99 protein-coding genes, 4 tRNA genes and 3 pseudogenes (2 of these 106 running past the window's edge) are annotated in these 112,910 nt (G+C 73.3%); 50 read left to right on the forward strand and 56 right to left on the reverse strand.

Annotation, left to right across the window (positions count from 1 at the left end):
- The 4 genes in view from ACZ518_RS19615 to iolC are tightly spaced (at most 12 nt apart) and all read right to left on the reverse strand, a layout consistent with a single transcriptional unit that may run on beyond the window.
- Window positions 1–483: the 5' portion of a CoA-acylating methylmalonate-semialdehyde dehydrogenase gene (locus tag ACZ518_RS19615; RefSeq protein WP_469114247.1), read on the reverse strand. 1,017 nt of this gene lie to the left of the window's left edge; only the first 483 of its 1,500 coding nucleotides appear in the window; the start codon lies at window positions 481–483; the stop codon falls past the left edge of the window.
- A 12-nt stretch (window positions 484–495) separates the two neighbouring features.
- A complete protein-coding gene (iolD, locus tag ACZ518_RS19620; protein ID WP_469114248.1) occupies window positions 496–2,382 on the reverse strand; it encodes a 3D-(3,5/4)-trihydroxycyclohexane-1,2-dione acylhydrolase (decyclizing) in 1,887 nt (628 codons plus the stop codon).
- Complete coding sequence (gene iolB, locus ACZ518_RS19625; RefSeq protein WP_469114249.1) at window positions 2,379–3,455, reverse strand: 5-deoxy-glucuronate isomerase; 1,077 nt, start codon at window positions 3,453–3,455, stop codon at window positions 2,379–2,381. The genes iolD and iolB overlap by 4 nt, the downstream gene beginning before the upstream one ends.
- Complete coding sequence (iolC, locus tag ACZ518_RS19630) at window positions 3,439–4,362, reverse strand: 5-dehydro-2-deoxygluconokinase (protein WP_469114453.1); 924 nt, start codon at window positions 4,360–4,362, stop codon at window positions 3,439–3,441. The genes iolB and iolC overlap by 17 nt, the downstream gene beginning before the upstream one ends.
- 116 nt (window positions 4,363–4,478) lie before the next feature.
- Here iolC and ACZ518_RS19635 point away from each other — a divergent pair, with 116 nt between their 5' ends.
- From ACZ518_RS19635 to ACZ518_RS19645, 3 genes are all read left to right on the forward strand, one after another.
- A complete protein-coding gene (locus tag ACZ518_RS19635) occupies window positions 4,479–5,393 on the forward strand; it encodes a sugar phosphate isomerase/epimerase family protein (protein ID WP_469114250.1) in 915 nt (304 codons plus the stop codon).
- Between the two features lie 25 nt (window positions 5,394–5,418).
- The gene (locus ACZ518_RS19640; protein ID WP_469114251.1) at window positions 5,419–6,432 is read left to right on the forward strand and encodes a Gfo/Idh/MocA family protein; all 1,014 of its coding nucleotides are present in this window, start codon (window positions 5,419–5,421) and stop codon (window positions 6,430–6,432) included.
- A gap of 250 nt (window positions 6,433–6,682) precedes the next feature.
- The gene (locus tag ACZ518_RS19645; RefSeq protein WP_469114252.1) at window positions 6,683–6,883 is read left to right on the forward strand and encodes a helix-turn-helix transcriptional regulator; all 201 of its coding nucleotides are present in this window, start codon (window positions 6,683–6,685) and stop codon (window positions 6,881–6,883) included.
- Between the two features lie 54 nt (window positions 6,884–6,937).
- Here the strand turns inward: ACZ518_RS19645 and ACZ518_RS19650 are convergent, their stop codons facing one another.
- Window positions 6,938–8,143: a cation:proton antiporter gene (locus tag ACZ518_RS19650; RefSeq protein WP_469114253.1), complete on the reverse strand. Its 1,206-nt coding sequence runs from the start codon at window positions 8,141–8,143 to the stop codon at window positions 6,938–6,940.
- A gap of 130 nt (window positions 8,144–8,273) precedes the next feature.
- On the opposite strand from ACZ518_RS19650, the gene ACZ518_RS19655 reads away from it, so the two are divergent.
- Together ACZ518_RS19655 and ACZ518_RS19660 are read left to right on the forward strand one after the other, a co-directional pair.
- On the forward strand, window positions 8,274–8,498 hold the full coding sequence (locus ACZ518_RS19655) for a heavy-metal-associated domain-containing protein (RefSeq protein WP_405980620.1): 225 nt from the start codon (window positions 8,274–8,276) through the stop codon (window positions 8,496–8,498).
- Between the two features lie 92 nt (window positions 8,499–8,590).
- Window positions 8,591–10,870 carry a heavy metal translocating P-type ATPase gene (locus ACZ518_RS19660; protein ID WP_469114254.1) on the forward strand — a complete coding sequence of 760 codons (2,280 nt, stop codon included), beginning with the start codon at window positions 8,591–8,593 and terminating at the stop codon, window positions 10,868–10,870.
- A 360-nt stretch (window positions 10,871–11,230) separates the two neighbouring features.
- Here ACZ518_RS19660 and ACZ518_RS19665 read toward each other — a convergent pair whose 3' ends face one another.
- Both ACZ518_RS19665 and recD2 read right to left on the reverse strand, forming a co-directional pair.
- Complete coding sequence (locus ACZ518_RS19665; RefSeq protein ID WP_469114255.1) at window positions 11,231–12,520, reverse strand: citrate synthase; 1,290 nt, start codon at window positions 12,518–12,520, stop codon at window positions 11,231–11,233.
- Window positions 12,521–12,703: 183 nt separating this feature from the next.
- The gene (gene recD2 / locus ACZ518_RS19670; protein ID WP_469114256.1) at window positions 12,704–14,950 is read right to left on the reverse strand and encodes an SF1B family DNA helicase RecD2; all 2,247 of its coding nucleotides are present in this window, start codon (window positions 14,948–14,950) and stop codon (window positions 12,704–12,706) included.
- 327 nt (window positions 14,951–15,277) lie between these two features.
- On the opposite strand from recD2, the gene ACZ518_RS19675 reads away from it, so the two are divergent.
- Together ACZ518_RS19675 and ACZ518_RS19680 are read left to right on the forward strand one after the other, a co-directional pair.
- On the forward strand, window positions 15,278–15,793 hold the full coding sequence (locus ACZ518_RS19675) for a DUF937 domain-containing protein (RefSeq protein ID WP_469114257.1): 516 nt from the start codon (window positions 15,278–15,280) through the stop codon (window positions 15,791–15,793).
- A 61-nt stretch (window positions 15,794–15,854) separates the two neighbouring features.
- Window positions 15,855–16,352 (forward strand): annotated as a pseudogene (locus ACZ518_RS19680) (GNAT family N-acetyltransferase); the annotation flags it as partial.
- On the opposite strand, the gene ACZ518_RS19685 reads toward ACZ518_RS19680, so the two are convergent.
- Window positions 16,303–17,229, reverse strand: coding sequence for an EamA family transporter (locus ACZ518_RS19685; RefSeq protein WP_469114258.1), 927 nt, complete (start codon window positions 17,227–17,229; stop codon window positions 16,303–16,305). The pseudogene ACZ518_RS19680 and the gene ACZ518_RS19685 overlap by 50 nt on opposite strands.
- An 82-nt stretch (window positions 17,230–17,311) precedes the next feature.
- Here ACZ518_RS19685 and ACZ518_RS19690 point away from each other — a divergent pair, with 82 nt between their 5' ends.
- Window positions 17,312–18,220, forward strand: a complete 909-nt coding sequence (locus ACZ518_RS19690; protein WP_469114259.1) for a LysR substrate-binding domain-containing protein — start codon at window positions 17,312–17,314, stop codon at window positions 18,218–18,220.
- Between the two features lie 59 nt (window positions 18,221–18,279).
- On the forward strand, window positions 18,280–20,100 hold the full coding sequence (locus ACZ518_RS19695; RefSeq protein ID WP_469114260.1) for a glycoside hydrolase family 3 protein: 1,821 nt from the start codon (window positions 18,280–18,282) through the stop codon (window positions 20,098–20,100).
- A gap of 79 nt (window positions 20,101–20,179) precedes the next feature.
- Here the strand turns inward: ACZ518_RS19695 and ACZ518_RS19700 are convergent, their stop codons facing one another.
- Window positions 20,180–21,655: an aminopeptidase gene (locus ACZ518_RS19700; RefSeq protein WP_469114261.1), complete on the reverse strand. Its 1,476-nt coding sequence runs from the start codon at window positions 21,653–21,655 to the stop codon at window positions 20,180–20,182.
- A gap of 85 nt (window positions 21,656–21,740) precedes the next feature.
- Entirely contained in the window at window positions 21,741–22,106 is a 366-nt protein-coding gene (locus ACZ518_RS19705) for a hypothetical protein (RefSeq protein WP_469114262.1), read from the reverse strand.
- A gap of 154 nt (window positions 22,107–22,260) precedes the next feature.
- Here ACZ518_RS19705 and ACZ518_RS19710 point away from each other — a divergent pair, with 154 nt between their 5' ends.
- Window positions 22,261–22,815: an EF-hand domain-containing protein gene (locus ACZ518_RS19710; protein ID WP_469114263.1), complete on the forward strand. Its 555-nt coding sequence runs from the start codon at window positions 22,261–22,263 to the stop codon at window positions 22,813–22,815.
- A gap of 41 nt (window positions 22,816–22,856) precedes the next feature.
- Here ACZ518_RS19710 and ACZ518_RS19715 read toward each other — a convergent pair whose 3' ends face one another.
- Window positions 22,857–26,630 carry an ABC transporter ATP-binding protein gene (locus ACZ518_RS19715; RefSeq protein WP_469114264.1) on the reverse strand — a complete coding sequence of 1,258 codons (3,774 nt, stop codon included), beginning with the start codon at window positions 26,628–26,630 and terminating at the stop codon, window positions 22,857–22,859.
- A gap of 250 nt (window positions 26,631–26,880) precedes the next feature.
- Between ACZ518_RS19715 and ACZ518_RS19720 the strand changes: the two genes are divergently transcribed.
- Window positions 26,881–27,981: an alpha/beta hydrolase gene (locus tag ACZ518_RS19720; RefSeq protein WP_469114265.1), complete on the forward strand. Its 1,101-nt coding sequence runs from the start codon at window positions 26,881–26,883 to the stop codon at window positions 27,979–27,981.
- Between the two features lie 18 nt (window positions 27,982–27,999).
- On the opposite strand, the gene ACZ518_RS19725 is transcribed toward ACZ518_RS19720, so the two are convergent.
- A complete protein-coding gene (locus tag ACZ518_RS19725) occupies window positions 28,000–29,685 on the reverse strand; it encodes a thiamine pyrophosphate-binding protein (RefSeq protein ID WP_469114266.1) in 1,686 nt (561 codons plus the stop codon).
- 58 nt (window positions 29,686–29,743) lie between these two features.
- On the reverse strand, window positions 29,744–30,706 hold the full coding sequence (gene speB / locus ACZ518_RS19730) for an agmatinase (protein ID WP_007264163.1): 963 nt from the start codon (window positions 30,704–30,706) through the stop codon (window positions 29,744–29,746).
- 116 nt (window positions 30,707–30,822) lie between these two features.
- Here speB and ACZ518_RS19735 point away from each other — a divergent pair, with 116 nt between their 5' ends.
- Window positions 30,823–32,301, forward strand: coding sequence for a PucR family transcriptional regulator ligand-binding domain-containing protein (locus ACZ518_RS19735; protein ID WP_469114267.1), 1,479 nt, complete (start codon window positions 30,823–30,825; stop codon window positions 32,299–32,301).
- Window positions 32,302–32,372: 71 nt separating this feature from the next.
- Here the strand turns inward: ACZ518_RS19735 and ACZ518_RS19740 are convergent, their stop codons facing one another.
- A complete protein-coding gene (locus tag ACZ518_RS19740) occupies window positions 32,373–33,512 on the reverse strand; it encodes a serine hydrolase domain-containing protein (protein WP_469114268.1) in 1,140 nt (379 codons plus the stop codon).
- Window positions 33,513–33,807: 295 nt separating this feature from the next.
- On the opposite strand from ACZ518_RS19740, the gene ACZ518_RS19745 reads away from it, so the two are divergent.
- From ACZ518_RS19745 to ACZ518_RS19760, 4 genes are read left to right on the forward strand one after another with little or no spacing between them, the layout of a single operon-like run.
- Window positions 33,808–34,965, forward strand: a complete 1,158-nt coding sequence (locus ACZ518_RS19745; RefSeq protein ID WP_125594120.1) for an acyl-CoA dehydrogenase family protein — start codon at window positions 33,808–33,810, stop codon at window positions 34,963–34,965.
- A gap of 5 nt (window positions 34,966–34,970) precedes the next feature.
- Entirely contained in the window at window positions 34,971–35,846 is an 876-nt protein-coding gene (gene tesB / locus ACZ518_RS19750) for an acyl-CoA thioesterase II (protein WP_469114269.1), read from the forward strand.
- A 19-nt stretch (window positions 35,847–35,865) separates the two neighbouring features.
- Window positions 35,866–36,867, forward strand: coding sequence for a cation diffusion facilitator family transporter (locus ACZ518_RS19755; RefSeq protein WP_469114270.1), 1,002 nt, complete (start codon window positions 35,866–35,868; stop codon window positions 36,865–36,867).
- 4 nt (window positions 36,868–36,871) lie between these two features.
- On the forward strand, window positions 36,872–37,279 hold the full coding sequence (locus tag ACZ518_RS19760) for a helix-turn-helix domain-containing protein (RefSeq protein ID WP_469114271.1): 408 nt from the start codon (window positions 36,872–36,874) through the stop codon (window positions 37,277–37,279).
- A gap of 12 nt (window positions 37,280–37,291) precedes the next feature.
- Here ACZ518_RS19760 and ACZ518_RS19765 read toward each other — a convergent pair.
- From ACZ518_RS19765 to ACZ518_RS19780, 4 genes and pseudogenes are all read right to left on the reverse strand, one after another.
- A pseudogene (locus ACZ518_RS19765) lies at window positions 37,292–37,360 on the reverse strand (hypothetical protein); the annotation flags it as partial.
- A gap of 128 nt (window positions 37,361–37,488) precedes the next feature.
- Window positions 37,489–38,157 (reverse strand): annotated as a pseudogene (locus tag ACZ518_RS19770) (DUF4253 domain-containing protein); the annotation flags it as partial.
- A 4-nt stretch (window positions 38,158–38,161) separates the two neighbouring features.
- Window positions 38,162–38,968, reverse strand: coding sequence for a phosphatase (locus tag ACZ518_RS19775; RefSeq protein ID WP_469114454.1), 807 nt, complete (start codon window positions 38,966–38,968; stop codon window positions 38,162–38,164).
- A 56-nt stretch (window positions 38,969–39,024) separates the two neighbouring features.
- A complete protein-coding gene (locus tag ACZ518_RS19780; protein WP_469114272.1) occupies window positions 39,025–39,603 on the reverse strand; it encodes an SACE_7040 family transcriptional regulator in 579 nt (192 codons plus the stop codon).
- Window positions 39,604–39,703: 100 nt separating this feature from the next.
- On the opposite strand from ACZ518_RS19780, the gene ACZ518_RS19785 reads away from it, so the two are divergent.
- The 10 genes from ACZ518_RS19785 (at window position 39,704) to ACZ518_RS19830 (ending at window position 53,092) form a co-directional block, all read left to right on the forward strand.
- Window positions 39,704–41,320, forward strand: a complete 1,617-nt coding sequence (locus tag ACZ518_RS19785) for a carboxyl transferase domain-containing protein (protein WP_469114273.1) — start codon at window positions 39,704–39,706, stop codon at window positions 41,318–41,320.
- A gap of 30 nt (window positions 41,321–41,350) precedes the next feature.
- On the forward strand, window positions 41,351–43,414 hold the full coding sequence (locus ACZ518_RS19790; RefSeq protein ID WP_469114274.1) for an acetyl/propionyl/methylcrotonyl-CoA carboxylase subunit alpha: 2,064 nt from the start codon (window positions 41,351–41,353) through the stop codon (window positions 43,412–43,414).
- Window positions 43,415–43,425: 11 nt separating this feature from the next.
- Complete coding sequence (locus ACZ518_RS19795) at window positions 43,426–44,346, forward strand: hydroxymethylglutaryl-CoA lyase (RefSeq protein WP_469114455.1); 921 nt, start codon at window positions 43,426–43,428, stop codon at window positions 44,344–44,346.
- Window positions 44,347–44,353: 7 nt separating this feature from the next.
- Window positions 44,354–45,514 carry an acyl-CoA dehydrogenase family protein gene (locus tag ACZ518_RS19800; protein WP_469114275.1) on the forward strand — a complete coding sequence of 387 codons (1,161 nt, stop codon included), beginning with the start codon at window positions 44,354–44,356 and terminating at the stop codon, window positions 45,512–45,514.
- Window positions 45,515–45,666: 152 nt separating this feature from the next.
- Complete coding sequence (locus ACZ518_RS19805) at window positions 45,667–46,713, forward strand: ABC transporter substrate-binding protein (protein WP_469114276.1); 1,047 nt, start codon at window positions 45,667–45,669, stop codon at window positions 46,711–46,713.
- Window positions 46,714–46,836: 123 nt separating this feature from the next.
- Window positions 46,837–47,769 carry a siderophore-interacting protein gene (locus ACZ518_RS19810; protein WP_469114277.1) on the forward strand — a complete coding sequence of 311 codons (933 nt, stop codon included), beginning with the start codon at window positions 46,837–46,839 and terminating at the stop codon, window positions 47,767–47,769.
- 182 nt (window positions 47,770–47,951) lie between these two features.
- A complete protein-coding gene (locus tag ACZ518_RS19815) occupies window positions 47,952–49,442 on the forward strand; it encodes a pyridoxal phosphate-dependent decarboxylase family protein (protein ID WP_469114278.1) in 1,491 nt (496 codons plus the stop codon).
- Complete coding sequence (locus tag ACZ518_RS19820; RefSeq protein WP_469114279.1) at window positions 49,426–50,727, forward strand: lysine N(6)-hydroxylase/L-ornithine N(5)-oxygenase family protein; 1,302 nt, start codon at window positions 49,426–49,428, stop codon at window positions 50,725–50,727. Before ACZ518_RS19815 ends, ACZ518_RS19820 begins: the two co-directional genes overlap by 17 nt.
- Complete coding sequence (locus ACZ518_RS19825) at window positions 50,724–51,314, forward strand: GNAT family N-acetyltransferase (RefSeq protein WP_469114280.1); 591 nt, start codon at window positions 50,724–50,726, stop codon at window positions 51,312–51,314. Before ACZ518_RS19820 ends, ACZ518_RS19825 begins: the two co-directional genes overlap by 4 nt.
- Window positions 51,311–53,092 (forward strand): IucA/IucC family protein, encoded by a 1,782-nt coding sequence (locus ACZ518_RS19830; RefSeq protein WP_469114281.1) that lies wholly within the window; start codon window positions 51,311–51,313, stop codon window positions 53,090–53,092. Before ACZ518_RS19825 ends, ACZ518_RS19830 begins: the two co-directional genes overlap by 4 nt.
- Window positions 53,093–53,200: 108 nt before the next feature.
- Here ACZ518_RS19830 and ACZ518_RS19835 read toward each other — a convergent pair whose 3' ends face one another.
- Window positions 53,201–54,781, reverse strand: coding sequence for a beta-N-acetylhexosaminidase (locus ACZ518_RS19835; RefSeq protein WP_469114282.1), 1,581 nt, complete (start codon window positions 54,779–54,781; stop codon window positions 53,201–53,203).
- Between the two features lie 63 nt (window positions 54,782–54,844).
- On the opposite strand from ACZ518_RS19835, the gene ACZ518_RS19840 reads away from it, so the two are divergent.
- From ACZ518_RS19840 to glmS, 3 genes are all read left to right on the forward strand, one after another.
- Window positions 54,845–55,735: a DUF4429 domain-containing protein gene (locus tag ACZ518_RS19840; protein ID WP_469114283.1), complete on the forward strand. Its 891-nt coding sequence runs from the start codon at window positions 54,845–54,847 to the stop codon at window positions 55,733–55,735.
- Window positions 55,736–55,841: 106 nt separating this feature from the next.
- Window positions 55,842–56,117 carry a hypothetical protein gene (locus ACZ518_RS19845; RefSeq protein WP_007264192.1) on the forward strand — a complete coding sequence of 92 codons (276 nt, stop codon included), beginning with the start codon at window positions 55,842–55,844 and terminating at the stop codon, window positions 56,115–56,117.
- Between the two features lie 75 nt (window positions 56,118–56,192).
- A complete protein-coding gene (gene glmS, locus ACZ518_RS19850; RefSeq protein ID WP_469114284.1) occupies window positions 56,193–58,010 on the forward strand; it encodes a glutamine--fructose-6-phosphate transaminase (isomerizing) in 1,818 nt (605 codons plus the stop codon).
- Between the two features lie 92 nt (window positions 58,011–58,102).
- On the opposite strand, the gene ACZ518_RS19855 is transcribed toward glmS, so the two are convergent.
- Together ACZ518_RS19855 and ACZ518_RS19860 are read right to left on the reverse strand one after the other, a co-directional pair.
- Complete coding sequence (locus tag ACZ518_RS19855; protein WP_469114285.1) at window positions 58,103–58,669, reverse strand: GPR1/FUN34/YaaH family transporter; 567 nt, start codon at window positions 58,667–58,669, stop codon at window positions 58,103–58,105.
- A 99-nt stretch (window positions 58,670–58,768) separates the two neighbouring features.
- Window positions 58,769–59,299, reverse strand: coding sequence for a universal stress protein (locus tag ACZ518_RS19860; RefSeq protein ID WP_362461766.1), 531 nt, complete (start codon window positions 59,297–59,299; stop codon window positions 58,769–58,771).
- Between the two features lie 416 nt (window positions 59,300–59,715).
- On the opposite strand from ACZ518_RS19860, the gene ACZ518_RS19865 reads away from it, so the two are divergent.
- The 4 genes from ACZ518_RS19865 (at window position 59,716) to ACZ518_RS19880 (ending at window position 62,502) form a co-directional block, all read left to right on the forward strand.
- Window positions 59,716–60,102 carry a hypothetical protein gene (locus tag ACZ518_RS19865; protein WP_469114286.1) on the forward strand — a complete coding sequence of 129 codons (387 nt, stop codon included), beginning with the start codon at window positions 59,716–59,718 and terminating at the stop codon, window positions 60,100–60,102.
- A 376-nt stretch (window positions 60,103–60,478) separates the two neighbouring features.
- On the forward strand, window positions 60,479–61,654 hold the full coding sequence (locus ACZ518_RS19870; RefSeq protein ID WP_125817271.1) for a helix-turn-helix domain-containing protein: 1,176 nt from the start codon (window positions 60,479–60,481) through the stop codon (window positions 61,652–61,654).
- Between the two features lie 78 nt (window positions 61,655–61,732).
- Window positions 61,733–62,335, forward strand: coding sequence for an oligoribonuclease (gene orn / locus ACZ518_RS19875; RefSeq protein ID WP_469114287.1), 603 nt, complete (start codon window positions 61,733–61,735; stop codon window positions 62,333–62,335).
- A gap of 94 nt (window positions 62,336–62,429) precedes the next feature.
- Window positions 62,430–62,502, forward strand: a tRNA-His gene (locus ACZ518_RS19880).
- A 246-nt stretch (window positions 62,503–62,748) separates the two neighbouring features.
- Here ACZ518_RS19880 and ACZ518_RS19885 read toward each other — a convergent pair.
- From ACZ518_RS19885 to ACZ518_RS19900, 4 genes are all read right to left on the reverse strand, one after another.
- Window positions 62,749–63,048, reverse strand: a complete 300-nt coding sequence (locus tag ACZ518_RS19885; RefSeq protein ID WP_469114288.1) for a hypothetical protein — start codon at window positions 63,046–63,048, stop codon at window positions 62,749–62,751.
- An 87-nt stretch (window positions 63,049–63,135) separates the two neighbouring features.
- Entirely contained in the window at window positions 63,136–63,813 is a 678-nt protein-coding gene (locus ACZ518_RS19890) for an NADPH-dependent F420 reductase (protein WP_469114289.1), read from the reverse strand.
- A 184-nt stretch (window positions 63,814–63,997) separates the two neighbouring features.
- Window positions 63,998–65,374: a sensor histidine kinase gene (locus ACZ518_RS19895; protein WP_469114456.1), complete on the reverse strand. Its 1,377-nt coding sequence runs from the start codon at window positions 65,372–65,374 to the stop codon at window positions 63,998–64,000.
- Window positions 65,375–65,399: 25 nt separating this feature from the next.
- Window positions 65,400–66,089 (reverse strand): response regulator transcription factor, encoded by a 690-nt coding sequence (locus ACZ518_RS19900; RefSeq protein ID WP_185899126.1) that lies wholly within the window; start codon window positions 66,087–66,089, stop codon window positions 65,400–65,402.
- Between the two features lie 78 nt (window positions 66,090–66,167).
- Here ACZ518_RS19900 and ACZ518_RS19905 point away from each other — a divergent pair, with 78 nt between their 5' ends.
- Window positions 66,168–66,731, forward strand: coding sequence for a hypothetical protein (locus ACZ518_RS19905; protein ID WP_469114290.1), 564 nt, complete (start codon window positions 66,168–66,170; stop codon window positions 66,729–66,731).
- Window positions 66,732–66,743: 12 nt separating this feature from the next.
- On the opposite strand, the gene ACZ518_RS19910 is transcribed toward ACZ518_RS19905, so the two are convergent.
- On the reverse strand, window positions 66,744–67,634 hold the full coding sequence (locus ACZ518_RS19910; RefSeq protein ID WP_469114291.1) for a spermidine synthase: 891 nt from the start codon (window positions 67,632–67,634) through the stop codon (window positions 66,744–66,746).
- Between the two features lie 25 nt (window positions 67,635–67,659).
- Complete coding sequence (locus ACZ518_RS19915) at window positions 67,660–68,067, reverse strand: hypothetical protein (RefSeq protein ID WP_469114292.1); 408 nt, start codon at window positions 68,065–68,067, stop codon at window positions 67,660–67,662.
- 274 nt (window positions 68,068–68,341) lie between these two features.
- Here ACZ518_RS19915 and ACZ518_RS19920 point away from each other — a divergent pair, with 274 nt between their 5' ends.
- The gene (locus ACZ518_RS19920; protein WP_469114293.1) at window positions 68,342–69,664 is read left to right on the forward strand and encodes a tetratricopeptide repeat protein; all 1,323 of its coding nucleotides are present in this window, start codon (window positions 68,342–68,344) and stop codon (window positions 69,662–69,664) included.
- A 180-nt stretch (window positions 69,665–69,844) separates the two neighbouring features.
- Here the strand turns inward: ACZ518_RS19920 and ACZ518_RS19925 are convergent, their stop codons facing one another.
- Both ACZ518_RS19925 and ACZ518_RS19930 read right to left on the reverse strand, forming a co-directional pair.
- Entirely contained in the window at window positions 69,845–70,186 is a 342-nt protein-coding gene (locus ACZ518_RS19925) for a VOC family protein (protein WP_469114294.1), read from the reverse strand.
- Between the two features lie 43 nt (window positions 70,187–70,229).
- Window positions 70,230–70,826, reverse strand: a complete 597-nt coding sequence (locus tag ACZ518_RS19930) for a histidine phosphatase family protein (protein ID WP_469114295.1) — start codon at window positions 70,824–70,826, stop codon at window positions 70,230–70,232.
- A gap of 149 nt (window positions 70,827–70,975) precedes the next feature.
- Here ACZ518_RS19930 and ACZ518_RS19935 point away from each other — a divergent pair, with 149 nt between their 5' ends.
- From ACZ518_RS19935 to ACZ518_RS19950, 4 genes are all read left to right on the forward strand, one after another.
- Window positions 70,976–72,154: a hypothetical protein gene (locus ACZ518_RS19935; RefSeq protein WP_469114296.1), complete on the forward strand. Its 1,179-nt coding sequence runs from the start codon at window positions 70,976–70,978 to the stop codon at window positions 72,152–72,154.
- Entirely contained in the window at window positions 72,142–73,725 is a 1,584-nt protein-coding gene (locus ACZ518_RS19940; protein WP_469114297.1) for a hypothetical protein, read from the forward strand. The genes ACZ518_RS19935 and ACZ518_RS19940 overlap by 13 nt, the downstream gene beginning before the upstream one ends.
- A complete protein-coding gene (locus ACZ518_RS19945; protein WP_469114298.1) occupies window positions 73,722–75,056 on the forward strand; it encodes an AAA domain-containing protein in 1,335 nt (444 codons plus the stop codon). Before ACZ518_RS19940 ends, ACZ518_RS19945 begins: the two co-directional genes overlap by 4 nt.
- A gap of 150 nt (window positions 75,057–75,206) precedes the next feature.
- Window positions 75,207–75,794 (forward strand): hypothetical protein, encoded by a 588-nt coding sequence (locus ACZ518_RS19950; protein ID WP_469114299.1) that lies wholly within the window; start codon window positions 75,207–75,209, stop codon window positions 75,792–75,794.
- Between the two features lie 20 nt (window positions 75,795–75,814).
- Here the strand turns inward: ACZ518_RS19950 and ACZ518_RS19955 are convergent, their stop codons facing one another.
- Together ACZ518_RS19955 and ACZ518_RS19960 are read right to left on the reverse strand one after the other, a co-directional pair.
- Window positions 75,815–76,231: a GNAT family N-acetyltransferase gene (locus tag ACZ518_RS19955; RefSeq protein WP_469114300.1), complete on the reverse strand. Its 417-nt coding sequence runs from the start codon at window positions 76,229–76,231 to the stop codon at window positions 75,815–75,817.
- 130 nt (window positions 76,232–76,361) lie between these two features.
- Window positions 76,362–76,856, reverse strand: a complete 495-nt coding sequence (locus tag ACZ518_RS19960; protein ID WP_469114301.1) for a MarR family winged helix-turn-helix transcriptional regulator — start codon at window positions 76,854–76,856, stop codon at window positions 76,362–76,364.
- A 136-nt stretch (window positions 76,857–76,992) separates the two neighbouring features.
- Between ACZ518_RS19960 and ACZ518_RS19965 the strand changes: the two genes are divergently transcribed.
- From ACZ518_RS19965 to ACZ518_RS19980, 4 genes are all read left to right on the forward strand, one after another.
- Window positions 76,993–77,550, forward strand: a complete 558-nt coding sequence (locus ACZ518_RS19965; protein WP_469114302.1) for an NADPH-dependent FMN reductase — start codon at window positions 76,993–76,995, stop codon at window positions 77,548–77,550.
- A 69-nt stretch (window positions 77,551–77,619) separates the two neighbouring features.
- Window positions 77,620–77,967, forward strand: coding sequence for a hypothetical protein (locus ACZ518_RS19970; RefSeq protein WP_362461827.1), 348 nt, complete (start codon window positions 77,620–77,622; stop codon window positions 77,965–77,967).
- Window positions 77,968–78,122: 155 nt separating this feature from the next.
- Window positions 78,123–78,716, forward strand: a complete 594-nt coding sequence (locus ACZ518_RS19975) for a bifunctional DNA primase/polymerase (protein WP_469114303.1) — start codon at window positions 78,123–78,125, stop codon at window positions 78,714–78,716.
- A tRNA-Lys gene (locus ACZ518_RS19980) sits at window positions 78,707–78,780 on the forward strand. The genes ACZ518_RS19975 and ACZ518_RS19980 overlap by 10 nt, the downstream gene beginning before the upstream one ends.
- Window positions 78,781–78,854: 74 nt before the next feature.
- On the opposite strand, the gene ACZ518_RS19985 is transcribed toward ACZ518_RS19980, so the two are convergent.
- The gene (locus ACZ518_RS19985) at window positions 78,855–80,051 is read right to left on the reverse strand and encodes a M6 family metalloprotease domain-containing protein (protein WP_469114304.1); all 1,197 of its coding nucleotides are present in this window, start codon (window positions 80,049–80,051) and stop codon (window positions 78,855–78,857) included.
- Between the two features lie 411 nt (window positions 80,052–80,462).
- Between ACZ518_RS19985 and ACZ518_RS19990 the strand changes: the two genes are divergently transcribed.
- Entirely contained in the window at window positions 80,463–82,295 is a 1,833-nt protein-coding gene (locus tag ACZ518_RS19990) for a putative bifunctional diguanylate cyclase/phosphodiesterase (RefSeq protein WP_469114305.1), read from the forward strand.
- An 85-nt stretch (window positions 82,296–82,380) separates the two neighbouring features.
- On the opposite strand, the gene ACZ518_RS19995 is transcribed toward ACZ518_RS19990, so the two are convergent.
- Complete coding sequence (locus ACZ518_RS19995; RefSeq protein ID WP_469114306.1) at window positions 82,381–84,066, reverse strand: glycosyl hydrolase family 18 protein; 1,686 nt, start codon at window positions 84,064–84,066, stop codon at window positions 82,381–82,383.
- A gap of 266 nt (window positions 84,067–84,332) precedes the next feature.
- Window positions 84,333–85,484 (reverse strand): LLM class flavin-dependent oxidoreductase, encoded by a 1,152-nt coding sequence (locus ACZ518_RS20000; protein ID WP_469114307.1) that lies wholly within the window; start codon window positions 85,482–85,484, stop codon window positions 84,333–84,335.
- Between the two features lie 263 nt (window positions 85,485–85,747).
- On the opposite strand from ACZ518_RS20000, the gene ACZ518_RS20005 reads away from it, so the two are divergent.
- Entirely contained in the window at window positions 85,748–86,506 is a 759-nt protein-coding gene (locus tag ACZ518_RS20005) for an IclR family transcriptional regulator (RefSeq protein WP_469114308.1), read from the forward strand.
- Between the two features lie 114 nt (window positions 86,507–86,620).
- On the opposite strand, the gene ACZ518_RS20010 is transcribed toward ACZ518_RS20005, so the two are convergent.
- From ACZ518_RS20010 to ACZ518_RS20030, 5 genes are all read right to left on the reverse strand, one after another.
- A tRNA-Lys gene (locus ACZ518_RS20010) sits at window positions 86,621–86,694 on the reverse strand.
- A gap of 86 nt (window positions 86,695–86,780) precedes the next feature.
- Window positions 86,781–88,487 carry an AMP-binding protein gene (locus tag ACZ518_RS20015; protein WP_469114309.1) on the reverse strand — a complete coding sequence of 569 codons (1,707 nt, stop codon included), beginning with the start codon at window positions 88,485–88,487 and terminating at the stop codon, window positions 86,781–86,783.
- Between the two features lie 26 nt (window positions 88,488–88,513).
- Window positions 88,514–89,104: a lytic polysaccharide monooxygenase auxiliary activity family 9 protein gene (locus ACZ518_RS20020; protein ID WP_469114457.1), complete on the reverse strand. Its 591-nt coding sequence runs from the start codon at window positions 89,102–89,104 to the stop codon at window positions 88,514–88,516.
- Window positions 89,105–89,399: 295 nt separating this feature from the next.
- Window positions 89,400–91,805 (reverse strand): SPFH domain-containing protein, encoded by a 2,406-nt coding sequence (locus tag ACZ518_RS20025; RefSeq protein ID WP_469114310.1) that lies wholly within the window; start codon window positions 91,803–91,805, stop codon window positions 89,400–89,402.
- A gap of 11 nt (window positions 91,806–91,816) precedes the next feature.
- The gene (locus ACZ518_RS20030; protein WP_469114458.1) at window positions 91,817–93,220 is read right to left on the reverse strand and encodes a peptidoglycan-binding protein; all 1,404 of its coding nucleotides are present in this window, start codon (window positions 93,218–93,220) and stop codon (window positions 91,817–91,819) included.
- Window positions 93,221–93,447: 227 nt separating this feature from the next.
- Here ACZ518_RS20030 and ACZ518_RS20035 point away from each other — a divergent pair.
- Window positions 93,448–93,521 (forward strand) — tRNA-Lys (locus ACZ518_RS20035).
- A gap of 82 nt (window positions 93,522–93,603) precedes the next feature.
- On the opposite strand, the gene ACZ518_RS20040 is transcribed toward ACZ518_RS20035, so the two are convergent.
- The 13 genes from ACZ518_RS20040 to ACZ518_RS20100 form a co-directional block, all read right to left on the reverse strand.
- On the reverse strand, window positions 93,604–94,281 hold the full coding sequence (locus ACZ518_RS20040; protein ID WP_469114311.1) for a class F sortase: 678 nt from the start codon (window positions 94,279–94,281) through the stop codon (window positions 93,604–93,606).
- Entirely contained in the window at window positions 94,278–94,877 is a 600-nt protein-coding gene (locus tag ACZ518_RS20045) for a hypothetical protein (RefSeq protein ID WP_469114312.1), read from the reverse strand. Before ACZ518_RS20045 ends, ACZ518_RS20040 begins: the two co-directional genes overlap by 4 nt.
- A gap of 113 nt (window positions 94,878–94,990) precedes the next feature.
- Window positions 94,991–95,770 carry an HAD-IIA family hydrolase gene (locus tag ACZ518_RS20050; protein WP_468171910.1) on the reverse strand — a complete coding sequence of 260 codons (780 nt, stop codon included), beginning with the start codon at window positions 95,768–95,770 and terminating at the stop codon, window positions 94,991–94,993.
- A gap of 305 nt (window positions 95,771–96,075) precedes the next feature.
- The gene (locus ACZ518_RS20055) at window positions 96,076–97,674 is read right to left on the reverse strand and encodes an alkaline phosphatase family protein (RefSeq protein ID WP_469114313.1); all 1,599 of its coding nucleotides are present in this window, start codon (window positions 97,672–97,674) and stop codon (window positions 96,076–96,078) included.
- Between the two features lie 161 nt (window positions 97,675–97,835).
- Entirely contained in the window at window positions 97,836–98,921 is a 1,086-nt protein-coding gene (locus tag ACZ518_RS20060; protein WP_469114314.1) for a 2-aminoethylphosphonate ABC transporter substrate-binding protein, read from the reverse strand.
- A gap of 54 nt (window positions 98,922–98,975) precedes the next feature.
- Entirely contained in the window at window positions 98,976–99,773 is a 798-nt protein-coding gene (locus tag ACZ518_RS20065) for an ABC transporter permease (RefSeq protein ID WP_469114315.1), read from the reverse strand.
- Window positions 99,760–100,689, reverse strand: a complete 930-nt coding sequence (locus ACZ518_RS20070) for a 2-aminoethylphosphonate ABC transporter permease subunit (protein ID WP_469114316.1) — start codon at window positions 100,687–100,689, stop codon at window positions 99,760–99,762. The genes ACZ518_RS20065 and ACZ518_RS20070 overlap by 14 nt, the downstream gene beginning before the upstream one ends.
- Window positions 100,682–101,731: an ABC transporter ATP-binding protein gene (locus tag ACZ518_RS20075; RefSeq protein ID WP_469114317.1), complete on the reverse strand. Its 1,050-nt coding sequence runs from the start codon at window positions 101,729–101,731 to the stop codon at window positions 100,682–100,684. Before ACZ518_RS20075 ends, ACZ518_RS20070 begins: the two co-directional genes overlap by 8 nt.
- Complete coding sequence (locus ACZ518_RS20080; protein ID WP_469114459.1) at window positions 101,728–102,384, reverse strand: HAD family hydrolase; 657 nt, start codon at window positions 102,382–102,384, stop codon at window positions 101,728–101,730. The genes ACZ518_RS20075 and ACZ518_RS20080 overlap by 4 nt, the downstream gene beginning before the upstream one ends.
- Before the next feature lie 113 nt (window positions 102,385–102,497).
- Window positions 102,498–103,619 (reverse strand): TIGR03364 family FAD-dependent oxidoreductase, encoded by a 1,122-nt coding sequence (locus tag ACZ518_RS20085; protein WP_469114460.1) that lies wholly within the window; start codon window positions 103,617–103,619, stop codon window positions 102,498–102,500.
- A gap of 157 nt (window positions 103,620–103,776) precedes the next feature.
- Window positions 103,777–104,547 (reverse strand): GntR family transcriptional regulator, encoded by a 771-nt coding sequence (locus ACZ518_RS20090; RefSeq protein WP_469114318.1) that lies wholly within the window; start codon window positions 104,545–104,547, stop codon window positions 103,777–103,779.
- A gap of 132 nt (window positions 104,548–104,679) precedes the next feature.
- Window positions 104,680–105,438: a hypothetical protein gene (locus ACZ518_RS20095; protein WP_469114319.1), complete on the reverse strand. Its 759-nt coding sequence runs from the start codon at window positions 105,436–105,438 to the stop codon at window positions 104,680–104,682.
- Window positions 105,439–106,000: 562 nt separating this feature from the next.
- Complete coding sequence (locus ACZ518_RS20100) at window positions 106,001–107,122, reverse strand: ROK family transcriptional regulator (protein ID WP_469114320.1); 1,122 nt, start codon at window positions 107,120–107,122, stop codon at window positions 106,001–106,003.
- Window positions 107,123–107,177: 55 nt separating this feature from the next.
- Between ACZ518_RS20100 and ACZ518_RS20105 the strand changes: the two genes are divergently transcribed.
- Together ACZ518_RS20105 and ACZ518_RS20110 are read left to right on the forward strand one after the other, a co-directional pair.
- Window positions 107,178–108,281, forward strand: a complete 1,104-nt coding sequence (locus ACZ518_RS20105) for a Gfo/Idh/MocA family oxidoreductase (protein WP_469114321.1) — start codon at window positions 107,178–107,180, stop codon at window positions 108,279–108,281.
- Window positions 108,282–108,382: 101 nt separating this feature from the next.
- A complete protein-coding gene (locus tag ACZ518_RS20110; RefSeq protein ID WP_469114322.1) occupies window positions 108,383–109,600 on the forward strand; it encodes an ALF repeat-containing protein in 1,218 nt (405 codons plus the stop codon).
- A gap of 76 nt (window positions 109,601–109,676) precedes the next feature.
- On the opposite strand, the gene ACZ518_RS20115 is transcribed toward ACZ518_RS20110, so the two are convergent.
- From ACZ518_RS20115 to ACZ518_RS20130, 4 genes are all read right to left on the reverse strand, one after another.
- Window positions 109,677–110,534 (reverse strand): fumarylacetoacetate hydrolase family protein, encoded by an 858-nt coding sequence (locus ACZ518_RS20115; protein ID WP_469114323.1) that lies wholly within the window; start codon window positions 110,532–110,534, stop codon window positions 109,677–109,679.
- Between the two features lie 139 nt (window positions 110,535–110,673).
- Entirely contained in the window at window positions 110,674–111,321 is a 648-nt protein-coding gene (locus ACZ518_RS20120; protein WP_469114324.1) for a YidC/Oxa1 family membrane protein insertase, read from the reverse strand.
- A 113-nt stretch (window positions 111,322–111,434) separates the two neighbouring features.
- Complete coding sequence (locus ACZ518_RS20125) at window positions 111,435–111,731, reverse strand: DUF6412 domain-containing protein (protein ID WP_469114325.1); 297 nt, start codon at window positions 111,729–111,731, stop codon at window positions 111,435–111,437.
- 100 nt (window positions 111,732–111,831) lie between these two features.
- Entirely contained in the window at window positions 111,832–112,635 is an 804-nt protein-coding gene (locus tag ACZ518_RS20130; protein ID WP_469114461.1) for a class E sortase, read from the reverse strand.
- On the opposite strand from ACZ518_RS20130, the gene ACZ518_RS20135 reads away from it, so the two are divergent.
- Both ACZ518_RS20135 and ACZ518_RS20140 read left to right on the forward strand, forming a co-directional pair.
- Window positions 112,579–112,746, forward strand: coding sequence for a hypothetical protein (locus ACZ518_RS20135; RefSeq protein ID WP_469114466.1), 168 nt, complete (start codon window positions 112,579–112,581; stop codon window positions 112,744–112,746). The genes ACZ518_RS20130 and ACZ518_RS20135 overlap by 57 nt on opposite strands.
- 23 nt (window positions 112,747–112,769) lie before the next feature.
- Window positions 112,770–112,910, forward strand: partial view of an SEC-C domain-containing protein gene (locus ACZ518_RS20140; RefSeq protein ID WP_469114326.1) — the 5' portion only. It continues 876 nt past the right edge of the window; only the first 141 of its 1,017 coding nucleotides appear in the window; its start codon is at window positions 112,770–112,772; the stop codon falls past the right edge of the window.

Below are 112,910 nucleotides of genomic sequence, written 5' to 3' on the forward strand. Positions count from 1 at the left end.
CGGGAACATCCACATCGGGACCATCGCCGGGAAGTTGAACGGGGTGATGCCCGCGACGACGCCGAGCGGCTGGCGGATGGCGGAGACGTCCACCCGGTTGGAGACGGACGTGGACAGCTCGCCCTTGAGCTGCGTGGTGATCCCGCAGGCCAGCTCGACGATCTCCAGGCCGCGCGCGACCTCGCCCAGCGCGTCGGAGTGCACCTTGCCGTGCTCGGCGACGATCAGCTCGGCGATGGCGTCGCGGTTGGCGTCCAGCAGGGCGCGGTAGGCGAAGAGCACCTTGGTGCGGGCGGCCAGCGAGGACTGGCCCCAGGACAGGAAGGCCTCCCGGGCGACCTCGACGGCCGCGTCGACCTCCTCGGCGGAGGCGAGCGCGACCCGCGTGGTGACCTCGCCGGTGGCCGGGTCGGTGACCGGGCCGTAGTTGCCCGACGCGCCCTCGACGGTCTTGCCACCGATCCAGTGGTTGACGGTCTTCATTGTGCTGCTCCTTCACAGATGGCGACGTCGCTGCGCGGCTTGCCGGTCGTACTCTTCACGGGCCTGGGCCGCCGGCGCACGGGTCGCGGTCTCGGCCACAGGAACATCCCACCACGCCTGCGCCGGGGGCGGGCCCGACACAGTGTCGGGTGTTCGGGTCTGTGCGTAGACACATGTGGGCCGGTCCGACAGACGGGCTTCGGCCAAGGCTTTTCGCAGGTCACCGATGGTGCGGGTGCGGATCACGGCCATTCCGAGGGAGGCCGCGTTGGCCGCGAGGTCCACTGGAAGGGGGTCCCCGGTGTACGCCCCGCCGGGCGCCCGGAAGCGGTAGGCCGTGCCGAAGCCCTCGCCGCCCACGGCCGCTGACAGGCCGCCGATGGAGGCGTAGCCGTGGTTGTCGAGGATGACCACCTTGACCGGGAGCCCCTCCTGGACGGCGGTGACGATCTCGGTGGGGTTCATCAGGTACGAGCCGTCGCCGACGAGCGCCCACACCGGCCGGTCCGGGGCGGCGAGGGCCACGCCGAGGGCACCGGGGATCTCGTAGCCCATGCAGGAGTAGCCGTACTCCACGTGGTACTGGTACGCGGAGCGGGCCCGCCAGAGCCGGTGCAGGTCGCCGGGGAGCGAGCCGGCCGCGTTGACGATCACGTCGGTGTCGTCGACGACGGCGTCGAGGGCGCCGAGCACCTGGGCCTGGGTGGGGACGGCGTTCTCGTCGGGGGCGTGGAAGGCCTGGTCCACCAGGGCCTCCCAGTAGAGCTTGGCCTTGCGGTACGTCCGCTCGTACGCCGGGTCCACGCGGTGGCCCGCGAGCTCCGCGCGCAGCGCGTCCAGGCCCTCGCGGGCGTCGGCGACCAGCGGCAGCGCGGCCTGTTTGTGGGCGTCGTACGGGTCGGGGTTGATGCCGAGGAAGCGGACGCCGGGGTCCTGGAAGAGGGTCGAGGAGGCGGTGGTGAAGTCGGTCAGCCGGGTCCCGGCCGCGATGACCAGGTCGGCTGCGCGGGCCAGGTCGTCGGCGGTGGCGGTGCCGGTGTGGCCGACGGCGCCGACCTCGGCGGGGTGGTCGTGGCGCAGCGCGCCCTTGCCGGCCTGGGTGGCGGCGACGGGGATGCCGGTGGCCTCGGCGAAGGCCCTCAGGGCGTCCTCGGCACCGCTGTGGCGGATGCCGCCGCCGACGATCAGCAGGGGGCGACGGGCCGCCCGTACGGCCTCGGCGGCGGCCCGCAGCTCGTCGCTGTCGGGCCGGGGGCGCCGCACCCGCCACACCCGCTCGGCGAAGAACTCCTCGGGCCAGTCGTACGCCTGCGCCTGCACGTCCTGCGGCAGCGCGAGGGTGACGGCGCCGGTCTGCACGGGGTCGGTGAGGACCCGCATCGCCTGGAGGGCGGCCGGGACCAGGGCCTCGGGGCGGGTGATCCGGTCGAAGTAGCGGGACACGGGCCGCAGGGTGTCGTTGACGGAGACGTCACCGGCCCAGGGCACCTCCAGCTGCTGGAGCACCGGGTCGGCGGGCCGGGTCGCGAAGGTGTCCCCGGGCAGCAGGAGCACCGGGATCCGGTTGATCGTGGCGAGGGCGGCGCCGGTGACGAGGTTGGTGGCACCGGGCCCGATGGAGGTGGTCACGGCGTGCGCGGAGAGCCGCCCGCGCTGTCGGGCGTACCCGACGGCGGCGTGCACCATGGCCTGCTCGTTGCGCCCCTGGAGGAAGGGCATGGCCTGCGGCCCGCTCTCCAGCAGGGCCTGCCCGATCCCGGCGACGTTCCCGTGCCCGAAGATCCCCCAGGTGGCGGCGATCAGCCGGTGCCGCCGTCCGTCGCGCTCGGCGTACTGGACGGCGAGGAAGCGCACGAGAGCCTGCGCCGTGGTCAGCCGTACGCTGCGCCGTGCGGTCACGGGGTCTCCTCGCCGGAGTCGGGGTTCACGGGGAACGGCAGCCGGGGGTCGACTCGCCGGCCGGGCCAGGTGTCGCGGATCCAGGCGTGGTCGGGGTGGTCCCGGATCAGCCACTCCCGCTCCGCGTCCGGGCCGGCCATCACGTTCAGGTAGTACATGTCGTGCCCGGGCGCCGCGATCGACGGGCCGTGCCAGCCGTCGGGGATCAGGACGACGTCACCCGACCGCACCTCGGCGAGCACGTCGGTCTTCCCGGCGGGCGAGGGCGTCACGCGCTGGTAGCCGACGCCGGGGGTGTCCCCGTGCGGGGCGATCTCGTAGAAGTAGATCTCCTCCAGGCGGGACTCCTCGCCCGGGTGGTGCTCGTCGTGCTTGTGGGGCGGGTACGAGGACCAGTTCCCGCCCGGGGTGAGCACCTCGACGGCGATGAGCCGGTCGCAGTCGAAGGCGTCGGCGGCGGCGAAGTTGTGCACCTGCCGCGAGCACTGCCCGGCGCCGCGCAGCTCGACCGGCACGGCGGCGGCCGGCCCGTACCGTGCGCCGAGGCGGCGCTCGCACCGCGCGCCGGCCAGCGCGAACCGGCCGCCGCCGGCCGAGGTGACCTCGGCGTGCGCGTCCCGCGGCAGGTAGACGAAGTCCGTCGGCCCGGCGAACACCGAGTCCCGGCCGCGCAGCCGGAAGCTCCCTGCGGGGCCCCGCCCCGCCCCGTCCCTTCCCGGCCGCGCCGCATCGTGCGGCTCCGCCGCGGGGGTGGCCCCGCCCCGGACCCCGTCGTCGGCTGCGTCCCCGGACCCCGTTCCGTCCGCTGCGCGCCCGGGGTCCTGGGCGGAGCCCCGGGGGTCGGAGGAAGGGCGGGGCGGGGAGGGTTCCGGCCGTGCCCCGGCCCCGGAGCCCGGGACCGCGCCCGGCACCCGGTCCGGGGGAGCGTCCGCGCAGCGGACCTCGCAGGCGCCGGCCAGCGGGAGCACGATCCACTCCGCCTCCCCGCACGTGTGCGCGTACGCCTCCCCCGGCGCCAGGTCCAGCACCACCAGCCGGGTGAGCTCCATCCCCGTCTCAGACCGCACCGGCACGCCCGAGCACCTCCTCCACCTCGTGCGGGAACGGCATCGCCGACGAGCACGCCAGCCGCGAGGCCACGATCGCCCCGGCGGCGTTCGCGTACCGCAGCACCCGCTCCAGGTCCCAGCCGGCCAGCAGACCGTGGCAGAGGGCGCCCCCGAAGGCGTCCCCGGCTCCCAGCCCGTTCACCACCTCCACCTCCACCGGCGGCACCTCCACCGCCGTCCCGTCCCGGTGCACCGCGAGGACGCCCCGGGGCCCCCGCTTGACGACCGCCAGCTCCACCCCGGCCGCGAGCAGCGCCTCCGCGGCCGCGTACGGTTCGCGGCACCCGGTCGCGACCTCGCACTCCTCGGTGTTGCCGACGGCCACCGTCGCCAGCCCGAGCGCCCGCTCGTACCAGGGCTGCGGCGGGCCGTCCCACAGCATCGGCCTCCAGTCGAGGTCGAAGACGGTGGTCCCGGACTTCGAGCGGGCCTCCAGCGCGGCCAGGGTCGCGGCCCGGCTCGGCTCGGCGCTGAGTCCCGTGCCGGTCATCCAGAAGACCCGCGCCGCGCGCACCGCCGCCCGGTCGATCTCGTCCGGCCCGATCTCCAGGTCGGGGGCCTTCGGGAGCCGGTAGAAGTAGAGGGGGAAGTGGTCGGGCGGGAAGACCTCGCAGAAGGTGACGGGCGTCGGGTAGGCCGCGACCTCCGCCACCCACCGGTCGTCGACCCCGAACCCCCGCAGCTCGGCGCGCAGATACGCCCCGAAGGGGTCTGCCCCGGTCCGGGTGATGACGGCCGTGCGCCGCCCCAGCCGGGCCGCCGCGACGGCGACGTTCGTCGGCGAGCCGCCGAGGAACTTGCCGAAGGCGTCGGCCTCGGCGAGCGGTACGCCGGTCTTGAGCGGGTAGAGATCCACCCCGATCCGCCCCATCGTGATCAGGTCGTGGACGGCTTCCCCGTCCGACGTTTCCACAGCCGGTTCTCCTCCCACTCGTCCTCCCACTCGTCCTCCCTCTTCCTCGGACCCCGCACCCTAAGGTGGCCGTCATGACCTCCTCCCCACCCGCGTTGACCCGTATCCGTGTCGGTTCGGCTCCGGACTCCTGGGGTGTCTGGTTCCCGGAGGATCCCCTTCAGACCCCTTGGGAACGGTTCCTCGACGAGGTCGCGGACGCCGGGTACGAGTGGATCGAACTCGGCCCGTACGGCTATCTGCCCACCGATCCGGTCCGGCTCGCCGACGAGACCGCCAAACGCGGCCTGCGGGTGTCCGCCGGCACCGTCTTCACCGGACTCCATCACGGCCCCGGCGTCTGGGAGCAGACCTGGGCGCACGTGTCGCGGATCGCCGCGCTGGCCCGGGACACGGGGGCGGAGCACCTCGTCGTGATCCCGTCCTTCTGGCGCGACGACAAGACCGGCGGAATGCTGGAGGACCCGGTCCTGAGCCCCGCCCAATGGCGTGAACTGACCACCCAGACCGAACGCCTGGGCCGGGAGGTCCGGGAGCGGTACGGGCTGCGGATCGTGGTCCATCCGCACGCGGACACGCACATCGACACCCCGGAGAACGTGGCCCGGTTCCTGGACGCCACCGATCCGGTGCTGGTCTCCCTGTGCCTGGACACGGGGCATTACGCGTACTGCGGCGGGGACAGCGTCGAGGCGGTCGAGGCCTTCGGCGAGCGGATCGGCTACCTGCACCTGAAGCAGGTCGACCCGCGCGTCCTCGCCGAAGTACGGGCGGAGGGGACGCCGTTCGGCCCGGCCGTGGCACGCGGGGTGATGTGCGAGCCGCCGTCCGGGGTGCCGGCGCTGGAGCCCGTACTGGCGGCGGCGCAGCGGCTCGGGGTGGAGCTGTTCGCGATCGTGGAGCAGGACATGTACCCGTGCCCGCCCGAGCGTCCGCTGCCGATCGCCCGGCGCACCCGTGCCTATCTCCGCTCCTGCGGCGCCCGTTGACGACCCCGAACCTCGGAGGAGAGACATGAGCACGCTCGGCATCGCCGTCATCGGCACCGGCAAGATGGGCGCCGACCACGTCCGCCGGATCGGCGACGCGGTCGGCGGGGCACGGGTGGTGGCCCTGGCCGATCCGGACGGGGACCGGGTCAAGGAGGTGGCGGCGGGCCTGGACGGGGTGGGCGCCTACACCGACCCCGCGGCGGCGATGGCGGCGCCCGGGGTGGACGCCGTACTGATCGCCTCGCCGGGACCGGCCCACGAGGAAGCGATTCTGCACGCCCTGGCGCGGGAGTTGCCGGTGCTCTGCGAGAAGCCGCTGACCCCGGATCCGGAGGGGGCCCTGCGGGTGCTGGAGGCGGAGCGCAGGCTGGGCCGGCGGCTGGTGCAGGTGGGGTTCATGCGGCGCTTCGACGCCGAGTACGAGCGGCTCAAGGAGCTGCTGGACGCGGGCGGCATCGGCCGGCCCCTCTTCCTGCACTGCCGCCACCGCAACGCCGCCTCGCCGTCCTTCTTCACCAGCGACATGCTGATCAGCGACTCGGTGGTGCACGAGGTGGACGCGGCCCGCTGGCTGCTGGGCCAGGAGGTGACCGCGGTGACGGTGCTGTCCCCCACCCCGTCCTCGGCCGCGCCGGAGGGGCTGCGCGATCCCCGGCTGGTGCTGCTGGAGACCTCGGGCGGGGCGGTGGTCGACGTGGAGATCTTCGTGAACTGCGGGTTCGGCTACCAGGTGCAGTGCGAGGCCGTCGGCGAGTCCGGCAGCGCCCGGATCGGCGACGGGCACGCGATGGTCGTCCAGTCGGGCGGCCGCTGGGGCGGGGAGATCACCCAGGACTTCACCACGCGCTTCGCCGACGCCTACGACCGCCAGGTGCGGCGCTGGGTGGCGGCGGCGGCGCGGGGGCGGGTGGAGGGCCCCGACGCCTGGGACGGGTACGCGGCCGCCGCCGTGTCGGAGGCCGGGCTGGCGGCAGCGCGCAGCGGGGAACGGAAGGCGGTGCGGCTGGCGGAGCGGCCGGAGCTGTACGCACGCTGAGGCCCGCCGGGCCCGGACCCGCCGTCGCCATGGGCGGCGGCTCCCGTGTCACGTCCGTCACGGGAGTCTCCGCCGTGTCACACATGTCCGGACTACGCGGGTTTTCCGTCACAGGGAGTCCACAGGCACTCCCCCGCGCTCACCGAACGTCGTTCTCCGGGCACAACCCGAGTGATCGTCAGTGTCCACGCGCCGGCTCCCCCGACGGCCTCCCGGCCGGCCCCGCGCCGTGGACCAGGAGGTGGCGTGGATGAGCGACCGACAGCTGTGGTCCTACAAGGAGATCGCCGCCCATATCCGGGTCCAGCCGGACACCGTGCGCTCCTACCGCAAGCACGGGCTGCTGCCCGTCCCCGACCACGTGGAGGGCGGCAAGCCCTACTGGTACGCCGACACCATCCGGACCTGGGTGTCGCGCCGCCCCGGCAACCGCGGCCGCCGCGAGGAGTGATCCGCCGGTACGGGGGCGGGGGCGGGGGCGGGGCGGGGCCGGGCCCCGCCCCGGTCACCAGGACTCCTCCCCTGCCCGCCGGCCGCCGCCCGCGGCGTGGCCCCGCAGCCGCAGGGCGAGCAGCGGGAAGACCAGCACCGAGACCATGCCGGCCCCGACCAGCGCGGCCGCCTCCCCGGCGCCGAGCTCGCCGTCCTCCACCCCGAGGGTGGTGATCGCCACCACCAGCGGCAGCGCGGTCGACCCGAACAGCACCAGCGCCGCGCGGTCGCGCCGCTCCAGGTCGCGCGGGGCCAGCAGCCAGATCGGCAGCCCGCGCACCAGCAGGAACAGCAGCAGGAACAGGGGCAGCAGGAGCAGTTCGCGGCCGCCCGCGAGGAGGGCCTTCAGGTCGAACTCGATCCCGGTGACCACGTAGAACAGCGGCACCAGGAAGCCGAAGCCCATGGCCTCCACCTTCGACAGCACGGCCTCGCTGCTCTCGGGCGCCGCCCCGTGCAGCACCAGCCGGGTGATCAGCCCGGCGGCGAAGGCGCCGAGCAGGACGTCGAGCCCCATCGCCTGGGCCAGCCCGAGCATCGCCACGAGCATCAGCGCCACCAGCCGTACCGCGAACTGGGCGCTGCTGTGCAGGGTCTTGGCGATGACCGCGGCGAACCAGGGCGGTTTGGGCCGCACCGCCCAGAACACCGCCGCCGCCGTCAGGAGGGCGAAGGCGGCCAGCAGCGCCGCCGAGCGGGCCGGTGCCCGCCCGCTGAGCAGCAGGGCCATCGCGATGATCGGCCCGAACTCGCCGACGGAGCCCATCGCCATGGTCACCGTCCCGAACCGGCCGTCCAGGTCCCCGGCGTCCCGCAGCATCGGCAGGATCGCCCCCAGCGCGGTGCTGGTGAGCGCGGTGCCGACGTAGACGCCCTTGCCGAAGCCGCCGCCGTGGGCGAGGAGGGTGCCGGCGGCCAGCCCGAGGACGAGGGCGGCCAGCCAGGCCCGGACCGAGCGGCGCAGGGTGTCGCCCCTGACCTCGTCGAACCGGATCTCGTAGCCGGCCAGGAAGATCAGCATGGCCAGGCCCAGCCGGCTCAGTACGTCGATCACCTCGCCGGTGTGCGCCCAGCCGAGCACGTCGGGCCCGATCAGGATGCCCAGCAGGATCTCGAAGATCACCAGCGGGACGGGCAGCAGGCGCGCCACTCCGTAGGCGAGCAGGGGGGCGAGCACCGCGACGGCCATGATGAGGATGAGCGTCACAGAATGGGCCATGTGCGTCATTTACATACGGTTCGACGGCTCCGGCCACCGGAGCTCCGCCCGAACCCCGCCCAATGAACGCTCAATACCCCCTAGGGGTATAGTGTGGTACGAGAGCCATTCCCCGACAGAGGAGAACGACATGACCGCCGTGACGGTAACCGTGTACAAGGTCACCGGGATGACCTGCGGGCACTGCGAGGGCGCCGTGACCGCCGAGCTCACCGCCCTCCCCGGCGTGACCTCGGTCAAGGCCGTCGCCGCCACCGGGGAGGTCACCGTCGAGTCCCAGGCCCCGCTCTCCGAGGACGACGTGCGCGCCGCCGTGGACGAGGCCGGGTACGAGCTCGCCGGCGTGGCGGCCTGACACCCGCGCCCCTCTCGACGCAGTACCCGCCGGGCCGCACCCGCCAGCTCATACTGGACCGTACGGCCCGGCCCTCCCCCTGGAGCGGGAACATGAGCAGCAGCACAGTGCACGGCGGGCCCATAACGGACGCCGCCGCCTCCGAGGTCGAACTGACGATCGGCGGGATGACCTGCGCCTCCTGCGCGGCCCGCATCGAGAAGAAGCTCAACCGGATGGACGGCGTCAGCGCCACGGTGAACTACGCCACCGAGAAGGCCCGGGTCTCCTACGGCGGCGCGGTCCAGGTGGCCGACCTGATCGCGACCGTGGTCAGGACGGGCTACACCGCCGAGGAACCCCCGCCGCCACGCCCCGAACCAGAAGCGGAAGCGGAGCCCGGGGACACCGCGGAGGTACGCGACCCCGAGCTCGCCGCGCTCCGGCAGCGGCTGCTGGTGTCCGCCGCCCTGGCCCTGCCGGTGGTCCTGCTCTCGATGGTCCCCGCCCTCCAGTTCGACAACTGGCAGTGGCTCTGCCTCACCCTCGCCTCGCCCGTGGTGGTGTGGGGCGCCCTGCCCTTCCACCGGGCCGCCTGGACCAACCTCCGGCACGGCGCCGCGACCATGGACACGCTGGTCTCGGTCGGCACGCTGGCCGCCTACGCCTGGTCCGTGTGGGCGCTCTTCCTCGGCCACGCCGGGATGCCCGGCATGCGGCACGGCTTCGACCTCACCGCCGGGCGGACGGACGGCTCCTCCGCCCTCTACCTGGAGGTCGCCGCGGGCGTCGTGACCTTCATCCTGCTCGGCCGCTACCTGGAGGCCCGCTCCAAGCGGAAGGCCGGCGCGGCCCTGCGGGCGCTGATGGAGCTGGGCGCCAAGGACGTGGCCGTACTGCGCGACGGCCGCGAGGTGCGGATCCCCGTCGGCGCGCTCGCGGTCGGGGACCGGTTCGTGATCCGGCCCGGCGAGAAGATCGCCACCGACGGCACGGTCGTCGAGGGCTCCTCCGCCGTGGACGCCTCCATGCTGACCGGCGAGTCCGTCCCGGTCGACGTCACCGCCGGGGACGCCGTCACCGGCGCCACCGTGAACACCTCCGGCCGGCTCGTCGTGGAGGCGACCCGGATCGGGGCAGACACCCAGCTCGCCCGGATGGCCCGGATGGTCGAGGAGGCCCAGAGCGGCAAGGCCGGGGTGCAGCGGCTCGCCGACCGGATCTCGGCCGTGTTCGTGCCCGTGGTCCTGCTCCTCGCGCTCGGCACCTGGGTCACCTGGCTGCTGCTCACCGACGACCCCACCGCCGCGTTCACCGCCGCCGTGGCCGTCCTGATCATCGCCTGCCCCTGCGCCCTGGGTCTGGCCACGCCGACCGCCCTGATGGTCGGCACCGGCCGGGGCGCCCAGCTGGGCATCCTGATCAAGGGACCCGAGGTGCTGGAGTCCACCCGGCGGGTGGACACCGTCGTGCTCGACAAGACCGGGACGGTCACCACGGGCCGGATGACCCTCTCCGGGGTGCACGCGGCGGAGGGCGTGGACGCGAGGGAACTGCTGCGGCTCGCGGGCTCGCTGGAGCACGCCTCCGAACACCCGGTCGCGCGCGCCATCGCCGCCGGCGCCGCCGCCGCGGCCGGGGAACCGCCGGCGCCCGCCTCCTTCGAGGCCCTCGCGGGACTGGGCGTCCGCGGCACGGTCGAGGGGCGCGAGGTGCTGGTGGGGCGCGAGCGGCTGCTCGCGGACCTGGGGATCGAGCTGCCCGGCCCGCTCGCCGCCGCGAAGGCCGGAGCCGAGGCCGCGGGCGCGACGGCGGTCCTGGTCGCCTGGGACGGCGCGGCCCGCGGGGTGCTGACCGTGGCCGACGCCGTCAAGGACACCAGCGCCGAGGCCGTGGCCCGGCTGCGGGCCCTCGGCCTCACGCCGGTGCTGCTGACCGGCGACAACAAGGCCGTGGCCGAGACGGTCGCCCGGGAGGTGGGCATCGACGAGGTGATCGCGGAGGTGCTCCCGCAGGACAAGGTGGACGTGCTCCGCCGGCTCCAGGCCGAGGGCCGTACGGTCGCCATGGTCGGCGACGGGGTCAACGACGCGGCCGCGCTCGCCCAGGCCGACCTGGGCCTCGCCATGGGCACCGGCACGGACGCGGCCATCGAGGCCGGCGACCTGACCCTCGTACGCGGGGACCTGCGGGTGGCGGCGGACGCGATCCGGCTCTCCCGGCGGACCCTGGCCACCATCAAGGGAAACCTGTTCTGGGCCTTCGGCTACAACGTGGCGGCGCTTCCGCTGGCCGCCGCGGGGCTGCTCAACCCGATGATCGCGGGGGCCGCCATGGCCTTCTCGTCGGTCTTCGTGGTGACCAACAGCCTGCGGCTGCGCTCGTTCCGCTAGAGGATCTCCTCCTCGTTCCCTCCACAGATCCTTCACTGGAGACGCAGATCACAGTGATGACAACGTAACCATCCGGGGTCGGCACAGGTCTAATGGGGCGATGCCGAAAAAAACGTCTTGGGGGACGTTTCACGGAGGTCCTTGGGGGGACGTCCGGGCATCCGCCGGCCGGGACGCGTGCCCTCGGGAAAGCTTTGAGCGGCCCTCCCGACCCGAACGGGTCCCGGCACACACCGACGCCCCGGCGCGGGTCCCGTGGGGGGAATCCGCTGCCGGGGAAAAGGGAAGCGCCCCGACCGTCGACCCGTGGGGGGATCGACGGCGGGGCGCTTTCCGTATGACCGGAGCGGCCGGAAGGCCTTAGCGGGCCTCGACCGGGACGAACTCGCGCAGGACCTCGCCGGTGTAGATCTGGCGCGGGCGGCCGATGCGGGAGCCGGGCTCCTTGATCATCTCGTGCCACTGGGCGATCCAGCCGGGAAGGCGGCCGAGCGCGAAGAGCACGGTGAACATCTCGGTCGGGAAGCCCATGGCCCGGTAGATCAGACCGGTGTAGAAGTCCACGTTCGGGTAGAGGTTGCGGGCGACGAAGTACTCGTCGGCCAGCGCGTGCTCTTCCAGCTTGAGCGCGATGTCCAGCAGCTCGTCGCTCTTGCCGAGCGCCGAGAGGACGTCGTGCGCCGCCGCCTTGATGATCTTCGCCCGGGGGTCGAAGCTCTTGTAGACGCGGTGCCCGAAGCCCATCAGGCGGACGCCGTCCTCCTTGTTCTTCACCTTGCGGATGAAGGCGTCGACGTCGCCGCCGTCGTTCTTGATGCCTTCCAGCATCTCGAGGACGGACTGGTTGGCGCCACCGTGCAGCGGGCCCCACAGGGCCGAGATGCCGGCGGAGATCGAGGCGAACATGTTCGCCTGCGAGGAGCCGACCAGGCGCACGGTGGAGGTCGAGCAGTTCTGCTCGTGGTCCGCGTGCAGGATCAGCAGCTTGTCGAGCGCGGAGACCACGACCGGGTCCAGGTCGTACTCCTGGGCCGGCACGGAGAAGGTCATGCGCAGGAAGTTCTCGACGTAGCCGAGGTCGTTGCGCGGGTAGACCACCGGGTGGCCGACCGACTTCTTGTACGCGTACGCGGCGATCGTCGGGAGCTTGGCCAGCAGACGGATCGTCGAGAGGTTGCGCTGCTTCTCGTCGAACGGGTTGTGGCTGTCCTGGTAGAACGTCGACAGCGCGCTGACCACGGACGACAGCATGGCCATCGGGTGGGCGTCGCGCGGGAAGCCGTCGTAGAACCGCTTCACGTCCTCGTGCAGCAGCGTGTGCTGGGTGATCTCGTTGCGGAACGACGCGAGCTGGTCGACGGTCGGCAGCTCACCGTTGATCAGCAGGTAGGCGACCTCGATAAAGGTCGAGCGCTCCGCCAGCTGCTCGATCGGGTAGCCGCGGTAGCGCAGGATGCCCTGCTCACCGTCGAGGTAGGTGATCGCCGACTTGTAGGCGGCGGTGTTGCCGTAGCCACTGTCCAGCGTGACGAGCCCGGTCTGGGCCCGGAGCTTCGAGATGTCGAAGCCCTGGTCACCGACGGTGCTTTCGACCACCGGGTAGGTGTATTCACCGTCCGCGTACCGGAGTACTACAGAGTTGTCGCTCACGTCATCCCTCACCGACGTAGTGCCTCTTCTTCGAGGTGCCCTGACTGCCTCTACCTTCCCCCATTTGGCGCAGGAGAGTGCACTCGGGGTCGGCCTTTGGTCCTTTTGACGGCACTGAGTGCCTTCAACCTGCTCATCCTGCCCCCTCCGCGCCGGTTGTCGGAACCCCAAATGATCGATCATCTAGGTGATGTTTCCCACCGACACCCGGCCGGCGAGCCGAGCGGCGACCGCGGTGTACCTCCTGCCTGCGGAAACGGTACGCACCGCCTGCCCGAGCGCCTTGCGGGACCCGACCAGGACGACCAGTTTCTTCGCCCTGGTCACGGCCGTGTAGAGCAGATTCCGCTGGAGCATCATCCAAGCTCCGGTGGTGACGGGGATCACGACCGCCGGATATTCACTCCCCTGGGAACGGTGGATGGTGACGGCGTACGCGTGCGCCAGCTCGTCCAGCTCCGCGAACTCGTACCCCACCTCCTCGTCCTCCTCTGTACGGACCGTCAAGCGCTGCTCGTCCACGTCCAGAGCGGTGACCACGCCCACGGTGCCGTTGAAGACGCCGTTGGCGCCCTTCTCGTAGTTGTTGCGGATCTGGGTGACCTTGTCGCCCACCCGGAAGACCCGGCCGCCGAACCGCTTCTCGGGCAGGTCCGGCCGGGCCGGGGTGATGGCCTGCTGGAGCAGGCCGTTGAGGTTCCCCGCGCCGGCCGGGCCCCGGTGCATGGGGGCCAGGACCTGGACGTCCCGGCGCGGGTCGAGCCCGAACCTGGCCGGAATCCGGCGGGCGGCCACGTCCACGGCGAGGACCCCGGCCGCCTCCGTGTCCTCCTCCGGGAAGAGGAAGAAGTCCGGCAGGCCGTCGGTGATGGGCGGCACCCCGGTGTTGATGCGGTGCGCGTTGGTGACCACGCCCGACTGCTGGGCCTGGCGGAAGATCCGGGTCAGCCGGACGGCCGGCACCGGCCCGCCCTCCGCCAGCAGGTCCCGCAGCACCTCGCCGGCGCCGACGGAGGGGAGCTGGTCCACATCGCCGACCAGCAGCAGGTGCGCTCCCGGCGCCACCGCCTTGACCAGCTTGTTGGCGAGCAGCAGGTCCAGCATCGAGGCCTCGTCGACCACGACCAGGTCGGCGTCCAGCGGCCGGTCCCGGTCGTACGCCGCGTCCCCGCCGGGCTTGAGCTCCAGCAGCCGGTGCACGGTGGAGGCCTCGGCCCCGGTCAGCTCGGACAGCCGCTTCGCCGCGCGGCCGGTGGGGGCGGCGAGCACCACCTTGGCCTTCTTGGCCCTGGCCAGCTCCACGATGGAGCGCACGGTGAAGGACTTGCCACAGCCGGGACCGCCGGTGAGCACCGCCACCCGGCGGGTGAGGGCCAGTTTGACGGCGTCCCGCTGCTCGGGGGCGAGGCTGGCCCCGGTGCGGCCGGCGAGCCAGCCGAGGGCCTTGTCCCAGTCCACGTCCCGGAACCCGGGCATCCGGTCCTCCTCGGCGTTCAGCAGCCGCCGGACCTGGCCGACCAGCGACAGCTCCGCCCGGTGGAAGGGGACCAGGTACACCGCGGTGAGCGGGTCCGGGCCGCCCTGGGGATCGGGCACGGGCTCCCGTACGACCCCCTCCGGATCGGCGGCGAGCTCGGCCAGGCACTCGATGACCAGCCCGGTGTCCACCTGGAGCAGCTTCACCCCGTCGGCGATGAGGCGCTCCTCGGGGAGGAAGCAGTGCCCCTGGTCGGTGGACTGGGACAGGGCGTACTGGAGGCCGGCCTTGACCCGCTCGGGGCTGTCGTGCGGGATGCCGACGGCCTGGGCGATGCGGTCGGCGGTGAGGAAGCCGATGCCCCAGACGTCCGCGGCGAGCCGGTACGGCTGGTTCTTCACCACCGAGATGGAGGCGTCCCCGTACTTCTTGTAGATGCGGACCGCGATGGAGGTGGAGACGCCGACGCCCTGGAGGAAGACCATGACCTCCTTGATGGCCTTCTGCTCCTCCCAGGCGGCTCCGATCAGCTTCGTCCGCTTGGGGCCGAGGCCGGGGACCTCGATCAGCCGCTTGGGCTCGCCCTCGATGACGTCGAGGGTGTCGAGACCGAAGTGCTCGACGATGCGGTCGGCGATCCTCGGACCGATGCCCTTGATGAGGCCGGAGCCGAGGTAGCGGCGGATGCCCTGGATGGTGGCGGGCAGGATCGTCGAGTAGTTCTCGACGCTGAACTGTCTGCCGTACTGCGGGTGCGAGCCCCAGCGGCCCTCCATGCGCAGGGACTCGCCGGGCTGCGCGCCGAGCAGCGAGCCGACGACGGTCAGCAGGTCTCCGGCGCCGCGGCCGGTGTCCACCCGGGCGACCGTGTAGCCGCTCTCCTCATTGGCGTAGGTGATGCGCTCCAGCACCCCCTCGACCACCGCCAGTTGCACCGCCCCGTTGTTCGCCATGGCTAGAAGCTACAGTCCGCCGCCGACAGGCGCCGGGGCCTGTGGACAACGGCCGCGGGGACCGGCGGGCCGCCGGCGAAACGAAAGGGGGTCCGGGGAAACGAAAGGGGGTCCGGCCTCGCGGCCGGACCCCCTCACGGTTACCCCTCCCTCGTCGGACTTCCCGATCCCCCCGGATCCCCACCCGGAAGTCCCGACGCAACATACGACCCGCGTCCGGCCCGAAGGGTTGCATCCGGAATCACAGCTTTACCTTTCCGTTACATTCAGCCACCCCGGGAGTACTCCGAGGTGCCATGAAATCGCCGCACACGTAGCGTTTCCGGCATGAGCGACTCTTCCTTCGAGGACGACGTACTGGGCGAGCTCGGCGACGACAAGCTGAACGAGATCGCCTCCCTGCTCGGCACCGACACCGACGGCGCCCGCGAGACCGTCTCCCAGACCGTCGGGGCCATGACCGGCGGCCTCCAGGAGAAGGCCGACGCCGACGACGACGAGGTCCGCCAGGCCTTCGCGGAGGTGTCCGAGGCCCCCCTCCAGGGCGTGGCCACCCTCGGCGGCGGCCTCGGCGGCCTGCTGGGCGGCGGGATGATGGCCGGGGTGCTCTCCAAGGTCAGCAAGCCCGTGGCCGAGGCCGTCTCGAAGCGGACCGGCATCCCCGCCGCGACCGTCGTGCGCGTCATCGAGCTGCTGATCCCGGTGCTGATGGCCGTCTTCGCCAAGCGCGCCGCCGCCGGCAAGGGCGCGGGCGCCCCCACCGCCGGCGCCCCGGGGGCCGCTCCGGCCGGCGGCGGCCTCGGCGACCTGCTGGGCCAGATCCTGGGCGGCGGGAAGAAGTAGCCCCGCCAGGCCGGGCGCCCCCGCGCTATCCTCGGCAGCCATGGAGACTTCCGGCGCGGCGGTGCGGCTGCGGGACCCCGGGCCCGGCGAGCTGGGCTGGATCGTGCAGCGCCACGGCGCGCTCTACGCCGCCGAGTACGGCTGGAACCAGGAGTTCGAGGGCCTGGTCGCCCGGATCGTCGCCGACTTCGCCGAGGACCACGACCCCCACCGGGAGCGGGTCTGGATCGCCGAGCACGAGGGCGAGCCGGCCGGCTCGGTGATGTGCGTGCGCGAGGAAGGCTCGCCCGGCACGGCCCGGCTGCGGCTGCTGCTCGTGGAGCCGGCCGGGCGCGGGCTCGGGGTGGGCACCCTGCTGGTCGACACCGTCGTCGCCTTCGCCCGATCGGCGGGCTACCGCGAGCTGGTGCTGTGGACCAACGACGTACTGACCGCGGCCCGTTCGCTCTACGAGCGGGCCGGCTTCACCCTGGTCGCCGAGCGCCCGCACCGCTCGTACGGGGCCTCCCTCACGGGGCAGGACTGGCGGCTGCCGCTGCGCGCGGAGTCCTCCCGCTGACCTCGGCCGTACGGGTCTTCGCGCGCGCGGGGGCCAGCGAGGTCAGGCCCACCCCGCCGACGAGCAGCACCGCCGCCACCCAGCGCGGCCCGGAGATCCCCTCGCCGAGCACCAGGGCGGCCGAGGACATCCCGAACACCGGCACCAGCAGCGAGAAGGGCGCCACGGCCGAGGCCGGGTAGCGGCGCAGCAGGTAGCCCCAGGCGCCGAAGCCGAACACCGTGGACACCCAGGCGACGTAGCCGATGACGGCCACCCCGGACCAGTCCAGGGCGCGCAGCGCGGCCAGGTCCCGCTCGGGCCCCTCCAGCAGCAGCGACAGCGCGAACAGCGGGACCACCGGGACCGTGCACACCCAGACCATGAAGTTCAGGGCGTCGGGCGGGGCGGCCCTGCGGGTGAGCACGTTGGACACGCCCCAGCAGGCGGCGGCCGCGACGACCAGGACGAAACCGGTGACGGGCCCGGACAGGCCCCGGTCCACGGCGGCCACCGCGATCCCGGCCAGCGCCACGGCCATGCCCAGCAGCCGCACCCGGCCGGGCCGCTCGCGCAGCACGACGGCGGCCAGCGCGGCGGTGAAGACGGCCTGGACCTGGAGCACGAGCGAGGACAGCCCGGCCGGCATCCCGGCCGCCATCCCCGTGAACAGCAGCCCGAACTTGGCGATGCCCAGGGCGGCCCCGACCCCGAGGATCCACTTCCAGGCGACCTTGGGGCGCCCCACGAAGAAGACGGCGGGCAGCGCGGCCACGAGGAAGCGCAGCGCCGACAGGAGCAGCGGCGGGAAGTGGCCGAGGCCGATCTCGATGACGACGAAGTTGAACCCCCAGACGGCGGCGACGAGGACGGCGAGTGCGGTGTGTACGGGACGCATGCTCCGAGCATCGACGCCCGGACCATGTAGCACCAGCGCGGATCCCTACCGGGATGGATGAAGCAGTGCTTACGATTGGTGGATGCTCGACCTGTCCCGGCTGCGCGCCCTGCACGCCGTCTCCGTCCACGGTTCGGTCGCGGGCGCGGCGGCCGCCCTCGGCTACACCCCCTCCGCGGTCTCGCAGCAGATCGCCAAGCTGGAGCGGGAGACCCGCACCACGCTGCTGGAGCGGCGCGGGCGCGGGGTCGCGCTCACCGAGGAGGCCCGGCACCTGGCCGACACCGCCCGGGAGCTCCTGGCGATCGTCGAGCGGGCCGAGACCACCCTGGAGGAGCGGCGCGGGCAGCCCAGCGGGCTGCTGACGGTGGCCGCCTTCGCCTCGGCGGCGCGCGGGCTGCTGCCCGGCGTCCTGGCCGGGCTGGCCGAGCGGCATCCGGCGCTGGACGTACGCCTGACGGAGGTCGACCCCCACCTGTCGGTGGACCTGGTCGCCCGGGGCATCACCGACCTGGCGGTGGCCCACGACTGGGACATCGCCCCGCTGCCCGCCCCCGAGGGGGTGGAGCAGGCGGTCATCGGGGACGACCCCTGCGATCTGGTGGTCCCGGCCGGACACCCCTTCACCACCCGGCGGGCGGTGCGCCGGACGGACCTCGGGGGCCAGCGGTGGGTGTGCCAGCCGCCCGGCCGGGTGTGCCACGACTGGCTGGTGCGGACCATGCGCACGGCCGGGTTCGAGCCGGACATCGCGCACACCGCCGAGGAGAACCACACCATCGTCGCGCTGGTCGCCGCCGGTCTCGGGGTCGCCGTCGTGCCCCGGCTGGGCACCGGCGCGCTGCCCGCGGGCGCGGTGGCCGTGCCGCTGGAGCCGGGTCCGGTACGCAGGCTGTACGCCCTGTGGCGGACGGGAGCGGCCCGCCGGCCCGCGATCACCGAGACCGTACGCACCCTCCAGGAGCACTGGGCGGCGCGCGAGCGTACCTAACGGGCCATTCCCGAGTGTCCGTCAGGCACGGCGCGGGGTGCGGCAGTAGGGTCCCACGGGTGCCGAACCACGCCTCCCGACGGGCCCTGCTCGCCGCCGCCGCCATGGCCGCCGTCACGGCCGCCGGAGCCGCCGGAGCCGCTTCCACGGCCTCCACCTCCGCCCCCCGGACCCCGGACGACTCCCGCGCCCCCGCCGGGCCGCCGGGCCGGCGCCCGGACCGGGAGCGGCTGCGGGCGCTGGTCCGCGGGCTCGGGCTGCCCGAGCTGGTGGGGCAGCTGTTCGTGTCCCGGGCCTACGGGCATTCGGCGACGGACCCCGACCCGGCGGACGCCGAGCTGAACCTGAAGCACTTCGGGGTGCGCACCGCCGCCGAGCTGGTGGCCCGCCACCACCTGGGCGGGGTCGTCTACTTCGCGTGGGCCCACAACACCCGTGACCCGCACCAGATCGCCGCCCTCTCCAACGGGCTCCAGCGGGCCGCCGCGGACTCGGGGGCGGGGATCCCGCTGCTGCTGTCGGTGGACCAGGAGCACGGGGCCGTCGCCCGGATCGGCCGGCCCGCGACCCTGTTGCCCGGGGCGATGGCGCTCGGCGCGGCGGGCTCCGCCGAGGGGGCGCTCCGGGCGGCCCGGGTGGCGGGGACCGAGCTGGCGGCGCTGGGCATCCGGCAGGACTGGGCGCCGGTGGCCGACGTGAACGTGAACCCGGCCAACCCGGTGATCGGCGTACGCTCCTTCGGCTCCGACCCGGCCGCCGTCGCGGCCCTGGCCGCGGCCCAGGTACGCGGTTACCAGGGGGCGGGGGTGGCGGCCGCGGCGAAGCACTTCCCGGGCCACGGGGACACCGAGACCGACAGCCACGTCGGGCTGCCGGTGATGCGGCACACCCGCGCCCAGTGGGAGGAGCTGGACGCACCGCCGTTCCGGGCGGCGGTGCGCGCGGGCGTCGACGTGATCATGACGGCGCACATCGTCTTCCCCGCGCTCGACCCCTCGGGGGACCCGGCGACCCTCTCGCGGCCCATCGTGACGGGCCTGCTGCGCGAACACCTCGGCTTCGAGGGGGTGGTGGTCACCGACGCCCTCGACATGGCGGGGGTCCGGCAGAAGTACGGGGACGACCGGGTGCCGGTGCTGGCCCTGAAGGCGGGCTGCGACCTGCTGCTGAACGCGCCGGACCTGGGACTCGCGCAGCGCTGCGTGCTGGCGGCGGTGGAGTCGGGCGAGCTGGCGCGCGGCCGGATCGAGGAGTCGGTGCTGCGGATCCTGGAGCTGAAGGCCCGCCGGGGCCTGTTCGAGGACCCGTACACCTCGGACGCGGCGGTGGACGCGGCGGTGGGGACGGGCGGGCACCTGGCCGCCGCCGACGCCGTCGCGGCGGGTACGACGACCCTGCTGGCCAATCCGCGCGGGCTGCTGCCGCTGGACGCGTCGGCCGGGCCGCGGCTGCTGGTCACCGGCACCGACCCGGTCTCCCCCACGGGCACCACGGGCCCCTCCACGACGGTCCTGGCGCGGGAGCTGACCGCCCTGGGGTGCCGGGCGCAGGCGCTCCCGTCCGAGCGGGCGGTGGCGGCGGCCCCGGGGCACGCGGCGGTGCTGGTGTGCACGTACAACGTCCCGGAGGGGGACAGCCCGCAGCGCACGCTGGTGGCGGAGCTGGTCGCGACGGGCGTGCCGGTGGTGCTGGTGGCGGTCCGCAATCCGTACGACCCGGCGCGGCTGCCCGAGTGCGCGGCCGAGGTGGCCACGTACACCTGGACGGACGTGGAGATGCGGGCGGCGGCCCGGGTACTGACGGGCGCGAGCCGGCCGTCGGGCCGGCTCCCGGTGCCCGTCCCGGGCCGCTACCCGCTGGGCCACGGGCTGTCGTACTGAAGTACCTGGAGTACCTGGAGTACCTGTACCTGGAGTACCGGGGTACGCGTACCCCGGTACTCCGGCCCGTCGGGGACCCTTACCGGCGCAGCGACTCGCGGCGCAGGTCGGTCTGGTCGAGCACCGGGTCCGGCGCGGCGAGCGGCGCCGCCGCCTGCGGGGCGGCCCCGTCCGCGCGGAACACGTCGGCGGCGGGCGCCACTCCGGCCCACTGGAGGATCCGCGCGGTCGCGAGGGCCTTCTCGCCGTCCTGGAGCTTGGCGACGTTGGCCCCGTGGTTGGCGCCCGGAGCGGTCATCACGTAGCTGTCGCGCACCCCGTACCCGAGGTGGAAGGGCTCGGCGCCCCACGGGTCGTTCTGCCCGTACACGAACAGCATCTGGTTGGCGTTGTTGCGGACCCAGGTGTCCACGTCCGCCATGGCCGCCGGCTGGAAGGTCATGGGGATGTCACGCGGCACGAAGTTGCGCGGCGGCTGGTAGCCGTACCGGCTCAGGCCCTTGAGGTGCGGCTGCTTGATGTCGGGCGAGCCGAGCTGGGTACCGGCCTGGTAGTAGTACGGCGTGTACGTCTCCAGGCCCTGGTCGGCGTAGGCCGAGAAGCCGGAGATCGTGTCGACCGTGTCCCAGATCTGCTGGTCGGTGGCGGTCTTGGCGTCCGGGATCGTGGCGCAGTCGGCGAGCAGGCTGTACTGCCAGAAGGCCCAGGTGTAGTCGAGGACCACGGCCTCGAAGGCCTTGTCGAGGCTGCCGACGGTGTTGAAGGTCCAGCCGTTCTCGGCGGCGGCGGCCTTGTACTTGGCCTCCAGCGGCTCGCGGCGGATCAGGGCCTCGCGCTGGACGCCGTTCAGCTTGTCGCGGCACTCCTTGGTGCCGACCTTGTTGAAGAACCGGTCGTAGGCCGAATCCTCCTTGTTGACGACGTCGTTGGGCGCCACGTAGGCGACGACACCGTCCATGTCCTGCGGGTAGAAGCGCTCGAAGTACGTCGCCGTCATGCCGCCCTTGCTGGCGCCCGTGGAGAGCCAGTTCTTGGGGTAGAGCTTCTTCAGGGCGGTGAAGAGGCGGTGCTGGTCGCTGGCGGCCTGCCAGATGTCGAGCTTCGACCAGTCCGCCGGATCGGGGCGGGACGGGTTGAAGAATCGATACTCCATGGACAGCTGGTTGCCGTCGATTATGGTCGTCGGCTCCGCGCGGCGCGGGTTGGTGTTGACGTTGTAGCCCGAGGTGAAGAACACCGTGGGCCGGGAGACGTCCTTGTGCAGCAGGGTGACGCGCTGCTTGAAGGTGCCCTTCGACGGCTGCCGGTGGTCGACCGGCTGCTCGTAGCTCAGTACGAAGAATCTGTAGCCGGGGTACGGCTTCTCCTCGATCAGGCTCATGCCCGGGATCGCGAGGAGCTGGTCCTTGATGTCCGCTGCGGAGCCCTGTCCGGCGGTGGCCTGCGCGGCGGCGGCCGGCTCTGCGGCGGTGGCCGTCTGAGCCGTGAAACCGGCCGTGCCCATGGTGCCGATCAGCACCGCGGCGGGCAGTACCCGGCCAAGCGTCTTGCGCATTCACCCTCCCCTTCAGTTCACTGTGGTCGCCCGTGAACCTAGCGGGGCCAACACTCCCGTGAACAGTCCCAGTTGGGACGCGACCTCAGCACAGGATCCAGCCAGATTCGACGGATCCGGCCGCCACCGCGCCCCTTACATACACACACCGGCTGACGGCTCCGACGGTGACGGGGCCCGCGTACCGGGCGAATTGCCCCGCATCGCCCACCGGGACGCCGCCGCGCGGCTGAACGCTGACCGCCATGTAACGGCGCTCCCCCGGCTGCAGGGCGACCGTCATCGCGCAGACCCGGGTCCGGCTCTTGAACACCCGCACCTCGGCACCGGGCAGCGGCATCGCCCTGACCAGCTGCCCCTCGCAGCCGCCGGTCGCCGCCGACGCGGCCGGCGCCGCGAAGACGCCCCCCACCGCGAGCCACAGCGCGCCCCCGAACACCCCCAGGGACACGACCCGCCCCCGCCGCCTGCGGCCCTGCATCATCCTGACCCCCCGATCGGTCGTACGTAACACGTACTCACGTACGACGCTCGGCCGCCCCGGAAGGTTGCACTACCCTGGGCGATCGACCGAATGCACAACGTAGCCGTGAAAGGCAGCCGACATGACGACCGATCTGCTCGACCGCAAGCTGGAGCGCGCGTTCGCACACCTGGACGCCGACGACAACGGCGTGATCGACGAGAAGGACATGATCGCGCTCGGGTCGCGGCTGCTGACGGCGCTGTCCGAGCCCGCCGACTCCCCCAAGGCGACCGAGGTGTTCCGCGGGCTCACCGACTTCTGGGTGGACCTCTTCAACGAGCTCGGCGTCGGCCAGGACCAGAAGCTGACCCCCGTGCAGTACCGGGACGGCATGACCCGCCTGTACAAGGACGGCGGCCCGGCCTACGAGAAGTCCTTCCGGCCGATGATGAAGGCGATCCTCACGGTCGTCGACACCAACGGCGACGGGCACATCAGCCCCGAGGAGTTCCACAAGGCGCAGCTGGCCTTCGACACCCGGCTGGAGCCCGCCGCCGCGGACACCCTCTTCGCGAAGATCGACAAGAACCACGACGGCTACCTGTCGGTGGACGAACTCCTCGACGCCGTGCGCGAGTACTACACCGGAGACGACGAGGACGCCCCCGGGAACCTGCTCTTCGGCGAGCTCTGATCCCGGGGGCGCCCCTGTGACGGCTGCTGCGCGACGGGCGGCTACGCGGCCGCGGCCGCCTCGTCCTCCCCGGCGAAGGTCCGCCACAGCACCGCGTACCGCCCGCCGCGGGCCAGCAGTTCCGCGTGGCTGCCGTCCTCGACGACCCGGCCGCGGTCCATGACCACCACCCGGTCGGCCCGGGCGGCCGTGGTCAGCCGGTGCGCCACCACGAGGGTGGTGCGCTTGCCCGCGAGCCGCTCGGTGGCCTGGTTGACCTGTGCCTCGGTGGCCAGGTCCAGGGCGGCGGTGGCCTCGTCGAGGAGCAGCACGTCCGGGTCGACCAGCTCGGCGCGGGCCAGCGCGATCAGCTGGCGCTGTCCGGCCGAGAGGTTGCGGCCGCGCTCGGCGACGGCGTGCAGGTAGCCGCCGTCGAGGGTGGCGATCATGTCGTGGGCGCCGACCGCGCGGGCGGCCGCCTCCACCTCGGCGTCGCTCGCATCGGGCCGGCCGTAGGCGATGGCGTCGCGGACCGTCCCCGGGAAGAGGTACGGCTCCTGGGGGACGACCCCCAGCCGGTGCCGGTACGCCGTCAGGTCCAGCTCCCGCAGGTCGGTGCCGTCGGCGGTGACCCGGCCGGAGGTCGGGTCGTAGAACCGGGCCACCATCTTGACCAGCGTGGACTTGCCCGCCCCGGTCTCGCCCACGAAGGCGACGGTCTGCCCGGCGGGTATCCGCAGGCTGATCCCGGCGAGCGCCTCGCCCTTCGCACCGCGCTCCTCGGCGGTGCCGTAGCGGAACCGCACGCCCTCGAAGGCGATCTCGCCGCGCAGCGCGGTGACCTCGCGGGGCTCGGCCGGGCGGGGGGTGCTGGTGGGCTCGCGCAGCAGGTCCTGGATCCGGCCGAGGGAGACGGTGGCCTGCTGGTACCCGTCGAAGACCTGGGAGAGCTGCTGGACCGGGGCGAAGAACAGGTCGATGTAGAGCAGGTACGCCACCAGCGCGCCGGTGGTCAGGGTGGCCGCCTCGACCCGGCCCGCGCCGACGATCAGCACGGCCGCCGCCGCGCCCGAGGACAGCAGCTGCACGAAGGGGAAGTAGACCGAGATCAGCCACTGGCCGCGCACCCGCGCCTCGCGGTACGAGTCGCTGCGCTCGGCGAACCGGGCCCGGCCCGCGTCCTGCCGGCGGAAGGCCTGCACCAGCCGGAGGCCGGCCACGGACTCCTGGAGGTCGGCGTTGACCAGGCTGACCCGGTCGCGCGCCAGCTCGTACGCGGCGACCGACCTGCGGCGGAACACGATCGTGCCGAGGACCAGCACGGGCAGGGTGGCGAAGACGATCAGCGCGAGCTCGACGTCGAGGACGAGCAGGGCGATCAGGATGCCGAAGAAGGTCAGGACGGAGACGACGGCGGTGACGAGCCCGGTCTGCAGGAAGCTCGACAGCGAGTCCACGTCGGTGGTCATCCGGGTCATGATCTTGCCGGTGAGCTCGCGCTCGTAGTAGTCCAGGCCGAGGCGCTGGAGCTGCGTGAAGATCTTGACGCGCAGGGAGTACAGCACGCGCTCGCCGGTGCGCCCGGTCATCCGGGTCTCCGCGAACTGCGCGGCCCACTGGCCGAGGACCACGGCGAGGGCGAGCAGGGACGCCGCCCACACCGCGCCCAGGGCGGCCCGCTCCACGCCCTGGTCGATGCCGTGCCGGATCAGGACCGGGAGCAGCAGCCCGGCGCCCGCGTCGAGGGCGACCAGGCCGAGGCTGACGGCGAGCGGGGCCCAGAAGCCGGCCAGCAGCCTGCGCAGGCCGTAGCTCTCCTCGGCGGCCGCGGACCGGGTCTCGTCCACGCCCGGCTGGTCGTCGGCGGGCGGCAGCGCGGCCACCTGCGCCAGCAGTTCGGGCGTGGCGCCCGGCACCGGGTCGGCCTCGGCCCGGTCCCCTCGGCGCCACAGCTCGGGGGTGATTCCGTCGACGACGCGCCGCTTGGCGTTCACCGGCTCGGAGTCGATCTCCGCTTCGAGCTCGATGTCCTTCTCCAGGTCCCGTTCGAACTCCGCCATGGACGGTGCGTCGGGGGTGCGCGGCGAGTGCGCCCCGAGGACCTCGGGGTCGGTGAGCAGCCGCCGGTACAGCGGGGAGCGCTGCTCCAGCTCCTCGTGCGTGCCGATGTCGGCGAGCCGCCCGTGCTCCATCACGGCGATCCGGTCGGCGAGCGCGAGGGTGGAACGGCGGTGGGCGATCAGCAGGGTGGTGCGGCCGGCCATGACGGCCCGCAGCGCCTCGTGGATCTCGTGCTCGACGCGGGCGTCGACGGCCGAGGTGGCGTCGTCCAGGAGCAGCAGTCGGGGGTCGGTGAGGATGGCGCGGGCGAGCGCGACGCGCTGGCGCTGGCCGCCGGAGAGGGTCAGGCCCTGCTCGCCGACCTTGGTGTCGTAGCCGGCGGGGAGGGCCTCGATGAATCCTTCCGCCTGGGCGGCGCGGGAGGCGGCGCGGATCTCCTCCTCGGAGGCGCCGGGGCGTCCGTAGGCGATGTTGGCGCGGATGGTGTCGGAGAAGAGGAACGAGTCCTCGGGCACCAGGCCGATGGCGCCGCGCAGCGAGTCGTAGGTCAGCTCGCGCACGTCGTGGCCACCGACGCGGACGGTGCCGCGGTCGGCGTCGTAGAAGCGCGGCAGGAGCAGGGAGACGGTGGACTTGCCGCTGCCGGAGGCACCGACGAGGGCCACGGTCTCGCCCTCCGCGAGGGCGAGGGAGAAGCCGTCGAGGACCGGGCGGCCGGGCTCGTACCCGAAGCTGACGTCCTCGAACTCGACGGTGGCGGGCGCGTCGGCGGGGAGCTCCTTCGTCCCCTCGCGGATCTCGGGCTCGGTGTCGATGAGCTCGAAGACCCGCTCCGCGCCGGCGCGGGCCTGCTGGCCGACGGTGAGCACCATGGCGAGCATGCGGACGGGGCCGACGAGCTGGGCGAGGTAGGTGGAGAAGGCGACGAAGGTGCCCAGGGTGACCTGTCCCCGGGTGGCCATCCAGCCGCCGAGGGCCAGCATGGCGACCTGTGCGAGGGCGGGGACGGCCTGCAGGGCGGGGGTGTAGCGGGAGTTCAGGCGGATGGCGCGCATCCGTCCGCCGAAGAGCCGGCGGCCGGCCTCGCGGAGCTTGCCGGTCTCCTGCTCCTCCTGCCCGAATCCCTTGACGACGCGGACGCCGGTCACCGCGCCGTCGACGACGGAGGCGACGGCCGCGGCCTGCTGCTGGGCGTACCAGGTGGCGGGGAAGAGCTTCTTGCGGCTGCGCTTGGCGATGAACCAGAGGGCGGGGGCCATCAGCAGCGCGACGAGGGTCAGCAGCGGGGACAGCCAGAGCATGACGCCGAGGGATATCCCGAAGAGGAGGAAGTTCCCGATGGTCATGGGCAGCATGAAGAGCAGCCCCTGGATCAGCTGGAGGTCGCTCGTCGCCCGGCCGACGACCTGTCCGGTGGACAGCTCGTCCTGCCGGCGCCCGTCGAGGCGGGCGATGGTGTCGTACATGTCGGTGCGCAGGTCGTGCTGCACGTCGAGGGCGAGGCGACCGCCGTAGTACCTGCGTATGTAGGTCAGTACGTAGACCAGCAGGGCGGCGCCTATGAGCATGCCCGCCCAGGGCCCCATGGGCTTGCTCTCGTCGCCGATGACGTCGTCGATGATGACCCGGGTGACCAGGGGGACGAGCGCCATGACGGCCATGCCCGCCAGCGAGGACCCGAGCGCGAGGAGCACGTTGGCCTTGTACCGCCAGGTGTAGGCGGCCAGCCGCCTGCCCCACCCCTGTTTCTCCCCAGCCTGCGCCGCCGCCGTCACGTGATTGCCTCCCCGTCGGTCCTGTCCTGCCGCCTCCCCCAACGCCCCCACCGGCGGATTTCATCCCACCGCAACAATCGCACCGGTGTCCGGGAGACGCCCGGGGGCCTGACCCGATCAGGGGACGGCCGCCCGCTCGACCGCCGCTGGAACGGGGCCGGGCCGGGGAACCTCCGCGCCCCGGAGGCGCTCTAGCCGGGTGCGCACCGGTTGGCGGTGCTCTGGGCGTCTTGGAAGGGTTCCGCGTTTCATGGGTCTGACGAGTGGCACGCTCCTGGCGGGCGTCGTGCTGTGCACGGCGCTGGCGTTCGCGGCGACGGTGTGGCTGTGGCCGCGGCTGGCGGGAGGGGGCCGGGGGCCGGTCGGGGGACGCGTCGGGCTGCTGCTCCTGGTCCAGGTGTTCCTGTTCGCCTCGGTCGCGCTCGCCGCCAACCGCAGCTTCCTGATCTACGGGTCGTGGCAGGACCTGGCCGCCGGGCCGCCGCGCCAGGAGGCCGCGCCCGGCGGGGCCGCGGTACAGGTGCTGGGGCGGCAGGAGCCGGACGTGCCGGGCGGGCACAGCCCGCAGACGGCCGGGGTGATCGAGAAGGTGACCCTGCACGGCGAGCGGTCGGGGGTGGCGGCCCAGGCGTACGTGTACCTGCCGCCGGAGTACTTCCAGAGGGGCGCCGAGCAGCGCAGGTTCCCGGCGGCGGTGGTCCTGACGGGCTTCCCGGGGACGGCGGAGAACCTGCTGAAGGGGCTGCGGTACCCGAAGACGGCCTGGACGCAGGCCAAGCAGAAGAAGACGCAGCCGATGATCCTGGTGATGATGCGGCCCGTGGTCGGCCCGTCCAACAGCCAGTGCGTCGACGTCCCCGGCGGCGGCCCGCAGAGCGAGACCTTCTTCGGCACGGACGTTCCCAGGACCGTCGCGAGCCACTACCGGGTGGGCACCTCCGCCCGGAACTGGGCGATCATCGGCGACTCGACGGGCGGCTACTGCGCCCTGAAGATGACCCTCCAGCACCCGGAGACGTACGCGGCCGGCGTCGGCCTCTCTGCGGACTACAAGCCGGAGGTCGACGCGGACTCCGGCGACCTCTTCCACGGGAACAAGGACGAGGAGAAGCGCTCCGACCTGCTGTGGCACCTGGCCAACCGGCCCCAGCCGAACGCGTCGTTCCTGGTCACCACCTCGCTCCAGGGCGAGGGCAACTTCCGGGCGACCCAGCAGTTCGTCCAGGCCGTGAAGGCCCCGGCCCACGTCTCGTCGATCACCCTCGACCGGGGCGGCCACAACTTCAACACCTGGAACCGCGAGATCCCCCCGGCCCTGCAGTGGACCAGCGCCCGGCTCCGGGCCGAGTGACGTTCAGCCGGGTGACGTTCAGACGTGCGTCGGGGCGAACATCCTGAGGGTGGCGGGGAGGACCAGGACCGAGGGGCCGGGGGTCTTCAGGGCCCGGGCGAGGTCCTCGCGGAGGGTCTCCGGGGTGGTGGCGGACGCGGGGACACCGAAGGAGGCCGCGAGGGCGGTGAAGTCCGGGCGGGTGAGTTCGGTGGCCGTCGTACGGCCGTCGAAGGAGGCCGTCATGTACTCGCGGAGGATGCCGTAGCCCCCGTCGTCGACGATCAGCCAGGTGACGTCCAGGTCGTGTTCCTTCGCGGTGGCCAGCTCCGAGAGGGAGTACATCGCCCCGCCGTCGCCGGAGACCGCGAGGACCGGGGTGCCGGGCTCGGCGACCGCCGCGCCCAGGGCCGCCGGGAAGGCGTAGCCGAGGCCGCCCGCGCCCTGCGCCGAGTGCATGGTGTTCGGGTGCTTCGCGTCGAACGCGGACCAGGCCCAGTAGGACAGGATCGTCATGTCCCAGAAGGACGGGGAGCGGGGCGGGAGGGCCTGCCTGACGGAGGCCAGCAGTTCCCGTTCGAGGGTGACGTCCTGGGCGGCGAGGCGGTCCTCGACCGCGGCGAGGAGCGCGCGGACCCGCTCGGGGGCGTCCTCGTCCTCGCGGGGTTCGACCGTCTCCAGGAGTGCCTGGAGGGCGAGGCGGGCGTCGGCGTGGATGCCGAGGGCCGGGTGGTTGGACTCCAGCTTGCCGAGGTCCGCCTCGATCTGGACGACCCGGCCCGTGGGGAAGAACGTGTGGTAGTTCGAGGACAGCTCGCCGAGGCCCGAGCCGACCACCAGCAGGACGTCCGCGTCCTCCAGGAAGTCCGTCGTGTGGCGGTCCTCCAGCCAGGACCGCAGCGACAGCGGGTGCGTCCAGGGGAAGGCGCCCTTGCCGCCGAAGGTGGTGACCACGGGGGCGTTCAGCCGCTCCGCGAGCTGCCGGAGCTTGCCGGCGGCGTCGGCGCGGACCACCCCGCCGCCCGCGATGATCACGGGGCGGGAGGCCTTCGAGAGCCAGTGCGCGGCCAGCGCGGTGAGCTCCGGGCGCGGCGCCAGCTCGTGCGGGGTCGCGTCCATGCCGGTGACCTGCGGGATCAGCGTCTCGGCGCGCAGCACGTCCTCGGGGATCTCCACCCAGACCGGGCCGTGCGGGGCGGTCAGCGCCGACTCCCAGGCCTCGGCGATCACGGAGGGGATCTGGGAGGGGGTGCGGGCGGTGTGGACGGACTTCACCACCTCGCGGAAGGACGCCGACTGGTCCCGCAGCTCGTGCAGGTGGCCCCGGCGGCCCCCGCCCAGGCCCGCCGTGGGGACCTGGGAGGAGATCGCGACCACGGGGGCGGAGGCGGCCGCCGCCTCCGCGAGGGCGGGCAGGGACGTCAGCGCCCCGGGCCCGGTGGAGAGCAGCAGCGGCACCGCCTCGCCCGTGAGGCGCCCGTACGCGTCGGCGGCAAAGCCCGCGTTGTTCTCCGTGCGGAGGGTGACCAGGCGCAGGTCGGAGCGGCCGACGGCGTCGAAGAGGCCCAGCGCGTGCTGGCCCGGCAGGCCGAAGGCGGTGGTCGCGCCGAGCCCGCGCAGCGTCTCCACGACCAGGTCCCCGCCCGTGCGGCCCGGCGGCGGCGCCAGGGCGGCCGCCGTCTGGGCCTCGGTGGGACGGAGTACCAGGTCGTGGTCGTGCGTCACGGGTGTGTGGTGCCCTTCGTGCTCGGTGCCGCTCCGTCTCCGCCGCCGTGCCGGGGGGTCAGCCCTGGCGGGAGGCGGCGATCTGACGGCTCATGATCGTGGTCAGTTCGTACGCGGTGTGCGAGGCCGCGACCGAGGTGATCTCCGCGTGATCGTACGCCGGGGCGACCTCGACGACGTCGGCCGAAACCAGGTTGCAGGACGACAGGCCGCGGATGATCTCCAGCAGCTCGCGGGAGGTCATGCCGCCCGCCTCCGGCGTGCCGGTGCCGGGCGCGTGGGCCGGGTCGAGCACGTCGATGTCGATGGAGATGTACAGCGGGCGGTCGCCGATGCGCTGGCGCAGCTGGTCGGCGACCTCGTCGGCGCCGCGGCGGTAGACGTCCGCGGAGGTGACGATGCCGAAGCCCATCTTGGCGTCGTCGTCGAGGTCCTGCTTGCCGTACAGCGGGCCGCGGGTGCCGACGTGGGAGAGCGCCTCGGTGTCGAGGATGCCCTCTTCGACGGCGCGGCGGAACGGGGTGCCGTGGGTGTACTCGGCGCCGAAGTAGGTGTCCCAGGTGTCGAGGTGGGCGTCGAAGTGGAGCAGGGCGACGGGGCCGTGCTTCTTCGCGACCGAGCGCAGCAGCGGGAGGGCGATGGTGTGGTCGCCGCCGAGGGTCATCAGGCGGGAGCCGTTGCCGAGGAGCTCGTCGGCGGCGGCCTCGACCGTCTCGACGGCCTCGTTGATGTTGAAGGGGTTCACCGCGATGTCACCGGCGTCCGCGACCTGCGCGAGGGCGAACGGGGAGGCGTCCTGGGCCGGGTTGTACGGGCGCAGCAGGCGGGAGGCCTCGCGGATGGCGTTGCCGCCGAAGCGGGCGCCGGGGCGGTAGGAGACGCCGGAGTCGAAGGGCACGCCGACGACGGCGACGTCGGCGGAGCCGACCTCGTCGAGGCGGGGCAGGCGGGCGAAGGTCGCCGGGCCCGCGTAGCGCGGGATGCGGGAGGAGTCGACGGGGCCGCGCGGCTGCGTGCTCATGGGGGGTGCCCTTCTGGTGGTCCTGCTGGTGCGGTCCTTCGAGCGTAAGCGTGCCGCGCGGGGGTGGGGAGGGTACGTTTCATCCATCTGGCAGCACTGAAATGTACGGAGTATCCATGGCCGACGTCCCGGTCCCCCCGAACCCCGGCAGCGGGCCGGCCGGGGCGCCCGCCGGGGAGCCGATGACGCCGCCCGTGGGGCTCGCCGGGCTGCTCGGTGAGCGGGGGCTGGGGCTGCGGCACCTCGCGGGGCCGGCGGTCGCGGAGGTGTACGGGGTGCACGCCTCCGAGATGGCGGACCCCTCCCCGTACCTGCTGGGCGGCGAGCTCCTGCTGACGGCCGGGGCCGCGCTGACGGAGGCCGGGGCCGCCGCCTACGTCGGAAGGCTCGCCCGCGCCGGGGCCGCCGCGCTCGGCTTCGGCGTGACCCCGGTGCACGAGGTGGTCCCGCCCGGCCTGGCCGAGGCGTGCGAGCGGTACGGCCTCCCGCTGGTCGAGGTCCCGCCCGGGACCCCGTTCACGGCGGTCGCCCGCAGCGTCGGGCGGCTGATGGCGGAGGCGCGTACGCGGGAGCTGCGCCGGGTCGCGGAGGCCCAGCAGGCCCTGGCGGCGGCCGCGGCCCGCCCGGATCCGGTCCCGGCGGTGCTTGCCCGGCTGGCGGCGGGCCTGGGCGGCTGGGCCGCACTGCTCGACCCGGGCACCGCCGGCGCGGGGGCCGACAGCCCGACCCGGCTCGCGGAGACGGCCGGGGGCGCCGTGAGTGCCGGGGGCCGGCCCGGGGTGGAGGTGCTCGGGGCCGTGGACGCGTTGGCCCGGCGCGTGGTGCCGGGGGGCGCGGCCACCGCCACCGACGCGCTGGGTGGCACGAGCCTGGCCGCGTACGCCGTGGGCGGCGGGCGGGTGCTGGCCCTGGCCGCCCCGGGGCGGACCCCCGGCGACCACACCATCGCCTCCATCGCCGCCGTACTGCTGACCCTGGTCACCGCGGAGCGCCCCGCCGGGGACGAGGCGGCGGCCCTGACCCGGCTGCTGCTGGACGGGGATCCGGCCGCGGCCCTCGCTCCCGGGCCCTGGTACGCCGTCCACGCCCGGGGAGGCGGGGACCCGGGGGCCCTCGCCGCGGCGCTGGGCACCGTGCTGCTGGACCCGCGCGGGGACGGCGTACGCCTGCTCACCGACCGCGAGCCCGGCCCGCAGCCCGGCTGGCGGCTCGGGGTCAGCGCCCCGGCCGCGCCCGGCGCCCTGGCCACCGCCGCGGCGCAGGCCCGTCGCGCCCTCGCCCGCGCCGAGGCGGCGCGGACCCCGCTGTCCCGGCACACGGACCCCGGCTTCGCGGGGCTGGTCGGCGACGCCGAGGCGCGGGCCCACGCCGAGGCCCTGCTGGAGCCCCTCTCCCCCGTCCTGCGGGACACCCTGCGCGGCTGGCTGGCCCACCACGGCAGCTGGGACCGCGGAGCGGCGGCCCTCGGCGTGCACCGCAACACGGTCCGCCAGCGCGTCGCCCGCTGCGCGGCACTGCTGGACCGGGACCTCGACGACCCGGACACCCGGATGGAGCTGTGGTTCGCGCTGCGCCTGTCCGGAGGGGACGGCTAGGCCGGGCCAGGCCGTGCCAGGCGGTGCCAGGCCGTGCCTTTCGGATCGGGCCGGGCCCGCGCCGCCGGGGTTCAGCGGTTGAACGCGGCCAGGCCGAAGCGCTGGACGATCTTCATGCCGTCGCCCTTGGCGTCGGTGCTGTTGACGGAGTAGACGAGGGTCCGGGACAGGTCCCGGGTCGCCGCGATCACCGTGTGGTAGCCCGGGCGGGCCCCGGTCTTGCCCCAGACCTCCTTGCCGCCCACGACGAGGCGTTCCAGGCCGGCGCTGCGGGTGGCGCCGGGGATGTCGGGGACGGTGAACATCTCCTTCAGCTGCGGTTCGGGCACGACCCGGCCGCGGAAGAGGGCGAAGACGAGGCGTTCCAGGTCGCGGGTGGTGGAGATCATGTCGCCTGCGGCGAAGCGGTCCGTCATGTTCCATTCGGTGACGTCCACCTGCTTGCCGCCCATCAGCTGGTACCCGCGGTTGTGCGGGCCGTGGATGCGCGGGTCGGCGCCCTTGGGGAAGGAGCTGCCGGTCATGCCGACCGGGCGGAAGATCCGGACCTCGGCCTGGTGGGCGTACGAGTCGCCGGTGACCTTCTCGACCAGCATGCCGAGGATCGTGTAGTTGATGTTGTTGTACTGCTGCCTGGTGCCCGCCTCGAAGGCCGGGCCCCTGGACAGGCCTCCGGCCACGACCTCCTGGTAGGGGAGGGTCTCGAAGCGGTGCGGGTACCCGTCCTCGACGGTCTCGCCGAGGGAGGCCCCGGGCTGGATGCCGCTGGTGAAGTTCAGGAGGTTGCGGACGGTGACGGGCTTGGTGAAGCTCTCCGGCATCAGCCCCGGGAGGTAGGTGTTCACGGGGGCGTTCAGGTCGACCCTGCCCTCGGCGGCGAGCTGGAGGACGAGGGCGGCCGTGACGACCTTGGTGGTGGAGCCGGCCCGGAAGCGGGCGTCCGCCAGGGCCGGGGCCCCGGTCCTGAGGTCGCGCACGCCGGCGGTGCCGGTCCAGTGGCCGTTCCCGCCGACGCGGATCAGCGCGGCGGTCGCGTCCCGGTCGGGCAGACCGGCGATCCCGGCGCGCAGGGCCGCCGCGTCCGGACCCTGTCCGGCGGCGGCCGCCGCCGCGGGGGCGGGCGCCGCGAGGGCGGTGGCGGCGGTCACGGGTCCGGCGGCGAGGCCGAGGAGGAGGACTGCGGCCAGGGCGGTGCGGGTGCGTCGGTTCACTGCGGCTCCGGTGGGCTCGGTTCGGCGGTGTTCGTTCGGACCTGATCCATCCTGGTGATCGCGCCGGGCCGCCGGATCCTCCGCGGAGAGGAGCGCGACGGGCCCTCACCCTTCCGGGACGGGGCCCGTCCGCCTCGGGGGGATCCCGGAGTCCGCCCCCGGGACGGCCCGCCCCGGCCGCCGTCGGCCGGTGTGACCGACCCGCTCTGGACAGGATCGACAACCCGCCGGTAACTTAGCTATGAGCAAGCGCTTAGACATGGGCGGCGGACCGCCGCGACGAAGGGAGCCGGCCGTGCGCCGTACGGTGTTCAACGAGGACCACGAGGCGTTCCGCGAGACCCTCCGCGCCTTCATCGAGGCCGAGGTCGTCCCCGTCTACGACGAGTGGTTCCAGGCCGGCCAGGCGCCGCGCGACTTCTACTACAAGCTCGGCGAGCTCGGCATCTTCGGCATCAACGTGCCCGAGGAGTTCGGCGGCGCGGGCCTGGACACCCACAAGTTCGAGGCCGTCCTCTACGAAGAGACCTCCCGCGCGGGCGTCAACTTCGGCGGCTCCGGCGTGCACGTGCTGCTCGCCCTGCCCTACATCAAGATGCTCGCCACCGACGAGCAGAAGAAGCGTTTCCTCCCGAACTTCGTCTCCGGTGAGGAGATGTGGGCGCTGGCGATGACCGAGCCGGGCACCGGCTCCGACGTCGCGGGCATGAAGACCACCGCCAAGCTCTCCGAGGACGGCACCCACTACGTCCTCAACGGCTCCAAGACCTTCATCACGGGCGGCGTGCACGCCGACCGCGTGATCGTCTGCGCCCGCACCTCCGCCCCGTCGGCCGAGGACCGCCGCTTCGGCATCTCCCTCTTCGCCGTGGACACCAAGTCCGAGGGCTACTCGATCGGCCGCAAGCTCGACAAGCTGGGCCTGAAGACCTCCGACACCGCCGAGCTGGCGTTCGTCGACGTCAAGGTCCCGGTCGAGGACCTGCTCGGCGAGGAGGGCAAGGGCTTCTACTACCTCGGCCACAACCTGGCCTCCGAGCGCTGGGGCATCGCCTTCGGCGCCTACGCCCAGGCCGCCGCGGCCGTCCGGTTCGCCCAGCAGTACGTCACGGACCGCACCGTCTTCGGCAAGCCCGTCTCGCACTTCCAGAACACCAAGTTCGAGCTGGCCGCCTGCCAGGCCGAGGTGGACGCGGCCCAGGCCGTCGCCGACCGCGCCCTGGAGGCCCTGGACGCCGGCGAGCTGACCCCGGCCGAGGCCGCCTCCGCGAAGCTGTTCTGCACCGAGGTCGCACACCGCGTCATCGACCGCTGCCTCCAGCTGCACGGCGGCTACGGCTACATGAACGAGTACCCGATCGCCCGCCTGTACGCCGACAACCGCGTCAACCGCATCTACGGCGGCACCAGCGAGATCATGAAGTCGATCATCGCCAAGTCGATGGGCCTGTAACCCACTTGAACGATGCACTGGCGGACCTCCTCGATCTGCTCGACCTGGAGCAGATCGAGGAGAACATCTTCCGCGGCACGAGCCGCACCTCCCTGGTGCCGCGCGTGTTCGGCGGCCAGGTCGCGGCCCAGGCCCTGGTCGCGGCCGGCCGCACGGTGCCCGCGGACCGGCTGCCGCACTCGCTCCACTCGTACTTCCTGCGCACCGGCGACTCCGGCGCGCCGATCGTGTACTCCGTGGACCGGATCCGCGACGGGCGGTCCTTCACCACCCGCCGCGTGGTCGCCGTCCAGCACGGACAGCCGATCTTCCACCTCTCCGCGTCCTTCCAGACGTACGAGGAGGGCCTGGAGCACCAGGCCGCGATGCCGGCCGCGCCGGACCCCGCGACTCTGCCGACGGCCGCCGAGGCACTGCCGGCGTACCGGGACATCTTCCGCGACCCCGGCACCGTCGAACGGCTGCTGGAGGCGCGCGGCGCCGTGGACCTGCGGTACGCGACCACCCCGCCGTGGGGCTCGGTCGGCGAGCCGTTGGAACCGCGCTCCCAGGTCTGGTTCCGGACCCAGGGCAAGCTCGCGGACGACCCGCTGCTCCACATCTGCCTGGCCACCTACGTGTCCGACATGACCCTGCTGGACTCGGTGCTGCTCGCGCACGGCCGGGGCGGCTGGGCGGTCGGCGACGTGGTCGGCGCCTCCCTGGACCACGCCATGTGGTTCCACCGGCCCTTCCGCGCCGACGAATGGCTCCTGTACGACCAGGAGTCGCCCTCGGCGTCCGCCGGCCGGGGTCTGGGCCAGGCCCGCATCTGGACCCGGGACGGCCGCCTGGCGGTCACCGTGATCCAAGAAGGTGTCGTGCGCGTCCCGCGCGGCTGAGCCGACGTACCGTCGCCCCATGCCGGTCGAAGCCGAAGCCGAAGTCCCAGCCGAGGGGGCGGGCTCCGAGAGCGTCGCCACGGTGGTCGCAGCCGTCGTCACCAACCTGGCCATCGCCGCCGCGAAGGCCGTCGCCGGGATCGTCAGCGGGTCGAGCGCGATGCTGTCCGAGGCCGCGCACTCGGTGGCCGACACGGTCACCGAGGTGCTGCTGCTGGCCTCCCTGAAGCGCAGTGCCCGGCCCGCCGACGAGGCGCACCCGCTGGGCTACGGGCCCGAGCGCTACATCTGGGCGCTGCTCGCCTCGATCGCCACCTTCGCGGGCGGCGCCGTCTTCGCCTTCTACGACGGGATCCACACCCTGGTGCACGGGGAGGATCCCGGTGACCCGGTGTTCCCGTACGCCGTCCTCGCGGTCGCCTTCGTCCTGGAGGGGTACTCGCTGCTGGTGGCCTGGCGGCAGGTGACGGGCGAGGCGGCCCGGATGCGGGCGCCGCTGGGGCTGTACGTGAAGCACACCCCGGACACGGCGGTGAAGGCGGTCCTGCTGGAGAACGCCGCCGCGCTGGCAGGCCTCGTGCTGGCGGCGGGCGGGCTGCTGGGGGCGCAGCTGACGGGGTCGGGCGTCTACGACGGGGTGGCCTCGCTGCTGATCGGGGTGCTGCTGGTGGCGGTGGCGTGGGAGCTGGGGCGCTCGAACGCGCAGTACCTGATCGGGCGGCCGCTGCCCGCGCCGATGCGGGCGGAGGTGCGCGAGGAGCTGCTGTCGGTGCTGCACATCGAGGGGGTGCTGGAGCTGACCACCCTGGTGCAGGGGCCGGACGAGGTGCTGATCGCGGCGAAGGTGGACTTCCACGACCTGGCGTCGGCCCGGCAGGTGGAGGCGGCCTGCGAGGACGCGGAGGACCAGCTGCGGGAGCGGTGGCCGGCGATCCGCCGGGTCTACCTGGACCCGACGCCGACCCCGCCGCCCGCATCCCCCTCGGAACCTTCGGTACCGCCCGGAGCTGTGCAAGGCTGAACGGGTGAACCTGGAGGACCTCGCCCGGCTGCGCCGGGCCCGCGACCTGATGGACCGCAACTACGCGGAGCCGCTCGACGTCACCGCCCTGGCGCAGGTCGCGCTGATGTCGGCGGGGCACTTCTCGCGCAGCTTCCGCGCCGCCTACGGGGAGACCCCGTACAGCTACCTGATGACGCGCCGGATCGAGCGGGCCAAGGCGCTGCTGCGGCGGGGCGACCAGTCGGTGACGGAGGTCTGCTTCGCGGTGGGCTGTACCTCGCTGGGGTCCTTCAGCACGCGGTTCACGGAGCTGGTCGGCGAGAGTCCGAGCGCGTACCGGGCCCGCGACCACGAGGCGGACGCGGCCCTGCCGGCCTGCCTGTCGAAGATCCACACCCGGCCGGTCAGGAACGGCCCCAACGCCGGCTGACCGGTACCGCCGTCAGTCCCACCAGAACGACCAGTGGGCCTCGCCCACCAGCGCCTCCGCGGCGTAGTCGCGGACCGTGCCGGAGCCCTGCCAGACGTTGTCGGGGCAGAACGCGAAGTGCTCGGCGGCGACCGGGACCGCCTAGGCCCTGTCCGCGGCGGGGCTGCCACCGACAGGTCGAGCGTGGCGAGGCCGAGCGCGAGGACGCGGGCGCCGAACCGGTCCTCCCAGGAGCGCAGGACCGCGCTGATGCGGGCGGTGTCGTTCTCGTGGTTGAGCGGGCCGCTCCAGCCGAGCGCGGCCGGTACGTCGGCCCCGCGCCCGGCGGGGACCAGGGCCAGCCGCGGGCTGCCGAGCAGGCCCTGCCCGAGGAGTTCGCCCGCGAGCGCGGCGGCGGCCGCTCCGGGATCGGCGGCCGGGGTGCCGGGCCGGGCGGTGCCCGGCCAGGACCGGCCGAAGGGGGCGATGAGCTCCTCGCCCTCGGCGCCCTCCTCGCGGTCGGGGACGACCGCGTCCCCGTACTCCCGCAGCACGGTCTGGACGTCGTGGTCGTCCGGGTCGGAGCACCGGTCCGGCTCCGCGTGGTCCTCGCCCTCCCACCACCGCTCGGGCCCGTACCGGTCGTGCAGCAGTACGCCCCGCAGCCCGGCGGGCGCCGGGTACGACGCGGCCGGGGCGTCCACCGGCCCGTCGGAGAGCCACAGCAGCGGCTCCCGGCGCGCCCGCCGCAGCCGTCCGCGCACCGCGCGGGTGATCAGCCGGCCCGGCGGCAGCCCGGGTACGGCGGTACCGGAGTCCAGCGCGGCAAGGGGGTTCGCGGCGTCGGTCCTACGGCCGACCGCAGGCGGGGCCACTGACAACACCCCGCCCGCAGGCACACCCCTAGAGCAGGCCCGCCGCCGAGAGGAGGTACGCCACCATCGGGTCGTAGAAGCGCGGGTCGCGGACGTGGTCGTCCAGCGGGACGGCGACCTGGAGGGTGCCCTCCGCCTCGCCGAGGAACAGCGCCGGGTCGTTGCAGTCCGCGTACCCCACCGCGTCCAGCCCGCGCTGCGCCGCGCAGCCCGCCCAGCCGTGGTCGGCGACGACCAGGTCCGGCTGCGGGCGGCCCTCCGCCGCGAGGCCGTCCAGGATCGCGGCCATCGGGGCCGGGGAGTGGGTGTGCCACAGGGTCGCGCCCCGCTCCAGCACGGCGACGTCGGCGAACTGCCACACCGAGCCCTCGTCGGCGGTCAGGCCGGGCGGGATCCGGACGATCTCGCAGCCCGCGGCGCGCAGCGCGTCGGCGGTGGCGCGGTGGACGTCGAGCAGGCCGCCCGGGTGGCCGGTGGCCAGCAGCACGCTGTGCCGGTCGAGGGCGGCCTTGTGCAGCCGGGCCGCCATCCGGTCCAGGCTGGCGACGGTCAGTTCCGGGTCGATGGTGTCCTGCCCGGTGCGGTGGGCCGGGTCGTCGACGACGCCGACGCGCTCGGCCATCACGGCCAGTACGTCCTGCTCGTCGGCCCAGCGGTCGCCCAGTTCCAGGCCGAACCAGTAGTGCCGGTCGCCGTTGGCGAGCTTGCGGTAGTGGGAGAGGTTGTTCTCGCGCGGGGTGGCCACCTGCCCCGCGATCCGCGTGCGGACCAGGTGGTCGACGAGTTCGGCGCGGCTGGGTACGGGCGTCTCTATCGGCTTCGGCATGCGGCCCATTCTGCCGCCGCCCGCCCGGAGCCGTCCGTTCCACCACGTGCCGCTCAAGCCGCGCCTCACCCCGACAACGCCCCGAAGGCCCCGTTGGCCAGCCTGCGCAGCAGGGACTCGGTGGCTTCACGGCCCGGCGTGGCCAGGTGGGGGGTGGAGTTCAGCAGGCCGAAGACGGCGTGCACGGCCACCCGTACCTCCGCCTCGCCGACCTCGGGGTGCAGTTCCCGTACGACCTGCACCCACAGTTCCACGTACTGGCGCTGGAGCTGGCGCACGAGCTTGCGGTCGGCCTCGCGCAGCCGGTCGAGCTCGCGGTCGTGCAGGGTGATCAGCGCCCGGTCGTCGAGGGCGAAGTCGATGTGGCCCTCGACGAGGGAGGCGAGGATCGCCTCCGGGTCCCCGGCGGCCTCCTCGACGCGCCGCCGGCCGCCGGTCAGCAGCCGCTCGCTGATCCCGACGAGCAGCTCGGCGAGCATGGCGTCCTTGCCGGCGAAGTGCCGGTAGAGGCCGGGGCCGCTGATGCCGACCGCCGCCCCTATCTCGTCCACGCCGACGCCGTGGAAGCCGCGCTCCGCGAAGAGACGAGCGGCCTCACTGAGGATCTGCTCGCGACGGGTCGGGGTGGCCGCTCTGGTGCTCATGGAAATCCATTCTAGACAGGGCGGTTAGCGCTCGTTAACCTGAGACCCAAACGCGTTAACGGTCATTAACAAAGCGTGCACGAGCAAGGGAGCTCGACCGATGCAGCAGGCACCAGTGCTGACGAGCGCCGCGGACCCGGCGTCCGAGGCCTGGCGGACCAATGAGGCCGCCCACCGCGAACTCGCCGAAGGCCTGCGCGCCCGGCTCGACGCGGCCCGCCTCGGCGGCGGCGAGAAGGCCCGCGCCCGCCACACCGCGCGCGGGAAGCTGCTCCCCCGCGACCGCGTGGACACCCTCCTCGACCCCGGTTCCCCCTTCCTGGAGCTGGCCCCGCTGGCCGCCGAGGGCATGTACGGGGGCGCCGCCCCCGCCGCCGGGGTGATCGCGGGCATCGGCCGGGTCAGCGGGCGCGAGTGCGTGATCGTCGCCAACGACGCCACCGTCAAGGGCGGCACGTACTACCCGATGACCGTGAAGAAGCACCTGCGCGCCCAGGAAGTGGCCCTGGAGAACCGTCTCCCCTGCCTCTACCTGGTCGACTCCGGCGGCGCCTTCCTCCCCATGCAGGACGAGGTCTTCCCCGACCGGGAGCACTTCGGCCGGATCTTCTACAACCAGGCCCGCATGTCCGGGGCCGGCATCCCGCAGATCGCCGCCGTCCTCGGCTCCTGCACGGCCGGCGGGGCGTACGTGCCGGCGATGAGCGACGAGGCCGTCATCGTCCGCAACCAGGGCACGATCTTCCTCGGCGGCCCGCCGCTGGTGAAGGCCGCCACCGGTGAGGTGGTCACGGCCGAGGAGCTCGGCGGCGGCGAGGTCCACTCCCGCGTCTCCGGCGTGACCGACCACCTCGCGGAGGACGACGCGCACGCGCTGCGGATCGTACGGAACATCGTGGCGACCCTGCCCGAGCGCGGGGCCCTGCCCTGGTCGGTCGAGGCTCCCGAGGAGCCCAAGGTGGACCCGCACGGCCTGTACGGCGCGGTCCCCGTCGACTCCCGCACCCCCTACGACGCCCGCGAGATCATCGCCCGGATCACGGACGGCTCCCGCTTCCAGGAGTTCAAGTCGGAGTTCGGGCAGACGCTGGTCACCGGCTTCGCCCGGATCCACGGCCACCCGGTCGGCATCATCGCGAACAACGGCATCCTGTTCGCCGAGTCCGCCCAGAAGGGCGCCCACTTCATCGAGCTGTGCGACCAGCGCGGCATCCCGCTCCTCTTCCTCCAGAACATCTCCGGCTTCATGGTCGGCCGCGACTACGAGGCGGGCGGCATCGCCAAGCACGGCGCGAAGATGGTCACGGCGGTGGCCTGCGCCCGGGTCCCGAAGCTGACCGTGGTCGTCGGCGGCTCGTACGGCGCGGGCAACTACTCGATGTGCGGCCGGGCGTACTCGCCGCGCTTCCTGTGGATGTGGCCCAACGCCAAGATCTCGGTGATGGGCGGCGAGCAGGCCGCCTCGGTGCTGGCGACCGTCAAGCGGGACCAGATCGAGGGCGCGGGCCAGGAGTGGCCGGCCGAGGACGAGGAGGCCTTCAAGGCCCCGGTCCGCGCGCAGTACGAGGAGCAGGGCAACGCCTACTACGCCACGGCGCGGCTGTGGGACGACGGGGTCATCGACCCGATGGAGACCCGGCAGGTGCTGGGACTGGCCCTGACCGCGTGCGCGAACGCCCCGCTGGGCGAGCGCGGCTACGGCATCTTCCGCATGTGATCCGTGACTTGTGACGTGAGGACCTCACTGATGTTCAGCACTGTTCTGGTGGCGAACCGGGGCGAGATCGCCGTACGGGTCATCCGCACCCTGCGGGAGCTCGGCATCCGCTCCGTCGCCGTCTTCAGCGACGCCGACGCCGACGCCCGCCACGTCCGGGAGGCCGACACGGCCGTCCGGATCGGCCCGGCGGCCGCCGCCGAGAGCTACCTGTCGGTGGAGCGGCTCCTGGACGCCGCGAAGCGCACCGGCGCCGAGGCCGTCCACCCCGGCTACGGCTTCCTCGCGGAGAACGCGGCCTTCGCCCAGGCCTGCGCCGACGCCGGGCTGGCCTTCATCGGGCCCCCGGCGAGCGCGATCTCCCTCATGGGCGACAAGATCCGCGCGAAGGAGACCGTCAAGGCCGCGGGCGTGCCCGTGGTCCCGGGCTCCTCGGGCAGCGGCCTGACGGACGCCGAACTGGCCGCGGCCGCCTCGGAGATCGGCATGCCGGTGCTGCTGAAGCCCTCGGCGGGCGGCGGCGGCAAGGGCATGCGGCTGGTGCGCGACGAGGCGGTGCTGGCCGAGGAGATCGCGGCCGCCCGCCGCGAGGCGAAGTCCTCCTTCGGCGACGACACCCTGCTCGTGGAGCGGTGGATCGACCGGCCCCGGCACATCGAGATCCAGGTGCTGGCCGACGCCCACGGGAACGTGGTGCACCTGGGCGAGCGCGAGTGCTCCCTCCAGCGGCGCCACCAGAAGGTCATCGAGGAGGCCCCCTCGGTCCTGCTGGACGAGAAGACCCGCGCGGCGATGGGCGCGGCGGCCGTGGAGGCGGCGCGCTCCTGCGGGTACGTCGGCGCGGGCACAGTGGAGTTCATCGTCCCGGGCGGGGACCCGTCCTCGTACTACTTCATGGAGATGAACACCCGCCTCCAGGTCGAGCACCCGGTGACCGAGCTGGTCACGGGCCTGGACCTGGTGGAGCAGCAGCTGCGGGTCGCCTCCGGCGAGGCCCTGCCCGTCACCCAGGACGAGATCCGGCTGACCGGGCACGCGATCGAGGCCCGCGTCTGCGCGGAGGACCCGGCGCGCGGGTTCCTGCCGTCCGGCGGTACCGTGCTGGCCCTGTCGGAGCCGTCCGGCGGCGCGGTTCGTACGGACTCCGGCCTGACGGCGGGTGTTCCGGTGGGCTCGACGTACGACCCGATGCTGTCGAAGGTCATCGTGCACGGTCCGGACCGGGCCAGTGCGCTGCGCTTGCTGCGGGGGGCCCTGGCGGACACCGTCATCCTGGGCGTGCAGACCAATGCCGGTTTCCTGCGGAGGCTGTTGGCCCACCCGGACGTGATCTCCGGTGACCTGGACACCGGCCTGGTCGAGCGGGACCTCCCCTCCCTCCTCCCCGAGGGCGTCCCGGCCGAGGTGTACGCGGCGGCCGCACTGCTCGCTTCTTCCCCCCTCGGTGCGGCGGCGGGACCGGAGGGAGCCGGCGGCGCAGCCTCCTGGGTGGACCCCTTCGGGGCCGCCAACGGCTGGCGCCTCGGCGGCACCCCCGCCTGGACGCTCCACCACTTCCGCCTCCCGGGCCAGGACCCGGTGACGGTCCGCACCCGCCCGTCCGGCTCGGACCTGGAGCTGCTCCTCACCCACCCCTCCGGCTCGGTCCTGGAGCCCGGCACCCCCGGCGCACCGGCCCGCGGCCGGATCCTGGCCCGCACCACCGACACCGTCAGCATCGAACTCGACGGAGTCACCCACCGGTTCAGCCACGCCGCCTCCCCGGAGGGGACCTGGCTCGGCCGCGACGCGGACTCCTGGCACGTCCAGACGTACGACCCCGTGGCCGCGACCCTCGGCGGCGGTGGACGGATCGGCGCCGACACCCTGGCCGCCCCCATGCCCGGCACCGTCACGGTCGTCAAGGTGGCCGTCGGCGACAAGGTGACCGCCGGTCAGAGCCTGCTGGTCGTCGAGGCGATGAAGATGGAGCACGTCATCTCCGCCCCGCACGCCGGCACCGTCACCGAACTCGACGTCACCCCGGGCACCACCGTGGCCATGGACCAGGTCCTGGCCGTGGTCACCCCCGACGAAGCGGAGGAGGCCTCGTGAACGGGCTGCCCATGACCGTCCCGGCCCCCGCCGGCCTCCCGCCCCGCGTCCGCATCCACGAGGTCGGCGCGCGCGACGGGCTGCAGAACGAGAAGACGGCCGTACCCACGGAGGTGAAGGCGGAGTTCATCCACCGCCTCGCCGCGGCCGGCCTCACCACCATCGAGGCCACCAGCTTCGTCCACCCCAAGTGGGTCCCCCAGCTGGCGGACGCCGAGCAGCTCTTCCCCCTGCTCTCCGACGTCGGGGCACAGCTCCCGGTCCTGGTCCCGAACGAACGCGGCCTGGACCGGGCGCTCGCCCTCGGGGCCACCCGCATCGCGGTGTTCGGCTCGGCCACCGAGACCTTCGCCGCCCGCAACCTGAACCGCACCGTCGCCGAGTCCCTCACCATGTTCGAGCCCGTCGTGGCCCGCGCCAAGGCGGAGGACGCGCACGTCCGGGGCTATCTCTCCATGTGCTTCGGGGATCCCTGGGAGGGGCCGGTCCCGGTCCGCCAGGTGGTCTCCGTCGCCAAGGCCCTGCTCGAACTCGGCTGTGACGAGCTGAGCCTCGGCGACACCATCGGCGTCGCCACGCCCGGCCACGTGCAGGTCCTGCTGTCCGCGCTGAACGAGGAGGGCGTGGGGACCGACCGGATCGGCGTGCACTTCCACGACACCTACGGCCAGGCGCTCTCCAACACCCTCGCCGCGCTCCAGCACGGCGTGACCACGGTCGACGCCTCCGCCGGCGGCCTCGGCGGCTGCCCGTACGCCAAGAGCGCCACCGGCAACCTCGCCACCGAGGACCTGGTGTGGATGCTCGACGGCCTCGGCATCGAGACCGGGGTCGACCTGGCCGCCCTCACCGCCACGAGCGTGTGGATGGCCGAACAGCTGGGGCGACCCAGCCCCTCCCGCACCGTCCGCGCCCTCTCCCACAAGGAGTAGTCACACCATGTCCCTCGACCACCGGCTCACCCCCGAGCACGAGGAACTCCGCCGCACCGTCGAGGCGTTCGCGCACGACGTGGTCGCGCCGAAGATCGGCGACCTGTACGAGCGGCACGAGTTCCCGTACGAGATCGTCCGCGAGATGGGCCGCATGGGCCTGTTCGGCCTGCCCTTCCCGGAGGAGTACGGCGGCATGGGCGGCGACTACCTCGCCCTCGGCATCGCCCTGGAGGAGCTGGCCCGCGTCGACTCCTCGGTCGCGATCACCCTGGAGGCGGGCGTCTCCCTGGGCGCCATGCCCCTGTACCTGTTCGGTACCGAGGAGCAGAAGCAGCAGTGGCTGCCGAAGCTGTGCTCGGGCGAGGTGCTCGGCGCGTTCGGCCTGACCGAGCCCGGCGCGGGCAGTGACGCGGGCGGCACCCGCACCACCGCCGTACGCGACGGCGACGAGTGGGTGATCAACGGCTCCAAGTGCTTCATCACCAACTCCGGTACGGACATCACGGGCCTGGTCACCGTCACGGCCGTGACGGGCCGCAAGGAGGACGGCCGCCCGGAGATCTCCTCCATCATCGTCCCGTCCGGCACCCCCGGCTTCACGGTGGCCGCGCCGTACTCCAAGGTCGGCTGGAACTCCTCCGACACCCGCGAGCTCTCCTTCGACGACGTACGGGTGCCGCTCGCCAACCTGGTGGGCCAGGAGGGCCGCGGCTACGCCCAGTTCCTGCGGATCCTCGACGAGGGCCGCATCGCCATCGCGGCCCTGGCCACGGGGCTCGCGCAGGGCTGCGTGGACGAGTCGGTGAAGTACGCCAAGGAGCGGCAGGCCTTCGGCAAGCCGATCGGCGACAACCAGGCCATCCAGTTCAAGCTGGCCGACATGGAGACGCGCGCCCACATGGCGCGCATCGGCTGGCGCGACGCGGCCTCCCGGCTGGTGCACGGGGAGCCGTTCAAGAAGGAGGCGGCGATCGCGAAGCTGTACTCCTCGACGGTCGCCGTCGACAACGCCCGGGACGCCACGCAGATCCACGGCGGCTACGGCTTCATGAACGAGTACCCGGTGGCCCGTATGTGGCGGGACTCCAAGATCCTGGAGATCGGCGAGGGCACGAGCGAGGTCCAGCGCATGCTGATCGCCCGCGAACTGGGCTTCGCCGGCTGACGGAACACCCGCGCGGCGCGCGGGGAGCGATGAGGGGACCCGAGAAGGATTAGGGTCCCCTTACCGTTTTCGACAAAGGTTAGGCTAACCTTCCCACCGAACGGCCTCGGGTCCCCCGGCCGCCCCCTGCACGTACGAAAGCGGACTTCCCCATGCCCAAGCCCAGCTCCACGTTCCTCTCCCGCCGCGGTCTCGTCGCCGCCGGCGGCGCCCTCGGCCTCGTCGCGGCGCTCACCGCGTGCGGCGGCAACGACAAGGCGAAGGACGCCGGGGGCGACAAGGGCGGCACGGCGGCCGCCTCGGGCGCGTGGAGCTTCAAGGACGACCTGGACAAGACCACCTCGGCCAAGTCCACGCCGAAGAACATCGTGGCCTACACCGGCACCGCCGCCGCCCTGTACGACTACGGCGTGCAGGTCAAGGGCGTCTTCGGCCCGACCAAGCTGGCCGACGGCAAGCCCGACCCGATGGCCGGCTCGATGGACATCTCCAAGGTCGAGATCCTCGGCAACGTCTACGACGAGTTCAACGTCGAGAAGTACGCGGCCCTGAAGCCCGAGCTGCTCGCCACCAACACCTGGGACGGCACGTACTGGTACGTCCCCGAGGCCTCCAAGGACAAGATCCTGAAGCTGGCCCCGGCCGCCGCGATCGGCGTGGGCGACAAGGCCTCCATGGACAAGGCCCTGGAGCGCACCGCGGACCTCGCCAAGTCCCTCGGCGCCGACCTGAACTCCAAGAAGGCCGCCGACGCCAAGGCCCGCTTCGACGCCGCCTCCGCCAAGGTCCGCGAGGCCGTCAAGGCCAACCCGGGCATCAAGGTGCTCGTCGGCTCCGGCGCCGACCAGCTCTTCTACGTCTCCACCCCGAAGACCTCGGCCGACCTGAAGTACTTCGAGTCCCTGGGTGTCGAGTTCGTCGCCCCGGAGCAGGACAAGCTGGACCCGCAGGGCTTCTACGAGAGCCTGAGCTGGGAGAACGCCGGCAAGTACAAGGCCGACGTCGTCCTGCTCGACAACCGCACCCAGGCCCTGCAGCCCGAGGCCCTGAAGGCCAAGCCGACCTGGAACGAGCTGCCCGCCGTCAAGGCCGGCCAGGTCGCCCCGCGCGTGACCGAGCCGATCTACTCGTACGAGAAGTGCGCGCAGATCCTCGAGGACCTCGCCAAGACCATCCAGAACGCCAAGAAGGTCTCCTGACCCTCTTCCGCCGGTCCTGAAGGCCGGGCCGCGGGCCACCGCCCGCGGCCCGGCCTCCGGCACTGACCGCCCGGCACCACACCCGCCGCCGGCACCCACTCGAATCCCAGGGGGGACTCGCGCATGACCGCCACCGCGTCCGAGGCCGAACAGGCCGTGGCGCACTTCCGCTTCTTCGCGATGGAAGTGCTGCGCACGCGCCGCCTCGGCCACTCGTTCCTGCGCGTCACCTTCGGCGGTGAGTCCCTGGCGGACTTCAGATCCGGCGGGTACGACCAGAGCCTCTCGCTCTTCCTGCCGCCGGCGCACGTCGAGCACACCGAACTGCCCTCCACCGACGAGGACACCTGGTTCGGGGCCTGGCGCGCGATGCCGGACGAGGAACGCCCGGTGATGCGCTCGTACACCGTGCGCGAGCAGCGGCGTACGGACGAGGGCGTGGACGAGGTCGACATCGACTTCGTCCTCCACGGCACTGGGACATCAGCCGCTTCCGCGGCGGGTTCGCCGGCCGCCGGCTGGGCGGGCAGGGCCGTCACCGGCCGCCGGATCATGGCGATCGGGCCGGCCGTCGCGGAGAACAAGTCCGTGCGCTTCCAGCCCCCGGCCGCCACCGACGCCTTCCTGATGTACGCGGACGAGACGGCCCTGCCCGCCGCGGCCGCGATCCTGGACCGGCTCCCGGCCGGGACGAAGGTCAAGGCCTGGTTCGAGGTCCCGCACGCGGACGACCGGCTGGGCCTGCACACCCCCGCCGACGCGGACATCACCTGGATCGTGCGCGAGAAGGGCGCGTCCGGCTCCGGGCGGGCGGGCCGGGTGGTGGAGGAGATGCGGGCGGCGGAGCTGCCCGCCGCCGAAGCCCCGTACGCCTGGCTGGCGGGCGAGGCGGGCACGGTCCGCGCGGTACGCCGCCACCTGGTGCAGGAACGTTCCATCGACCGGCGCGCGGTGCGCTTCACCGGCTACTGGCGGCTCGGCGCGAGCGAGGAGCAGCTGCTCGCCGAGGCGTACGCGGGCCGGGCCCCGAGCGAGGACCCGGCGTCCGAGCTCTAGCCACAACGCCCGTGCCACGCACGGCATTTCCCACAGAAGGCCCCGGCATTCGCCGGGGCCTTCTGCATTTGTGATCGAACTAAGGTTAGGCTAACCTAACTCACACACCCCAAGCCTCACCCGCCCCCCGCTTCTCCCCCAGCTCGCGCTGGGAGGTACCCCCACTGCCCGGAGGAAAGTTGATGCGCTCGCATCTGCTGAACGAGACGACCGCGGACCTCTACCGGCGCTCCGTCACCGAGGGCGTCGACCGCGTCGCCGCCAGACTCGCCACGACCGAGCGGCCCCACACCGGCATATCCGTCGACGAACTCGCCCCGGTCATCGACGGGATCGACCTCGACGAGCCGCTCGGTGACGCCACCGCCGCCCTCGACGAGCTGGAGGACGTCTACCTCCGCGACGCCGTCTACTTCCACCACCCGCGCTACCTGGGCCACCTCAACTGCCCGGTGGTCATACCCGCGGTGGTCGGCGAAGCGGTCCTGTCGGCCGTCAACTCCTCCCTCGACACCTGGGACCAGTCCATCGGCGGCACCCTCATCGAGCGCCGCCTGATCGAGTGGACCGCCCGCCGCATCGGCCTCGGCGAGGGCGCGGACGGCATCTTCACCTCCGGCGGCAGCCAGTCGAACTTCCACGCGCTGCTCCTCGCCCGCGACGAGGCCTGCCGCATCGTGACGAAGCGCGCCCTGGACGGGGGCACCGGGCCCACCAAGGCCGAACTGCTGCCGAAGCTGCGCATCTTCACCTCCGAGGCCAGCCACTTCAGCGTCCAGAAGTCCGCCGCCATGCTGGGCCTCGGCTACGAGGCCGTCATCTCCGTGCCGGTCGACCGCAACCGCCGCATGGACACCTCGGTCCTGGCCCTGGAGCTGGAGAGCTGCGCCGCCGAGGGCCTCTTCCCGATGGCCGTCGTCGCCACCGCCGGCACCACCGACTTCGGGTCCATCGACCCGCTCCCCGAGATCGCCCGCCTGGCCGACGAGCACTCCGCGTGGATGCACGTGGACGCCGCCTACGGCTGCGGACTGCTGGTCTCCCCCACCCGCCGGCACCTCCTCGACGGCATCGAGAAGGCCGACTCGGTCACCGTCGACTACCACAAGTCGTTCTTCCAGCCGGTCAGCTCCAGCGCGATGCTGGTCCGCGACCGCGACACCCTCAAGCACGCCACGTACCACGCGGACTACCTCAACCCGCGCCGGATGGCCGAGGAGCGGATCCCGAACCAGGTCGACAAGTCCATCCAGACCACGCGCCGCTTCGACGCCCTCAAGCTCTGGATGACGCTGCGCATCATGGGCGCCGACGGCGTCGGCTCCCTCTTCGACCAGGTGATCGACCTCGCCGCCGCCGGCCACGAGGTCATCGCGGCCGACCCGCGCTTCGAGGTCGTCGTCGAGCCGCAGATCTCCACCCTCGTCTTCCGCTACCTGCCCGCCGGCGAGACGCGCCCCGACCTCGTCGACGAGGCCCAGCTGCACGCCCGCAAGGCCCTGTTCGCCTCCGGTGAGGCCGTCGTCGCCGGCACCAAGGTGGACGGCAAGCAGTACCTGAAGTTCACCCTCCTCAACCCGCAGACCACGACGGCCGACATCGCGGCCGTCCTCGACCTCCTCGCCGCACACGCCGAGCAGTTCCTGGGAGAATCCCTTGCCGTCCACCACTGAGCCCCACGACTTCATCGGCATCGGCCTGGGTCCCTTCAACCTGGGACTCGCCTGCCTGACCGCACCGGTCGACGAGCTCGACGGGCTGTTCATCGAGTCGAAGCCGCACTTCGAGTGGCACGCCGGAATGTTCCTCGACGGCGCGCACCTGCAGACGCCGTTCATGTCGGACCTGGTCACCCTCGCCGACCCGACCTCGCCCTTCTCCTTCCTGAACTACCTGAAGGACAAGGACCGGCTGTACTCCTTCTACATCCGGGAGAACTTCTACCCGCTGCGCGCCGAGTACAACGACTACTGCCGCTGGGCCGCCGACCGGCTCGACAACGTCCTCTACTCCACCTCCGTCACCGAGGTGACGTACGACGAGGCCGCCGGCGTGTACGAGGTCCACACGGACCGCGGCGAGACCCACCGGGCCCGCCGACTGGTCCTGGGCACCGGCACCCCGCCGCACGTCCCGGCGTCCTGCGAGAACCTCGGCGGGGACTTCCTGCACAACTCCTCGTACATGCAGCACAAGGAGTCCCTCCAGAAGAAGAAGTCGATCACCCTGGTCGGCTCGGGCCAGAGCGCCGCCGAGATCTACTACGACCTCCTCGCCGAGATCGACGTACACGGCTACCGGCTCAACTGGGTGACCCGGTCCCCGCGCTTCTTCCCGCTCGAATACACCAAGCTGACGCTGGAGATGACCTCGCCGGAGTACGTGGACTACTTCCACGCCCTCCCCGAGGAGACCCGCTACCGGCTGGAGACCCAGCAGAAGAACCTCTTCAAGGGCATCGACGGCGACCTCGTCAACGCGATCTTCGACCTGCTCTACCAGAAGAGGATCACCATGCCGGGCGCGGTCCCCACGACCCTGCTCACCAACACCTCCCTGAACAGCACGGCGTACGACACCACCACGGGCACGTACACGCTGGGCCTGCGCCAGGAGGAGCAGGAGCGGGACTTCTCCCTCTCGACGGAGGGCCTGGTCCTGGCCACCGGCTACAAGTACCGGATCCCGGAGTTCCTGGCCCCGGTCCACGACCGGCTGAACTTCGACGGCCACGGCCGCCTCGACGCCGGCCGCAACTACGCCGTCGACGTCACCGGCCGCGGGGTGTACCTCCAGAACGGCACCACCCACAACCACTCCCTCACCTCGCCCGACCTGGGCATGGCCGCGTACCGCAACGCGTACATCGTCGGTGAGCTGCTCGGCCGCGAGTACTACAAGGTCGAGAAGTCCATCGCGTTCCAGCAGTTCGCGGCCCCGGAAGGCATGCACGCATGAGCACCACCCCTGAACTCCTCTTCGCCCGCACCGACGCGGCCCTCGGGACCTTCTCCGTCCGCCCCCTGGACCCCTTCTCGGACGCGGAGCTCCTGCACGGCTGGGTGACGCACCCGAAGGCCGCCTTCTGGATGATGCAGGACGCCTCCCTCACCGAGGTCGAGCGCGAGTACGTGCGCATCACGGCGCACGAGGACCACCACGCCTTCATCGGCCTCCACGAGGGCCGCCCGGCCTTCCTGATGGAGAGCTACGACCCCTCGAAGCTGGAGCTGGCCGGCCTGTACGACGCCCAGCCGGGCGACGTCGGCATGCACTTCCTGGTGGCCCCTTCGGACACGCCCATATCGGGCTTCACCCGCGCGGTGATCACCACGGTGATGGCCTCCCTCTTCGCCGACCCGGCGACGGAGCGCGTGGTCGTCGAGCCGGACGTCCGCAACAAGGCGGTCCACGCCCTGAACGAGGCGGTCGGCTTCGTCCCCGAGCGCGAGGTCCAGAAGCCCGAGAAGACCGCCCTCCTCAGCTTCTGCACCCGCGCCCGGTTCGAGGCGGCCACCGCCCTCACGACGGGAGTCCCGGCATGAGCCTCGCCGACGCCGTCTCCCACCTCTCCCCCGAGCTGTGGGCCCGCGCGAACCGCGCCCTGGTCCGCAAGGCCCTCGCCGAGTTCTCGCACGAGCGCCTGCTGACCCCCGAGCCGCTGGGCGGGGACCTCTACTCGGTCCGCAGCGACGACGGCGCGGTGGAGTACCGCTTCCGCTCGGCCCGGCACGCCCTGGACCACTGGGCGGTGGACGAGGAGTCCATCACCCGCCACCTGGACGGGCAGCAGGCCGAGCTGGACGCCCTGGACTTCCACATCGAGCTCCAGCAGACCCTGGGCCTGAGCGCGGAGGTCCTGCCGGTCTACCTGGAGGAGATCTCCTCCACCCTGGCCGGCACGGGCTTCAAGTACACGAAGCCGCAGCTCGGCTCGTCCGCCCTCGCGAAGTCCGCCTTCCAGGACATCGAGACGGGCATGACGGAGGGCCACCCCTGCTTCGTGGCCAACAACGGCCGCCTGGGCTTCGGCGTGCACGAGTACCTCTCGTACGCCCCGGAGACGGCGAGCCCGGTCCACCTGGTGTGGGTCGCCGCCCGCAAGGACGTGTCCACCTTCACGGCGGGCGCGGGCCTGGACCACGACACCTTCGTGCGCGAGGAGCTGGGCGAGGACGCCCTCACCCTCTTCGCTGCGAAGATGACCTCCCTGGGCCTGGACCTGGCGGACTACCACCTCCTGCCCATCCACCCCTGGCAGTGGTGGAACAAGACCACGGTCACCTTCGCGGCCGAGATCGCCAACCGCCGCCTGGTCCTGCTGGGCGAAGGCTCCGACGCCTATCTCGCGCAGCAGTCGATCCGCACCTTCTTCAACACCACCACCCCGACGAAGCACTACGTCAAGACGGCCATCTCCGTCCTCAACATGGGCTTCATGCGCGGCCTGTCCGCCGCCTACATGGAGGCCACCCCGGCCATCAACGACTGGCTGCACCAGCTGATCGAGTCGGACGAGGTGCTCCGGTCGGTCGACTTCTCGATCATCCGCGAGCGCGCGGCGATCGGCTACCACCACCGCCAGTACGAGCGCGCGACGGACCGCTACTCGCCGTACCGCAAGATGCTCGCGGCCCTGTGGCGCGAATCCCCGGTGAACTCCCTCAAGGACGGCGAACGCCTGGCCACGATGGCCTCGCTCCTCCACGTGGACGCGGACGGCAAGTCCTTCGTCGGCGCCCTGATCGCCGAATCGGGCCTCACCCCGGCGGAATGGCTGAAGCCCTACCTCCGCGCCTACCTCCTCCCGCTCCTGCACTGCTTCTACCAGTACGACCTCGCGTACATGCCGCACGGCGAGAACACGATCCTGGTGATCAAGGACGGTGTGGTGGAGCGGGCGGTCTTCAAGGACATCGCCGAGGAGATCGTGGTCATGGACCCGGACGCGGTCCTCCCGCCGGCGGTGGAACGCGTCCGCGCGGACATCCCGGAGGACATGAAGCTCCTGTCGATCTTCACGGACGTCTTCGACTGCTTCTTCCGCTTCCTGAACTCGATCCTGGTCGAGGAGGGCATCTGCACGGAGGAGGTGTTCTGGAAGGCGGTGGCGGACTGCGCCCACGACTACCAGGCCTCGGCGCCCGCCCTGGCGGACCGCTTCGCGCAGTACGACCTCTTCGCGGAGGAGTTCCAGCTGTCCTGCCTGAACCGCCTCCAGCTGCGGAACAACAAGCAGATGGTCGACCTCGCCGACCCGGCGGCGGCCCTCCAGCTGATCGGCACCCTCAAGAACCCCGTCGCGCCCTTCGCCCGGCGCTGACGGCCCGGGGGCGGGCGCGGCTTCGAACACGGTCCCTCGAACCCGCGCCCGCCCCTCCGCCCTGACGCAGATCGTTGCACGGGCCGGTGACAGCGCCGCCGTCTGCGGCTACTCCCACGGCACCTCCGGCGCCCGGTAGTACGTGGTGCCCTGGGCGGACAGGCGGGGGGCCTGGGCGGCCAGGCGGGGGCGGTACGTGGGCCAGTCCAGGGACGCGGCCGGGGACCAGCCGAGTTCCGCGAGGCCGAGGAGGCGGGGGAACGCCATGAGTTCCCAGTCGGCGCGGGTCGCGATGGTCTCCGTCCAGAGGGGGGCTTCCACGCCCAGGACCGCGGATTCGGGGACGTCCGGGAGGTAGGCGCCCGGGTTCCAGGAGTAGGAGCGCTGGACCGGGACGTAGCCGGCCCAGGCCAGGCCCGGCTTCGTCGCCCTGTCGTACTTCATGTCCAGGTAGGCGCGGTCCGCCGGGGAGAGGATCAGGGGGTGGCCCTGCCGGGCGGCCGTCGCCACCGCTGTTCTCTCCGCCGCCGCCGTCCTGTCGTGGCCCCAGTACTGGAGGACCGCGCCCTGCGCCGGGCGGGCGTTCGCGAGCTGGTGCCAGGCCACCACCGTCTTGCCGTGCTCGGCCACCACCGCCTGGGCGCGGTCCATGAAGGCCGCGTAGTCCGCCGCCGGGGTGGAGTGGGCCTCGTCGCCGCCGATGTGGAGGTAGCGGCCTGGGGTGAGGGCCGCCAGTTCGCCGAGGACGTCGTCGATGAACTCGTACGTGCGCTCCTTGCCGACGCACAACGAGCTGAAGCCGACCTTGGTCCCGGTGTAGCGCTCGGGGGCCTTGCCGTCGCAGTTCAGCTCCGCGTAGGAGGCCAGGGCGGCGTTGACGTGGCCGGGCATGTCGATCTCCGGGACCACGTCGACGTAGCGGCGCGCCGCGTAGGCGACCAGGTCGCGGTACTCGTCCTTGGTCCAGTGGCCGCCCGGGCCGCCGCCGACCTCGCTGCCGCCGCCGTACGTCGCCAGGCGCGGCCAGGAGTCGATGGCGATGCGCCAGCCCTGGTCGTCGCTGAGGTGCACGTGCAGGGTGTTGATCTTGTACTGGGCGAGCTGGTCGACGTACCGCTTGACCTGTTCGAGGGGGAAGTGGTGGCGGGCGATGTCGACCATCGCCCCGCGGTACGCGAAGCGCGGGGTGTCCGTGACGTCGCCGCCCGGGACCTCTCCCGCGCCCCGCACCGGCAGCAGCTGCCGCAGCGTCTGGCCGCCGCGGAAGAGGCCCGCCGGGGTGTGGGCGGTCAGGGTGACCCCGGAAGCGGTGGTCCGCAGCCGGTAGCCCTCCCTGCCCAGCTCCCGGGCCCGGGCGTCCAGCCGCAGCCGGATCCCGTCCCCCTCCTCCCCGTCGGCCACCGGCAGCGGCAGCCCGCTGGGCCCGCGCAGCTGCTCCGCGAGGAGCTCGCCGACCTGCCGCACCTCCGGGGAGCCCGGCCCGGTACGGATCACCGTGCCCGCGCCGAAGGCGTACCCGGCGCCGCCCGAGGCCCGCGCGGAGGCCGGCGCCGGCAGGAGGCGTTCGTAGGGGGCGAGGGCCGCGGGCCGGCCGGCGCCGGGTCTGGCCTCGTCGCCGCGGGCCGCTGTGCAGGAGACGGCGGCGGTGAGGACCAGGAGGGCGGCGAGCGTGCGACACGGGGCTCTCATGCGCCCAGGTATAGGCCAAACAGCCTCCGCCCGGGCCCCACATCACGATGGGAGAATCACCGGATGGCGGAAATCATCCAGAAGGACGGTACGTGGACCTTCGACGGGGACACGGTGCGCATCGTGCCGGGCCGCGACAAGGGGGTGGGGCTGCTCCGGCAGCACCTGGGCGAGGTGGTCGTGCCGCTGCGCGCGATCGGGGGGATCAGTTACGAGCCGGGGCGCAAGGCGGGCCGGCTGCGGCTGCGGCTGCGCGACGGGGCCGACCCGCTGGTGCAGGTGACGGGCGGGCGGCTGCCGGAGGCCTCGGACCCGTACCGGCTGTCGGTGGAGTCGGACCGCAGCGGCGTCGCGGAGTACTTCGTGGACGAGGTGCGCAACGCCCTGCTGCTGGACCAGGTGGATCCGGGTCCGTGCGACGCGTACCTGATGCCGGGGCCGCCGGTGCCGATCGCGTTCGGGGCGGGTGACGCCACGGCCTCCTTCGACGGCGACCGGGTGGTGCTGGACTGGAACTGGACCACGGAGGAGGCCAAGCGCTCGGGGGGTCCGTGCGAGTTCCGGGTCGCGGACGTGCGGGCGGTGGACTGGTCCCCCTCGAAGGGCCTGGACAACGGCTGGCTGCGGTTCACCCTGGAGGGCGCCCCGCCGGCGTCCGCGCCCAAGTACGACCGCTGCACGGTGGAGCTCTTCGGCTTCAAGAAGGACCCGCTGATGGCGCTGGTCGCGGCGGCCGTGGCCGTACGGATGCCCCATCCGGCGGCTCCCGAGCCCGAGCCGGACCGGCCGCCGGCGCTGCCGCTCGCGGATTCGGCCCCGGCGCTGGCGGGCGAGGCCGCGGACCACGACACCCTGCTGCGGCGGCTGCGCGAGGTGGGTGAGCTGCACCAGTCGGGGATCCTCACGGCCGATGAGTTCTCGGCGGCGAAGGCGGCGATTTTGGGTCGTTTCTGACCACGGAGTACCGGAATCTCCCGTTCCCTGGTCCAGACCAGCGAGATCCTGCCCGATATCGGGCAGGATCTTTGCGTTTCACTCCTTGGACAGTCAATATCTACTGGTGCTCGACCGTCGCCCGTCGCATGACGACCTCGTCGACCACCTGGTGCGCAGCACCGCGCTGCAGCGCGGGGAAGCCGCCCGGGTGGTACTCGACGTGCTCGCCTACTTCAACGAGACGACGGAGGAGTTCGTCCGCCGCCGTCACCGCGAGCTGCAGTCGGGCGGCGCGGTCAACGCGGAGATCTTCGAGCGGATCGCGGCCGAGCTGCCGCACCGCGCCGTGGCGCCGCCGGAGCTCTCGCTCCGGCAGCTGCGCCGCATCGTCTACGGCTGACAGGGGCCGGGGCGGCCCGTGACGGCCGCGCGGGGAAGAGCACGACCAACCGAACCTCAGGAGGGGCAACACCGTATGTGCGGAATCGTCGGTTACATCGGCAAGCGCGATGTGGCGCCGCTGCTGCTCGAAGGCCTGGCACGACTGGAGTACCGCGGATACGACTCCGCCGGCATCGTCGTCAACAGCCCGAAGGCCGCCGCGCTGAAGATGGTCAAGGCGAAGGGCCGCGTCCGCGACCTGGAGGCCCGCGTCCCCAAGCGCTTCGCCGGCACCACCGGCATCGCCCACACCCGCTGGGCCACGCACGGCGCCCCGAGCGACACCAACTCCCACCCGCACCTGGACCCCGAGAACAAGGTCGCCGTCGTCCACAACGGCATCGTCGACAACGCCGCCGAGCTGCGCGTCAAGCTGGAGGCCGAGGGCGTCGTCTTCGCGTCCGAGACCGACACCGAGGTGATCACCCACCTGATCGCCCGCTCCCAGGCCGACAGCCTGGAGGAGAAGGTCCGCGAGGCGCTCAAGGTCATCGAGGGCACGTACGGCATCGCCGTGATGCACGCCGACTTCGCCGACCGCATCGTCGTCGCCCGCAACGGCTCCCCGGTCATCCTCGGCATCGGCGAGAAGGAGATGCTCGTCGCCTCCGACGTGGCCGCCCTGATCGCGCACACCCGCCAGGTCGTGACCCTCAACGACGGCGAGATGGCCACCCTCAAGGCCGACGACTTCCGCACCTACACCACCAGCGGTACGACGACCACCGCCACCCCGGAGACCGTGGAGTGGGAGGCCGCCTCCTTCGACATGGGCGGCCACGAGACGTACATGCACAAGGAGATCTCCGAGCAGCCCGACGCGGTCGACCGCGTGCTGCGCGGCCGGATCGACGACCGCTTCAACACGGTCCACCTGGGCGGCCTGAACCTGGACCCGCGCGAGGCGCGCGGCATCCGCCGGGTCAAGATCCTGGGCTGCGGCACCTCGTACCACGCCGGCCTGATCGGCGCCGGGCTGATCGAGAGCATGGCCCGCATCCCCGCCGACGCCGAGCCCGCCTCCGAGTTCCGCTACCGCAACCCGGTCGTGGACCCCGACACCCTGTACATCGCCGTCTCCCAGTCGGGTGAGACGTACGACGTCCTCGCGGCCGTCCAGGAGCTCAAGCGCAAGGGCGCCCGCGTCCTCGGCGTGGTCAACGTGGTCGGCTCCGCGATCGCCCGCGAGGCCGACGGCGGCGTGTACGTGCACGCCGGCCCCGAGGTCTGCGTCGTCTCCACCAAGTGCTTCACCAACACGGTGGTGGCCTTCGCGCTGCTCGCCGTGCACCTCGGCCGGATCCGGGACCTGTCGGTCACCGACGGCAAGCGGATCATCGAGGGCCTGCGCAAGCTGCCGGCGCAGATCGAGGAGATCCTCAAGGGCGAGGAGGACATCAAGCGCCTCGCCGCCGAGTACGCCGAGGCCAAGTCGATGATGTTCATCGGCCGCGTCCGCGGCTACCCGGTCGCCCTGGAGGCCTCCCTCAAGCTGAAGGAGATCTCCTACATCCACGCCGAGGCCTACCCGGCCTCCGAGCTGAAGCACGGCCCGCTCGCCCTCATCGAGCCGGCGATGCCGACGGTCGCGATCGTCCCGGACGACGACCTGCTGGAGAAGAACCGCGCGGCGCTGGAGGAGATCAAGGCCCGCAGCGGCCGGATCCTGGCCGTCGCCCACCGCGAGCAGGAGAAGGCCGACCACACCATCCTCGTACCCAAGAACGAGGACGAGCTGGACCCGATCCTGATGGGCATCCCGCTCCAGCTGCTGGCGTACCACACCGCCCTGGCCCTGGGCCGGGACATCGACAAGCCGCGCAACCTGGCGAAGTCCGTCACGGTCGAGTAGCCGCCACCGCGCACGCGAGAGCACCGCACGTGAAAGGGGTGCCACCGGAACTCCGGTGGCACCCCTTCGCGTTCTCCCGCGGTCCGGGCCCGTCAGCCCGCGGCGGCCGCCCGTCCGGAGGTCCTGCCCAGCGCCATCGGCCAGTTGGCCAGCGCGGCCGTGGCCCCGTACCAGGCCAGCAGGCCGGACACGGCCGCGACCCAGCCGCCCGCCTTGGCCAGGCCGGCGCTGTCCGCGAAGACGGCTATGGCCAGCAGGAGGAGGGAGAGGGTCAGCAGGGCGTAGACGCCCTGGCCGAACAGCCCGCTCGACGCGGCGAGCGTCAGGGTCAGCGCGAGCATCGCGAAGAGGACGAGAAACGTTCCGGCTGCCTCGTCGGAGACCGAGGCCCCCGCGCCCTTGGCCCAGGTGAACCAGAAGATGCCGAGGCCCGCGAAGGCGGTGCCGTTGAACCCGTTGCCCCCGCGGTATTCGAGGAGGCCGAGGAGGAAGAGGGCCGCGCCGCCGACGTACATGGCGAGCGACACGGAGTTGGCGGCGGTCACGCCGGAGAGGACACCCGTGTGGCCGATACCGAACGCGAGAAGGGTGAGACCCAGGGCGATGTTCCCCAGGGTCGAAGTCGAGGCCGTGCTTCCCGCAGAGACACCATTGTCCACGGCGGGCTCCCTTCGATCTGCAGTTGTTTGCTGCGTCCCAGCAGCATTTATCTACCCTTTACAAGGGGGTTCACAACCGCACAATCGACATACAGCGGGTTACGGAATGACAACAACGGGTCGCTGCGCCCGCTTCGCCAGCCGCCCCGCGACCGAGCCGAAGATCCGGCCGACGATCCCGTGGGTGGAACCCACCACGATGGCGTCCGCCGAGTACTCCCGGCCGACCTCCTCCAGCTCGTGGCAGATGTCACCCCCGCGCTCGACCAGGATCCACGGCACCTCGGACAGGTAGTCGGCGCAGGCCAGCTCCAGCCCGAGCACCTCGGTGCGGTGGTCGGGGACGTCGACGAAGACGGGCGGCTCGCAGCCGGCCCACACCGTGGTGGGCAGCCGGTTCGCCACGTGGACGATGATCAGACCGGAACCGGAGCGCCGGGCCATGCCGATCGCGTAGGCCAGGGCTCGCTCACTTGACGTGGAGCCGTCGAAGCCCACCACCACGCCGTGCCGGAAGGCCGGGTCGCAGGGGTGGCGCGTCTGTTCCACCGCGCGCAGGTCGCTCGATACGGAATCGGCGAGGTGCTTGCGCTTGCGGTCCGCGGGTTCGGAGAATTCGTGACCGGCCATGGTGTCTCGGGGAAGAGTCCTCGGGGGAAGCGACAGGGACGGTTTCGGCGACTCGGATCTTCTGACGACGGGGGCCCTGGCCGCGAGCGCTTTTGACGACGCAGCGTGACCGGGCTCTGTCCTGGAAGCATCTTTCCAAGCCCTTACCCACCAGGGTACGGCGACACTCCTGTCCTGCACAGGGCATGCCGCCCTTGGAGAGCGTCCCAGGGAGCATGCCGGAGCGCGCGCGCCTTGGCAATGGCAGCTGTCCCCTACAGCCAGTGACGAGAGGCCCTTGCGCCACCCGTGCGCGCAGTGACCGAGGCCCGCACCGGGGCGTTGGACAGGAGTCCGACCGTCCAGGAAGAGCCTGCAGGGAGTACGCCGTGCCCGGCCATCCGGTTCACCCCGTCCAGCCCGTCCAGCCCGCTCCGATGACGCGGTCCGCCCGGTCCGCCCGCTCCGCGCCGTCCTCCGCGCGCCCTCCGCTTCACCCGTCCGTGCAGTCCGCCGGACGGGTCCACGACGACCCGGCGGGTGACGTGGTGCGCTGGGCCGCCTTCAGCTGCCTGCTCGTACCGGTCGTCCTGGTGGTCTACGGGACCTCGTACGGCGGGGCCGCCGTGGCGACCCTGGGGCTGGCCGCCGTCACGGCCGCCTGCCGGGTGCTGCTGCGGTACTCGGAGAAGACGGAGCGGGCCGCGGCCCGCGTGCTGTCGGAGGATCCGCTTCCGTCCGGCCACCGCGGCCGGCACTCGCGCACCGGGGCCGGTTCGCACCGCGGCTGCCACGGTTCCGGCGGCACATCCCCTCACGACTGACCGATTCGCACGTACACACCCGGCTGTTTTCAGCCAACTTCCCGACCCTGTGCTTCCCTTGCCGGAATGTCCCCCCAACCCCCCCACCACCAGCGACTACGGGCGACAGGGGACGATTCGGCCCCATGAGTACTGGCCACGGCCGGATCGCGGGCTTCCCCGTCGGGTAGCGGAGTGGAACGCTTCCTGATCGAATGCTTTTCGCCAAGTTGCCAAGTCGACATAGCGCTGCGTGCTGAACTTGTCACGCCGACACCACGGGACGCAGTAGATTCGATCATGTATTTACGGCGGGGGATCCACGTGCAAGGCCGAGGGGAAACGTGCAGGTGCGACCAGACCAAGGAGTCGCGACACCCAAGGGGGGCTTAGCGCCATGAGCCAGGATTCCACCGCCGCTGTCGTCGCAGACGCGGGCCGGAAGCTCGCGGGGCGTCGCCGCAGGGAGATCGTCGCCGTGCTGCTGTTCAGCGGCGGGCCGATCTTCGAGAGTTCAATTCCGCTGTCCGTGTTCGGAATCGACCGGCAGGACGCGGGAGTTCCACGCTACCGACTGCTCGTGTGCGCCGGGGAGGACGGTCCGCTGCGGACCACCGGCGGACTCGAACTGACCGCGCCGTACGGGTTGGAGGCGATCGCCCGGGCAGGCACGGTCGTCGTGCCGGCCTGGCGCTCCATCACCTCGCCTCCGCCGCCGGAGGCGCTCGACGCGCTGCGCCTGGCGCACGAGGAGGGGGCCCGGATCGTCGGCCTGTGCACGGGAGCCTTCGTGCTCGCCGCCGCAGGGCTGCTGGACGGCCGGCCCGCGACGACGCACTGGATGTACGCGCCGACGCTGGCCAAGCGCTACCCGTCCGTCCACGTCGACCCGCGCGAGCTGTTCGTCGACGACGGCGACGTGCTGACGTCCGCGGGCACCGCGGCCGGAATCGACCTGTGCCTGCACATCGTGCGCACGGACCACGGCAGCGAGGCGGCCGGGGCCCTGGCCCGCCGGCTCGTCGTCCCGCCGCGCCGCACCGGCGGCCAGGAGCGGTACCTCGACCGGTCGCTGCCCGAGGAGATCGGCGCCGACCCGCTCGCCGAGGTCGTCGCCTGGGCGCTGGAGCACCTCCACGAGCAGTTCGACGTGGAGACGCTGGCCGCCCGCGCCTACATGAGCAGGCGCACCTTCGACCGGCGGTTCCGCTCGCTCACCGGCAGCGCGCCGCTCCAGTGGCTGATCACCCAGCGGGTGCTCCAGGCACAGCGGCTGCTGGAGACCTCCGACTACTCGGTCGACGAGGTCGCCGGACGCTGCGGCTTCCGTTCGCCGGTCGCCCTGCGCGGCCACTTCCGGCGGCAGCTGGGGTCCTCCCCGGCCGCCTACCGCTCCGCCTACCGCGCCCGCCGGCCCCAGGCCGACGTGTCCCCGGTGTCGGAGATGCAGGGCTCGCCGGTGCCGCACCAGCGGACCCCGCAGCCCCAGCGGGCCGCGGCGGCCCTGGCCGCCTCCGGCCCGAGCGTGACCGAGCTGTACGCCCCGAGCCGGGTGCTGCGCGAGCACGCGTAGCGTTCCCCGCACGGGCGAGGAGGTCCCCCGTACCGGTCGAGCACCGGTACGGGGGACCTTCGGCATAAGGTGGGGCGCATGAACGATCGCATGGTGTGGATCGACTGCGAGATGACCGGGCTCTCGCTGACGGACGACGCACTTATCGAGGTGGCCGCGCTGGTCACCGACTCGGAGCTCAACGTGCTCGGCGAAGGCGTGGACATCGTGATCCGCCCGCCGGACGCGGCCCTGGAGACCATGCCCGACGTGGTGCGCGAGATGCACACCGCCTCCGGCCTGCTCGACGAGCTGGCCGCAGGCACGACCCTCGCCGACGCCGAGGCGCAGGTCCTGGCGTACGTACGGGAACACGTGAAGGAGCCGCGCAAGGCTCCGCTGTGCGGAAACTCGGTCGGCACCGACCGCGGGTTCCTCTCGCGTGACATGCCCGCGCTGGAGGGCCACCTGCACTACCGGATCGTGGACGTGTCCTCGGTGAAGGAGCTCGCTCGCCGCTGGTACCCCCGCGCGTACTTCAACAGCCCGCCGAAGAACGGCAACCACCGGGCGCTCGCGGACATCAAGGAGTCCATCGCCGAGCTGCGCTACTACCGGGAGGCGGTCTTCGTGCCGCAGCCCGGACCCGACTCGGACACCGCCCGCACCATCGCCGCCAAGCACGTGGTGGCGGACGAGTAGACCCCCCGGAGGGGGGCGCGGGGGAAAGGTGGAGCGAGCACCCTCCAAAACCCTGTACCCTTTTCTTCGGCCGGTCGTTCTGCGACCGGACATGGTGGGTGTAGCTCAGTTGGTAGAGCACCTGGTTGTGGTCCAGGTGGCCGCGGGTTCAAGTCCCGTCACTCACCCTGCGGGAAGGCCCCGGTACGCGGAAGCGGACCGGGGCCTTCTGCGTTCCGCGGTCCGCGGTCCGCGCGCAGGGTTCCACGGCTCAGGACCACCACGGGCCGGGGCTTCCGGAGCGGGCGGGCCGCTGGCCGCCGCGTACGGGTACCGGGCCGCCTTCACCGTGTCGTGCGGGGCGGTCGCCGCGTCGGCCCTGCTGGGGCTGGCGGCGGTGGGGCGGGTCCGGTTCGGGCCGGCGGGCGCGGGCCTTACGGGGACGTCTTCATCTCGGACAGCCCCTTCGCCAGGTCTTCCGCGTTCATGATCGGGCCGACCTCCAGTTCCGCGTTGAACTGGAGGAAGAGGTCCTCCAGGAGCGGCGGCAGCTTCGCGCTGTCCTGGAGGTCGAAGACGATCCAGCAGGAGCGCACGCCCTCGTGGAGGCCGAAGTAGGCCGCCTCGGGCTTGACCTTGTCCATCAGGGTCTTGATCGCCTGCGGCAGGGACCCGCTCCTGATGCCCTCGTTGGTGGCGGCCGTGTCCATGTGGGCCCTGAGCATGACTCTCATGCGTGACTCCTTCCGTCACGGCCACCCTCCGCGCGGTACGGGGGCGCGGCAACATTTGCGCCCCCGTCCGGCGGAGCGGGGCGGCGGTCAGGCGGAGGGACCGCCCGCCACCTGGATGTGGAAGTTGAACTCCGAGTGCCCCAGGGCGCCCATCACGCGCAGCCACACCGGCAGCAGCATCTCGGTGCCGCGCGCGGTCTCGATGCCGCCGAGGTCGAGGACGGCGCGGTCCGGCCAGCCGAAGGAGCTCAGCAGGTCGTGGACGGTCTTCTTCGCGTCGGCGTCCTCGCCGGAGAGGAAGACGGTGTGCTCGCCCGGCACCCGGGCCGGGTCCACCATGATCTGGCAGTTCATGGTGTTGAGGGTCTTGACCACGCGCAGCCCCGGGAAGGTCCGCTGGATCAGCTCGCCGAGGCTGTCGTCGTTGGCCGGGTCCAGGACGGGCGGGAAGCCCTTGGAGAAGTCCAGCGGGTTGGCGATGTCGATCAGGATCTTGCCGTCCAGGTCGGCCGGGTCGGCCTCCCCCAGGGCGTCGACGCTGACCCGGCCGCCGGTGGCGTTGACCAGGACCTCGCCGGCCCGCGCGGCTTCCGGGAAGCCCGCGAGGCCGACCGACGGGTGGGCCGTCTGCCATTCGGCGTACTCGGCGCGGACGAGGGTGGACCCGGGGTCGCGGGTGCCGATGACCACCGCGTGGCCCAGGGAAGCCAGCCGGGCGGCGACCGTACGGCCGACGACGCCGGTGCCGAGAACTGCGTAACGCATGCGGATGTCCAATCAGGATCGGTTCTGCACGTGCCGAGCGCGGGATGCGGCCGCACGGGAACCGGCGTGTACCGGCCCCCAACTGGCGCGATCCGTACGGTATTCCACGGCACGGCGGAACGCCTCGGTCCAAGATCCCGGCGCCGTGGGCCGCCTCCGCGGCGGGCCGGCCCGGGCGGGCGCGTCAGGCGCCGCGGCGCTTGCGGCGGGCGCGCCGGCCGCGCGCGCCGCGCTCGCCGCCGCGGGCCCGGCCGTCCAACGCGATCCACACCCGCACCTCGGTCCCGCCGAGCACCGAGCGTCCGAGCCGTACGTCGCCGCCGGTGGATTCGGCGACCCGCCGCACGATGTCCAGGCCCAGCCCAGTCGAACCGTCCCGGGCTCCGTCGTTGCCGCGCCGCAGGGCCGCGTCCGGGTCGGCGATGCCGGGGCCGCCGTCCGAGACGAGGACGATGACGGCGTCCCCGGCGTCGTGCACGTCCACCGCGAAGGGGGTGCCCTCCGGGGTGTGCCGGAAGACGTTGCCGAGCATGGCGTCGAGCGCGGCCGCCAGCTCGGGCCGGGCCACCGGGATGCGCACGGTGCGGTCCACGCCCGCGAGCCGGACCTCGCGGCCCTCGTCCTCCGCCAGCGCCGACCAGAAGGCCATCCGGTCGCGGATCACCTCGGAGGCGTCGCAGCCGGCGGTGGCGGTGCTGGCGGGCGGGCGCTGTTCGCGGGCGGTGCGGATGATCGTGTCGACCTCCCGTTCCAGCTGCTCCACCGCCGCCCGGGTGTGCTCGGCGGCCGGGCCGTCCCCGAGGGAGGCCGCGTTGAGGCGGAGCACGGTCAGGGGCGTGCGCAGCCGGTGCGAGAGGTCTGCGGCGAGCTCCCGCTCGTTGGCGAGGAGTTCCACGACCTGGTCCGCCATCGAGTTGAACGCGACGGCCGCCGAGCGGAGTTCCTTGGGGCCGTCCTCGGGCACCCGGGCCCCGAGCTTGCCCTCCCCCAGCTGGTGCGCGGCGTCCGCGAGCCGTTCGGCGGGGCGCACCAGGCGGGCGCCGAGCCGGTCCGCGACGGCCACCGAGCCGATGACGAGGGCGAGTCCGACGCCGCCGAGGACCAGCCAGGCCGTGGTGACCCCGTTGCTGACCTCGCTCTCGGGGACGTAGATCTCGATGACCGCGATGTCCCCGGAGCCGAGGGCGATGGGCTGGAGCAGGGCAGAACCCCCGCCGGGGACGCGGGTGGTGGTCGCCCGGCCCAGGGAGCGGGTCTCGGCGACCGCGTGGGCCCCGGCGCGGCCCTCGCCGATGTCCACGGCGGCGGCGCCGCCCGTCGCGGGGACGTGCACGGCCATCCGTCCGGCGGCCCCCATCTCGGTGGACTCCACGGCCCGGCGCAGCTGCGCGGGGTCGGTGGTGATGGACAGGGTCGGCCCCATGGTGGCGGCCTGCCGCTCGGCGTTGGAGAAGGCCCGGTCGCTGGCCATCTCCCGCACCACCATCGCCAGCGGCACCGCGAAGGCCAGGACCACCATGGTCGTGACGGCGAGGCACACCTTGACCAGCGCCCACCTCACGGCGTCCACCTCACAGCGGGCCACCTCACAGCGGCGGCTCCAGCTTCACGCCGACCCCGCGCAGGGTGTGCAGGTAGCGGGGCCGGGCGGCGGTCTCGCCGAGTTTGCGGCGCAGCCAGGACAGGTGCACGTCTATGGTCTGGTCGTCGCCGTACGACTGCTGCCAGACCTCGGCGAGCAGCTCGCGCCGGGCCACGACCACCCCGGGCCGGCCGGCGAGGAAGGCCAGCAGGTCGAACTCCCGCCGGGTGAGGTCGAGTACCGCGCCGTCGAGCTCGGCCTGGCGGCGCAGCGGGTCGATGGCGAGCCCGCCGACGCGCAGTACGCGCGAGGGCGGTTCGGCGCCGGCGGCGGCGCGGGCGCGGCGCAGGACGGCGGCCATCCGGGCGGAGAGGTGCTCGACGGAGAAGGGTTTGGTCAGGTAGTCGTCGGCGCCGTCGTTGAGGAGCCGGACGATCTCGGCCTCGTCGTCGCGGGCGGTGGCGATGATGACCGGCACGTCGGTGATGCCGCGCAGCATCTTCAGGGCCTCGGACCCGTCGAGGTCGGGCAGCCCGAGGTCGAGGATGACCACGTCGAAGCGGTTGTGGGCGACTTCGCGCAGGGCCTCCAGGGCCGTGCCGACGCTCCGCACGGTGTGGGAGGCCTCGGTCAGGTGCCGGATGAGGGCGGAACGTACGAACTGGTCGTCCTCGACCACGAGCACACTAGCCATGGGCGCACCGTAGTCCATCCGGGGGACCCGGGGAGGTGCCGGGACGGGTCTGTGACGTGTGGTGCAGTATGTGCCCTGATGCGACGAGGACCTGTACATGCCATGGCCTGGGTGCTGGCGACCGCGGCCGCCGTGACCCTGTCGTGGTGGGGTGTGCACACGGTCATGTCCGGGACGGCCTACGATCCCCCGCGCGCGGTGCCGTTGACGGCCAGGGCGCCGGACGCGGCGCCGCCGTCCTCCTCCACCCGGGGGCCGGATCCGGCACCTACGCCGTCGGTCTCCCCCTCCGCGTCCCCGTCGGCCCCGGCGTCCGCGACGCCCCAGGCCGGGTCCGCTCCCTCCCCTCCGGCGAGGTCGAAACAGGCGCCGGCGCCCGGCCGGAGCCCGTACCCGGAGGGCGGCCAGGGCGGCGGGTCCGGGACGGTGAAGAGCTACTCGGTGTCGGGCGGCCGGGTCGTCTTCGACCTCGGGACCTCCTCGGCCGGGCTGGTCTCGGCGACCCCGGAGGCGGGCTGGCGGATGCAGGTGTGGAAGCAGGACTTCTGGATCCGGGTCACCTTCACCCAGGGCAGCCGTGAGGTGTCGGTGTTCTGCACCTGGCACGACCACCCGCCGGTGGTGGAGACCGTCGACCCGTGAGGCCCTGACCGGTCAGCGGAAGACCGAGGGCGGCGGCTGCGGGGAGGGAACGGCCGAGGCGTCCTCCACGGGGGCGGCGCCGCCCGTGAAGTCGGCCAGGGCGCGGCCGTGTTCGACGCGGCCGGGGTGCGGGTCGCTCGCCACGCGGCGGGTGAACTCCGCCACGGGCAGCTCCCGGTCGGAGGCCACGAGCACCGCATTGCCGAAACGTTTCCCCCGCCAGACGACGGGATCCGCCGCCAATGCCAGCTCCGCGAACCGCGAGGCGGCCGTGGCGACCTGGCCCCGCAGGTGCGCCAGCGGCGGGCCGTCCGCCAGGTTGGCCACGTACCACCCGGTGGGCGAGAGCGCCCGGCGCACGTCGTCCAGGAACTCCCCGCTGGTCAGGTGGGCCGGGGTGCGGGCCCCGCTGAACACGTCCGCTATGACCAGGTCCGCCCAGCCGTCCGGCACCTTCGCGAGCCCCGCCCGCGCGTCCACGGCCCGTACGCGGATCCGCGCCTGGGGGTCCAGCGGCAGGTGTTCCCGCACGAAGGCCACCAGGGCCCCGTCCACCTCCACCACCTGCTGCGTGGAGCGGGGGCGCGCGGCGGCCGTGTAGCGGGCCAGGGTGAAGGCGCCGCCGCCCAGGTGCACCACGTTCAGGGGCTGCCGGGCGGGCGCGATCAGGTCTATCAGGTGGCCGATCCGGCGCTGGTAGGCGAAGTCCAGGTACCCGGGGTCGTCGAGGTCCACGTGGGACTGCGGGGCGCCGTCGATCAGCAGGGTCCAGGCACGGGAGCGCTCGCGGTCCGGCGCCAGCTCGGCCAGACCGCCGCCCACCTGCCCCGCGACCGGTCCGGCGGCCGGTATCGCGCCGCCCCTGTCGCCCCTGCTGCCCTTGCCCTTGCCTTTGCCTGCCACGCCACCATTATGGCTGGTCAGCGCCTCAGCGGCAGTTGTCGGCCGCCTCGATGAGCCGGGCCGCCTCGCCCAGCGCGGCGCGCAGCACCTCGGGGTCGGTGACCGGCCCCACGGCGTCGGGGGGCAGCAGCCAGCCCGTGTCGCCCGAGGTGGGCGAGGCGGCGTCGCCGAAACGCATGCCGCGCCCGTTGGTCTGCGTACAGGCGCTGCCGGGCAGGTCCCAGGCGTCGGCGGTGCCGGGCGGGACGAGGAAGCCGAGGGTGTCGCCGGAGCCGTCGTGCAGGACCGGGCCGACCCCGGGGGCGGCCCGGCCCGCGCCGCGGCGGATGATGTCCACCGCCTCCAGGCCCTGGCGGGTGGGCACGGTCACCAGGTCCGGGGCCGTGGAGGTCGCGCCGGTTCCGGGCGCGGTGTTCGTTCCGATGCTGTCCATGCCGGCCTCCACCAAGGGGAACCCCTCCTCGATCCGTATCCGCATGGGTTCAACGCACGAAAGCGTCAACGGGTGCGGCGGCAAGACGCCGCAAAGGATGGCAGTTCATGGCGGATCGCGGGTGAGATATCCGTTTTGTAGCCAAACACCGCATGGAGCACCCGCCGCTGGCGGTACGTTCATGCGCGCCGGAGCCCTGACTCCGGAGCGAGATCGACAGGGATCGGCAGGGGTCCTGCGGGACACCTGGGATTGTCCAGAGAGGCACACGTCCATGGCGGCGTCCCCCCACTCACCCAACTCCTCCTTCCGCCGGCTGCGCGGGCAGCACTCCCCCGCCGAGTTCGCGGCCATGGTCCGCCGCGCGGCCCGGGAGATCGGCGAAACGGTTTCCTGCGACGCCCGCTACATCGGCCGGGTCGAGTCGGGCGAGATCCGCTGCCCCAACTACGCCTACGAGCGGGTCTTCCTCCAGATGTTCCCCGGCCGCACCCTGGCCGACCTCGGCTTCTCCCCGCGCGAGGCGGTGCGCGGCAGGGGGGCGCAGCGCGCACTGCCGACGCCGCCGGTCTTCACCCACCTCGTCCAGCGTTCCAAGGAGAGCGACGTGCTGCGCCGCGCGTTCATGACGGGCGGCTCCGCGACCGTGGCGGCCGCGACGCTCAGCCTCACCCTGCTCGGCGACGGCCGCAGGATCCCCTCCCGCGCCGGGGAGGCCGAGGCCGCCGCGGTCGAGGACGCGGTGCGCCAGATCCGGCTGCTGGACGACCGGCACGGCGCCGACACCCTCTACCGGCGGGCCGCGCAGCCCCTGAAGACCGCGTACGCGCTGCTCGACGCGGGGGCCACCCGGCAGTCCACCGAGGACCGGCTGCATGCGGGGGCCGGGGAGCTGGCCGTCTCGGTGGGCTGGCTGGCGCACGACTCGGCCCGCTTCGAGGACGCCCGCTCGCACTACGCGGAGGCCCTGGCCACCGCCCGGGTCTCGGGCAACGCGGCCCTGGAGGCACACGCCTTCAGCAACATGGCCTTCCTGGCCCGGGACCGCGGCCGCCACCGCGAGTCGGTACGGGCCGCCCAGGCGGGCAGGCGCGCGGCCCGCTCGCTGGGCTCGCCCCGGCTGCTGGCGCTGCTGGCGCTGCGCGAGGCGGGCGGCTGGGCGGGGCTCGGGGACCGCAGGGCCTGCGAGGAGTCCCTGGCCCGGGCGCACGCGGACTTCGCGCGCGGAGAATCGGCCGCCGACCCGGAGTGGATGTCCTTCTTCGGCGAGGCGGAGCTGGAGTCGCTGGAGTCCCGCTGCTGGGCCGCCCTCGGGGAGCACGCCCGCGCGGCCCGGCACGCCCGGCGCGCGGCCGACCTCCAGGACCCGCACTTCGCGCGGAACGTCGCCCTCTACACGGCGGAGCTCGCCGACGACCTGGCCCGGGCGGGCGCGCCCGACGAGGCGGCCTGGGCGGGCGGCCGGGTGCTGGACCTGCTGGCCGAGGTCCGCTCGACCCGGATCCGCTCGATGCTGGCGGGCACGGCCCGCACCCTGGTCCCGCACCAGCGCTCCCCGCGCGTCGGCGCCTTCCTGACCCGGCACGCCGAGGCCTGACGCTCCGCGGGCGGCCCGGATCGCCGGCTGCGGGCCGGGTCGGCACGGGCGGGGCGCTCCCCGGGGAGGCGTGCCCTTCGGCTGCGGGTCCGCTGTGGCCGGTCGCGCGGTTCCCCGCGCCCCTGGCGGGGCACGTCCCGGGCGGCGTCAGGCGTACGCCCCCGGCGGGGCGGGTCCCGGTCAGGAACCGACGTACTCGAAGACCCCGCCGTCCGGGTGGCGCAGTACGGCACGGCGTCCGTTGGGGGTGTCGGCGGGCGCGGCGATCACCTCGGCCCCGGCCCCGGCGGCCTCCGCCACCGCGGCGTCCAGGTCGGCCACGGTCAGCGTGGCCGCCACGGCGGCGAACCGCCCGGCGACCTCGTCGGGTCCGCTGAACAGCAGGAACGGCCCGGTGCTCGCCAGCTCCAGGCCGGCGAAGGCGAACCGGGCGACCGGCTCGCCCGTGAGCTTCGCGTAGAAGGTCACGGCGTCTTCGAGGTCTGCCACGCGCCGCCGCAGCACCACAGAGGAGATCGTCATACCGATATCATCCCAACCCGGCCCGGCCGCAGCGGAGTTGGGGTCAGCCCTCCAGGTGGCCCGTGTCGTTCCAGCGCTCCAGCGCCGGGGCGCCGTAGGCCCAGCCCAGGACCGACAGCGAGGTGGGGTCCAGACGGATGCGGGCGCCGAAGGAGGCCTCGAAGCCGAGCCAGCGGGCGGCCAGGGTGCGCAGGATGTGGCCGTGGGCGAAGACGAGGACGTCGCGCTCCGCCGCGCGGGCCCAGGCGACGACCTCGTCGGCGCGCGCCGAGACGTCGGCGACGGACTCGCCGCCGGGGACCCCGTCGCGCCAGATCAGCCAGCCCGGCCGGACCGCCTGGATCTCGGCCGGGGTCATGCCCTCGTAGTCGCCGTAGTCCCACTCCATGAGGGTGTCCCAGGGGTCGGCCAGGGCCCCGAAGCCGGCCAGGTCGCAGCTCTCGCTCGCGCGGACCAGCGGGCTGGTGCGCACCTCCAGGCCGCGCAGGCCCGCCCAGGGTTCGCGGGCCAGGCGTTCGCCGAGCCGCTTCGCCCCCAGCCTGCCCTCCTCCAGCAGCGGCACGTCCGTGCGTCCCGTGTGCTTGCCGAGCAGGGACCATGCCGTCTGGCCGTGGCGGGCCAGCAGGATGCGGGGGGCCATCTGTGTTTCTCCCGGTCCGTGGGGGTTCACCGTCCGTCCATCATCGCCGACGTGGACGGGAGGCGTTCCGGCCGGGCCGCGGGGCGGGGGACCGGACCGTTTCCGCCGTATGACCACGATTGTCAGTGGCGGATGGGACACTTCCGCCCGTGAGCTCCTACCCGCCCGACGGCCCGCCCCAGACGACACTGCGGCAGCGGCTCGCCGACCTGCGCGGCCCCGCCGTGCCGCCCCGCCCGCTCGACGCGCGGGCGCTCGCCGCCCTCGCCGCCAACCCCGGCTGCGGCAGACGGGCCCTGCTCGACGGCGCCGGGGTGGACAAGACCGCGCTCGCGGCCGCGCTGGGCTCCCCCGCCGCCTTCGGGCAGTCGCAGTTCGCGATCGTCCGCGGCAACTCCTTCGAGGCCCGGGTCAAGGGCGACGGCGGAGCGGAACTGCTGCGGCTGACGCACGCCCGCCTGGGCGGCGGGGCCGAGCCGCCCGGGCCTGACTCCCGGGTGCCGGACCTGACCGCCGCCGGGCCGGAGGGGCGTGCCGCGCGGACGGCGCTGGCCCTGCGGGAGGCCACCGCCGCGCGGACGTGGACGCTGCTGGACCATCCGATGCTGGCCCTGGAGGTGGCGGGCACCCCCGCTTATCTGGAGCCCGACGCCGTCGTGGTGCATCCCGACGGCCGCTGGACCGTGGTGGAGATCAAATCGTTCCCGATGATCGACGGGGCCGCCGACGCCGCGAAGGTGGGGGCCGCCGCGCGGCAGGCCGCCGTGTACGTGCTGGCCCTGGAGCAGACCGCCGGCAAGCTGGAGGGCGCCGAAGTCGGCCACCAGGTGCTGCTCGTCTGCCCGAAGGACTTCTCCAACCTGCCCACCGCCGCACTCGTGGACGTACGCCGGGAGCGGTCGGTGACCCGCCGCCAGCTGGAACGGCTGACCCGGGTGGAGGAGCTGGCCGAGGGGCTGCCCCAGGGGCTGTGCTTCGACCCCGCCCGGCCCGCCGCCGAGCTGACCGAGGCCGTCTCGGCGGTCTCCGCCGCCTACGCCCCCGAGTGCCTCGCCGCCTGCGAGCTGGCCTTCCACTGCCGGGAGCGGGCCCGCGAAGCCGGGGAGCCGGCCGCGCTGGGCCGTTCCGTTCGGGGCGAGCTGGGCGGCCTGACCACCGTCGAGGCCGCCCTCGCCGCGGCCGCCGGAGCCGACCCCGGCTCCGGCTCCGGTGACGACCCCACCGCGGCCGCGCTGCGCCAGGCGGCCCGGCTGCGCGCCGAGGCGCTGGCGGCGGCCGCCGCCCGACCCCCGTACCAGGCCCCGGAGAACCCCGAATGCCCCTGCTGAGCACCCTGGCCCGGCTGGAGGCGGTCCGCGCGGGCCGCGCCCAGCCGCTCGCGACCGTGCGGCACCGCCACCTGAGCGCGGAGCCGCTGGTCTTCGTACCGCTGACCACCGCCGGTGAGGCGGGGGCCCCGCTCGGCGCGATGCTGGGCACCGACCGGCACGAGCCGCGGATCTTCGTCATACCCCAGCCGCGCGACCGGGACCTGCGCTGGCGGTTCCTGGCCGACCTGGCCGTGCACGTGATGGCGTACGTGGACTCCTACGCGGACGTCGTCGAGCCGGCCGAGCGCACCGAGACCGACCCGGAGACCGGCAAGAAGGTCAAGGTCGAGGCCGAACTGTGCGTGGACGCGCCGCAGATCATCGTGCCGAGCCTGGCGGGCATCGAGTACGTGCGCCTGCTGGGCCGCTCCATGCGGTTCCGCCGGACCGCCGAGGAGGACCCGGAGAACCCGTACCCGGCGCCCACCCAGGTGCCGCTGCTGGGCCGCTGGTTCACGCACCTCGCCGAACGCTCCCGGGTCCCCGGCTCCTCGATGCTGCTGTCGGCCACCGAGCTGCTGGGCAGGCACTGGGCCACGGGCCAGAGCACCCTGGAGGACCAGCACCTCGGGGCGCTGCTCGGCTGGATCGACCCGCCGGAGGGCGCCTCCGGCGCCGAGTACGCGCTGCGCGTGGAGCTCGCGCGGGACGCGGACGGCCAGCTGGCGGTCCCGCCGGCCGGCCCGGCCACCGACCCGGCCTTCGACAACAAGCTGCTGGCGCCGGCGATCGCGAAGTTCGACGCGGCACGGGCGGCCGGCGAGTCCCAGGGCCGTCAGGCGGACACGGACGGCGCCCGCCTCGCCGAGCGGGCGGTCCGGCGGCTGGTCCTCGGCCAGATGGAGACCGCCTGGTGGCAGACCTGGGCGGCGGTCGACCTGATGCGCGCCCTGCCGCCGGGTGAGCGGACCGAGGAGCGCTGGACCCGCGACCGCTGGTCCTTCACCGGGCACCGCGACCGGGTCCGGGCGGGCGAGCCGCCGCAGCCGCGGCGCGACGACGCGGTGACGGCGGCCCAGAAGCTGGCCACGCGGGAGACCGAGCAGGTGCGGCTCGACGCGCAGGAGGCGCTGGACGACCCGCTCGTCATGGCGGGCCGGCGGTTCGCGGGCGAGGCCTTCGCCGGCGAGGTCACCGAGGTGCTGATGGAGTGGACGGAGGGCAAGCGCCCCCGGCCGCGCCCGCTGGTCACGGTGGCCACCGAGGACCTGCCGCAGCTCGCGGACGGGGGCGGCGGGAAGGTGTTCCGCTCGCTCGACGGGAGGCAGCAGGCCTTCGAGTTCGTGCGGTACGAGGAGGACGGACAGCTGGTGCTGCGCGTGCTCGACAAGATGGGCGCGGGCCGGGAACCGGTGGCGGGCTCGGTGCCGGAGAAGGGCGACCGGGACTGCTGGACCCTCTTCGAGCACGACGCGCGCGGCGGGCCGAAGCTGCCCGACCCGGAGCACACCCCGTGGACGCACGGCGGCCCGCCGGGCTCCGCGACCGCCCCCGCCCTGGACTCCGTGACCGACGAGGACCTCCTTTGACCACCGCCTTCGACCCGGGCGCGGCCGCCGACCGGGCCACCGCCGCCATCCTCCACGACACCCTGCACGGCACCGAGCGGGGCGTGGTGGTGGACTCCCCGCCGGGCGCCGGCAAGTCGACGCTCGTGGTGCGGGCGGCCCGGGAGCTGGCCGCCGCCGGCCGCCGGCTGATGGTGGTCGCGCAGACCAACGCGCAGGTCGACGACCTGGTGCTGCGGCTCGCCGAGAAGGATCCCGGGCTGAAGGTGGGCCGGCTGCACAGCAGCGACGGCGACGCCTACGACCCGGCGCTGCGCGGACTCCCCTCGGTCACCCTGTCCGCCAAGCCGGCGGACCTGGCGGAGCTGCCGGTCACCATCTCCACGGCCGCCAAGTGGGCGTACGTGAAGACCGACGCGCCGTGGGAGCACGCGATCGTCGACGAGGCGTACCAGATGCGCTCGGACGCGCTGCTGGCCGTGGCCGGGCTGTTCGAGCGGGCGCTGTTCGTGGGCGACCCGGGGCAGCTGGACCCGTTCAGCGTGGTCGGCTCGGAGCAGTGGGCCGGGCTGTCGTACGACCCTTCGGCGTCGGCGGTCTCCACCCTCCTCGCGCACAACCCGCAACTCCCGCAGCACCGGCTGCCGGTGTCGTGGCGGCTCCCGGCGACGGCCGCGCCGCTGGTCTCGCGCGCCTTCTACCCCTACTCGCGGTTCCGCAGCGGCACCGGCCCCGGCGAGCGCCGTCTCGCGTACGGGGTCGCGGGCGACGGCTCGGGCCCGGACCGGGTGCTGGACGAGGCCGCCGCGTCGGGCTGGGGGCTGCTGGAGCTGCCCGCGCGGCACACTCCGCGCACGGACCCGGAGGCGGTGGGGGCGGTGGCCCTGGTGGTGCGCCGGGCGCTGGACCGGGGCGCGGTGACCTCCGACGAGCGCTCCCCGGCCCCCACGCCCCTGACCCCGGACCGCATCGCCGTCGGCACCGCCCACCGCGACCAGGCGGCGGCCGTCCGCACGGCGCTGGCCGCGCTGGGCGTCACCGGTGTGACGGTGGACACGGCGAACCGGCTCCAGGGCCGCGAGTACGACCTCACGGTGGTCCTGCACCCCCTGTCGGGCCGCCCGGACGCGACGGCGTTCCACCTGGAGACGGGCCGTCTGTGCGTGCTGGCCTCCCGGCACCGGCACGCCTGCGTGGTGGTGGCCCGGGCGGGAATAGCGGAGCTGCTGGACGACCACCCGTCGACGGAGCCGGTCCAGCTGGGCGTGACGGTGAAGTTCCCGGATGGCTGGGAGGCGAACCACTCGGTCCTGGCCCACCTCGCCGAACACCGCGTCCCCTGGCGGCCGTAGCGGTGTGCCGAAGCACCACCCCACCCGCCGGACGGAGTCCGGCACGCCGCCGCAGGCGGCCGATGGACACAGCCCGGAGCGGAAATCGGGGTGCCCCGGGCGGGCGGGCCGTGCGAGGATCCAGTCCGATCTTCGAGGGGGCTGGGCCGCATGGGACTTGACTACAGCTACCAGATCTACCTGCCCGTGCGGAACGTCGGCCGGGCGCTGTCCGAGCTTGCCCGCCTGGCGCCGCCCGACCGTACGGTGTCGCCGCTCACGGTCACCCTGCCCGGCGGTGAGCAGGTCGCCGTGCCGTTCACGTCCGGCTTCAAGAGCGAGCCGGTCGACTGCTCCGCGGGCGGGCCGCTCGACCTCGACACCTCGATCATGTTCGGTGCCGACGACGCGCTGCGCGCCTACGCCGACAGCCACGCTTTCGTGCCCGACCGACTCGGGAGGGTCGCGGTCGGGTACGTCTACCTCATGGGCTGCTTCGAGTCCCCGCTCCACCCCCGCCACGCCCTGCTGGACTTCACCGCGGCCACCTCCGAGATGAGCCGGCTGTTCGAACGCTCGGCGAGCGTCAGGGAAGTGTTCACCGGCCTCACCGCCGCCTCCGGCGGCGTGTGCTGCCTGCTCGACACCGAGAGCGAGACCTCACGGGTGTGCTGGCTGAACGGCCGGCCGGTCGACCAGTCGGCTCCAGGTCCGCATTCCGAGGGCTTCCGCGAGTTCGCGCAGACCTGGGCCGGCTGAGGACCGGCCGCCCGGGCCGGCTACTGCTCCCCGAACAGCATCCACTTGTCCACGGTCTCCAGCGGGGCGAAGCCGGCCCGGGCGTAGACCCCGTGCGCGTCGGCGGTGGCCAGCATGATGCGGCGCAGGCCGTACGGGGCCAGGTGGGCCTTCACCGCCTCGACGAGGGCGCCGCCGAGGCCCTTGCCGCGCGCGCCGGGGTCGACGTACACGTCGCAGAGCCAGGCGAAGGTGGCCAGGTCGCTGACGATCCGCGCGTAGCCGAGCTGGGCGCCCGAAGCGCTGTCGTACGCGCCGAAGTTCAGCGACGAAGCGACGGCCCGGTCGTGGCTCTCGCGGCTGCGCCCGAGGGCCCAGTAGGCGTCCTGCGACAGCCAGCGGTGGACCCGCTCGTTGTCGAGCCGGTCGGGGTCCGTGGAGATCTCGTAGCCGTCCATCGGGCCATCCAACAGCGTCCACCGCGGCCGGGCCAGCGGATATCAGCCGGAGCGGCCGCCGCCCCGGCCGGGCGGCGGATCGGTGCGTGCGGCGCGCGTACGGGCGCGCGTACGGGGGCGGCCGCGGCCCCTAGCCGGTGTGGTCCTTGCGGGCGATGCCGAAGTGGCGGCGGAGGGTCTCGCCTGCGTCGGCGAGGGCGTGCAGCTGCTGGGGGGTGAGTACGTCGATCAGGTGCCGCCGTACGGATTCCACGTGCAGCGGGGCCGCCGCGGTGATGGTGTCCACCCCCTGGCCGGTGAGCACCACCTCGGCGCCGCGGCCGTCGCCGGCGACCTCCTCGCGGCGGACGAGGCCGCGCTGCTGCATCCGGCTGATCTGGTGGGAGAGGCGGCTGCGCGACCACTGCATCAGCATGGCGAGGGCGCTGATCCGCATGCGGTGGCCTTCGGTCGAGCCGAGCGCCGACAGGACGTCGTAGTCGGCTTCGGAGAGCGCGCTGTCCAGGGTGAGGTCACGCGCGATCTCCGCGTCGACGAGGGGGAACATCCGGCGCCACGCGTACCAGGCGTGCTGCTCGGACTCGGTGAGCCAGCGGGGGTGGGCCGGCTCGGGCGCGTCGGTCATGAGGGAACCCTACCCAGTTCAGTGACACATCAACAATGTAGTTGACATATCACACGCCACCGATTTCCCTAGGTGACACGTCAACAACCAGACTACGATCCGCACACCGCACCCGACCCGAACGGGAGTTCACGCCATGACCCGCCTGCTCGTCATCTCCGCCGCCACCCGCCCCACCTCCTCCGGACGCCCCGTCGCCGAGTGGGTCGCCGGCCAGGCCCGCGACCACGGCGCCTTCGAGGTCACCCCGGTGGACCTCGCGGAGCTCGCCCTCCCCTTCCTGGACGAGCCGGAGTACGCCTCCACCGGCAACTACGCCCACCAGCACACCCGCGACTGGAGCGCGCTCGTCGACTCCGCCGACGCGGTCGTGTTCGTCCTGCCGATGTACAACGGCGGTTTCACCGCCCCGTTCAAGAACGCCGTCGACTTCCTCTACCGCGAGTGGCAGGACAAGCCGGTCGGCCTGGTCAGCTACAGCGCCGGCGGCTCCGGCGGCGCCCCGGCCGCCCGGATGCTGCTGCCGGTGCTCACCCAGCTCGGCATGCTGCCCGCCGAGCGCTCGGTGGCGATCGCGGGCATCAACGGCCTCGTCGGGGACGGGGGCTTCGAGGCGCCCGAGGGTCTGGCCGGCGAGCTGGCGGGCGTACTGGACGACGTCGCGGCGCTGGTGAAGGAGCCCGTCGCGGCCTGACGGCCCGCACCCTTGCGCGACGCTGGACAATGGAGGGTGGCCCAGGATCCGGAGCGCAGGAGGACACGCATGGCAGAGCCCGAGCGGACCGAGCGGAGGCAGCGGCCGGCGCCGCTGCTCTTCGAGCCCTCGGAGGCCGCCACGGACCCGGAGCACTTCTTCGACCTGGAGTCGATCGAGGACCCGCGCGAGCTGCTGGCCCGGGCCACCGAACTGACGCTGGCGTTCCGGGCCGCACAGGACCGGGCGGTGGAGTTCCAGGCCCTGGCGGCGGCCCAGCTGGCGGACCCCCGGCGCTTCGACCGGCTCCCGCCGGAGGCCATCGCGGCGATCGCGGAGTGGACCGAGGACTATGCCCGCAAGATGATCGAGTTCGGCGAGGACCTCCAGCGCGGCACCACCCCCGACACGGTCTGACCGGCCCCGGCCGGCAGCACAGGGCGGGCGGAACCCGGGGGAACGCCGGAGCGCAGTGGCATATGCGCGGCGCAACATACCCCAGGACCGCCCGCCCTGTCCCGGTTTTCGGTAACTCCGCGGAACTGACGCACTACGCCGGGTACACCTGGCATATGACGACCCTGACGACGGCCGCCGGCTGCCCCGCCCTCGACGACCCCGACGCACGCACCGCGCCCGCGACCCAGGTCACCGCACAGGGCGCCGCCTGGCTGGCCTCCGCTTCGGCGCACCCGCAGGAGACCCTCGCGGCCTGGGAGGCGCGGCCCGCCTCGCCCGCCGTGCTGCCCTGCGGGACCGCGTTCGACGTCGTCAACGTTCCGCTCGTGCTCGGGCGGCGGATGCTCGACCTGCTCTGGGAGCGGGGGCCCGGCTCGGGGCCGGCCGCCGTCCACCGCGGCCGGATGCTGCTCTTCGCCGCCCCCGGCACCGCCCAGCGGCTCCCGGCGCTGCTCGCGTGGGAGGAGTGGGGTCCGGCCGCCCCGGCCCCGCTGTGCCACGGCCACGGGGACGCCGTCACCGTGCCGCCGCTGGCCGCCGCACCGGGCCCGTCGCGGTGGCTGGTGGCCCCGGACACCCGGCGGCCCTGGCTCCCGGGGCCGGACTCCCTGCTCTGGGCGTTCCTGCACGCGGCCCGCGGCCCGGTATCGATTTTTGGTTCGGCCGAAACGGATGCTAATGTCTACGACGTCAGCAGGCGCCGCTAGCTCAGTTGGTTAGAGCAGCTGACTCTTAATCAGCGGGTCCGGGGTTCGAGTCCCTGGCGGCGCACAGACGGAAGAAAGCCCCCGCTCTTCGGAGCGGGGGCTTTCTTCGTACGTCTCCCCCTGGCCGGAAACCGCCCCTCAGGTCGTGATCTTCACCGTGTAGGCGCCCGACTGGGTCCGGTCCGCCACCTCGATCGTGATCCGCTCCCCCGGCACCGTGAAGGTCTCCCCGACCTCCAGCGGCGCGTCCGCCAGCGGCGGGTACACCGAGCGGTCCCAGCAGGCCTCCGTACGGGGGTGGCCGTCGAGCACCTCGATCGGCCCGCCGCCCGAGGCCGCCTCGTTGCGGACCCGGTAGACCAGGACCCCCTCCGTGCAGGTGTCCCCGTCGTTGCCGGCGGAGCCCCGCGCCTCGACCGCGATCGCGCTGCCGGGGCCCGTACGGATCACCGCGAGCCGGGTGCCGCCCGTGCCGCCCGGGGGCGGGGCCTGCGACAGCGGCTGGAGGGTGTGCAGCGAGGCGCCGGACCGTACGCAGTCCACCTGGGCGGGGTCCAGCCAGCCCAGCTTCCACTTGTGCCAGGCGAACAGGTCCGGGGACATCCCGAACTGGCTGCCCATGACGTCCCAGTCGCCGACGTAGGTGTCCCAGTCGCCCTTGCCGTCCGTCGGGCGGTGGTAGAGGTCGGGCAGGTCGAAGACGTGCCCGGTCTCGTGCGCCAGCACGTTGCGGTCCGGCGGGTGCTGCTCGAAGACGGTCACGATCCGCCGCAGCTCGGCGCCGTCCGCCACGATCGGGCGGTCGAAGTTGACGACCTTGGTGGCGTCGGAGTCCACGCCGGGGGCGCCCGGATCGGCGACGAAGTACACGACGTCGTACGCGCTGAAGTCCACCAGCGGATCGGCGGCCGCGACCGCGTCCCGCAGGTAGGCCGCCCGGTCCTCGGGGGCCCAGTCGCGCTGTATCCCGTACGCGGTCGCGGGCCGGGGCATCCGGATCCACCGCTCCTGCGGGTGCGGGACCAGCCGGAACCGCCCGTAGGAGGCCCGCTCGAAGAAGTCGCTGGTCGCCGGGAAGTAGTCGGCCGTCAGCTCCCGGGGCGTCACGGCGGCGCGGTGGCCGGGGAAGGAGAGGAAGACCATGACGGCGTGGAGGGTGCGCTCGGGCTTGGGGTAGGCGCCGTTCCAGGTGTCCACGCCGAGGGAGTGGTGGGCGGCCGTCCGCGTCAGCGCGCAGGGCCCCGCGGTGGCGGTGTCGGCCACCGCCGGCCCCGCGACGAGCGTCATGGAGGCGAGCGCCGTCATTGAGGTGAGCGCGGCCGCCGTACTTCGCATGCGGGAGCGTTCCACTCCCCCGGGTGTCTGCTCTCGCCGCACGTCGACCTCCCGGTGGTGGATTCGTCCCGTCCCATCCACCTTGAGGCGATTGTCTGACTAATGTCCTGTTCCGGTGCCCCACATGAGTGAGCGATGCGGCAAGCCGGTGACCCCCGGAGTTAACGCCCGGTGCTACAGAACGTCACGATCGATCACGTGAGGACAGCCGCCGTCACCAGGTGCTCACAGGTGTGCGCAAACGGTCGCCGGGCCGTTGTCCGACACCCCGTCAGCAGCTCCCCCCGAAGGCGTCAGCATGGCGACGGACCCGGCCCCGCACGGCGACGCCGCTGGATAGGGCCTCCCGGCAGCCTCTATGATCGGCACACTTTCCTGCGCGGACACTCACGAACACAGCGGGAGCGAACGGTGAGCGGAACCTCAGAGGAGACCGGTTCGGCGGCCGAGAGCACCCGACCGGCCCTTACGGAGCGTCACCCTGCAGTGCCTGTCGTGCCCGAACCCCGCGACTACCGCGCCGCCTTCGACGCGGCCCACCTCGCCATGGCCGTCGTCGGCCGGAGCGGCGAGGTGATCGCCGCCAACCGGGCCCTGGCCGCCCTGCTGGGCGCCGAGCCGCACGCCCTCGCCGGGCAGTGCGCCGCCGACCTGGTGGACCTGGCGGCGGAGGCCCGTACCTGGCAGGCCTACCAGGAGGTGCTGCGCGGCCGGCAGGCCCGGCTGCGGTGCACCCGCCGCCTCAAGCACCCCGACGGGCACTCGCTGTGGACCGAGGTCACCCTGGGCCCGGTGACCGGCACCCAGGACGTCCTGCTGTCCGTCGCCGACATCAGCGACCGGCGCGACCTCCAGGCCCGGCTGCGGCACCTCCAGATGCACGACCCGGTCACCCGGCTGCCCAACCGGGCGCTGTTCTTCGAGCGGCTCTCGGCCGCCCTGGAGGCCTCCGCCTACGGCACGGGCGGCACCGGCCGGATCGGCCTGTGCTATCTGGACCTCGACGGCTTCAAGGCGGTCAACGACACCCTGGGCCACCGCGTCGGCGACCGGCTGCTGACCGCCGTGGCGGCCCGGCTCACCCAGTGCGCCGACCAGTCCGGCTACGGCCGCTCGGGCGGGCACCTCGTCGCCCGGCTCGGCGGCGACGAGTTCGCGCTGCTGGTCGAGGACTCCACCGGCACCGAGCAGCTCGCGGAGCTGGCGCGCAGCGTACTGGCCGCCGTACAGGAGCCCTTCGACCTGGCCGGGCAGCGGCTGTCGGTGTCCGCGTCGATCGGCGTGGTCGAGCGGGACGCGGCCGGCACCTCCGCGACGGGTCTGATGCAGGCCGCGGACACCACGCTGTACTGGGCGAAGGCGGACGGCAAGGCCCGCTGGACCCTCTTCGACCCCGAGCGCAACGCGCACCGGATGACCCGGCAGGCCCTTTCATCCAGCCTGCGCCCGGCCGTGGAGCGCGGGGAGTTCGAGCTGGAGTACCAGCCGCTGGTGGATCTGGAGAGCGGGGTGGTGCGCGGGGTGGAGGCCCTGGTCCGCTGGAACCACCCCCAGTTCGGCATGCTGACGCCGAATCGGTTCATCGGGATCGCCGAGGAGGACGGCTCGATCGTGCAGCTGGGCCAGTGGGTGCTGCGCACGGCGTGCCGGCAGGCACGGCGCTGGCAGATCGAACAGCCCAGTGATTCGCCGGTGTTCGTCTCGGTGAACGTGGCGGTGCGCCAGGTGTGGGACTCGGACCTGGTGGGGGACGTCGCGGAGATCCTCGCCGAGACCGGCCTCGCCCCGCAGCTGCTCCAGCTGGAGCTGACGGAGTCCGCGGTGATGGGGTCGGCGGGCCGGCCCCTGCAGGCCCTCCAGGCGCTGAGCGACATGGGCGTGCGGATCGCCATCGACGACTTCGGGACCGGCTACTCGAACCTGGCCTACCTGAGCCGGCTCCCGGTGTCGGTGCTGAAGCTGGACGGCTCCTTCGTCCGCGGCTTCCGCTACGAGGAGGGCACCCACCCGAACCCGGCGGACGAGACCATCGTGGAGGCCCTGGTGCAGCTGGCGCACCGGCTCGGCCTGACCGTCACCGCCGAGTGCGTGGAGACCGCCGGGCAGGCGGCCCGGCTGCGGCGGGTCGGCTGCGACACCGGGCAGGGCTGGCTGTACTCCCGCGCGGTGGCCCCGGAGCGGATCGCGGAGATGATCGCGCCGCCGCCGGGGGCCCGGTTCGCCACGGGGACCCCGCAGGCCTGAGCCCCGGACCGCGGGAACCGGAACCGCCCCGCCCCTCGGGAGGAGGGGCGGGGCGGTCCGGCGCTCGGCGCGGGGTGGGGGGAGATCAGCAGGCGCCGAGGTCCTTCCAGACACCCCATTCACCGGTGGTGCCGGGCACCTCGTTCTGCGTCCACCACTGGGCCCTGTACTTGCGGCCGTTGTGCGAGACCTCGTTGCCGGCGGTGTAGACCGTGCCCGCGACGTAGGCCGGGACGTTGCCGCAGCCTGTGGTCGGGGGCGTCGTCGGCGGCGTCGTGGGCGGAGTGGTGGGAGGCGTCGTCGGCGGGGTGGTCGGCGGCACGGTGGTCCCGCCGAGGGCGTCCGAGATCTGGTTCAGCAGCGTGGTGTTGTTGTCCAGGCCGAGCAGGGAGTACATCATCGCGCCGGCCAGGCCGCGCTGCTTGCCGTAGTCGACCCGGGCCTGGATCGACTTCTGGTTCAGGCCGGTGAAGAACTCGCCGTCCTTGTAGAAGTAGGAGGCCTTGGCCTGGTCGTCCCAGTAGGTCGTCGCCGGGTTGTCGACGATGCCGCCGAGCTCCTTGTAGTTGGCGATGCCGGCCTGCTGGCTGGTGGGCCGGGCGCCGGAGGCGCCGGTGGCGGGCTGGGCGAGGCCGCCCGCCGTACCGGCGGGGACGCCCTTCCAGCCGCGGTAGTAGAACTCGTAGCCCAGGGTCAGCTTGTTGGCGGGGAAGCCGCCGGTGATGCCGTAGGCGGGGTTGCCGTCGATCCAGGAGTCGATGGCGTTGTCGATGCTGTACTTCTGGGTGCCCGGGGCGATCGGGTCGGTCGGGTCGTCGGTGCCGGAGTACAGCGGGGACTGGTGGTACGTCGGCCCGTCGCCGTCCCAGGCGCCGTGCATGTCGTACGTCATGATGTTCGCGTAGTCGAGGTACGCGCCGATCTTGTCCGTCTCGATGTACTTGATCTTGTCCTGGCCGGCCGGGAGGGCCGAGGTCAGCAGGTACTTCTTGCCGCCGTTGGCCTGGCCGTAGGCGTCGAGCTGCTCGCGGAACTCCTTGAGCAGGAGGGTGAAGTTCTGCTTGTCCTCGGGGGCGTAGTGGTTGCCGAGGTGGCCGCCGGACGAGCCCGGGTACTCCCAGTCGATGTCGATGCCGTCGAAGATCCCGGCCGCCGCGCCGGGGCCGCCGTAGCCGTCGGCCTTGGGCAGGTTGCCCTTGATGTACTGGTCGATGCAGGAGGAGACCAGCTTCTTGCGGGAGGCGTCGGTCTTGGCCGCGTCGCTGAAGTACTTCGAGTACGTCCAGCCGCCGAGCGAGATGTTGATCTTCAGGTGGGGGTACTTGGCCTTCAGCTGCTTGAACTGGTTGAAGACGCCCACGATCGGCTGGTCCCACTTGTCGGCGACGCCGCTGACGCTGTCGGCCGCGCTGAAGGACTTCTGGTAATCGGCGTACGAGTCGCCCGCGCCGTCACCCGCGTTGGGGTTGTTGTCGTCGCCCGCCGCCTTGTTCGCCTCGAAACAGGTGAGGTCGGTGGGGTGGATGTTGCCGAACGAGTAGTTGATGACGTCCAGCTTCCCCGCTATGCCCCGGGTGTCGAGGTGCTTGGGGTAGAACGCGTTGCCGTACACGCTCCACTGGTCGTAATAGGCGATCCGGACGCCGCCGGCCGCGGCGGTGGTGGAGGCGTCGGCGGCCTGCGCGGTGCCGAGTCCCGCGAAGGTGGCCAGCGCTCCGGCTGCCAGCGCGGCCGTGGCGGCGGCCGCGATGAGGGGTTTACGGATGTGCATGAACTGCCTCCGTGGGGGTGGGAGGGGAGGGCATCAGCTGTAGGTGAGAGAAGTGATAGCGATCACCCGCCGCCCCAGTCAATGGTTTGGACCAAAGAAGGACTAGACCATTCAGCGCCCAAATGCCCTAGTCAGAGACCTGGGCGCACACGAAGAACCGCCCGCCACCCCGGGTGACGAGCGGTTTAAGGCTCCGTTAGGTCATGCTCCGGCAAGCTTTCGGCAACAAACCAGCCAAACGCCGTTCTTCGCGGATCCGGCCCCGCTCAGTTCACGGTCAAGGGCTCCGTCGGCATCCCGTACGCATTGGCAACGAGCCCGTAGGAGCGGATGCGGGCGGCTCCGCCGTGGGCGCTCGCGGTCAGCATCAGCTCGTCGGCGCCCGTCCGCGCCACCAGGGCGTCGAGCCCGGCGCGGACCTCGTCGGCGGTGCCGTGGACGATGTTGGACAACCAGCTGTCCACGAACTCCCGCTCCAGGGGCGAGAAGTCGTACGCCGCCGCCTCCTCGGGTGTCGGGACCAGCCCGGGCCGGCCGCTGCGGAGCCGGAGCATCGACAGCGCGCCGGTGAGCGCCTGCGCGCGGGCCTCGGCCCCGGTGTCGGCGGCCAGCGCCGACACCCCGATGAGGGCGTACGGGGCGTCCAGCACCGCGGAGGGGCGGAAGCTCTCGCGGTACAGCTCCAGCGCGGGCAGGGTGCCGGCCGCGGAGAAGTGGTGGGCGTACGCGAAGGGCAGGCCCAGCTCCCCCGCGAGCCGGGCGCTGAAGCCGGAGGAGCCCAGCAGCCAGAGCGGCGGGCGGGCGGCGGGCCCCTGCACCGGGCCGGGCACGGCGTGCACGCGGGAGTACGGGTGCCCGTCGGGGAAGTCGTCGTCGAGGAAGCGGGTCAGCTCCGCGAGCCGCCGGGGGAACTCGTCCGCCGCCTCGTCCAGCCGCCCGGGGCCGCGCAGCGCGGCCGCCGTCCGGGGGTCGGTGCCCGGTGCCCGGCCGAGCCCGAGGTCGATCCGGCCCGGGGCCAGGGCCTCCAGGGTGCCGAACTGCTCGGCCACGGCCAGCGGGGCGTGGTTGGGCAGCATCACCCCGCCCGAGCCGAGGCGGAGTCGGGAGGTGTACGCGGCGAGGTGCGCGAGGATCACGGCCGGGGAGGAGCTCGCGACCCCGGGCATGGAGTGGTGCTCGGCGACCCAGTGGCGGTGGTAGCCGCGGGACTCGGCCTGCCGGGCGATCTTCACGCTGGTGCGCAGGGACTCGTGGGCGGTGGAGCCGCTGCCGACGGTGACCAGGTCGAGCACCGACAGCGGCACGGGTGCCTCGCCGCGGGCGGTCCCGCGGATCGGGTCCTGGACCGGCCCCCCTTGCGGAGGGGCATCCTCCGGCTGCCCGCCCGTGCGCCGGCCCGTGTCCCCGGTGTCGCTCATCGTCGCTCCCGTCCCGTTCCGCTCGTGCGCCCGTGGCGCCCCGTACGCCTCGTACGGCGTTCGTACGAAGAAGTCGAACGGGATGTGCTCGCCGGGCATTCCCGGCAGACCGGGGCATGCCCATGCCTGTGGCATATGCCAGCCGAGTAGGCCCAGGCAGGGAGACTTGATTAAGCCATCAATCTCCTCAACACACGCTCCACGTGGGCCTCTTGATGGCTATCGTGGTAGAGCAAGCGGTAACAACCTGGTAGGGGGAAACCGTGGCGCTGAAGCCCGAGCCGACCGCGCCGTTCCACTCGGTGCAGTACGCCCTGCGCGTACTCGAAACGATCTCGCGGCACACCGGCGGTGTGACCGACGTGCAGATCGCGCGTGAAACCGGCCTGCCCGCGGTCCATCTCGCCCCGATGCTCCTCATGCTGCGGCGCGAGGGCTACGTGCTCCAGGTCTCCGACGGCGCCTACGCCATAGGGGACTCCCTCGTCCTGCTCGGCTCCGGCACGGACCGGCAGCAGGCCCTCCAGGAGAAGCTCCAGGACACCCTCGACAAACTGCGGGACTCGGTCGGCGCGGCCGTCTACATCAGCCGCTACGTGGACGGCGAGGTCCGTATCACCCAGTTCGCGGACAGCCCGCGCACGCCCAAGGTCCACGAGTGGGTCGACTTCCGCTCGGCGGCCCACGCCAGCGCGGTCGGCAAGTGCCTGCTGACCCAGCTCGACCTGAACGGGCGGCGCGACCACCTGTCCCGGCACAAGATCGCCCGCCTGACGTCGAAGACGATCGTGAACGAGCGGATCCTGTTCTCCAAGCTGGACGCCCAGCCGGCCACCGTCCCCGTCCTGGACCTCCAGGAGTACGCGGTGGGCACCGTCTGCGCGGCCGTCCCGATCACGGCCGGCGCCGCGGTGGGCTGTCTCGCCCTGTCCATGCCGGTCGAGCACGCCCACCGGCTGCGCGCCGCCGCCGACACCCTGAACCGCAAGGCCGCGCCGCTGCTGCTGTCGCTCACGCTCTGACGGCCCGCGCGGAACGCCCGGAGCGGGCGGGAGCGGGCGCCACGGCCCGGGCGGGAGGGCCCGGAAAACACTTCGGGCGGTTCCCGGTGAACCGGAAACCGCCCGAAGGACAGGTGCGCCGCCAGGGACTCGAACCCCGGACCCGCTGATTAAGAGTCAGCTGCTCTAACCAACTGAGCTAGCGGCGCCTGCTGACAGAGAAAATACTACCCGCTCCCCAGGGGTGCTCCAAACCATTACCGGGGCGCCGCCCGGCGTCCCCTCGGCGGCCCCATCAGCGGTCCAGCAGCTCCTTGCGGCCCTGCGCCTCGTACACGGACAGCAGCGCGGCCAGGTCCTCCCCGCCGAGCGGGCGGTAGGCGCCGCGGGTCCGGTGCCAGACCGGGCCCGGCCCGCGGAAGCCGGCCCTGCGCAGGGCCACCCGGTGGATCTTGTTCGTGGCCGTGACGGGCAGCTCGTCCAGGATCCGGACGTAGCGCGGGGCCATCTTCGTACCGAGGTCCGGCTGCGCCGCCAGGAAGGCGGCGAAGGCCTCCGGGTCGAAGGCGGCGCCCTCCCGCAGGGCCACGGCGGCCATCACCTGGTCCCCCGCCACCTCGTCCGGCACCGCGTACACGGCGACCGCGGCCGCCGCATCCCAGCGGGCCAGGACGTTCTCGATCACCGCGGCGGCCAGGTTCTCGCTGTCGACGCGCAGCCGGTCGTCGGTGCGGCCGGCGAAGTAGAGGAAGCCCTCGGGATCGCGGAAGAACAGGTCGCCGGTCCAGTACCAGCCTCCCCGGGTGCGGGCCGCCTCGGCGCCGGGGTTGCGCCAGTAGCCCTCGAAGAGGCTGCGGCCCCGGTTGACGAGCTCGCCGATGGCCTCCTCCCCGTTGAGCAGCCGGCCCCCCGCGTCCAGCCGTGCCGGCGGGCACTCGCGGCCCGTCTCCGGGTCGACGACGGCCAGGTCGTCCCCCGGGGCGGCCCGGCCCAGCGCGCCCGCCGGGGTGCCGGGGCCGCGCTGGACGGAGGCGCCGCCCTCCGTGGCCCCGTACCCCTCGACGAGCCGGACCCCGAAGCGGTCGGCGAAGCGGGCCGCGTCGACCGCGCCCGCCTCGGTGCCGAAGCCGAGGCGCAGCCGGTGCTCGCGGTCGTCGGGGCGGGGCTCGGTGGCCAGCAGGTACTGGACGGCCCGGCCGACGTAGGTGAAGTACGTCGCCCCGTAGGCCCGTACGTCGTCCAGGAAAGCGGAGGCCGAGAAGCGGCGGCGCAGCGCGACCGGGGCGCCGGCGGAGAGGGCGGGCAGCCAGTCGGCGATGACGGCGTTGCCGTGGAAGAGCGGCATGCAGATGTAGTGGACGTCGTCGGGGGTGACCGAGAGGTGCCGGGCGAGCGACCCCCCGGCGGCGGCGAGGCGGCCCTGGCTGCAGACGGCGGCCTTGGGGGCCCCGGTGGATCCGGAGGTGAAGTAGAGCAGCATTCGGGTGTCCGGCCGGGGGCCGCCGGGGCGGACGCGGGCCTCGCCGGGCTTCGCGGCGGCGTACGGGGCGAGCAGGGCCCCGTACTCCTCCGTGCCGGTGACGAGTATGCGTACGCCGGGCAGGTCGAGGCCGCGCAGCAGCGGCAGGTGGGCGGGCTCGGTGACCAGGAGGCGGCAGTCGGTGTGCAGGATGTCGCGGGCCAGCTCGGGGCCGCGCCGGGTGGGGTTGATCCCGGCGACGGCGGCCCCCGCGAGGGCCGCCGCGCCGAGCCAGAAGGGGAACTCGGGGATGTTGTCGAGCAGCACCCCCAGGTGCGGCTCCGCGCCCGGTGGCAGCAGGTCGGTGAGGAGCGCGGCGCGGGCGGCGGCCTCCCGTGCGGTCCGGTGGCGGCTGAGGACGGTGGGCCCGGCGCTGTCGGCCGCGCCGGCCCCGTACATCAGCCCCGGCCGGTGGTCGCCCCACTGGCGGGTGATGAGCTCCGCGACGGTCTCGGCGGCATCGGGTGCTGTCGTGGTCCGCATGCCGCCGGAGGTTAGCTGACGTTCCGTCAGAACTGAACGTCGGAGCAGGCGTAGAAGGCCATCGGGGTGTCGTTGACGGTCCAGACGGCCAGGATCATGTGCCGCCCCGTCTTGCCGGCCGGCATGGAGCCGCGGTGGACGGTGGTCATGTCCGGGCGGCCGCCGTTGTAGGGCACGACGAGGAAGGGCTGCGGGTCGAGGGAGGCCCGGGTGAGGGGCTTGGCCGGGTCCCAGCCGTCCTTGGTGACGTAGTACTTGAAGTCGGTGGTGGAGTGGTTGGCGGTGAACTGCCAGCGGAAGTCGAAGGGCTGGCCGGAGTTCACCCTGGTGGCGGGCCAGTTGCCGCCGCGCGGGTCGTCGAGCTGGGCGAACTCGGCGTGGCCGCCGGCGCATATCCTGCCGTCGGCGGGGCCGGCCGCGGGGAAGCCCTTGTAGCCCTCGACGCTCTGCGGCTCCCACTGGATGGGGCCGCAGTCGGAGACCGTCCTGTTGGCGCAGAGCTTCTGCCGGCTGATGGGGGTGTCGGTGTAGCCGTGGCCGCTGGCGTTGGGGGCGCCGAGCAGGGTGGCACCGGCGAGGAGACCGAGGCCGACCGTCGCGGCCGCGCCGACGCGCACGGGGCGCGAGGTGCGGGAGGGGCGTGCGGGGCGTGCGGGGCGCGAGGGCCACGGGGGCATGCGGAAGGAACGCATGGTGCTCCTTGGGCGTGGGGGGGGATGCTGGCGAGGGCGTGCGCGCGCGTGGGGATCGACCCTGGCGGATCGGTGGGGTGACGACTCGAAGCAGCAGGTACTAGGTCTAGACCAAGTCCCACAGTATTGACGGGAGTTGGCCATGTCTATACCAATGCGAAAACGGGTGGTCCGGTCATTACCGGCCACCCGTCCGCGCGTGGAACCCCCGTGACCACCGCTACTGGTCGGACCGCCCGGTGTAGAAGGCGACGGTGAGGTCCTTCACCAGGGCCTTGCGCTCGTAGTCGTCCAGCTCCACGATCCCGCGCGAGGTCAGCCGGTGGACGGTGTCGTCCACGGCGTCGACCACCGAGGTCAGCACCGTGTCCCGGTGCTTGGCGTCGATCGCCGCGACCCGTCGGCGGCGCATGGCCTCCGCGACCTCCGGGGCGTACTCGATCCGGGTCGGCTGGGCCGAGAACACCTCGATCCCCACCGCCTCGGTTTCGGCCGCCACCATCCGGGTCAGCGCGTCACCGACGGCCTCGGCGTCGCGCAGGGTCGGGGCGTCCTCGTGGAAGGCGTCGGCGGGCAGCTGGGACAGCACCCTGGCCATGGCCGACTCGACCTGCTCGGCCAGGTAGTCGATGTGGTCCTCGACGGCGAGGGTGGCCCTGGCCGTGTCCTTGACCTGCCAGACGACCTGCACGACCACCTGGAGGGCGAGCCCGCCGGAGTCCACGGCGGCCATCGGCTCGCTGCGCCAGTGGCGCAGCCGTACGTCGACCCGCTGGCGCAGCAGGAGGGGGCTGATCCAGGTCAGGCCGGTACGCCGGACCGTGCCGCGGTAGCGGCCGAAGAGGGTGAGCACCCAGGCGTGGCCCGCCTTGGCCCGGCCGAGGCCGCCGAGCGCGAGGAGGGTGACGATGCCGAGGAGGGCGAGCGGGGGCCAGTGCGCGGCGCGCAGCCCGTGATAGGCGCGGGGCGGGGCCCCGAAGGCGGCGACCACGGTGGCGGGGACCGCCCCGGCCCGCCACAGCACGGACGCGCAGCCGAGGAGGGCGAGGCCGCCGACCGCCACCGCGATCCAGCCGGGCAGCACGGGCCCGCGGTGCTCCCGGAGCCGGTCGTCACCGCGGGGGACGCGGCGGCCGGCCGGCGGCTTCTTCGGGGCGCGGGCGGCGGGAGCCGGGGCGGCGGGGGGCCGCTGCTGGGGCTGCGGGCGGAACGGGATGTGCAGCGGTACGTCCGTGACGGCGCTGCCGCTGCCGCGCGGGGGGCGGGGGAGGCCGTCGCGCGGGGCGGGGTCCTCGGTGCGCATCCCGCGCGCGACGGCCCGCGCGGCAATCTCGGCGGGCCCGGGTCCGGGCACGCCGGACGGGGGCTCGTGGGCGGGGTGCGGGATCCCGGCCGGGGCCTCGGCGTCGGCCTGGCTCCGGGCGGCGGGCACGTCACCCCAGGCGGGCGGGTCTCCCGCGGCGGGGGCCGGGGCCGGTTCCGGGGTGGCCGCCTCCGGCTCCGGCACCCGGGCGGGGGCCGGTACGGGCACGGCCGGTTCGGCGGGCGGCGCGGGCGGTTCCGGGGCGGCGGGGTACGGGTGGGCCGGGTACGCCGAGGCCCCCACGGGGGCCGGGGCCGCCCCGGCCCGCTCGGCGGCGCGCGGGGCCGGGGCGCAGACGGCGGGGGCCGCCGGCTCCGGGCGGACCGGGTGGGCGGCTGCGACCCCCGACCCGAACCGGGTGGCTCCGAACGGCTGGGCCGCCGCCGCCTCGGCGGGGTGCGCGTCCCGCGCGGCCGGCTCCGGCGCCGGCCCGGCCGGGCCGGCGGGGTGTCCGGCGGGGGCCGGCTCCGGCGCCCACGCCCGGGCGGGCGCGGCCTCCCGCACCGGGGCCGGGGCCGGTGCAGGGGCCGCGGGCCGGGCCGCCGTCAGCGGCTGCGGTCCGGGCGCGGGGTGCCCGGCGGGCGCTGCCGCCCGGCCCGCTCCCGGCGCCGGGTGCGCCGCCCAGGCGGCGGACGCCGGGCCCACCGGGTCGGCGGGGTGCCCGGCGGGAGCCGGCTGCGGCGCCCACGCCCGGACGGCGGTGGCGGCCGGAACCGGGGCCGGCGCCGGGGCGGTGGGCTCCCCCGCCCGGGCGGCGGGGGCCTGCTGCGCCTGCGGCACGGGGTCGGCCGGGCGCGGAGCCGGCCGCACCGGGGCGACGGGCCGCGGCCCGGCCGGCTCCGCGGCCGCCACCCGCGGCGCCGCGGTCGGGGCGGACGCGGCCGGGACGGGCACCGCCGGGGCGGACGCGGCCGGGACAGGCTCGGCGGGCGCGACCGGGACAGGCTCGGCGGGCGCGGCCGAGACAGGCGCGGCGGGCGCGGCCGAGACAGGCGCGGCCGGGGCAGGCACCGCCGGGGCGGACGCGGCGGGCACCGCCGGGGCAGGCACCGCCGGGGCGGACGCGGCGGGCACCGCCGGGGCAGGCACCGCCGGGGCGGACGCGGCGGACGCGGCCGGGGCGGGCGCGGCGGGCAGCGCCGGGGCGGGGGGCGGGGCCCACGCGCCCCGGTACACCGCGACCGGGTCCGGAAGCGTCGCCGCAGGCGGGAAGGCGGGGATCCGGCAGGTTCCCGTGGTGAAGGTGGTGTGGGTGGGGTACATCGTTGCCTCCGTCATGCGAACAGCCGGCGCCAGGTTTCCGGGCCCGGGTAGCCGTCGGCCGAGGAACCGCGCCAGCCCTGGGCGCGCTGGAAGGCCTCGACGCTGCGGCGGTCGGCCTCGCTCCAGCGGGTGCCCGGCCCGGACGTGTAGTGCTTGCCGAAGCCCTTCTGCACCAGCCGGCGGCCGAGGGCGAGTACGGCCTGATGGGACTGCCCCGGGCGGAAGACCCGCAGCCCCGGATAGGCGGGCACCCCTACGGAACCCGGCAGGGCCCCCGGCGGAGCCTTCGGCGGTTTCGCCGCGCCCGGCCCCGTCCGGCCCGTCGGCGGGATGTCCTTGCCCTGGCGCTGGACCAGCAGCCGCCAGGTGTGCTCGCCGGGGATGCCGTCGGCGTCGGCGCCCGTCCAGCCCTGTGCCTGCTGGAAGGCCTGCGTGGCCTGCCGGTCGGCGTCGCTCCACTTCGAGCTCGGCCCCTTGGGGTAGAACCGCAGGGCGCCCCGCCCGATCAGCATCTTGGCCAGCTCGGTGACGTACTCGTTGTCCGCGCCCGGGCCGAACTTCGCCGCTCCCGGGAAGACCGCCGTGCCCGCCGCCGGGGCGCCCGGCACCGGCACGTCCGGGAGGACCCCGGTGGTCACGCCGTTGTAGCGGTACGGGATGTACTTCTCGGAGTTCTTCCAGTACCCGTACGGCGTGGCGAGCTTCCGCGTGTACGGGCGGGTCTGCTCGTACGCGACGTAGTGCGTGCGCGTCTCGTCGGCCCAGCCGCCGAAGATGACGACGTGCGAGCCGTTGTTGGGGTCCGCCGGGTTGTGGAAGAGCAGCATGTCCCCCGGCAGCAGCTCCTCCTTCGTGATCTTCGTGGCGAAGGTGTCGAGGCTGCCGGTCCACTCGTTCGTACCGAGGTTCCAGACCATGGAGACGTACCCCGAGCAGTCCTGCCGGTAGCCGTCCGACCAGTACTCGGACATGCTGTAGGGGACCTGGGCGTCCAGCCAGATCTTCGCCCGGTTGATGATCGTGGCCCGGTCGACGGCCCGCACCGCGGGCGGCGCGCCCGGCCGGCCCGGCGCCGAGGACGGCGGACGCGGCCCCGGGGCCGGGCGGCCGTGCAGCGGGGCCCGGCCGCCCTGCGGGGTGCCCGGACCGTCCGAACCGTTCCGGTCGTCCAGCGCCACCGGCCCCGGGCCCGGCACCGGCCCGGCCGCGGCCAGCGCCGCCGACCCGCCGCCGCCCAGCACCACACCGGCCGCGGTCGCCAGCACCAGCGCCCGGCGGGCCCCGCGCGCGGCCGGGTGCCCGCCGTCCCGGAGCGCTATGGCCCGCCCGCGCGCGAGGGTGCGGCGCCGCTGCGCGCACCCCAGGCACACGCAGTCGCCGGCGGGCTCGAACTCCTCGAAGACCGGCATCGTCATCGGCGTCGGCATCTGCACATGCACCGGAGGCTGCATCGTCATGCGGTTCCGTCCACTCCCCTGCTCGTCCACTGGTCGGCCGGGCACGCATCTGTCGGGGCATCAGATTCGGCTCGACCAGACATATCGTGCACGATAAACCCCCCAAACATGGGTTAATCGGACAACGCGGGCGCGGCTGGTCACGAGCACCACGGCAGGTGGGGTAGAGTTTTCCCTGTCAGCAAGCGCCGCTAGCTCAGTTGGTTAGAGCAGCTGACTCTTAATCAGCGGGTCCGGGGTTCGAGTCCCTGGCGGCGCACAGACGGGAGAAGTCCCCCGCAGCGAAAGCTGCGGGGGACTTCTTCGTTCCCGGCCCGGACGGACCGAACGACCCGGACGGCCTAGGCTGCCGTCGCGCCCGCGCCCGCGGCCGCGGCCTCGCCCACCCCCGTCAGGTAGGCGGAGACCACGACGTTCGCCGAGTACTGCCCGGCCGCCTTGTCGTAGTTCCCGCCGCAGGTCACGAGCCGCAGTTCGGCGCGGCCCTCGACCCGGGGCCCGTACGCCTTGTGCGGGTCGAAGCCCGCGCGCTCGTAGACGCGTACGTCCTCCACGGTGAACTCGGCGACCGTCGCGTCCGCCCGCGCCACGCGGATCTTGTGGCCCGGCTTGAGCGTGCTCAGGCCGTAGAACACGGCCGGCTTGGACTTCGTGTCCACGTGTCCCACCATCAGCGCGGCCCCCGCCGCACCGGGTGCCGGACCCGCGCCCCACCAGCCCACCGTGCCGGGGAGCTCGTACGGCGGCGGGTCGATCGCCCCCTGCGCGTCCAGGCCGCGCGCGATCACCGGCGCCCGGACGCCCAGGTCCGGTACGTCGACCCGCGCGGGCATCGCCCCGGACAGCGGGGCCCGCGCGGCCGGGAGGGCCGGCCCCAGCTGCCCGCCGGCCTGCCCGGCGGGCGGAGCGGGCGGGACCCCGGTGATCTCCTTGCCCCACAGCCACAGCCCCATCACCAGCACCGTCCAGGCGGCGAAGGTCAGCAGCCGGCCGCCGGCGGAGGCCCTGGGCTCGCTCATCCGCCGTTGCGGCGGCGGCGCAGGGTGATGGCCCGGCCGGCGACCGCCAGGGTGGCCGCGGCGGCGAGGACGGCGCCGATCACGGTGTGGGGCAGCCCGGGGCCGTCGCCGCCGTGGTTCTTCTTCGCGGCCGCCGCCGGCCGGGTCGCCCCGGCGACCTCGGCGGACATCCCGCCGCCGCCCGCGTGGACCGGCCAGACCGGTGAGTGGTGCGGATCGGGGCGGTGGTGGTCGCGGCGGATCTCGATGGAGCCGCGCAGGCCGTCGGCGCCCTCGCACTTGATCCGGATCTCGTGCCAGCCCGGGTCGGCGTGCGAGTGGATCTTCGCCTCGCCGTGGAGGGTGCGGCCGTCGCCGCGCCCCGAGGAGAGGCGGGCGTCCGACACGAAGACCGGCGAGCGGGCCACACCCCAGTCACCGTCACAGCCCCGGACGCGGATCTTGACGTGGGTTCCCGGTCCGGCCGGGTTCGGTTCCGCCGAGACGCCGCCGCGGTCCCACTCGTTCGCGAGGGCGGTGGGGGCGGTCACGGCGGTGAACGCCGTCAGGGCGACGGCGGCCCCTGCGACACGGAGAGCGATCAGAGAACAGCGCATGGTGAACCTCCTCAACAAGGAGATTCACGCGCGGCGCGCCGCTCCGCATCCGGAGCGGCGCTCTCTTGGCCCGTACGTGTCAGCCGTACGCGCTAACGCGCGGCGAGGCTCCCCTAGACCAGGTCGACCAGATCGGCGATGGAGTCGACGGTCTTGGTGGGGCGGTACGGGAACTTCTCGGTGTCTTCGACCGTGGTCAGGCCGGTCAGCACGAGGAAGGTCTGCATGCCCGCCTCCAGGCCGGCCAGCACGTCGGTGTCCATGCGGTCGCCGATCATCGCGCTGGTCTCGGAGTGGGCGCCGATGGCGTTGAGGCCCGTACGCATCATCAGCGGGTTGGGCTTGCCGGCGAAGTACGGCTTCTTGCCGGTCGCCTTGGTGATCAGCGCGGCGACCGCGCCCGTCGCCGGGAGCGGGCCCTCGGTGGAGGGGCCGGTCTCGTCGGGGTTGGTGCAGATGAACCGGGCGCCGCCGTTGATCAGCCGGACGGCCTTGGTCATGGCCTCGAAGGAGTAGGTCCGCGTCTCGCCCAGGACCACGTAGTCGGGCTCGTGGTCCGTCAGGATGTAGCCGATGTCGTGCAGGGCGGTGGTCAGACCCGCCTCGCCGATGACGTACGCGGTGCCGCCCGGGCGCTGGTCGTCGAGGAACTTCGCGGTGGCGAGCGCCGAGGTCCAGATGTTCTCGACGGGCACGTCCAGACCCATCCGGCTCAGCCGGGCCTGGAGGTCGCGCGGCGTGTAGATGGAGTTGTTGGTCAGCACCAGGAACGGCTTGCCGGACTCGCGCAGCCGCTTGATGAAGGCGTCCGCGCCGGGGATCGGGGTGCCCTCGTGGATGAGGACCCCGTCCATGTCGGTGAGCCAGGATTCGATCGGCTTGCGCTCCGCCACTGACTTCTCTCCGCTCTGGTGGCCTCTGACCTGTGGGTCTGTGGTCTGTACCACCACCCTAGCGGGCGCGGGCCGCGGACGCCGGGGGCGTCCACGGCCCGGACGGCCCAGGGCCCCGGCCCTGATCCGCCGGACAGGCCCTAGGCCCTGTCCGGGCGATCTTCGTGGATCAGCACACGTCGTCCGGCGCGGTGCATCGCAAGGCGGAGGGCCGCGGCTCGTACTGGACGTACTTGCGCGGACCGACAACGCGGCGAGGTGCCGTGCCGGGCGGCGTGGGCCCGCGAAGATCGCCCGGACAGGGCCTAGCCGAGGCGGACGTTGTCCACGGTCCAGTACCAGTTGTTGCTTCCGCTGTAGCGGAAGCGGACCTGGACGTCGGTGGCGCCCAATGGGATCTGGAGCTGGAGGGACTCCGCCCTGGCGACGGCGTCGGCGGTGTACGTCTTGACCACCGTCGGGGCGCCGCCGTTGTACGAGACGAGGACCTGGGCGGTCTGGCCGGCCTCGTGGCGGTAGTGCGTCTGGAAGTCCAGGGTGCGCGTGGTGCCTCCGGTGACCGCCCACTTGGGGGTGATCAGGGTGGAGTCGAAGGTGCCGGTGTGGGTCTTGTCGTCCCACTCGTCGGAGTCGGCGACGGCGAACACGTCGCGGGAGCGGACGTTCAGCTCGCGCCACTGGTCGCGCTGCGCCTGGCTCCAGAACTCGTCGGTGGCGAAGGCCCAGCCGGCCCATTCGGTGACTCCGCCGGTGCCCATCTTCGAGTTGTCGACGGACCAGCCGGCGGGCGGGGTGTGCGTGAAGCCCTTGGTGGCGGCGGGGATCCCGGTCTCGTCCACGCGGGCCTGGAGGTTCGGGCGCAGGGTGTCGAAGGGGTCGCTGTCGGGGGTGTCCAGCGGTACGCCGTCCAGGGCGGCCGCGGTGACGCCGACGCCGACCTGGGCGAGCGCGATCGCGGCGACGTCGACGAGGCGTACGTCCTCGCGTACGGAGCCGGCCGGGATGCCGGCGCCCTTGGCGATGACGAAGGTGCCGCGCTCCTGGATGGTGGAGCCGCCGTGGCCGCCGCCGTCGGTGTGGCCGTGGTCGGTGGTGACCAGGATCTTCCAGTTCTCCTGGGCGTAGGAGGGGCGGTTCCTGACGGCGGTGAGGAGCTGCCCGACCAGGGTGTCGACGCGGCCGATGGCGTCGAGGTACTGCTGGCTGGCGGCGCCGTAGGAGTGGCCTGCGGAGTCGACCTGGCCGAGGTAGACGAAGGCGGCGTCCGGGTTCTGGTCGCGGAGTTCGGCGGCGGCCGCGGTGGCGATCTTCGGGTCCTCGTTGCCGTAGCCGTCGCGGTCGCCCTTGAGGGAGAGCCGCTTGTCGACCTTGGCGGAGAAGACCGGGCCGTTCTGGTCGGTGGAGGTGAGGGGCTCCCAGTCGGCGGCCGCGTAGGTGTTGAGGGACGGCTTGGCGTTCTCGGCACGGGTGAGGAAGTCGGGGTGGGTGCCGTAGTTCTTGCCGGTGAAGGAGTTGTCCTTCACGCCGTGCTTGTCGGGCCAGACACCGGTGGCGATGGTGGACCAGCCGGGACCGGAGGAGGTGGCGGCCATCGGGTTCGCGTACAGGGTGCTGCGGGCGGTGAGGCCTTCGGCCATCAGGCCGTTGAGGTGGGGTGCGTTGGCGGCCTTGACGCGGTCGAGGACGACGCCGTCGAGGCCGATGACGAGGACCTTGTCGGTGCCGGTCTGCGCCGCGGCGGGGGCGGAGGCGGCCGCCTTGGCCGCGGCCTCGGCCGCCGCCTTGGCCGGGTCGGTGGGGTTGGGGGTGGCGGCGGCCGTGGCGGCGAGGCCGAGGGTGGTGGCGAGCAGGGCGGTGGCGGTGGCGGCCACGGCGAGGGTGCGTCCGGACAGGACAGTGGACACGTGCTCCTCCAGGAGCGTCGGGGAAGGCGCGGCTGATCGAGCGGGGGCGTGCGGGGCCGCACGCGGACGTGCGGCGGGTCCGGACCGGAGGGAGGGCCTTCGGTCCAGACCCGTTATGCACTGGTGACTATTGCTGCCACGGGTGGCCGCGGGGTTAAGGCTCAGCTTCCGGTCGCGGACTTCCACGCGTCGACGTGGGCGGTGAGGTTCTTGTCGATGTCGGACCAGTCCGGCTGGAAGACCTCGACCCCGGCCATCAGCTTGGTGAGTTCGATGGCGTTGGCGTCGGCCGGCTTGACGTCGGAGCGCGCCGGGAAGCCGCCGCCGATCTCGCTGACCTGCTTCTGCGCCTCCTCGCCGAGCATGAAGTCGAGGAGCTTCCTGCCGTTTTCGGCGTGCGGGGCCTTGGCGACCAGGCCCGCGGCGTAGGGCAGGGCGAAGGTGGTGGGCTTGCCGCCGTCCTTGGCGGGGAACCAGATGCCGAGGTTGGGCATGGACTTGGACTGCGCGAAGTTCATCTGCACGTCGCCGTTGGCGACGAGCAGCTCGCCCTTGTCGGTCTTCGGGGCCAGCTTGCTGGTGGAGGAGGACGGGCCGACGTTGTTGGCCTGGAGCTTCTTCAGGTACTCCATCGCCGGCTCCTTGCCGCCGAAGTCGTGCATCGACTTGATGAGGACGGCCGTGCCGTCGCCCGCGACGCCGGGGGTGGAGTACTGGAGCTTGCCCTTGTACTTGGCGTCGAGCAGCTCCTCCCAGGTCCTGGGGGCCTGGCCGAGCTCCTTCTTGTTGTAGACGAAGCCGAAGTAGTTGTTGACGACGGAGGTCCACGTGCCGTCGGCGGCCTTGTCGGCCCCGTTGACCTTGTCGGAACCCTGCGGGGCGTACGCCTGCAGCAGCCCCTTGCCGTCGGCCTGCTGGATGAAGGGGGGCAGCGTGATCAGCACGTCGGCCTGGGTGTTGGTCTTCTCGCGGACGGCGCGCTGCACCATCTCGCCGGAGCCGCCCTCCACGTACTTGACCTCGATGCCGGTCTTCCTGGTGAACTCGGCGAAGACCTTGTCGTACCAGCCGTCGCCCTTGTCGCTCTTGAGGCCGTCGGCGCTGTAGACCGTCACCACCTTCTCGCCACCGCCGTCCTTGGAGTCGGCGGCCGTGGTGGAGCCGCCGCCGCAGGCGGTCAGGGAGGCGGCGAGGGCGAGGCCGCCGGTGAGGGCGGCGGCGGTGCGGAGCGGGAGCTTGCCGGTCATGGAACTTCCTTACGGGGAAAGGGAGTCTGCGGGGACGGGGAGAGCCGGGGGTGATCAGCGGTAGGACGCGCGGGTGCGGACGCGGGAGACCGCCAGCAGCACCAGCAGGGTGGTGGCCATCAGGACCACGGCGACGGCGGAGCCGCCGAAGAGCGAACCGCGGTCGGTGGCGGTGAAGATCCGGACCGGCAGGGGCATCCAGTCCGGGGGGTAGAGCATCATCGTGGCGCTCAGCTCGCCCATGGACAGGGCGAAGCAGAGCCCCGCGGCCGCGGTGAGGGACGGCAGCAGGAGCGGGAGGCGGACCCGCCACAGCACGTAGCCGGGACGGGCGCCGAGGGAGGCCGCGGCCTGCTCGTACGCGGGGTCGAGACGGACGATGGCGGCGGAGACCGACTGATAGGCGAACGCGGTGACGAGAACCGCGTGCGCCAGGACGACGATGGAACCGGTGCCGTTGAGGAGGACGGGCGGCCGGCTGAAGGCGACGAGCACGGCGAGGCCGACGACCACGGACGGCACGGCGACCGGCAGCACGAACAGGGCGTCCAGGCACCGCTTCCCGCGCCTGCCCAGGGACGCGGCCGCCAGCGCGGCCCAGGTGCCGACGGTGAGCGCGAGCAGGCTCGCGGCCAGGGCGGTGACCAGGGAGGTGGTCAGGGCCTGGAGGGACTCCCCGCGGACGGCGGCGGCGTAGTTCTCGGTGGTCGGGCCGGAGGGGAAGGCGCCGGACCAGTGGGTGGCGAAGGAGGCGGCCACCACCACGAGGAGGGGCAGGGCGAAGAGGGGCAGGAAGAGGACGCCGAACAGGCCCCAGGCGGCCCAGCGGCCGCCCTTGCTATGCACCAGCACGCTTGCCCACCACCCGGTAGAGGCCGAACAGGCCGACGGAGACAGCGATGTTGACGACGGCGACCACGCAGGCGGCCGCGTAGTCGGATTCGAGGATCGCCTTGCCGTAGACGAGCATCGGCAGGGTCGTGACGTCCTTGGCCCCGGTGAACAGGACGATCCCGAACTCGTTGAGGCACATGACGAGGACGAGGCTGCCGCCGGCCGCCAGGGCGGGCAGGGCCTCGGGGAGGATCACCTGCCGGACGATCCGGGCGGGGCGGGCGCCGAGCCCCGCGGCGACCTCCAGCTGAGCGGTGTCCAGCTGGGAGAAGGCGGCGAGCAGCGGGCGCATCACGAAGGGGGTGAAGTACGTGATCTCCGCGAGGAGGACGCCCCAGGGGGTGGTGAGGAAGTGGAAGGGGCCGTCGGCTACGCCGAGGACGTCGGTCCAGACGCCGTTGGCCATGCCGACCGTGCCGTAGATGAAGAGCAGGGCGAGGGTGATCAGGAAGGAGGGGAAGGAGAGGAAGACGTCGATGAACTTGGCGACGGCCCTGGCCCCGGGGAACGGCACGAAGGCGATGACCAGGGCGAGGGTGAAGCCGAGGAGGAGGCAGCCGGCGGTGGCTCCGACGGCCAGCCAGACGCTGGTGCCGAGGGCCTCGCGGAAGGCGTTCGAGGCGAAGACGGCGGAGTAGGCGTCCAGGGGGCCGCCGCCGTTCTCGGGGGTGAAGGACTGCCGGACGACCAGCGCGAGGGGGTACAGGAACACCAGCGCGAGCACCGCCACCGGGGGCAGCGCCCAGACGGCGCGCGGGGTCGCGGGGCGGGCACCGGAGCCGGGCGGCACCGGCACCGGCACCGGCTCCGGTACCGGCTCCGGTACGACGGCGCGCACCGGGGCGGCCGGCACTGGCGGGGCGGTCTCAGCCATCGGACACCCCCGCCGCCAGGAGCACCGCGTCGCGCGGCTCGAAGTGCAGGGTCACCTCGTCGCCCAGCGCCGGGGTCTCCCTCAGCTCGGGCAGGTCCGCCTTCACGCGGTGCCCGCCCACGTCCACGTACAGCCGGTGCGTCGAGCCGCGCCACTGCACCTCGGCGATCGTCCCCCGCAGGGCGTTCGGGCCCTCCCCGAGGCCGAGCAGGTGCGGGCGTACGCACAGGGTGGCCGTGGAGCCCGGTGCCGCGCGTCCGGCGTCGAGGGCCAGCGGGCGGCCCGCGAAGACCGCTCCGCCGTCGGCCACCGTGACCGGCAGCAGGTTGGCGTTGCCGACGAAGGAAGCCGTGAACTCGGTGCGCGGCGCCCGGTACAGCTGCTGCGGGGTGCCGCAGTCCTGGAGGCGGGCCCGGTCCATGACGGCGATCCGGTCGGCCAGGGTCAGCGCCTCGACCTGGTCGTGGGTGACGTACAGGATGGAGACCTCGGGCAGTTCGCGGTGCAGCCGGGCCAGTTCCGCCAGCATCCCGGAGCGCAGCTGGGCGTCGAGGGCGGAGAGGGGCTCGTCCAGGAGGAGGACGCCGGGACGGATGGCGAGCGCCCGGGCGATGGCCACGCGCTGCTGCTGGCCGCCGGACAGTTCGCGGGGGTAGCGGCGGGCGTAGGCGGCCATCCCCGTCATCTCCAGGGCCTCGGCGACACGGGCGGGGATCTCGGCCCTGGGGGCCTTCTGCGCCCTGAGCCCGAAGGCGACGTTGTCCTCGACGCGCATGTGCGGGAAGAGGGCGTACTGCTGGACGACCATTCCGATGCCGCGCTTGTGCGGCGGGAGCGCGGTGACGTCCCGGCCGCCGATCAGCACCCGCCCGGAGGCGGGCCGGACGAAGCCGGCGACCGCCCGCAGGGCCGTGGTCTTGCCGGAACCGGAGGGGCCGAGGAGGGCCATGACCTCGCCGGGTTCGACGGTCAGGTCGAGGGAGTCCAGGACGGTGGTGCCGTGGTAGGCGACCGAGACGGAGTCGAAGCGGATGCCGCTCACGACGACCCCGTGAGGAGCGCGGGGAGTTCGGCGACGGAGGCGAGGACGTGGGTCGCGCCGTGCCCGGTCAGGGTGGCGCCGTCGTGGGCGCCGGTGAGGACCCCGGCGACGGTGCCGGCGCCGGCGCGGCGGCCGCTGAGCATGTCGTACGCCGTGTCGCCGGCGACGACGGTCTCGCGTACGTCGGCCACGGCGCCGGTGCGCAGGAACGCCGCCAGCACCATGTCCGGGTAGGGGCGGCCGCGGCCGCCCGCGTCGGCGGGGCACAGGGTGAGGTCGGCGAGGTCCCGCCAGCCGAGGGCGTCGAGGATGGCGTCCTGGGTGACGCGGGCGAAGCCGGTGGTCAGGGCGACGGTGTGGCCGGCGGCGCGGAGCTCCTCGATGGCGGCGCGGGCGCCGGGGAGGGGGGCGACGAGGCCGCCGTCGACGAGTTCCGCGTACGCCTCCTCGAAGGCGGAGTTGGCGAGCCGGGCGCGTTCCTCCGTGCGGAAGAGGTGGCGGAAGACGGAGATCTTCGACTCGCCCATCGTGTCGCGGACGTACTGGAGCTTCTCGGCGTGGACGGGGGTGCCCGGTTCGACGCCGAGGCGGGCGGCGGCGTGCTCGAAGGCGCGCTCGACGAGGCCGCCGTCGGCGACGGTGGTGCCGGCCATGTCGAGGACGACCAGCCGGCGGCCGGTGTCGGCGGGGGTCGTGGCAGGGGTGTCGGCGGAGGTTTCGGCGGGGGTCGCGGCAGGGGTTTCGGCGGGGGTCGCGGTCATGTGGCTCACCAGCCCAGTTCGTTCGCGGTGGTCTCGGCTATGGCGGGCGAGCAGGTCATCCCGCGGCCGCCGGGTCCGGTCACCAGCCAGACGCCGTCGGCCACCTGCTGGCGGTGGACGACGCGGGTGGTGTCGGTGCACTGCGCGTACACGCCCGCCCAGCGGTGCCTGATCTTCGGCAGGGGGCGGCCCAGGAAGGACTCGACGACCTGGGTGAGGTGGTCGTAGGGGTCTTCGAGGGTGTCGAACGCGAAGGGGTGCTCGTACTCGTGGGTGTCGCCGATGGTCAGTCCGCCGTCCTGGCGCTGGACCATCAGCAGCTGCATCTTGTGGGCGGCGGCGACGGGGGTCTGCGCCTGGGCGGCGTTGAGCTCGTCCAGGGCGTCGCCCTGGTAGGCGGGGTAGTAGCGGAAGCTGTCGGCGTCGGCGACGGAGGTGGTGAGCGCCTCGCCGAGCGGGGCGGTCTGCATCATCTGGAGCCGGACGCGGCGGACGGGCAGTTCGGGGGCGAGTTCGCGGACCAGGCCGGACAGCCAGGCGCCGGTGGCGAGGACGACGGCGTCGCCGCGGTGGACGTCGCCGTGGTCGTCGCGGACGGCGCCGGGGCCGGCCAGGTCGCGGACCTCGCGGCCGGGGACGAAGGTGTAGCGGCCGGAGGCGTGGAGGGCCTCGCGGAGGTGGAGCTGGGCGGTGCGCGGTTCGACGGCCGCGTCGCGCTCGCACCACAGGGCGGCCTCGAAGGCTCCGCGCAGGGCCGGGTTGAGCTTGCGGGCCCGGGCGGCGGTGACCAGTTCGTAGCCGCGGGCGGCGGCGTCGGGGCGGGCGGCGGCCGCCTCGGCGACCGCGTACTCGCGGGCGTTGCGTACGGGGGTGAGGGAGCCGATCGCGCGGAAGCCCAGGCCGGGCACCTCCGCGCCGATCCGCTCCCAGAGCTCGCGGGCGCGCAGGGCGGTGTCGAGCTCCTCGCCCCCGGCCCGGCCGCTGACCCAGATCTGGCCGAAATTGCGCAGTGAGGCGCCGCGCGCCTCGGCCTCGCGCTCGATCTGGACGACCTCGTGGCCGCGTTGGACTGCTTGCCAGGCGTGCATGGTGCCGACCACGCCGCCTCCGACGACTATGACTCTCACGGCGTCCACGGTCGGCACGGTCCGTGACCCGGGGGGATCGCGGGGGCGACGGGGCAGTGAACAGCCCTCGACACTTGGACTAGACCCGTTACAGTTCTGTGATTTTTGATGGTTTCGGTTTGTTCGGTTGGCGGCGATTCGCCCGGACCTCTGGGGGCTACTCGGGCCGCAGGTGGGTCGTGAAGCTGAACCGGTCGCCACGGTAGAGCGAACGCACCCGTTCGAGCGGCCGGCCGTCCCGGTCCCGCGAGAAGCGGTGGATGAGCAGCATCGGGAGCGCGGGCGGGGTGCCGATCAGCAAGGCCTCGCGGGGGGTGGCGAGGACGGTCTCCAGCTTCTCGTCCGCGTCACCGAAGGAGATGCCGAGGCTGTCGTGGAGGTAGCCGTAGAAGGAGGAGTCCGGCTGGAAATCGACGTCGAGGTGGGGGACGCGGGCGACCCGGATGTACGTGCTCTCCAGCCCGACGCGCTCGTCGTCGGCGAGCAGCACCCGCTCCAGGTGCCAGACGGGCTCGCCGGCTTCGGCGCCGATGCCGGGCGCGAGGTCGGGCGGGCAGGGGAAGCGCTCCAGGCCGATGAGGTTGCGGCCGGGGCGGCGGCCCTGGCGGCGCACCCCCTCGGTGTAGCTGGCGAGGGAGAGGGGCTGCTCCAGCTTGGGTCCGGCGACCACGGTGCCGCGCCCGGACCGGCGCAGCCGGCCTTCGAGCAGCAGCTCGCGCAGGGCCTGGCGTACGGTCTCGCGGGCCACCTCGTACCGCTCGGCGAGATCGCGTTCGGTGGGCAGCAGGCCGCCTTCGCCGAGCTCGTCGAGGAGGTCGGCGATGCGGGCCTTGACGGCGTAGTACTTGGGGATGCGGCCGTGCTCGGGGATGCCGGAGCGGACGGGCGAGCCGGGGCGGTGGGGCGGCTGCGGGTTCTGGTCTTCCACGCTCGGACTGTACGCGGGGCAGGTGGACGGGCCGGGCGCACCTCCCGGCGGCGGCCAGGGGGAAGCGCGGGGGGGGACACTTCGCGGAGACTCCCAAGCCGACTCCCCAGCGGAGACCCCTACGCCTGGACCCTAGGCCGACGCCTTGATCCGCCGGGCCCCGAGCAGCAGCCCGCCCCCGGCGGCGAGGGCGGCGACGGCCGCGCCGCCGTAGGCCCACTCGCGGGGGCCGGTGTGCGCGAGCGAGCCCGCCTCGGCCGGGTCCTGCGGCCCCTGTACCGAGAAGCGGTACCCGCCGGCTTCGCCGACCCACTCGCCGTCGTCGGCCTGGCGCTGGACCAGCGCGGCGTCGGCGACGACCTCGCCGAGGGGGGCGTCGGGGGCGAAGGCCAGCCGCACCTTGACGGTGGCCGAACCCCCGGCCGGGACGGAGAAGCCGCAGAACCGGCTCCCGCCGTCGAACACGGCGATGATCTCGTCGCGGTCGGAGCGCTCCAGGGTGACGGGGTAGGGGCCGCCGGGCGCCTCGAACTCCATTCGGAGGTGGGCGGGGCGCAGGGCCCGGGCGGCGTCGGTGAAGACGACCACGGGGTGGATGGCGGTGCACGTCCCGCTCGTGGTGTTGGTCAGGTCCAGCAGCCAGCTCTGCGGCCCGGCACCGGCCCGGTAGACCGCCGGACCGCCCCGGATCCGCGCCCCGATGGGGAACGCGGTGGCCTTGCCGTCGCCGCAGGTGGCGTGCGCGCGGGAGGGCAGCGCGGGGGCGGGGCGGGCGCCGCCGCCGTTGCCGATGTCGGCGGTGACCGCGGTGGCGGTGGTGGCGGTGGGCGCGCCGAGCGCGAGCAGCAGGGCGGCGAGGGCAAGGGCGTTGCGGGCGTTGCGCAGTCGCATGGAAGACCCTTTGCTGCTCGCCGGACGGAACGGTGAACGGACGGAACCAGGAGCGGAACGATGAACGGACGGCACGATGTTCGGACGAGGCGACAATCACCCCGCCCCCGTGCTCGCACCCTGCCACGGCCCCCCACCCCGGGGCCCGCAGCCCACGCCCGAGCCCTGCCGGTTTACGCCCAAACGGCGGCCGGGGTCAAACGGGGCCGGGTCAGGGCCCAGTCGAGCCGCCCTCCTCCGGACGGGGCCGGTCAGCCCCCGACCCACCCCCACCAGCACTTAGGGCACGGGGTTGGGGGCGGAGCCCCCCGAACCAGCCCCGCCGGCGCTTGAGGCGCGGGGTTCGGGGCGGAGCCCCGAGGAACGGTGGAAGGGCGGGTAGGGGACCTCGCCCCGCGCAGCGGCCCCCACCCCGCCGCACCGCACCGGCCCCGCCCGGCGCGGTACGGCCCGGCACGGCCGGCACGACGCGCCCGGCGCGACACGGCCCGGGGGGACGCGGGGCACCACCGGACGCCCCGCCCCCGACCCCGCCCGGCCAGGGCAAGGGCAAGGGCAAGGGTCAGCGCCAGCCGAACACCCGCCCCCGGACCAGGGCCGCCGCGCCCTCCGCGACCCCGGCCGGGGAACGTGTGACCGACGGCGGGTGCTCCAGCAGCACGCGGGACGCCAGCGCCGAGCGGACCCCGGCCACGAAGGGCTCCGGGTCCGCGTCCACCACCCGGCCACCGAGCAGGATCCGGTCCACGTCCAGCAGCGCGGCCAGGTTCGCCGCCCCCTCCCCCAGGATCCGCGCCGCCTCCGCCAGGTCGCCCCGGGCCACCGCCGCCAGGCAGAGCGCCTCCAGGCAGCCGCGCCCCCCGCACCGGCACGGCGGCCCGTCCAGCCGGAGCACCTGGTGGCCGAACTCCCCCGCCGCCGAGCGCGCCCCGCGGTGCACCGCCCCGTCGAGCCGCAGCCCGGCCCCGAGTCCGGTGCCGACGTGGAGGTACACCGTCGTGCCCGAGCCGGGCCCGCCCGGGGCGCCCGCCGCGACCCCGGCGTTGGTGTCCTTGTCCAGCACCACCGGCAGCCCCAGCCGCCCCGCCAGCACCTCCCGCAACGGGTATCCCGCCCAGTCCGGGAACCCGGTCACCCTCCCGAGCACCCCGCTGCGCCAGTCCAGCGGGCCCGGCGCTGCGGCGCCCACTCCGAGCAGCGGCGGCCCCGCCCCCGCTTCGGCGGAAACCCGCGCGACCGCTCGTACAACCGACTCCACCACCGGTTCGGGACCGGCCCCGAAGTCCAGCGGCCCGCTCCAGCGCGCGACGACACCGCCCGCCAGGTCGACGCGGACCGCGCTCAGCTCGTCGCGGTCCAGGTGCACCCCGACCGCGTGCCGGGCCCCGGGCACCAGCCGCAGCAGCGTGCGCGGCTTGCCGCCGGTGGAGGCGCCGCGGCCGGCCTCGGCCACCAGCCCCTCCGCCGCGAGCCTGGCGGTGATCTTGCTGACGGCCTGCGGGGTGAGTCCCGTACGCGCGGCGAGCTCCGCGCGGCCCAGCCCCGGCGCACCAGCGGCGCGCAGCAGGTCGAGCAGCAGCGCCTCGTTGTGCCCGCGCAGCGCCGGCAGGTTCACCCCGACACCGCGGCCGCCACCGCCACCGCCACCGCCACCGCCCTCACCATCCCCGTTGCCCCTGTTCACCAGCCCATTGTCCACCCTCCTTGCACTTACGCAACACTGTTGCCAAAGTGGTCCCATGAACGCCTCCCCCACCGCCACCTCCCCCACCACCCCCCTGCGCGTCGCGCTCATCGGCTACGGACTCGCCGGCTCCGTCTTCCACGCCCCGCTGGTGTCCGCGACCGAGGGCCTCGTCCTCGACACCGTCGTCACCTCCGACCCCGGCCGGCAGGCCCAGGCCCGCGAGGCCCACCCCGACGTCCGCATCGCCGCCTCCGCCGACGAGCTGTGGCAGCGGCCGGACGCCCCCGACCTGGTCGTCGTCGCCTCCCCCAACAAGACCCACGTCCCCTTCGCCACCGCCGCCCTCACCGCCGGCATCCCCGTGGTCGTGGACAAGCCGCTGGCCGCCACCGCCGCCGAGGCGTACGGACTGGCCGCACTCGCGGAGCGCACCGGGACCTTCCTCTCCGTCTTCCAGAACCGCCGCTGGGACAACGACTTCCTCACCCTGCGCCGCCTCCTCGCCGAGGGCGAGCTCGGCGAGGTACAGCGCTTCGAGTCCCGCTACGAGCGCTGGCGCCCGCAGCTCAAGGGCGGCTGGCGGGAGTCCGGAGCCCCGGAGGAGATCGGCGGCCTGCTGTACGACCTCGGCAGCCACGTCGTGGACCAGGCGCTCGTGCTCTTCGGCCCGGCGGTACGCGTCTACGCGGAGACCGACGTGCGCCGTCCGGCCGCCGAGGCCGACGACGACACGTTCATCGCGATCACGCATGCGAACGGCGTCCGCTCCCACCTCTACGTCAGCGCGACCGCCGCCCAGCTCGGCCCGCGGTTCCGCGTGCTCGGCTCGCGCGCCGGCTACGTCAAGTACGGCCTGGACCCGCAGGAGGCCGCCCTGCGCGAGGGCTTCCGTCCGGGCGGCCCCGACGGCCAACCCTGGGGCGAGGAGCCCGAGCACCTGTGGGGCCGGCTGGGTTCCGGCGAGTCCCCCTTGACCGGCGGCGGAATCCCGGTTCCCACCGCCCCGGGCGACTACCCCGCGTACTACGCCGCCGTCGCGGAGGCCCTGCGCACGGGCGGCCCGGCACCGGTCACGGCCGAGGAGGCGGCGCGCTGCCTGGCGGTGCTGGAGGCGGCCCGCAGGTCCTCCCGCGAGGGGGTGGCCGTGGAGATGTGATCCGCTGCCTGTTCCGGTCGCCCTTTGTCGGAAAATCGATGCATTGAGCACCGAATTGCGATCTATCCTGCACAGGCTGCCGATCATCACACGTGTGAAGAATGGAAACCCTGCCTGTGAAGCTGCCCCGGATCGCGTCCGTCGTGGCCACCGCCGCGATCGCCCCGGCTGTCCTGCTCTCCTCGCCCGCCTTCGCCGCTGACGCCGCATCGGCGCCGGCCCCGGCCGCCCCGCCGTCGCCGACCGCGCCCGACCAGGACCCGCAGGGCGGCGCGAAGCCCGCGACGACGCCGGCGAAGACCCCGGCCGAGGACCCGGCAGCCCAGGACCGGGCCGAGATCCAGCGGATCCTGAACGACCCGGCGAGCGGCCCCGGCGTCCGCGAGGCGGCCGCGAAGGCGCTCAAGGGAACGGCCGCCGAAATGCGCACCTTCCTGACGGTCGGGTGGGCAGTGGAGCGGCACACCGACGACGAGGTCCGGATCTCGCGGATCCACAACTTCGGCGGGAAGGCCGTGAAGGCCGCCGCGGTCGAGGCACTGCGCAAGAACACCCAGGAAGCCTTCGACGCGTTCCTGAAGGAGGGCCAGCACGTGGCCCGCCTCGAGGACGACCGCGCCGAAATGCTGCGCATGCTGAAGGGCGCCGGCCGGGGCATCACCCAGGCCGTCAACGACCTGATGAGCAACGGCACGCGCGAGCAGATCCGCGAGTTCGTCGCCACCGGCCAGCACAAGATCCGCGCCGAGGACGACCGGGTCGCCCTGCTCGGCATGCTGAAGGACGCGGGGCCGGGCCTGAAGGAGGGGATCATCAAGCTCCTCGAAGGCAACCCGACCCCGGCACAGCTGCGCGAGTTCGTCACGCACGAGCAGCACGCGCTGCGCGACGACGACAACAGGGTCGACATCGCGAGGATGGTCAACGGCGCCGGCCCGGAGCTGAAGAAGGCCGCCCTCGCCGCGTTCAAGGGCACCGCCGAGGACCGCGCCGCGTTCCTGAAGACCGGCCAGCACGTGGCACGCGCCAAGGACCAGGCCGGCGGCCACACCGGCGGCACGGGCACCACCGGCACCACGGGCACCGGCACCGGCACCGGCACCGGCACCACCGGCGGCGTCCAGCCGGCCGTCGCCAAGGGCACGAGCGGCAACGGCAACACCAGCGTCACCCCCGCCGGCAACTCCGGCTCCGGCCCGCTCGCCAGCACGGGCGCCGGCTCGGAGACGTGGATCGCCGGCACCGGCGCCGCCACGCTCGCCGCGGGTGCCGGCCTGGTCGTCGCCAACCGCCGACGCCGCGCCTCGGCCGAGGGCTGACCGGCACCGTCACGCACACGGGGAGGGGCGGGCTGCCCCCGGCAGCCCGCCCCTCCCCGCACTCACGCCCTACGCCCTACGCGCTCTTGAACTCCTGGCGCTGCCGGCCGAGCTTCTCGATCTCCAGCTCCACCACGTCGCCGGCCCGCAGGTACGGCTTCGGCTCCGGCTGGCCCATGGCCACGCCGGCCGGGGTGCCGGTGACGATGACGTCGCCCGGGTACAGGGTCATGAACTGGCTCAGGTACCGCACGACCTCGCCGACCGGGAAGATCTGGTCGGCGGTGTTGCCGTCCTGCTTGAGCTCGCCGTTGACCCACAGCTTGACGTCCAGGACCTGCGGGTCCGGGATCTCGTCGGCCGTGACCAGCCACGGGCCGAGCGGGGTGAAGGTCTCGCAGTTCTTGCCCTTGTCCCAGGTGCCGCCGCGCTCGATCTGGAACTCCCGCTCCGAGACGTCGTTGACCAGCGTGTAGCCGCCGACGTGCGCGAGGCCCTCCTCGGCGGAGGCCAGGTAGCGGGCGGTGCTGCCGATGACGACGCCGAGCTCGGCCTCCCAGTCGGTCTTCACGCTGCCGCGCGGGATGAGCACGGTGTCGTCCGGGCCGACCACGGTGTCCGCGGCCTTCAGGAACAGGATCGGCTCGGCCGGCGGCTCGGCACCGATCTCGGCCGCGTGCCCGAAGTAGTTCAGCCCGATGCCCACGACCTTGCCGATCCGGCCGACCGCGGAGCCGATCCGCAGCCCTTCGGCGTCCAGGACCGGCAGCTCACCGCCCGCCGCGGCCTCCCGTACCCGGGACAGCACGGACTCGTCGGACAGCAGGGCGCCGTCCACATCCGTGATCAGGCCGGACAGGTCCCGCAGGGTCCCGTCCTGGTCGAGCAGCGCAGGGCGCTCCGACCCGACGGGTCCGACACGCAGCAGCTTCATGATCATTCTCCCGTGGTCGTGGGTGGTCGGCCCATGGGCATGCCGGTGGAACGGGCACGGCACGGGCCGGCCGATGGGTTGCGGCCATCGGAGGATTGGTCGATCCTCCAAGATGTCCGACCAATCCGCAAGACCCCGTTCACGGACTGGAACGCACCGCACCGTCCTTGCGGTACTGGAGCCAGGCCCGCTCCCCGACCGACCAGGCGGTGGTGGTCAGCAGGTAGAGCCCGGCGGCCAGCGGGACCACGGCCGCCGTGACCAGCGTCCCGAACGACAGCAGGGGCAGTACGCCGCCCAGCTTCCGCATCGCCGCCGCCTGCTCGGCACTCAGCGCGGGCTGCGCCCCCTTGCCCTTCCCGGCAGGCAGGACGGGCACCGGCGCAGCCGCAGCGGCACGCCGCCCCCGCACCGCGCTCCAGGCGGCCACCACCGCGATCGCCGCGAACAGCCCGAGGAACACCAGCCCCTGCGCCCCGAACGGGCCGCCCTCCTCCAGCGCCCCCGTCCACCGGGCGCCGAGCGGCGCGGCGAACAGCCGGTGCCCGAGCAGCTCACCGCCCGAGGAGAAGGACTGGTACATCAGGTAGAACACCGGCAGCTGCAACAGCATGGGCAGGCAGCCGGCCGCCGGCGTCGCCGCACGGAACGCGGCACGCCCCAGCGGAAACAGGGCGAGCCTCACAAGGACGGTGAACAACACGATCGCGGCAGCGGTCGCGGACTCGGCCAGCACCGGCTCCAAGAGCCGGCCCAGCTCGACAACAAGATCAGTGAAAACGGACACGCGGGCCCTCCAGGGGTCTCGTCGAACGTCGAAGGAAATGCGCTTCGGCGTGACGACCCGCGAGGGGCGACAACAGCGATGGATCAGCAGGAGGCAGGAGGCACTGCGCGCCCCTACGCGGCCGTCAGGACCAGACGGCCGGGTGCCCTGGGCCGCGACCGGCCCGAGGCGTCGGGATCGCGCTGCGGCAGGAACGCCGTGCGCTGCTCGCGATCACGGATCGCGGTACGTATTCGGTGCGGCGGCACGGGCCGTACGAGGCACGCGGCCAGCACGGCGGCCCCGACGGCGACGGCAGCGGCCAGCACGACCACACCGGCGGCCAGCCCCGCCTCCCCGGACACCATCCCGAGGAACCCGCCGAGCAGGAGCAGGGCGACGAGCAGCTGCGCCACTCGCGAGGACGACAAGGCGCAAGAGACGACGGCAGACCGCGCACGAACGACCCGCTCGAACACCATCCCCACCCCTCCTCGAACCCTCATCGAATGAACGAACTCACGACCGATACTAACGGTCCGCACTGACAACGGCCTTGAGAGCCCCCCACACCACCAGCCGGTACTTGGAGGTGTACTCGGGCGTGCACGTGGTCAACGTGATGTACGACCCCGCCACCTCGTACCCGTACCCGGGCTTCACCCCGCTCCGCGGCACCGGCGCGATGACCCCCACGTCCCCCGGGCTCGTCTCCGCCAGCACCTTCCCCACCACGTACACGTACCGCCGCCCCCGCACGTCGACGAACACCTCGTCGCCCTCCCGCAGCCGGTTCAGGTACCGGAACGGCTCCCCGTGCGTGTTCCGGTGCCCGGCCAGCGCGAAGTTCCCCCGCGCCCCGGGCTGCGCCGTCCCCGGGTAGTGGCCGGCGTACCCCTTGTCCAGCACGGCCCGCTTGTCGACCCCCTCCGCGACGGGCACGGCGAGCCCGAGCCGCGGAATCCGCAGCACCGCGTACGCCTGGTCGCGCGCCGGCGCGGGCTTCGCAGGGGGCCGCGCAGCAGGCGCCGCAACGGAAGCCCCCGCACCGGGCACCGCCGACACACCGGGCGAGGGAGCACCACTCGACTCCCCCTCAACAACAACCGGATCCCCACCCCCACCCAAACCCCCACCCAAACCCCCACCCGCACCCTCACCGCCACTCACCACAGGCGGCGCCGGCAAGCCCCCCTCATCCCGCTCCCACCCCTCCTCCAAGGCCTGAACCTGCTCCTGCGCGGCGGCCGCGGCCTGCCGGTTGGTCCACCACACCTGGTGCACGACCAGCAGCGCCACCACCAGACCCAGGGTGGTGATCACCTCGGCACCCACCCACAACAGCCGCGCGAAGCCGGCCCGCTCCACCCGCCGGCCGCCCCCCTGCACCACCACCCGCACCCGATCGCGCACGCCGGGCACCCTAAGACCTCCCCCCTCAACTGACCAGCGGCAGTACGGTATGAACCATGCGCCCCGACACGCCTGCCGAGCACACCGCCGAAGCCGAGCGTCTGATCCGCACGGCGACCCGCTACCCCGAGGACCAGGAACCGTTGCTCCTCCAGGCCGCGGCCCACCTCGAACTGGCCGACGCCCGGGAGCGTGCG

It is taken from the genome of Streptomyces sp. NPDC033966 (assembly GCF_055575955.1).

Bases quoted from the DNA above. Each gene is read 5' to 3' on its own strand.
- iolC (WP_469114453.1), bottom strand. From the start codon at position 4,362: ATGGGGCGGATCGGGGTGGATCTCTACCCGCTCAAGACCGGCGTACCG.
- ACZ518_RS19635 (WP_469114250.1), top strand. From the start codon at position 4,479: ATGACCTCCTCCCCACCCGCGTTGACCCGTATCCGTGTCGGTTCGGCT.
- ACZ518_RS19640 (WP_469114251.1), top strand. From the start codon at position 5,419: ATGAGCACGCTCGGCATCGCCGTCATCGGCACCGGCAAGATGGGCGCC.
- ACZ518_RS19645 (WP_469114252.1), top strand. From the start codon at position 6,683: ATGAGCGACCGACAGCTGTGGTCCTACAAGGAGATCGCCGCCCATATC.
- ACZ518_RS19650 (WP_469114253.1), bottom strand. From the start codon at position 8,143: ATGGCCCATTCTGTGACGCTCATCCTCATCATGGCCGTCGCGGTGCTC.
- ACZ518_RS19655 (WP_405980620.1), top strand. From the start codon at position 8,274: ATGACCGCCGTGACGGTAACCGTGTACAAGGTCACCGGGATGACCTGC.
- ACZ518_RS19660 (WP_469114254.1), top strand. From the start codon at position 8,591: ATGAGCAGCAGCACAGTGCACGGCGGGCCCATAACGGACGCCGCCGCC.
- recD2 (WP_469114256.1), bottom strand. From the start codon at position 14,950: ATGGCGAACAACGGGGCGGTGCAACTGGCGGTGGTCGAGGGGGTGCTG.
- ACZ518_RS19675 (WP_469114257.1), top strand. From the start codon at position 15,278: ATGAGCGACTCTTCCTTCGAGGACGACGTACTGGGCGAGCTCGGCGAC.
- ACZ518_RS19685 (WP_469114258.1), bottom strand. From the start codon at position 17,229: ATGCGTCCCGTACACACCGCACTCGCCGTCCTCGTCGCCGCCGTCTGG.
- ACZ518_RS19690 (WP_469114259.1), top strand. From the start codon at position 17,312: ATGCTCGACCTGTCCCGGCTGCGCGCCCTGCACGCCGTCTCCGTCCAC.
- ACZ518_RS19700 (WP_469114261.1), bottom strand. From the start codon at position 21,655: ATGCGCAAGACGCTTGGCCGGGTACTGCCCGCCGCGGTGCTGATCGGC.
- ACZ518_RS19710 (WP_469114263.1), top strand. From the start codon at position 22,261: ATGACGACCGATCTGCTCGACCGCAAGCTGGAGCGCGCGTTCGCACAC.
- ACZ518_RS19720 (WP_469114265.1), top strand. From the start codon at position 26,881: ATGGGTCTGACGAGTGGCACGCTCCTGGCGGGCGTCGTGCTGTGCACG.
- speB (WP_007264163.1), bottom strand. From the start codon at position 30,706: ATGAGCACGCAGCCGCGCGGCCCCGTCGACTCCTCCCGCATCCCGCGC.
- ACZ518_RS19735 (WP_469114267.1), top strand. From the start codon at position 30,823: ATGGCCGACGTCCCGGTCCCCCCGAACCCCGGCAGCGGGCCGGCCGGG.
- ACZ518_RS19755 (WP_469114270.1), top strand. From the start codon at position 35,866: ATGCCGGTCGAAGCCGAAGCCGAAGTCCCAGCCGAGGGGGCGGGCTCC.
- ACZ518_RS19775 (WP_469114454.1), bottom strand. From the start codon at position 38,968: ATGGGCCGCATGCCGAAGCCGATAGAGACGCCCGTACCCAGCCGCGCC.
- ACZ518_RS19780 (WP_469114272.1), bottom strand. From the start codon at position 39,603: ATGAGCACCAGAGCGGCCACCCCGACCCGTCGCGAGCAGATCCTCAGT.
- ACZ518_RS19785 (WP_469114273.1), top strand. From the start codon at position 39,704: ATGCAGCAGGCACCAGTGCTGACGAGCGCCGCGGACCCGGCGTCCGAG.
- ACZ518_RS19790 (WP_469114274.1), top strand. From the start codon at position 41,351: ATGTTCAGCACTGTTCTGGTGGCGAACCGGGGCGAGATCGCCGTACGG.
- ACZ518_RS19795 (WP_469114455.1), top strand. From the start codon at position 43,426: ATGACCGTCCCGGCCCCCGCCGGCCTCCCGCCCCGCGTCCGCATCCAC.
- ACZ518_RS19800 (WP_469114275.1), top strand. From the start codon at position 44,354: ATGTCCCTCGACCACCGGCTCACCCCCGAGCACGAGGAACTCCGCCGC.
- ACZ518_RS19805 (WP_469114276.1), top strand. From the start codon at position 45,667: ATGCCCAAGCCCAGCTCCACGTTCCTCTCCCGCCGCGGTCTCGTCGCC.
- ACZ518_RS19810 (WP_469114277.1), top strand. From the start codon at position 46,837: ATGACCGCCACCGCGTCCGAGGCCGAACAGGCCGTGGCGCACTTCCGC.
- ACZ518_RS19815 (WP_469114278.1), top strand. From the start codon at position 47,952: ATGCGCTCGCATCTGCTGAACGAGACGACCGCGGACCTCTACCGGCGC.
- ACZ518_RS19825 (WP_469114280.1), top strand. From the start codon at position 50,724: ATGAGCACCACCCCTGAACTCCTCTTCGCCCGCACCGACGCGGCCCTC.
- ACZ518_RS19830 (WP_469114281.1), top strand. From the start codon at position 51,311: ATGAGCCTCGCCGACGCCGTCTCCCACCTCTCCCCCGAGCTGTGGGCC.
- ACZ518_RS19835 (WP_469114282.1), bottom strand. From the start codon at position 54,781: ATGAGAGCCCCGTGTCGCACGCTCGCCGCCCTCCTGGTCCTCACCGCC.
- ACZ518_RS19840 (WP_469114283.1), top strand. From the start codon at position 54,845: ATGGCGGAAATCATCCAGAAGGACGGTACGTGGACCTTCGACGGGGAC.
- glmS (WP_469114284.1), top strand. From the start codon at position 56,193: ATGTGCGGAATCGTCGGTTACATCGGCAAGCGCGATGTGGCGCCGCTG.
- ACZ518_RS19860 (WP_362461766.1), bottom strand. From the start codon at position 59,299: ATGGCCGGTCACGAATTCTCCGAACCCGCGGACCGCAAGCGCAAGCAC.
- ACZ518_RS19865 (WP_469114286.1), top strand. From the start codon at position 59,716: ATGACGCGGTCCGCCCGGTCCGCCCGCTCCGCGCCGTCCTCCGCGCGC.
- ACZ518_RS19870 (WP_125817271.1), top strand. From the start codon at position 60,479: ATGAGCCAGGATTCCACCGCCGCTGTCGTCGCAGACGCGGGCCGGAAG.
- orn (WP_469114287.1), top strand. From the start codon at position 61,733: ATGAACGATCGCATGGTGTGGATCGACTGCGAGATGACCGGGCTCTCG.
- ACZ518_RS19885 (WP_469114288.1), bottom strand. From the start codon at position 63,048: ATGAGAGTCATGCTCAGGGCCCACATGGACACGGCCGCCACCAACGAG.
- ACZ518_RS19890 (WP_469114289.1), bottom strand. From the start codon at position 63,813: ATGCGTTACGCAGTTCTCGGCACCGGCGTCGTCGGCCGTACGGTCGCC.
- ACZ518_RS19900 (WP_185899126.1), bottom strand. From the start codon at position 66,089: ATGGCTAGTGTGCTCGTGGTCGAGGACGACCAGTTCGTACGTTCCGCC.
- ACZ518_RS19905 (WP_469114290.1), top strand. From the start codon at position 66,168: ATGCGACGAGGACCTGTACATGCCATGGCCTGGGTGCTGGCGACCGCG.
- ACZ518_RS19915 (WP_469114292.1), bottom strand. From the start codon at position 68,067: ATGGACAGCATCGGAACGAACACCGCGCCCGGAACCGGCGCGACCTCC.
- ACZ518_RS19920 (WP_469114293.1), top strand. From the start codon at position 68,342: ATGGCGGCGTCCCCCCACTCACCCAACTCCTCCTTCCGCCGGCTGCGC.
- ACZ518_RS19925 (WP_469114294.1), bottom strand. From the start codon at position 70,186: ATGACGATCTCCTCTGTGGTGCTGCGGCGGCGCGTGGCAGACCTCGAA.
- ACZ518_RS19930 (WP_469114295.1), bottom strand. From the start codon at position 70,826: ATGGCCCCCCGCATCCTGCTGGCCCGCCACGGCCAGACGGCATGGTCC.
- ACZ518_RS19940 (WP_469114297.1), top strand. From the start codon at position 72,142: ATGCCCCTGCTGAGCACCCTGGCCCGGCTGGAGGCGGTCCGCGCGGGC.
- ACZ518_RS19950 (WP_469114299.1), top strand. From the start codon at position 75,207: ATGGGACTTGACTACAGCTACCAGATCTACCTGCCCGTGCGGAACGTC.
- ACZ518_RS19955 (WP_469114300.1), bottom strand. From the start codon at position 76,231: ATGGACGGCTACGAGATCTCCACGGACCCCGACCGGCTCGACAACGAG.
- ACZ518_RS19960 (WP_469114301.1), bottom strand. From the start codon at position 76,856: ATGACCGACGCGCCCGAGCCGGCCCACCCCCGCTGGCTCACCGAGTCC.
- ACZ518_RS19965 (WP_469114302.1), top strand. From the start codon at position 76,993: ATGACCCGCCTGCTCGTCATCTCCGCCGCCACCCGCCCCACCTCCTCC.
- ACZ518_RS19970 (WP_362461827.1), top strand. From the start codon at position 77,620: ATGGCAGAGCCCGAGCGGACCGAGCGGAGGCAGCGGCCGGCGCCGCTG.
- ACZ518_RS19975 (WP_469114303.1), top strand. From the start codon at position 78,123: ATGACGACCCTGACGACGGCCGCCGGCTGCCCCGCCCTCGACGACCCC.
- ACZ518_RS19985 (WP_469114304.1), bottom strand. From the start codon at position 80,051: ATGCGAAGTACGGCGGCCGCGCTCACCTCAATGACGGCGCTCGCCTCC.
- ACZ518_RS19995 (WP_469114306.1), bottom strand. From the start codon at position 84,066: ATGCACATCCGTAAACCCCTCATCGCGGCCGCCGCCACGGCCGCGCTG.
- ACZ518_RS20000 (WP_469114307.1), bottom strand. From the start codon at position 85,484: ATGAGCGACACCGGGGACACGGGCCGGCGCACGGGCGGGCAGCCGGAG.
- ACZ518_RS20015 (WP_469114309.1), bottom strand. From the start codon at position 88,487: ATGCGGACCACGACAGCACCCGATGCCGCCGAGACCGTCGCGGAGCTC.
- ACZ518_RS20025 (WP_469114310.1), bottom strand. From the start codon at position 91,805: ATGTACCCCACCCACACCACCTTCACCACGGGAACCTGCCGGATCCCC.
- ACZ518_RS20030 (WP_469114458.1), bottom strand. From the start codon at position 93,220: ATGACGATGCCGGTCTTCGAGGAGTTCGAGCCCGCCGGCGACTGCGTG.
- ACZ518_RS20040 (WP_469114311.1), bottom strand. From the start codon at position 94,281: ATGAGCGAGCCCAGGGCCTCCGCCGGCGGCCGGCTGCTGACCTTCGCC.
- ACZ518_RS20045 (WP_469114312.1), bottom strand. From the start codon at position 94,877: ATGCGCTGTTCTCTGATCGCTCTCCGTGTCGCAGGGGCCGCCGTCGCC.
- ACZ518_RS20060 (WP_469114314.1), bottom strand. From the start codon at position 98,921: ATGACCGGCAAGCTCCCGCTCCGCACCGCCGCCGCCCTCACCGGCGGC.
- ACZ518_RS20070 (WP_469114316.1), bottom strand. From the start codon at position 100,689: ATGGCTGAGACCGCCCCGCCAGTGCCGGCCGCCCCGGTGCGCGCCGTC.
- ACZ518_RS20080 (WP_469114459.1), bottom strand. From the start codon at position 102,384: ATGGCCGGCACCACCGTCGCCGACGGCGGCCTCGTCGAGCGCGCCTTC.
- ACZ518_RS20095 (WP_469114319.1), bottom strand. From the start codon at position 105,438: ATGCGACTGCGCAACGCCCGCAACGCCCTTGCCCTCGCCGCCCTGCTG.
- ACZ518_RS20105 (WP_469114321.1), top strand. From the start codon at position 107,178: ATGAACGCCTCCCCCACCGCCACCTCCCCCACCACCCCCCTGCGCGTC.
- ACZ518_RS20110 (WP_469114322.1), top strand. From the start codon at position 108,383: ATGGAAACCCTGCCTGTGAAGCTGCCCCGGATCGCGTCCGTCGTGGCC.
- ACZ518_RS20115 (WP_469114323.1), bottom strand. From the start codon at position 110,534: ATGAAGCTGCTGCGTGTCGGACCCGTCGGGTCGGAGCGCCCTGCGCTG.